Genomic DNA, 113,171 nt, shown 5'->3' with positions numbered 1-113,171 from the left:
GACGCCAAAACCGCGCGACGTCGCGGCCGGCGAGCCGAGCCGGATGCCCGACGTGATGGTCGGCTTCTCCGGATCGAACGGGATACCGTTCTTGTTGCAGGTGATGTTCGCCCGCCCGAGCGCCGCCTCGGCGAGCTTGCCGTTCAGGTTCTTCGGCCGGACATCGACCAGCATCAGGTGATTGTCGGTGCCACCGGTGACGATCGGATAGCCGGCCTTTGAGAGCGTGTCCGCCAGCGCGTGCGCATTGGCGACGACGTCGGCCGCATATTGACGGAACGATGGTTGCAGCGCTTCGCCGAACGACACGGCCTTGGCGGCGATGACATGCATCAGCGGCCCGCCCTGCAATCCCGGGAAGATCGCCGAATTGATCTTCTTGGCGATGTCCTCGTCATTGGTCAGGATCAGGCCGCCGCGCGGGCCGCGCAACGTCTTGTGGGTGGTCGAGGTCACGACATGCGCATGCGGGAACGGCGACGGATGGGCACCGCCGGCGACGAGACCGGCAAAATGCGCCATGTCGACGAACAGGTAGGCACCGACCGCATCCGCGATGCGGCGGAACGTTGCAAAATCCCAGAACCGCGAATAGGCCGAGCCGCCGGCGACGATCACCTTCGGCTTGTGCTCCACTGCCAGCTTCTCAAGCTGCTCCATGTCGATGGTGCAGTCGTCGCGACGAACGCCATAGCTGACGACGTTGAACCACTTGCCCGACATGTTCGGCTTGGCGCCATGCGTGAGGTGACCGCCTGCGGCGAGATCCAGACCCATGAAGGTGTCGCCAGGTTTCATCAGCGCCATGAAGACGGCCTGATTGGCCTGGCTGCCGGAATTCGGCTGCACATTGGCATAGCTGCAGCCGAACAGCGTCTTGGCGCGCTCGATCGCCACCTCCTCGACTTCGTCGGCGAAATGACAGCCGCCATAGTAGCGCCGGCCGGGATAGCCTTCGGCATATTTGTTGGTCAGCACCGAGCCCTGCGCCTGCAGCACTGCACGCGATACGATGTTCTCGGATGCGATCAGCTCGATCTCGTCACGCTGCCTGCCGAGCTCTCCGGCCAGCGACGACGAGATGGTTGGGTCTGCTTGGGCGAGATCGGTCGTGAAGAATGCCTCGCGTTCGGCTTGGGTCATGGTCTTCCCTCAACATTCTGCCAGATTGACAGCGAGACCTCCCAGTGAGGTCTCCTTGTATTTCGATTGCATGTCGCGCCCGGTCTCGCGCATCGTCGCAATCACCTTGTCGAGCGGCACCACATGGGTGCCGTCGCCCTGCAACGCGAGCGACGCCGCATTGATCGCTTTCACGGCACCAAAGGCGTTGCGCTCGATGCATGGCACCTGCACCAGCCCGCCGATCGGATCGCAGGTCATGCCGAGGTGGTGCTCCATGCCGATCTCGGCCGCGTTCTCGATCTGCTCATTGGTGCCGCCGAGCACCGCCGCAAGTCCCGCCGCCGCCATCGAACAGGCCGAGCCGACCTCGCCCTGGCAGCCGACTTCCGCGCCGGAGATCGACGCATTCATTTTGAACAGCGCGCCGATAGCGGCGGCAGTCAGCAGGAACACGCGCATGTTTTCAGGTGACGCCTCGCGGCAATGGTCGCGGAAATAGCGAAGCGTGGCCGGGATGATGCCCGCCGCGCCGTTGGTCGGTGCCGTCACCACCTTGCTGCCGGCCGCATTCTCCTCGTTGACCGCGATCGCATACAGGCTGACCCAATCCATCACCTCATGCTGGGCGCGGCTGTTCGAACTTGCAGCGGCGACAAGACGCCGATGCAGCGAAGGCGCGCGGCGCTTGACGTTCAGCCCGCCCGGCAGCTGCCCCTCTTTGGTCATGCCGCGATCGATGCAGTCCATCATCACCTGGATGATGCGATCGAGCCGCTGCTCGATCTCGTCCGCCGGGAGCGACGACATCTCGTTGGCCATGACGATCTGCGCAATCGACAGACCGGTTTTCGCACCGATCTCGAGCAACTGCTTGCCCGACCTGAAAGGATGCGGGACGGGAACGTCCTCGACAATGCCGACGACGCCGACCTGCGCTTCCGGAACGACAAAGCCGCCGCCGACGGAGCACCAGCGTTCACCGTGAAGGACATGACCGGCCGCATTAAAGGCGGAGAGCGCCAGCGTATTCGGATGGTTTGGCGGCTCGGTCACACCGTCGAAGATGATGTCATTGGCGAAGTCGAACGGGACATTGCGCCGCTCGGCCACCCGCAGCGTGCCCGCCGCGCGGGCGCCATCGACCAGCGTCTCCGCTTCTTCCGGATCGATCGTTTCGGGAAACTTGCCGGCAAGACCGAGAACGACCGCCTTGTCGGTGCCATGACCGCGACCGGTCCAGGCCAGCGAGCCGAACAGCTCGACCTTCACGCGCGCGAGATCCTTCAGCAGACCGCGCTCCGCAAGCTGGCTGGCAAACAGCGCCGCGGCCTTCATCGGTCCCATCGTATGCGATGACGACGGCCCGATGCCTATCTTGAAGAGATCGAACGTTCCAATCATCGCGCGGTCTCCAGGGCGCAGCCGGGCTGCTAGGACAGGCTTCGCGCTTCGTCGAGGAATTGCCAGACATAGGGCGCAAACGAACGCCATACATCCACGTGGAACACGTGCTCTTCAGAACGTGACAGCAGAAGTGATGCCTTGCCCAGCACCGTGCGCGTGCACATCCCGACCGGGAACGCCTTGAGGGACAGATCCAGCGGGCAGCCATGGTTGAGCACCAGCGCCGCCGTTGGACCTGCAACCGCGATGCCATCCGAACGATGGCTGACATCCACCAGCGAGCAGGCCTGCCCCTGCAGCGCTGCCGACATCCCGCCAAATACCTCGATCGGATTCTCGTTCACCGCCTGGAACAGCCATTCGTCCGGCCCCAACCAATAGACCGACCGGCCGCCGACAGCCGCGAAGCGGCAGGCCTCAAGGCTCGGTTTGACGCCAAAATGCGCCCCGGCAGCCTCGATCGCCTCGGTCTTGCCGCGAAACACCAGCTTCGCCGCATCGGGAAGAACCGAGAGCGACGTGGTGGACGCAGCAGTCGTGCCGGATGACTGCATTGGGGACAACGCGTTCGAACGCATGATCGCAGGACTAAGCATTCAAACGTTCCCCCTTCGGATCGAACAATATCGAGTCGACGACTTTCGCCTTGATCACGCCATCCGGCATCGGGATCGAGAGCTCCTCACCCATCCGCGAGCGGCCGCCGCGAACGAGTGCCAGCGCGATCGAACGGTTCAGCGTCGCGCTCCAGTAGGAGGAGGTGATATGACCGATCATCGGCACCGGGATCGGATGGGTCGGATCGAGCACGATCTGGGCGCCCTCTTCGAGAACCACCTTGGGATCCGTCGTCAGCAACCCGACCAGTTGCTTGCGGTCTTCCCTGACCAGCGCCGGCCGCGACAGCGAGCGCTTGCCGACGAAATCCCGCTTCGCCTTGCCGACAGCCCAGCCGAGGCCGGCGTCATCGGGCGTCACCGTGCCGTCGGTTTCCTGACCGACAATGATATAGCCCTTCTCCGCGCGCAGCACATGCATGGTCTCGGTGCCGTAGGGCGTGATCCCGTAGGGCTTGCCCGCCGCAAAAATCGCTTCCCAGACCGCCCGGCCATAGCCGGCGGGAACATTGACCTCGAAACCCAGTTCGCCGGTGAACGACACGCGGAACAGCCGCGTCGGCACACCGCAGATGCGTCCTTCGCGGACGCTCATATGCGGCATGGCATCGGCCGACAGATCGATGCCATCGACCAGCGGCTCCAGCACCTTGCGCGCATTCGGTCCCTGCAAGGCAATGACCGACCACTGCTCGGTGGTCGAGGTGAGCCACACTTCGAGGTCCGGCCATTCGGTCTGGAGGTAGTCCTCCATCATGGACAGCACGCGGGCCGCGCCGCCGGTCGTCGTGGTGACATGGAAACGATCCGTCGCCATGCGGCCGACGACGCCGTCATCCATGATGAAGCCGTCTTCGCGCAGCATCACGCCATAGCGCAGCCGACCGGGCTCCAGCTTGGTCCAGGCATTGGTGTACATGCGATTCATGAATTCGGCAGCGTCCTTGCCGACGATCTCGATCTTGCCGAGCGTTGAGGCATCGAAGATGCCGACCGACTCGCGCGTCGCCTTGCATTCGCGCGCGACGGCAGCATGCATGTCCTCGCCGACCTGCGGGAAATACCAGGCGCGCTTCCAGACGCCGACATCCTCGAACCGTGCGCCCTGGGCTTCGGCCCATGCATGGATGCTGGTCTTGCGCACGGGATCGAACAGATCACCACGCGATTGGCCGGCAAAGGATCCGAAGGTCGTCGGCGTATAAGGCGGCCGGAACGTGGTCAGGCCGACCTTCGGCACAGCGACGTCGATCTGCTTCGAGACGACGCCGAGGGCGTTCATGTTGGACAGCTTGCCCTGGTCGGTGGCCATGCCGGTGGTCGTATAGCGCTTGACGTGCTCGATCGATCGGAACCCTTCGCGGGTCGCGAGCCGGACATCCTTGGCCGTCACGTCGTTCTGGAAATCGACCCAGGCCCGCTTTTCCGCCTGATGATCGGTCATCACGGAGCCGATGAACGCATCGGCACCCACCGACTGCGCGGAGACCGCATAGCTGCGCTCGCCGTGCGGGGGGAAGCCGGCCTTGGCCGCAGCGTCCCGACCACCCTTGGCGCCGCTTTCGATGACGCTTTCGAGCGCGAACAGTCCCTTGCACGCCCCGACCGACCGCTCACGCTCGACAGACTCGCCAGGCACATAGGCCCGCAGCTCTTCGCTGTAGCTGAGCTTGCCGCGGCTCTGCGAGAACAGATGCACCGACGGCGTGAACCCGCCGGACATCAGGATAAGATCGCAAGCCACCGTCTCGGCATCGCCGCCTTGCGCGTTGGAGATCTGCGCCGACTTTACCCGCAGCCAGCCCGACGTGCCGCGAACGATGCTGTCGGAGCGAACCTTGATGCCTTCGGCGCGTGCCTTGTCGACCCAATAGCCCGACACGCTCTTGCGCAGATCCACGATCACCTGGATCCTGGCACCGGCTGCCTTGAGGTCCAGCGCCGCGCGATAGGCGCTGTCGCAGGCGGTGAATACGACCACCTGCTTGCCCGGCACCACGCCGTACCGATTCACATAGGTCCGGGCAGCACCGGCCAGCATGATGCCCGGCCGGTCATTGTCGGTGAAGACGAGCGGCCGCTCGATCGCGCCGGCGGCCAGCACGACTTCCTTAGCCCTGACCTGCCAGAGCCGCTCACGCGGCTGGTTCGTCGCGGGATTGCTGAGGTGGTCGGTGACGCGCTCGTTGAGACCGACAAAATTGTGCGGGTACCAGCCGAACGCCGTCGTACGCGACATCAGCTTCACGTTGGGGCGCTTGCGCAATTCATCGAGCGCCGCGCGCGCCCAGTCGGCGGCCTGCATGCCGTCGATCGATGCCGAACGATCAGACAGCAGCGAGCCGCCCATCTCTGCCTGCTCGTCGCACAGGATCACGGTGGCATCGCTGTTGCTGGCTTCGAGCGCTGCGGCAAGACCCGCAGGTCCGGCGCCGACGATCAGCACGTCGCAATGCGCAAACACCTGCGTATAGCGATCGGCATCCGGCTCGGCTGGCGCCTTGCCGAGACCCGCCATCCGCCGGATCACCGGCTCATAGAGCTTCTTCCAGGCCGTGCGCGGCCACATGAAGGTCTTGTAGTAGAAACCCGCCGGCAGGAAGGCTGAGAAATATTCGTTGAGGAAACCGGCATCGGTCTCCAGCGACGGCCAGCGATTCTGGCTTTCGGCCACCAGCCCGTCATAGATCTCGACCTGGGTCGCGAGCAGGTTCGGTGTATAGCGCGACTGGGTCGCGCCGACACCGACCAGCGCATTCGGCTCTTCCGAGCCGGCGGAGACGAAGCCGCGCGGCCGATGATACTTGAACGAACGCCCGACCAAATGCACGCCATTGGCGATCAACGCGGAGGCCAGCGTGTCGCCGGCCAGACCCTGATACGACTTTCCGTCGAACGTGAAATGAACTGCGTTGCGGCTTTCAGCGACGTCGCCGCGCCGCACGCGATACGTACCCGTCATGGCTTGGCACCCTGATGTTCGGCTTCGGGGCGCTCGCCCATGCGATAGGTGCGCTTGATGACGTCCGTGGTCGTGTCGCGGCTGGCATTGAAGAAACGGCCGCAGCCATTGGCGTGCCGCCAACGCTCGTGATGCAGCCCCTTGGTATTGTCGCGCATATAGAGATAGGCGGCCCACTCGTCGTCAGTGAGGCTCATCGGGTCGGCCGGGCGGGCGATATGCGCCTGCCCGCCATTGGCGAATTCGGCCTCCGGGCGCGGCCCGCAATAGGGGCAATTGATCAAGAGCATCTCGTTTTCCCCGCTATCAATGCGCCACGGCGGCCGCAGCCGCTTCGTCGATCACGGCGCCATCGCGGAATCGCTCGATGGTGAACGGCGCATTGATCTTGTTCGGCTCATCCTTGGCGATCGTGCTGGCGAACACCTCGCCCGATCCCGGCGTCGCCTTGAAGCCGCCGGTGCCCCAGCCGCAATTGACGTACAGCCCGGATACCGGCGTCTTCGCCACGATCGGCGAGCGATCCGGCGTGACGTCGACGATGCCGCCCCAGTTGCGCAGCATGCGCAGGCGCCGAAACGCCGGCACCAGTTCGCAGATCGCATCCAGCGTATGATTGACGATGTGCAGGCCGCCACGCTGCGTATAGGACGTGTAGACATCCGTTCCCGCCCCGATCACCATCTCGCCTTTGTCCGACTGCGAGATATAGGCGTGGATCGTGTTCGACATCACCACGCAGGGGAAGATCGGCTTGACCGGCTCGCTGACCAGCGCCTGCAGCGGGAAGCTTTCCAGCGGCAGACGCACGCCGGCCATGTTCATCACCGTGCTGGTATTGCCGGCGGCGACGACGCCGATGCGCTTTGCATTGATGCTGCCGCGCGTCGTATCGACGCCGACCACCTCGCCGGTCGGCGCGCGGCGGATGCCGGTGACTTCGCAATTCTCGATAATATCCACGCCGAGCGCGTCAGCAGCGCGGGCATAGCCCCAGGCCACAGCGTCGTGGCGCGCCGTGCCACCGCGGCGCTGCAGCGCGCCGCCGAGGATCGGATAGCGCATGGACCCACCGACATTCAGTGGCGGACAGAATTCTTTGCATTCCTCCGGCGACAGCCATTCATTGTCGATGCCGTTGAGACGGTTGGCATGCACGTGTCGCTTGAAGCTCTGCACATCGTGAATGTTGTGCGCCAACATCAAGACGCCGCGTGGTGAGTACATGACATTGTAGTTCAGTTCCTGCGACAGCCCTTCCCACAGTTTGAGGGCGTGCTCGTAGATCCCGGCGCTTTCATCGAACAGATAGTTCGAACGAATGATCGTGGTGTTGCGGCCGGTATTGCCGCCGCCGATCCAGCCCTTTTCGAGAACGGCAACGTTTTTGACGCCGTAGCGGCTAGCCAGGTAGTAAGCCGTTGCAAGCCCGTGGCCACCACCACCGACGATGATGACGTCATAGCCCGACTTCGGTTCAGGCGAACGCCACTGTCGCTGCCAGCCGGCATGACCGGTCAGCCCTGCCCGTAGTAATGAAAGCGCTGAAAATTTCTGCATGGCTGTCCACGTTGTGATTGGACGGAGCCTACAACTCGCTGCCGCTTCGCGGCCAGCATCAGCCCGCCAATCATGTTGGATCAGAGCGACATCGGAACGCCGCAGGTTTGCAAAGCCCCGACACGAAACACGTAGATTTGCGACAAGCCGCCCGGCTTCGCTCGCCAGGGTCTCGAATTCGCGACGTATCCATGCGACACGGATCGCTGCCATGTAGACAGGACGGCATGCCCCGGGCGCGCGCAGTCCCGCCACCGACGATCAAGGACACGCAGAATGAGCATCGAACGCAGCGACGAGATTCTTCAGTATCTCAAAGACAAGTCGATCGTGGTGGAGACGTTCGAACACCCGCCCGTGCATACGGTGGAAGAGTCGCGTGCGCTACGCGGCGACATTCCCGGCATTCACACCAAGAACCTGTTCCTCCGCGACGGCAAGAAACGGTTCTTCCTGTTCGTCACCGACGAAGCCGCGACCGTTCACCTGAAGTCGCTGGCAAAGACGATCGGCGCCAAGGGCGGGCTGTCATTTGGAAGCGCGGAAGCCCTGAAGGAATTGCTTGGGATCGAACCGGGATCGGTCTCGATTCTGGCGCTCTATAACGATGCCAATCAGGCGGTCACTCCCGTCATCGATGCGCGCTTGCGGTCGGCGGAGCGCATCAATTGCCACCCCGTCATCAACAGCCGCACGACATCGCTGTCGGTCGGTGCACTCGACGCATTTCTTGCTGCGATCGGCCGCGAAGCGCAGTTCGCGACGCCAGAAGAGCCGCCGTCCGCCGGCTGACCCTCCTGCGCCGCACCGGCCGACCTGATCTAGCGGCAACAATCTGGGGCTTCTCGGTTCCCAGCCGACGCCCCGAACGTCGCGCACCAGGCGAGACGCTTCGCCGCCCTTGCGCGCGCGGCAATGTATTTTTAGGATCAGTCCGTCGCAAATGCCTGCCCCGGCGCGCTGGAGGTATGTAATGATGCGACATGGGTCCGTTTTGGAGCATCGTCTCGCGGCGATCACCCGGATTGCCATTCGACCATATGGTGAATGCGAAGGCAGGGGTGATGCAACCAAAGGTCCGTCCGCTGCGCGTTGGCTTTATTCTGACCAAGAATTTCACGCTGACTGCGTTGGCCAGCTTCGTGGACGTGCTGCGTCTCGCCGCCGACGAAGGCGACAACAGTCGGCCGATCCGCTGCCAGTGGCACATCATGGCCGACACCGACGAGCCGATCCGTTCGAGTTGCGGTCTGCTGATGTATCCGAATTCCCGGTTCCTCGATCCGCGCGAGCTCGATTATGTCGTCGTCGTGGGTGGCCTGCTGCATCAGGGCCCGCAGATCGATGACAAGATCAAGCGCTATCTGCTGGAGGCTGCGAACACCAAGGTCGATCTGATCGGCGTCTGCACCGGCAGTTTCGTGCTGTGGCGTCTAGGCCTTCTCAACCAGAAAAAGTGCTGCATCAGCTGGTACCACTATCGCGATTTCCTGGAGGAATTCGGCGAGACACTCCCGGTGGCCGACCAGCTCTTCGTCATCGACGGCAACCGCATCACGTGTTCGGGCGGCATGGGCGTTGCCTACCTCGCCGCCCATATTGTGGAACAACGCATGGGCCTGTCGAGCGCGCAGAAGGCGCTCCACATCATGTTGATCGATCGCATGAAACCCGGATCTTCGGCTCAATCGGCGCCGCCGACCGAATTTGCCGAGACCGACGGACGGATCTCGCGCGCGCTGTTAATGATGGAGCAGAACCTATCAGCGCCGCTGTCTGTCGCGCGACTGGCCGGCAAGGTCAGTCTGAGCACGCGGCAACTGGAGCGCCTTTTCAAAGAGGAAACCGGCCAGTCTCCGCAGGCGACATATCTGCGGCTGCGCCTGAAACATGCACGGTGGATGTTGAAGACCGACCTATCGCTGGCCGCAATCGCCGCTGAAACCGGCTTCGTCGACGGTTCGCATCTCAGCAAGGCGTTCAAGGCCGCCTTCAATACCAACCCGTCCGAGGAACGCCGCAGAATAATCGGTCAATCCCACGGGCAAGATGCCGGCGAAGGTCGGCGTATATTCAGTCTGGCTTAGGCGGCACTTGTTATGGTCATACACTCCGACGACCTGATCATTCGCCCGGCTGAGCCGGCAGACCGGGCAGACATCTGGTCGGTCATCGAGCCGACCATCCGTGCAGGTACGACCTACGCCCTGGACCCCCTGATGACGAAGGACGATGCTTTGTCCTACTGGCACGGTCCGGATAAACGAACCTTCGTTGCCGTGCGCCAAGGTCAGATCGTGGGATCTTATTATGTGCGCGCCAACCAGGACGGCGGCGGCAGCCACGTGGCCAATTGCGGCTACATGACGCTGGCGAGCGCGCAAGGCGGCGGTGTGGCCCGCAATATGTGCCTACACTCGCTCGACTATGCCAGAAGCTCCGGATTTCGCGCCATGCAATTCAACTGCGTCGTGAGCAGCAATGTGCGTGCGGTGAGACTCTGGACTACGCTTGGTTTTGAGATCGTCGGACGGCTGCCTGAGGCTTTTCGGCTTCCGACTGACGAATATGTTGATGCGCTCGTGATGTTTCGTAAGCTTGACGCTCAATGACGGCAACGCGAGGCGCAGTGTGCGCCGCTCCATGATTTTTGCTGAGCTGGTTCGGTATCGTCATGGCTGAGCACTATGACTGCATCATCGGCGGCGGGCCCGCGGGCCTGATGGAGGCGAGCGGGCGCTGGCTTTGCCGGAGGTTCGACTACGCTCTTCAATCTCGAAAAGCTTCAAGGCGTGGAGTCACTTTGCCTCGACTGGATCTCGGGTACCGAGGCTAAGCCGCTCTTCGCGTTGACCGACAAACTCGCGGAGATCGTCCGGCGCGCCTCGCCGGAACCAACAATAGCCACGACCAAACGGGTGGCAGAAAGCCTATTACTTCCAATGACCCATTGATTTCATTGCGATTTTCATCTGGCTGGCGGAGAGGGGGGGATTCGAACCCCCGATGGGCTTGCACCCATGCCGCATTTCGAGTGCGGTACAATCAACCACTCTGCCACCTCTCCAAGGCGCCAAGACCCACGGTCGCCCGTGGGTGGTTGCGCGGAGTTCTAGGCGAGGATGGCGGGCCAGACAAGACGGGCAGAGCGGAAAATCCGCACCCAATTGCCCGCAGAGCCGCAAAAGCTGGCTCTAGCTGGCGCGTGGACTAGAAAGCCAGCCTTTTCGTTGCAGATTCGCAGCGGCAACGCACGCTATGGTTGGACGCGCGACATGACGAGCCATGGCGGCGCCAGGATGATTCGCCGACGGATGCATGCACTCGGCCATTGGCCGAGGCGGCACCGGGACGCTCAATGGTCCTGCTCAATCCTTGTCTTTCTTCGCCTTCTTGTCGTCCTTCTCTTTCTTGCGGTTGGTGAAGCGAGCATTGCCCAGCCCCGTTCCGATCGTCAGCACGCCCCAGCGTTCGAAGTCCTGCATGAAAGGGACTTCACTGAGGCCTTGGACAACGCCGTCATTGTGCATGAGCACCGCAGTATCGTGATCCCCGATTGTGGGAATGCCTTCGGCGAGCAAGGCCGGCAGGTTGAACTTGCTGCTTTCCCAATTACCCGGAAGATTCTGCGCTCCCTTCGCGATGGTGCCGTCTTCGTTGATCACCCCCGGGCATGAGATGCCGATGAACGGCGCCAGCTTGAGGCCTTCATTGTCGGCGGCGGAGATCAGATCCTTCAGCATCTTCACTAACCGCTTGACGGCGCCTTCACGCGTCGGCTCATCATCGGCATGTTTCCAGAGATCGGACTTCCATACCGCGGCCTTGGAGAGATCCTTCGATTTCTTCCATGCGGTTTCGACCACGCCACAACGGATGTTGGAGCCGCCGATGTCGACCGCCAGAATGCTGTCGTAACCTTCGAAAATCCATGACGGCGCCAGATGCAGGCAACCGATCAGGCCGGCTTCATCTGGATGAAACCGGATCGGCACCAACGCAACCTTGAGATCCTCGGCCTTGAGGATGATGTCCGTGCGCGCAATAACAAGTTCCCCGACACGACTCTGGCGGAAACCGCCGCCGACCACGATGCATTCCGTATCTGCCCAGGCCTTCGTCTTGAAGAAGCGCTGCGTGACATAAGCCAGCTCCCGCGCGAATTCTTCGATCGCACCATGGACGAGTGCAGCCGCGGCCACATCGTCGCCAAGCAGGATTTCGTCGAGGCTGGATTTACTGATCTCGTTGGCAGCCTTTTTGCCGAGCGGATCGTCGCCGTTTTTCTTCAATGGCTTTCTGAGATCATCCAGTATGCGCTGAAAAGCGCCCTTGCTGGCGCGGTCACCGAGAAAGCCGTTGTCGTCCTTCAGCTCGATGTTGAACGTGTCCACATCAACGGACGGCAGCCGCTTGGCACCGTGATTGCCGATGCCTACGGTCGTCATTGTGTCTTCAGCCATATTGCCCCTGCCAGACTAGAACCGCATGACAATGCCCCGGGAGCCGGTTTGTTTCATCGCCCCGCCGGGATGATCGTACCGCTCCCCTTTTGCGTCGGTCCCGCGAGCCGGTTTCAATGAAACCGGTAGAACATCCTTAACTAACCAACAGGGCAGCAACCCAAGCCACTACCTTTCTGCGATCGACCTAACAGTAAATTTATCAGCTCAGGTAATTATCTCCGCATTCATACGGGTGCGTATTCATGCTGAAGTCATTCCTCGGGCTATCGTTCCTTGGGCTAACCGATCGTTTTCGCCGCGACCGGCGCGGCAATGTCGCGATCATATTCGCGATCACATGCATCCCCCTTATTTCCATGGTGGGCGCCGCGGTCGACTATACGCGTGCACTACAGATCAGATCTCAACTGCAAGCCGCCCTTGATACTGCCAGCGTCGGCTCCATCGTGCAGAAGTCTGCTGCATTCATTACCGCAGGTTCGATGGCGGCGGACGGTGCCGTCCCCGGGGGCGACGTCGACGCAATCAATATTTTCAAGGGCAACACGTCAGGCAGGACCGGTTTCACACTGACCAGCACGACAGCGACCGTCAATCGCGCCAACGGCGTCGTGACGGCCACTATGCAATTCTCGGCGGATGTGCCGACCAGTCTTACATCCGTCATGGGCTTTTCCAAGATGACCGTCACCGGCAGTTCTGTCGCGACGGCAACGATGCCGAATTACATCGATTTCTACCTGCTGCTCGACAATTCGCCATCCATGGGCGTCGGCGCAACACCGACCGACGTGGATAAGATGGTCAATAACACGTCGGACAAATGCGCCTTTGCCTGCCACGACCTCAAGAACACCAACAACTACTACAATCTCGCCAAGAACCTTGGCGTGATCACGCGCATCGACGTGCTGCGTACGGCCACCCAGAAGTTGATGGATACCGCGGCCAGTACGCAGACCTATTCCAACCAGTTCCGCATGGCGATCTACGACTTCGGCGCGGCCGCCTCGACGTCCGGTTTGAGAGCCCTGTTCACATTGTCATCCAGCCTCTCGAGTGCGAAGACGGCGGCGGGAAACATCGACTTGATGACGGTGAACGGCCAGAACGACAACAACGATCAGGACACCGGCTACAGCGCCATATTCCCGGCGATCAACAGCGCGATCAGCACCCCCGGCGCCGGTACGGCCGGTGCACCGCTCAAATATCTCTTCTTCGTATCCGATGGCGTGGCTGACGAATACAATCCAAGCAACTGCCTGAAGCCAACGAATGGTGCACGATGCCAGTCGCCGATCAATCCGGCGCTTTGCACCACGTTGAAGAATCGCGGCATCAAGATTGCCGTGCTCTATACGACCTACCTCGCACTTCCGACCAATGACTGGTACAATAGCTGGATCGCGCCATTCAACGCTGGTCCTTACGGACCTTCGCCCAACAGCCAGATCGCCATCAACATGCAGAGCTGTGCTTCGCCGGGCTTCTACTTTGAAATCAGCCCGACCCTGGGCATCTCGGAGGCGATGACTGCGCTGTTTCAGCGTGCCGTCGCCGATGCCCGCGTGAGCCGCTAACCGGCGCAACCACCGGGCAAGCCGGCGAGCTTCGTGACACCGACTGCGTGATTCATCTTCAAGATCACGCAGGACACTGCAGCAGGCGAATGCTCATTCGCTCGCGCTTTGCTTCAGGCTTTCCAGCAGCAATTGCGCCGGCCGACTCAGGCCCTTGTCGCGCACGGCGACGACGAATTGCCGCTTCGCCCAGTCATTGCTGAGCGGGATGACTTTCAGCCCCAACGTTTGCTGGATGGTAGACGCTTCCTCCTGCGGAATGATCGCGACGGCCAGTTGCGCCGCGACAATGCGATAGGCGGCGTCTACCGTGGAGACCTGAATGCGGTAGCGCATCTGCTTGCCGGCCGCAGCTGCGACACTGCGCTGCATAGTCTGCATGATGCTGCGCGCGACGATGTCGACATGTTCGAAGTCGATCGTGTCCTCGAACGATACTGACGTGCGTTTCGCAAGCGGATGATCGGGATGCACCACCACGGCGAGCTGATCGCGATGATAGGGAAACGTCCTGAGACCGCGCAGGTCAACCGCATCCCAGCAGACGCCGATATCGGCGCGCCCTTCCTCGACTCCGCGGACGACCTCCCAGATCTCGCGCTCTTCCAGACTGACGCGCACGTCGCGATAGCGCTTGGCGAACAGGCTGATGTCTTCCGGCAGCACCTGGGCCACCGCTGACTTCGAGGCAAACACCCGTACGTGGCCCTGCACGCCATCGGCGAAGGCGCCGAGTTCGGCCTGCATCCGGTCGAGCAATTGCAACGACTCCCGTGCATAGCGACACAGCGCTTCACCGGCCGCCGTCACCGTGACGCCGCGGCGACCGCGTTCGAGCAACTGCACGCCGGCTTCCTGCTCCATCTGACTGATGCGCTTGCTCACCGCCGAAGGCACGATGGCCTCGCGCTTCGCGGCATTGGCGATATTGCGCTCCTCGCAGACAGCGATGAACAGGCGGAGTGAAATTGGATCGAAACTTTGCATGGGACGTCCGGGATGGTACCAGCCATCTTATCTTGGAACTTCTTAGATGAAAAATGACCATTTCAGAGATGGCTAAGAGAGGCGTATGCCTCTCCGCAAGCCCGTCTCACCCCAGCCGCAGGAGCGCCTCATGCGCATCGTCGACATCCGGGAGCGTACCGCCCCGATTGCCTCCCCTATCGCTAACGCCTTCATCGACTTCAGCAAAATGACGCTGAGCCTGGTCGCCGTGATCACCGACGTGATCCGCGACGGCAAGCCGGTGATTGGCTACGGCTTCAACTCCAACGGCCGCTACGGTCAGGGCGGCCTGATCCGCGAGCGCTTCGCGCCGCGCATTTTAGAAGCCAAGCCCGACAGCCTGATCGACGCCTCAGGCAACAATATCGACCCGCACAAGGTGTGGGCCACCATGTTTACCAACGAGAAGCCGGGCGGCCACGGCGAGCGCTCGGTCGCGATCGGCACCATCGACATGGCGGTATGGGATGCGGTCGCCAAGATCGCGGGCAAGCCGCTGTTCCGTTTGCTCGCCGAACGCTATGGCACCACCGCTGACCCGAAGGTCTTCGTCTATGCCGCGGGCGGTTACTATTATCCCGGCAAGGGTCTTGAAGGCCTCGCCTCGGAAATGAAGGGCTATCTCGATCGCGGCTACAATGTCGTGAAGATGAAAATCGGCGGCGCGCCGCTCGCCGATGACTGCAAGCGCATCGAGCATGTGCTGAAACTGCTTCCAGCAGGGGCCAAACTCGCTGTCGACGCCAATGGCCGCTTCGATCTCGATACGGCCGTCGCCTATGCCAAGGCACTGCGCGAATACGACCTGTTCTGGTACGAGGAAGCCGGCGATCCGCTCGACTACGAACTGCAGGCGAAGCTCGCCGAGCATTATCCCGGTCCGATGGCCACCGGCGAGAACCTGTTCTCGATGCAGGACGCGCGCAACCTGATCCGCTATGGCGGCATGCGCTCGGACCGCGACTGGCTGCAGTTCGACTGCGCGCTGTCTTACGGCCTCGTCGAATATCTCCGCACGCTCGAAATGCTGAAGAGCTACGGCTGGTCCTGGCGCCGCTGCATCCCCCATGGCGGTCACCAGATGTCGCTCAACATCGCGGCCGGCCTCGGCCTCGGCGGCAATGAGTCCTATCCGGACCTGTTCCAGCCCTATGGCGGGTTCCCGGATGGCGTGAAGGTGATTGATGGCCACATCACCATGCCGGAACTCCCGGGCATCGGCTTTGAGGGCAAGTCCGACCTGATCAAGGAAATGCGCAGCCTGGCGTCGTGAGGGCGACCGAGAGGCTAAGCCTCTGATTTGGAGAACAAAACTCCGTCATGGCCGGACCTGACCCGGCCATCAACCTTTCCGCCATTCCGTCCGAAGATGGATGCCCGGGTCATCCAGCGAAGCTCGCTTCGCGCTGCCCGGGCATGACGACTAAAGGCAGGCGCCCGAAAAACGGGGCGGCAGGTTAAATGGTACGCTCCATCGCAGACACCGACTCTCCGCCAAGACTCTGTTTTTGGCTCGCTTTTCGCCCGTCTTTCCTTGACTCTCCGCCTTCACCCTCTATAAAGCACGCTTCGGCGCAAGCTTTGCTTGGCGCCGATTGTTTTTGCGTGGGGTCGCAACGTCGACCAAAAACGCAAAGATGCGCGACTTCCTGGAAGTCGCGGTGAACCCTTATCGACTGAACAAGAAGCCGTCCCGGATCTGATCCGAGGATGGGATCGAACACGAAGGAATATAACGATGTTCGCAGTCATCAAAACCGGCGGCCGGCAATACCGCGTCGTTCCGGATGATGTGCTCGAGATTGGCAAGATCGCCGGCGATGTCGGAACGATCGTGCAGCTTGGTGAAGTTCTCGTGCTGGGCGGTGATACGCCTGTGCTCGGCCTGCCTTTGGTGGCTGGTGCGTCGGTTGCGGCCGAAGTGCTCGACCACAAGCGCGGCCCCAAGGTCATCTCTTTCAAGAAGCGCCGCCGCAAGAATTCGAAGCGCAAGCGTGGCTACCGTGACGAACTCACGATGATCCGCATCACCGAGATCCTGGCCGACGGCAAGGCGCCGACGATCGGACCTCGTCCGAAGCGTGAGAAGCCGGTCGTGACCGCTCCGGTCGATGGCGACGAAGCTCCTGCCAAGAAGGCGCCGGCGAAGAAGGCCGCTGCTCCGAAGGCAGCCGCCGCCAAGCCTGCTGCAGCCAAGAAGCCGGCTGCGAAGAAAAAGCCCGCCGCGGAATAAGCCGCTGCGAAAAGTTGAGAATCTGTGAGACAATTCCTTCAAGGAATTGATCTAGAACTTATCGAGATCGGAGACGGGCTATGGCTCATAAAAAAGCAGGCGGTTCATCACGCAACGGCCGCGATTCGGCTGGCAAGCGCCTCGGCGTGAAGGCGTTCGGCGGCGAACGCGTGATTCCCGGCAACATCATTGCGCGTCAGCGCGGCACCACCTGGCACCCCGGCCTTAATGTCGGCATGGGCACAGACCATACCCTGTTCGCCAAGGTCGAAGGCCACGTGGAGTTTCGCGCCAAATCGAACGGCCGCACTTTCGTATCGGTACTCCCGATTACTGAAGCCGCGGCCGAATAAACGGTGGACACATTGGAGTCCGCCGGGTCCTGTTGAACCGGCGGAGCGCCAAAATTGGGCTCCAGGGGAGGCGGGAAACCGGCCTCCCCTTTTCGTTTGGTGCGTCGCTTCGGGGCGCACACAGGAGCCCGAGATGTTGCAGGATATTCCGACCCCGACGTTGAGAGAAACCAGAGGCTGCGTCCTCGAGACCGAACGGCTGGCCTTGCGCAAGCCGACACTCGCGGACGTAAAAGCCATCGCGCTTCTCGCCAATGATCGCCGCATCGCCGAGATGACGCGTCGCCTGCCCTTCCCGTATCAGCAGGATCACGCAGTCGATTTCGTCAATTCGCTGAGCGGCACGGCAAGCGACAGCGTGTTCCTGATCGAACTCGATCGTCGTCCCATCGGCATGGTCGGAATCGACTGGCGCGAAGCCGAATCGCCGGAGCTCGGCTACTGGCTCGGCGTCGATCACTGGGGCCAGGGTTTTGCGACCGAGGCCGCACGTGCCGCGATCGATTACGCATTCGACGAATTCGATATCGATCACCTGATCTCGGGTGCGCGCGTCGCCAATCCGTCGTCGCGCAACATCCTGGAGAAGTGCGGCTTCCAGTGGAGTGGTGTTCAACTGCACCGCTTCGAAGCGATCGGCTCGTCAACACCGGTCGACTGCTTCAAGCTGACAAGGGGCGTGTGGAGTTCGCTGAAGAACTGGGGAACGTCGACGCGACGGTGAACGACTCTTACTTCCCCTCTCCCCCTGCGGGAGAGGGTGCCTGAACGAAGCGAAGGCGGGAGAGGGGACAGGCTCTCGTTCCATGGCTCTCCCTCTCCCGTCTCGAACCCGCTTCGCGTGTTCTATCCACCCTCTCCCACGGCGCGCAGCTTCGCTGCGCTGGGGGAGAGGGAAAAGAAGTTCACACCGCTGGCGGTACTTCGTCGGCGATCTTTCCGAGCTGCTGCTCGCGCAGGAAGATATAGAGCCCTGCTGCGATGATGACCGCCGCACCGATCAGCGTGGCCCACGACGGCAATTCGCCGAACACGAGATAGCCGAAGATCACCGCCCAGATGATCATCGAATACTGATACGGCACCACAGTGCTCGCCGGCGCCAGCTTCAGCGAGCGATTGACGCAGAGCAGCGCGCAGACCGAGACAACGCCCGCCAGAAAGAACAGGCCGAGATCGCGCAGATCGGGCGTCACCCAGCCGAACGCGGTGAATACGGCGCCGAAAGTAAACGTGCCGATAAACTGGGTCGTCGCGAGCACGACGTCGGGCGCGGAACGCAGCGAGCGGGTGATGAGCATCAGCGCGGCGAAGGACAGGCTGCCGCCGAGCGCGATCAGCGCCGGCCATGTCACCGTCTGCGCCGAGGGCTGCAGCGCGATCAGTACACCGCAGAAGCCGACGAAGATCGCGCTCCAACGCCGCCAGCCGACAGATTCGCGGAGAAAGATCGCGGAGCCCGCGGTGACGAAGATCGGACAGGCCAAATAATAGGTGATGACATCCGCCAGCGGCAGATAGGCCGCCGCCCAGAAGAACGCCGCGACTTCCAGTGTCGACAGCACCACGCGAATGAGCTGCAGACCCGGCCGATCGAGCTGCAGGAAGTCCGCACGATGCCGCCAGATCGACGGCGCCAGCAGCGCCAGCGCCGCGCAGGCCCGCAGCAGCATCAATTGCCCGACCGAATAGGTGCCGACGAGGAATTTGCCGATCGCATCGCCGCAGGAGAACATGCTGATGCCCAGGAGCATCAGGCCGATACCGGCCAGCCGGGCGGCACGATTGTCGGCTGCGGTCGAAATGGTCGCAAACATGCCTATATGAGCCTGTAGGAAGTCGCGGAATGCGCACGCTTGGTTAACGGCAAGATGAGTCGTTTAGGACGTCACCTGATGCGCAGCAAGGCCCCCAAATAAGGGCTTTTCACGATGCTCCGGCGACGAAGTGGTTGCCGCGACCACCCCCCTGCGATACGGATACGCTATGAAATTCCTCGATGAAGCCAAGGTTTACATTCGCTCCGGCGACGGCGGAAACGGCTGCGTGGCCTTTCGCCGCGAGAAGTATATCGAGTTCGGCGGTCCCTCCGGCGGCAATGGCGGCCGCGGCGGCGATGTCATCATCGAAGTGGTCGACGGCCTCAACACGCTGATCGACTATCGCTACCAGCAGCACTTCAAGGCGCCGCGCGGCACCAATGGTATGGGCAAGGACCGCCATGGCGCCAATGGCAAGCCGATCACGCTCAAAGTTCCGGTCGGCACGCAGATCATCGATGAGGATCGCGAGACGCTGATCCACGACTTCACCAAGCTCGGCGAGACCTATGTGCTGGCCGAGGGCGGCAATGGCGGCTTCGGCAATGCGCACTTCAAGTCATCGACCAACCGCGCACCGCGCAATGCCAATCCCGGCCAGCCCGGCGAAGAGCGCTGGATCTGGCTGCGGCTGAAACTGATTGCGGACGCAGGCCTCGTCGGACTGCCCAATGCCGGCAAGTCCACATTCCTCTCCAAGGTCAGCGCTGCGCGGCCGAAGATCGCGGACTATCCGTTCACGACGCTGCATCCGCAGCTCGGCGTCGTCGATGTCGACGCGCGCGAATTCGTGCTGGCCGACATTCCCGGCCTGATTGAGGGCGCGCATGAAGGCGCCGGCCTCGGCGATCGCTTCCTCGGCCATGTCGAGCGTTGCCGCGTGCTGCTGCATCTGATCGATGCGACCTGCGAACATGCGGGCAAGGCCTACAAGACCGTCCGCGCCGAACTCGATGCCTATGAGGGCGACCTTGCCAACAAGGTCGAGATCGTCGCGCTCAACAAGATCGATGCGGTCGAGCCGGACGAGTTGAAGAAGCAGAAGGACCGGTTGAAGCGCGCTGCGAAGCAGACGCCGCTGCTGATCTCGGGCGCAACGGGCGAAGGCGTGCCGGACGCATTGCGTGCGCTCGTTGCAGTGATCGGCGAGGCGCCGGTGTCGGACAAGGCCAAGAGCGCAGCGCAGTCTGCGCCATGGGCGCCGGCGACGAGCTGATCTGCCTCTCACGTCCGTCCAAGCATCACACGTCCTGCCAAAGCCCACATCATGTCGCGCCCCGAGCTGAAGAACTTTCGCCGTATCGTCGTCAAGGTTGGCTCGTCGCTGCTGATCGATTCCGCGGCCGGCGAAGTCAGGGCCAAATGGCTTGCGGCGTTGGCCGCCGATATCGCCAAGCTGCATGCGGACGGTCGCGACGTCCTCGTGGTCTCATCAGGCTCGATCGCGCTCGGCCGCAGCCGCCTCAAGCTTCCGCGCGGTCCGCTGAAACTCGAAGAGAGCCAGGCCGCCGCTGCCGTCGGGCAGATCGCGCTGGCGCGCATCTGGTCGGAAGTACTGGGCCATCACGGCATCGGTGCCGGACAGATTCTCGTGACGCTGCAGGACACCGAGGAACGTCGTCGTTACCTCAATGCGCGCTCGACCATCGGCAAACTGCTGGAATGGCGCGCGGTGCCGGTCATCAACGAGAACGACACGGTGGCGACCAACGAGATCCGCTATGGCGACAATGATCGCCTCGCGGCGCGCGTCGCGACCATGGCATCCGCCGATCTGCTGGTGCTATTGTCGGATATCGACGGGCTCTACACTGCACCACCCGGCGCCAATCCCGATGCGAAGCTGATTCCCATCGTCGACAGCGTCACTGCCGAGATCGAAGGCATGGCGGGCGCTGCCGAGAGCGAATTGTCGCGCGGCGGCATGTACACTAAGATCGAAGCTGCCAAGATCGCGACCACCGCGGGCACGCATATGATCATCGCGTCCGGCAAGGTCGAGCATCCACTGCAGAAGATCGCCGATGGCGGCCTGTGTACCTGGTTCCTGACTCCTGCAAATCCCGTCACTGCGCGCAAACGCTGGATTGCGGGATCGCTGGAACCGAAAGGCACGCTGACCATTGATGCAGGTGCGGTCGCCGCACTCCGTGCCGGCAAGAGTCTGCTGCCTGCCGGCGTCATCAAGGTGGAAGGTGACTTCGCACGCGGCGACGCCGTTATCGTGCGTGGACCGGACACGCACGAAATTGGCCGCGGCCTCGTGGCTTATGACGCAGACAATGCTGAGAAGATCAAAGGCCGCTCATCTCCGGACGTGATGATTATTCTTGGGATCAGCGGCCGCGCCGAAATGATCCATCGCGACGATCTCGTGATTTCGGGATCACGAAGTTAAGCGGCGACGCTTCGCCTGAATGACGTAACGCGCAATCCGTAAACTTGGCGCCGAACGCTCGCCATCATTGCGCCATTCCCGCGTACTTCGTTGCGCGCCATAGAATCAGATAGCCAATTTTTAGGGAGGCCCATTTCATGACCCGACTTTTGATCATCCCGTTCCTGCTGATCGCAACGTCCGCTTTCGCGCAGGGCGGTAACACATCAGCCAATCAGTCGGCCTGCTCACGCGACGTCTCGCGCTTCTGCCGCGCCAAGATGAACGATGGTGACATGGTCGTGCTCAGCTGCCTCAAGGAAAACCGTTCGAAGCTCAGCAAGGCCTGCGCGAAAGTTCTCGCCGAGAATAATCAATAGCGCGACTAGCGTTTTCGAGTGAAGTGAGCACCGGTTCGCGGCGGGAAAACGCGTCAAGATAAGAAGCTCTAACCGCTGCTGCCGGCCGGCGTCGCGACAGGAAGCACCTCGGTCGCTGCGCGATCGGGCGTATCGTCCTTCCAGCGCACCGAACCGAACGGCCGCTCCAGCATGCGGCGCACGCGAACCGGATCCGGCCCCAGATGATAGTCCGCCGCGCGCTGATACAAAGCGCGCTCGGACTGCGTCGAACGATTACGCTGGCGCAGGAAATCGAGCCAGGTCGGGCAGTGGTAGCGTTCGGTCCACAATTCGGGATCAGCGATATCGCGCGCGATAGACCACCCATAGGCGCCGTTGCGCTGGCGCGAGAGCTGCACGTCCTGCATCACGCCGTGGAATGCGCGCGCATTCTCTTGATCCACGCGATATTCGATCTCCACCACCAGCGGACCACTGCGCGCGGTCAATTGCAGCTGCACTTCCGGATCTTCAAGACGCTCCGCATCCTCGTCGCGCGCGCCGGTCGGCGGCATCCTTAGGAACAGGCCAAACAGCGGCGAGAGAAACATCGCTCCGCCCGACACCAGCAATGCCGCTTCGACGCCGACCATGTCTGTGAGATGCCCCCAGCCCCAACTGCCAATCGCGATGCCGCCGGCAATCGCAGCCTGAAAGGCGGCGAGCGAACGTCCGGCAACCCAGCGCGGCGCCGAGAGCTGTACGCCGATATTGAACAGCGCGACCGCCAGCATCCAGACCGAGCCGGCCACCACCAGCGCCGCCGCAGTGATGACCGGCTCGCTGCTGACCGCGACGACGGCAATCGCGACGCCCATGATCAGCGCACAGGCCCGGATCGAACTTTCGCCGCTCAGATGCTTGCGGACATGCCCAATATTCATTGCGCCGATCACCGCACCCATGCCGAAAGCTCCGAGCATGATTCCGTAGGTCTGCGCGCCGCCATGCAGCAGGTCGCGCGCAACCAGCGGCATCAGCGCCGAGACCGAACCACCGCAGATGCCGGTGATCAGCGTGCGCGTCAGCACGATCTTGATCGACGGCGAATTAGCAATGTAACGCACGCCGGACACGATGGCCCGGCTCAGCCGCTCACGCGGCAGCCGCGACACATCGACCTTGCGACGCCACAGAAACAGCACCACCAGCAACGGGATGTACAGCACCGCATTGGCCGCGAAGGCTGCGACGGCACCGGCGGTGGCGACCACGATGCCGCCGATCGCCGGGCCGAAACTGCGCGCGATATTGTAACTGATGCCGTTCAGCGCCACGGCGGATGGCAGTACCTCCGGCGGCACCTGCTCGCCCACGGAGGATTGCCAGGCCGGTCCGAACAGCGCCATGCCGCTGCCGATGATGAAGCAGAAGGCGAGCAGGATGTTCGGCGTGATGTGACCGGTCCAGTCCAGCATGGTTAGTACGCAGGCGCCGACCAGCGACAGTACCAGCGAAGCCAGCGACACGACACGGCGGTCATACATGTCGGCCACGGCGCCCGCCGGCATCGAGATCAGCATGATCGGCAGCATCAAGGCGGTCTGTACCAACGCCACCTTGTCGGCCGACGCGGTCATCTGCGTCATCGCCCAGGCGGCGCCCACGCTCTGGATCATCAGGCCGAGATTCGACAACAGGCTGGCTAGCCAGATCCGCCGGAACACCGCAAACCGCAGCGGGGCGGCAATGCCGTCGGAGGGAAGAACCACTGGTTTCGCTGCTTCGGCCATCATCGTCCCGTCGTCTGCTGCAGATAGCGACTGCAGAGCCATACGGGGCCTGATTCCCCGCATGGCGTATCAAGGTGATGCCTGCGAAACGCGTTGTCTGTCCAGTGCCTGCTCCGCTATCACAGTGGCAGGCGTCGGATGTGCGCAGAGAGAGGGAGACCAGCCATGGCGCTGTCGCGACGGACCATACTCACGGGCGCAGCGATGCTGCCGCTGGCTGCCCATGCGCTCCGTTTCGAGGCCGCAGCACAGACCGGCCCCGGCACGACTGCGGGTTCCGACATTCCCCCGATCCTGTTCGTCCACGGCAATGGCGACCACGCGGCGCTCTGGATGACGCAGATCTGGCGCATGGAAACCAATGGCGTCCCGCGCAACCGGCTGATGGCGCTCAATTTCACCGACCCGCTGGCGCGTTCCGACGATGCTGTGGCGCAGCAGGGCCGCTCCTCCACCGAAGACCAGCGCCGCGAACTCGGCGAAGCCATCGCGGAACTGAAAAAGCGCACTGGTGCTGCGAAAGTGGCGCTGGTCGCCAATTCGCGCGGCGGCAATGCGGTGCGCAATTACATCAAGAATGGCGGCAGCGCCGATGTCAGCCACGCCGTCCTGTGCGGCACCCCCAATCACGGCGTGTTCGACGGGACCGATAGTCCCGGCAGCGAATTCAATGGCCGCAGCCCGTTCCTCAAGAGCCTCAATCCCGGCGAAGGCCCTGAGGTGACCGAAGACACCGCTTTCCTCACCCTCCGCAGCGATGGCATCGACAAATATGCGCAGCCCGACGGTCGCCTGCTCGGCAAGCCGGGCGTGGCCACCGGCGTCACCGCCGATGGTCCGGCGCTGCGCGGCGCCACCAATCTCGTCCTCGGCGCCATCGATCATCGTGAAACCGGCTTTCACCCCCGCGCCTTCCGCGAGATCTACAAATTCATCGCCGGCCGCGAACCCGCGCGGATCGATATCGCGCCGGAAGCTGAGGTGAAAATCAGCGGTCTCGTCACCGGCACGCCCGGCGGCGTGCCCACCAACCGGCCGGTCGCGGATGCCCTGGTCGAGGTGTACCGCGTGGCGCCGGACACGGGCGAGCGGATCGGGACAGCGCTCCATTCGGCCCGCACATCCGCCGATGGCCGCTGGGGTCCCGTTCAGGTCGATCCGACCTGGCCTGTCGAGATCGTCCTGACATCGGCCGGAGCGCCGATCACGCATTCCTATCGCTCGCCATTCCCCCGCTCGTCCGACGTCGTGCATCTGCGCGCCGGCCGGCCGCTGGGACCCACCGATGCCAATGCCGGTGCAGTGTTGTCGATGTCGCGCGTCCGTGGCTATTTTGGATTACCGCGCGATGTCGTGCTGCTCGACGGCAAGGAGCCGACCGACGTGAAAGCCGGCGTGCCCACGGATTCGCTCTCGACTATCCGCCTTCCGGCCACGGACATCGGACGTCCGGTGGCAGCGCTGTTCAATCAGGAGCGGATCGTGGCGCGCGCCTGGCCGGCGTCGGAAAACCGGATCACGGTGGCGGAATTCACCGAGTAGATCACGCCAACTCGCGCGCCTCAGCGGTCTGGCTTTCTATATAACCGCTTTGCTGACTTCCCTGCGCGTCTCCGGTCAGATCGCATGAGGCATTGTTCGAAATCGCAAAAGAGCCCCGCCATGTGCGGGGCTCCTTCGTTATTCTGTTATCGCAGCAATAGTACCAGGATGATGAGGGGAAGCGGGATTCCGAGTAGCCACAGAAGAATGGGCATGGTTGTCTCCTTTGATTGGGGTTAACGACGCTGCTTCCAGGTCCCGTCACGAAGCCCGCCACCTTCCGTCGCGGCAAGGCTGGCGGAGAAGGCGCCGATCAGCAGCGACGCCGTGAGCCAGAATGCGAGCTGCATCGCGGCCTTGCGTGTGGCATCCACCGCGGTCTTCGCATCGTTGATGACTTCAGTGACGCGCTTGTCGGCATCTGCCTCGCTCAGACCGGTGCGGCTGGCGACAACCTTGTTGACGTAGCTGCGGTCGGCAGGCTTGAGCTCTCCACCACGGAAACTGGCAGCCATCACACGTGACAGTTCACCACGCGCTTCCGCGCTGGTGCCATCGGCCGACGGCGTCGTCGGACGCAGCAGCGAATCCAGGTAGCCATCGCTCGGACCTGACTGGGCTGCAGCAGCGGTTGCACCGGCAGCAACACCCGACGCGGCTCCGCTCAGCAAAGTGGTTGCTGGAGATGCCAGCAGGATCGCTCCCAAAACCGTCGCGAACGACCAGGCCAGGAATCCATGCGCGGTGTCACGAAAGTAGACTTCGTCCGAATGCACGCCGATCCAGCGCGACCGCAGACGGCCGGCAATATAACCACCGAGCGATGACGAGATCATCGCGATGACGATCAGGTAGATACCGGTCGTGATCTTGAACGTGGTCGCGGAGGCGCCGGAACTTGCCCACGGAGACACGACAGACAGACCGAGACCTGTGCCAAAGGCAATCAGGACGAGCGTCAGTGCGAGCGAAACCACGGCACCGGCTGCAACCGCGGCCCACGATACGCCGGAGGTTTGCGGTTCGTCGACGCTTACGGCGGGTTGGACGACAACGGTATCGATCATTTTAAATCCTCAGGCCGGTCCGATATGGAGCCACTGCCTCCCTAATGTGCATGCGTGAGTATCGTTCCGAGGGATGCGCCCGCTGGACCGCAATATTGGTCGATGCGTGCGTTGCGGCCACGCTTTCCATCGAGGCCTCCATGGCGCGCGGATGGACGCCTGCTATAATGACGAGACGCTCCGGTCCCTGGATCAATTGCGAGGCCCATCGTGAGCATTGCCGAGGTCTACGATTTCTCCGCTGCGCGAGCGCCCCTGGTGCCGCCGAGCCCGCCACGTGCGCCCGAGAACATGGGTGCGCTAGGGCGTATGTCGGCAATGCGCCGCAGCGCCATCGAGACCTGGGGTCAGCGCGCCTATGAAGATGACATCGTCAAGGGCCGCTTCTTCGGCCACGCGAGCTTCATCCTCAACGATCCCGACGCGATCCGCCATGTGCTGGTGGACAATTACGAGAACTATACCCGCACGCCCGCTGCATTCCGCGTGCTGCGGCCGATGCTCGGCGAGGGCCTGCTGCTCGCCGAAGGCCGCACCTGGAAACACCAGCGCCGCACCCTGGCGCCCGCTTTCACGCCGCGCGCGGTGACGACTTTGGTGCCGCACATGATCTCGGCGGTCGATGACACGCTGGCCGACCTGCATCGCGCCGTGGGCAAGCCGGTCGATCTGCGCGCGATCATGCAGCGGATGACGCTGGAGATCGCAGGCCGCACCATGTTCTCCTTCGGCATGGCCGAGCATGGCGCGAAGCTGCGCGACTTCGTGATGGAATACGGCATGAACCTGGCACGGCCGCATTTCCTCGATCTGCTGCTGCCGCTGGGCTGGCCGACGCCGCAGGATATCTCGCGCGCCTTCTTCCGCAGACGCTGGACGAGATTCGTCGGCGAGCTGATGACCGCACGTCGCGCCGCCGGCAAGAACGACGACGCGCCGCGCGATCTGTTCGACCTGATGGTGGCCGCGCGCGATCCGGAAACCGGCGCATCCTTCACCGATGGGCAGCTCGGCGATCAGGTGGCGACGATGATCCTCGCCGGCCATGAGACGACGGCAACGGCGCTATTCTGGGCGCTGTATATGCTGACGCTCGATCCGGCGACCCAGGAGCAGGTCGCGGCCGAAGCCCGTGCCGCCAGCGCGAGCGGCACATTCGACATGGAGCATCTGAAGTTCACCCGCGCGGTGATCGATGAGACCATGCGGCTCTATCCGCCGGCTTTCCTGATCGCACGCGCCGCCGCGGGCCCTGATCGTCTGGCTGGCCAGTCCGTCGCCAGCAAGGACGTGATCCTGATCGCACCCTGGCTACTGCATCGGCACGAGAAATTGTGGCACGAGCCCACCGCCTTCATGCCGTCCCGTTTCATGCCCGGCGCGACGCCGCCGGACCGCTTCGCCTATCTGCCTTTCGGCGTCGGTGCCCGGGTCTGCATCGGCGCGCATTTCGCGCTTGTCGAGGCCACATTGGCACTGGCGAAAATCATCGGCGCGTTCCGCGTCGAGCTACCGGATAAAGCACCCGTCATGCCAATCGGCGTGGTGACGACACAACCGGATCGCTCGCCAATGTTCCGCATTGAGCGGCGCTGACGTTATTTCAGCACGCCCTCTCCTCACGCCTTCCCCGTTACCCCGCGCGCTCATGGCACGCGGGCGGAACGACAAGTTGAAGTGTTGCGTCAAAGCCCTGTCTTGGATGCAGCGCCTATTTGGCCTAAACTGAAGCCATGAGTGATGTTCAGGCACTATTCGCGACATTGAACCAGGCGACCGATCCGGCCGTAGCCGATGCCATTGCACAACTGATCCGCGACGGCGCGGACCACGAACTCAATCGTGTCAACGTGCTGGATTTTGCGGCACGCCGTGGCCTGAACGAAGAGCGCGTCATTTCCGGCTTCCTGCATGCCTCCCGCCTCGGCCTGTTCGACCTGACCTGGAATGTGTTGTGCCCGGGCTGCAGCGGCGTCCTTGATGCCCACAGCACGCTGAAATCGCTACGCCATGACGACTACCATTGCGGGCTCTGCGCCTGCGGCTATGAAGCGTCGGTTGACGAGCAGGTCGAGGTGGCGTTCACGGTCGCACCGCGCGTCAGGCACATCGCTGCACACGACCCCAATACGCTGCCGCTCTGGGAATATTTCAAGCAGGTGTTCTGGAGCTCTGGCGTCGATCTCAACCAAGAATCGTTTGCGTCACTCACCGATGAAGTGACGCTGGACGCAATGGAATTGCCGGCGCATGAAAAAGCGGTGATGTCGCTGCACTTGCCGTCGGAATTCGTCATCGTGTTCGAGCCGGTAACCCATGCCGCGCAGTTCATTGACGTGCAGGGCGAGCCGACCAAGGAACGACAGCATCTGTCGCTGATCTACAACCGGCAGCATACACCGACCGGCACCATCACGCTGCAACCCGGACCGTTGCGATTGTCCCTCGAGAACCAGACCGAGGTGCGCGTGCTGCCATCGGTATTTGTCGCGGCCGAGGGCCTCCATCACCTGATCGGCAAGCGCAAACCGTTCCTCACGGCCAAGCGGATACTCACCAACCAGACCTTTCGCGATGTCTACAAGGCCGACAACCTTAACATCGATCAGCGACTAAAGATTACCTCGCTGACTTTCCTGTTCACCGACCTCAAGGGCTCGACGGCCTTGTACGAGCGCGTCGGCGATCTCGCAGCCTTCGATCTGGTGCGTGCGCATTTCCACGCACTGCTGGAGATCATTGCGTCGGAAGCGGGAGCCGTCGTGAAGACCATCGGGGATGCCGTCATGGCGACCTTTACGCGGCCCGAACAGGCGCTGGCCGCAGGTCTGCGCATGCGCGCCGCGATGGAGCGACTGAACGAGGAGCGCGGCACCAAGGACCTCGTGGTCAAGATCGGTATCCATGAGGGACCCTGCCTCGCCGTGATGCTGAACGAGCGGCAGGATTACTTTGGCCAGACCGTCAATATCGCTGCCAGGGTGCAGGGCCTGTCAACCTCGCAGGCGATCCATGTCACCAGCCCGGTGATATCGGCGCTGGCCGTGGAAGCCATCCTGAGGAAGGCCGAAATCACGCCGATCCAGAAGCACGCCGCCTTGCGCGGCATCGCCGACAAGATCGTGGTCTATGAGATTCCGTGACACGAGATCCCGTAAACTACCGCTCGTCTCAATTGTTACTTAACTGTCATCAGCGCTTCGGGAACCCGGCCGCATTGCATGCGTTCCATTTTCGCGCCACAAAGCACGAGCGCTTCGCGGCATGGCCGGCCTCGCGATCATCTGGTTCAAAGAATAATGCTGGAAAAACTGCGCCAATTCATTGCCGACGTGGTGTCTCCCGATGCGCACGGAAATCAGGCATTCGACGATACCGGCTTCCGTCTTGCCGCCACGGCGCTGATGCTTCACGTCATCTCGCTGGACGGTGAGCCCTCAGCTATCGAGAAAGCCAAGTTGCACAGCCTGATCGAGTCGCGTTTCGAGCTCGATCCCGGCATGGCTGACAGGCTCATCTCGGCTGCCACCCTCGTCGAAGGCGAGGCCGTCGATCTCTATCACTTTACAAGCGTCATCATGCGCGTGGTCGACGAGCCCGGTCGTGTCCGTCTCGTCGAGATGATGTGGCAGCTGGTCTATGCTGACGGCCGCGTCAGTGAGTTCGAGGAAAATGTGGTCTGGCGCGCAGCCGACTTGCTCGCAGTTTCATCACGTGACCGGATGGAGCTCAAACGACGCGTGGCGGGCGGTACGGCTACAACGGATACGACTGTCTGAGCAGGCGCAGCCCGACCGGCAAATGACGGCACCACGACGCATAACCAAAGTTTAATGCGCGGTCCCCGATAATTCATGCCACTGCTACACGCTCGGGAACTGGAGGTCCTACGGTACTCCGGTGGTCATTCCGACTTGCACATCACGGGTATCCCTATTACGCCTGTAGATGCATGCAAATCGTCCTCACGTATTTCAAGAGTACCTTATTGTGACTGAGCGCGTGACGTTAATAACCGGAGCCTCGGCCGGAATTGGCGCCGAGTTCGCGCGCATCTTCGCCGCGAACAAGCATCGCGTCGCTCTGGTTGCACGCCGTGCCGAGCGTCTGAATGCGCTGGCCGCTGAAATCACTGCTGCCGGCGGTGCTGCGCCCATCATCATTCCCTGCGATCTCGAACAGCGCGACGCCTGCGCCCAGATCGCGGCTGCCCTCGCTGCTGCCAATGTCGAAGTGGAGTACGTCGTGAACAATGCCGGCTTCGGCATGTTCGGTCGCGCCATCGACATGGACCGCGACCGGCAACTCGGCATGCTTGAGGTCAATGTGCGCGCACTGACGGATCTGTCGCTGCGCTTTTCCGAGAGCCTGATCCGCAACAAGGGCGGCATTCTCAATCTCAGCTCGATCGCGGGTTTTTTGCCGGGTCCCGGAATGGCCGTGTACTACGCCAGCAAGGCCTATGTGCTGTCCTTCACCGAAGCGCTGCGCCAGGAGCTCGGCTCCAAGGGTGTGCGCGTCACCGCATTGTGCCCCGGACCGGTGCCGTCGGAATTCCAGGCGCGCGCCGGATTCACGCCGGGCCTCGACTCGGCGATCCTCAATGTCTCGGCGGCTGACGTCGCCCTGCTGGGCTATCAGGGCCTGATGGCCAACAAGCGCACGGTGTTCCCCGGCCTCGGCATCAAGATCGTGCCGCTGCTGCTGCGGCTTTTTCCGCGCGGCTTCATCGCGGGGGCGGTGGCAAGGTTGCAGTTGAGACGGGTGTGAAGCCGGTCTGCCTACGCCCTGCGGGCTTCGGCGAGACATCCTTCGTTTGCTTCGCTTTTTATGGTCGGGAGGGTGGCTTGCCGAGCCGGAGCTTGCGAAGCAAGCGAAGGATGGTGGAGCCAGGCGGGATCGAACCGCCGACCTCGTCATTGCGAACGACGCGCTCTCCCAGCTGAGCTATGGCCCCGATACGAACCGGGTCGCCCATGCGATCCGGTCAGCAATCGGCGCCATTTACAATCCCCGTTAACGGCAAGTCAAGAACGTCGCAAAAGCGCGGTTTTCCGGCACTTTTCGCCCGGAACTTCCCTTGTTTGAGGGGGGCTGAACCGATATTTAGCGGACAGTCGAATCCGCGACCTAACCCGCGAGCCATCCCCGCCATGCGCGCAGTTCTCGATATCGTGCTGATCATTCTCGATCTCTATGTCTGGCTGCTGATCGCCTCGGCGATCCTGTCCTGGCTGATCGCCTTCAACGTCGTCAACACTCGCAACCAGTTCGTCTCCGCGATCGCCGAATTCCTGTTCCGGATTACCGAGCCCGTGCTGGCGCCTATCCGCAGGATGCTGCCGAGCCTCGGCGGTCTCGATATCTCGCCGATCATCCTGATCCTGATCATCATGTTCCTGCAGCGGGTGATCACCTACTACATCTATCCCAGCGTCTTCTGATCGGCCGCCGGGTTCGTGGCAGATCCCTGGCGCTACGCGGCTGACGGTGTCAGCATCGCCGTTCGCGTGACGCCGCGGGGTGGCCGAGACGATATCGACGGGATCGAGACCATGGCCAATGGCCGTTCGGTAGTGAAGGTGCGGGTGCGCGCCATCGCCGAGGGCGGCGAGGCCAACCGTGCCGTGACCGAACTGCTTGCCAAGCAACTCGGCGTGCCGAAGCGAGATGTGCGCGTGCTGTCCGGCACCACGTCGCGCGTGAAGCAGATCGCGATCGACGGCGACCCGACGAAACTGGGCGCGATGCTGCGCAAGATCACTGCAGCAACGCCCGACGACGCAGACGACAGGACCGACATATGACCGCCAGCATCATCGATGGAAAGATCATTGCCGCCGAATTGCGCGGCCGCGTCGCCGCCGAAGTCGCGCGCGTCAAAGCCGAACATGGCGTGACGCCTGGCCTCGCCGTAGTGCTGGTCGGCAGCGATCCCGCCAGCGAGGTCTATGTGCGTAGCAAGCACAAGCAGACCCAGGAAGCCGGCATGGCCTCCTTCGAACACAAGCTGCCCGCTGACGTCGCACAGGCCGATCTGATCGCGCTGGTGCAGAAGCTCAACGCCGATCCCGCCGTGCACGGCATTCTCGTGCAGCTGCCGCTGCCGAAGGGGCTCGACACCGACGCTGTGGTCAACGCCATCGATCCGGCCAAGGATGTCGATGGCCTGCACCCGATCAATGCCGGACGCCTCGCCAGCGGCATGCCCGCACTGTCCCCCTGCACGCCGCTCGGCTGCATCATCCTGACCAAGAGCGTGCACAAATCACTCGAAGGCATGAATGCCATCGTGATCGGGCGCTCCAATCTGGTCGGCCGTCCCTTGGTGCAGTTGCTGCTCAATGAAAACGCCACCGTGACCATCGCGCATTCGAAGTCGCGCGATCTCGCCAAGCTCTGCGCGCAGGCCGATCTAGTCTATGCGGCAGTGGGCCGCCCTGAAATGGTGCGCGGTGACTGGATCAAGCCCGGCGCGACCGTGATCGATGTGGGCATCAATCGGCTGCCCGGTGCCGAAGGCAAGACGCGTCTCGTCGGCGACGTGGCCTATCAGGAAGCGCTGAAGACCGCCGGCGCGATCACGCCGGTGCCCGGCGGTGTCGGCCAGATGACCGTCGCATGTCTGCTGGTGAATACGTTGCGCGCGGCATGTGCGATTCACAAGCTGCCGGCACCGGCGGTTTAGTTCGCCGTATTCTCGATCAACCGTCGATAGAACCGGATCATGTCTGCGTAATTCGCGACGCTCAGCCGTTCGTTGGTGCCGTGAAAACGCTTGAGGTCTTCCGACGTCGCGCGCACCGGCGAGAAGCGGAAGATGTTGTCCGTCACATTCGTATAGTGCCGCGAATCCGTTGCCGCGACCATCAGGCCCGGTGCCACCAGCGCATCCGGGAAAATCTCGCGAATGGTCTGATTGAGCGCGCGATAAGAAGGACTCGCGGTCCCGGTCACCGGGGGCGGATCGGTATTGCCGGGGAACGGCGCGATGGAAATCCTGTCGTTGCTGACCGCGCTGCGCACGTGTTCGGTGACGCTAGCTTGCGTATCGCCGGGCAACAGCCGGAAATTCACCGTGGCCTCCGCATTGCCCGGCAGCACATTGTCCTGCTCGCCGGCCTTGAAGATCGTCAGCGCCGTGGTCGTGCGCACCGTTGCCTCGGCCGGACCGCTCTTCTCGAATTCGCGCAGCAACAGCGGCTTGAACAGCCACAGATTGGACAGTACCACGCGGTTGAAGCCGCTCATTTCCGGCGCGATGGTGTCGAACATCTCGCCGACGGTGCCGCGGATCTGCATCGGCAGGCGCTTGTTTTCGAGCTGCGTCAGCGCCGCGCTCATCATGCCGATGGCAGTCTCGCGCGGCGGCATCGACGAGTGACCGGGCGTGCCATGCGCGGTCAGCACCAGCGTCGCATAGCCTTTCTCGGCGACGCCGATCAGCGCCATCGGCTTGTCGAGCCCCTTGAGAATGCCCTCGGTGATCAAAAGGCCTTCATCGAGCACGAAGTCGAGCTTGACGCCACGCGACGTCAGCAGCGCCGCGATCGCCCTTGCGCCGCGGGTGCCGGAGACTTCCTCGTCATGGCCGAAGGCGAAATAGATGGTGCGCTTGGGGCGGAAACCCTGCTTCGCCATCACCTCGGCGGCCTCGAGGATTGAATACAGATTACCCTTGTCGTCCCAGGAGCCACGGCCCCAGATGAAGCCATCGGCGACGACGCCCTTGAACGGCGGTTGCTGCCAGTCTTTCTCGGTGCCCGGTGCGACGGGCACGACATCCTGATGCGCCAGCAGCGCAATCGGCTTCAAGGCAGGATCGCTGCCTTCCCATGTGTAGAGCAGACTGTAGTTGCCGACGAGTTCGCGCTTCGCCGCCGCATGGAAGGCCGGGAAGCTCGCCACCAGATGCGCCTGCATCGCACGCAGTGGTTCGGCGGCCTGATCGGGATTGAGGAAATTGGAGATGGTCGGAAAGCGGATCGCCTCTGCAAGGCGCTCTGCGGCCGCCTGCTCATCAACCGGCGCCTTTGCCGCGGCGGTCACCTGAAGCTGCCGTGATCCCCCGCTGAACGTCTTGACGAGAACGATGCCCGCGAGCAGCAAAACGGCCGCGATGACGATCAGCGCGGCCGTTCGGAGCAGTTTGATCCATCGGCGCATCGGAAGTCCCCTTCTGCTACGCCGGTCTCTGTTACTTGGTCTTGGCGGCCGATTCTTTTGCAGATTTGGCGCGCTCGACCCCTTCGAGGATCAGGCGCTGCGCGTCGGCGGCATCGCCCCAGCGCACCACCTTGACCCACTTGCCGGGCTCGAGATCCTTGTAGTGCTCAAAGAAGTGCTGGATCTGCTGCAGCGTGATCTCAGGCAGATCGCTGTAGTTCTTCACCTTGTCGTAGCGCTGGGTCAGCTTCGAGGTCGGCACGGCGATGATCTTCTCATCGAGGCCGCCTTCGTCTTCCATCAACAGCACGCCGACGGGACGCACGCTCATCACCGCGCCCGGCACGATGGCTCGGGTGTTGGCAATCAGCACGTCACAGGGATCGCCGTCGCCGGACAAAGTGTGCGGGATGAAACCGTAATTCCCCGGGTAGCGCATCGGGGTGTAGAGGAAGCGATCGACGAACAGTGCGCCGGATTCCTTGTCCATCTCATATTTGATGGGCTCGCCGCCCACCTGGACCTCGATCACGACGTTCACTTCATGCGGCGCCTTGGCGCCGAGCGGGATTGCGTCAAGACGCATCAAACACTCCAGATTTCATAGGACAGGTTGCGACAGGCGTAGCCGAGCGGGAGCCCGGATTCAACGCCTGCGAGACCAGAAAATCATGAACCGGCTTAATGGCTTAATTCGTCCAGGCGAATGCCACTTTATCGAGCGATTTTGCGCCGAAACGCTCCGAGGAGCGGGCCACCATGCGGCCACCCAGAGCGCGGTAGAACTCCGTGGCGCCCTCATTGTCCGACAGCGCCCAGATCACCATGCTCTTCAGCCCGCTCTGCACGAGGTCGCGCTTGGCGGAGGCGAACAGCCGGCGGCCGAAGCCGAGGCCCTGGAATTCCGGTCGCAGGTAAAGTTCGTAGATCTCGCCTTCGAACTGCAGGCTGCGGGCGCGGTTGCGACCGTAATTGGCGTAGCCGGCGACCTTGTCACCGAAGCACAAAACGCTGACGCGGCTGCCCTTGCGGATCGCGGAATCCCACCAGCCGGGACCGCGGCGGTTGATCAGCTTTTCCAATTCGGGGCCCGGGATGAGACCTTGATAGGCCGCGCGCCAGGCTTCGTCATGGGTGGACGCCACCGCGGCTGCATCCGCAGCTTTGGCCGGCCGAACCTCGATCAGGGTTGTGCTCATGGAGGGGATCAAAGCAAGTCGGCGGGCGCTCTTCAAGGTCCATCGTTAATTATCGGTTAACGTGTGGATTTTCAGCATCAGTTTACCGAAAGAGTTGTATCGAAAAAGGACAGAGCTGCATCCAATGCGCGCCGAACGCCATGTTTTCCACTGCTGGCACGTATCGCGCGAGTCGTGACGCAGTTGCACACGCGTATCGATGTGCACAACTGCATCAATGTGATTCGCGGCGTGTAGAGTTCGACAGGCATTGCGTCCGCACGAAAGTCCCTGAGCGCTCATGAAACACGTCCAAGCGCTTTGCCTGCTGGCTGCATTGCTCGGAAGCGCCGCTACTCTCGCAGCCCAGACATCAGGCGCGCAGGCCCCGGAAGAAGCGCCGCATCGCCGGCAGGTCTGGTCGGTAGCGTCGCCCGATCCAAATACCAGTTCCCGCGCGGTGCTATTCCGCCCACCCGGCAATGGCCCGTTCCCGCTCGCTGTCATTGCGCATGCCACCACGCAGAATGCGCTGCGCCGCGCGCAGATGCCGCAACCGGAATATCGCGCACTGGCCTCCTGGTTTGTCAGGCGAGGCTACGCCGTGCTGGTGCCGGAGCGCCCCGGCCATGGCTTAACCGGCGGGCGTTATCTCGAAGACCAAGGCGGCTGCGACAATGCCGACTATCTCGGCGCCGGCCGCGCCACGGCGGATAGTATCGCCGCAGCGATGACTGACATTCGCAAACAACCCTTCATTCGCAGCGACGGCACGATCGTCGTCGGCCATTCCGCGGGCGGCTGGGGCGCGCTCGCCATGGCCGGCGCCAATCCGCAAGGCGTCAGAGCGATCATTGCCTTTGCCCCCGGACGCGGCGGCCATGCCAATGACCGGCCGAATGACGTCTGCGCGCCGCAGCGCCTGATCGCCGCTGCCGCAACCTTCGGACAGACGGCGCACGTGCCTGTGATCTGGCTCGTCGCGCGCAATGACAGCTATTTTTCGCCGGACTTGTCACGCCAGCTGGCGGATGCGTTTCGCAAGGGTGGCGCCAGGGTCGATGTCTACGAACTGCCTAATTTTCGAAGCGAGGGCCACTGGCTTGCGGAGAGCGACGGCGGTAACGACATCTATGGTGCCACGCTGGACAAGGCGTTGAAGGCAATTACGGCGAGGAAGCGATGACGCGCAAACCTGCGCAACCGGAATGGACAGTGCAGTGACCGAGCCCTGGCCCGATGACAATGTCATCCTTTATGACGGCGTCTGTATCTTCTGCTCGCGCTGGATCCAGTTCGTCGCCAAACGCGACACTGATCATCGCTTCCGCTTCACTCCGATCCAGTCCGACTATGGCAGCCGCCTCGCCCGCCATTTCGGCATCGATCCCGCCGACCCCGACACCAATGCGGTGATCCATGGCGGCGTGGCTTATGTCAGATCCGATGCGGCGCTGACGGTGCTGTCGACCCTGCCCGGCTGGCAATGGGTGCGCGTGCTGTTCGCCGTGCCGAAGGCGCTGCGCAATCCGGTCTACAGCCTGATCGCAACGAACCGCTATCGGATTTTCGGGAAGACGGAGGCGTGTATCGTGCCGGATGCGGGGATGAGGGCAAGGGTGATGGAGTAAGCGAGCGTCTACGCTTTGCTCTGGTTGCCTGTGGCCAGCACTTCCTTCGCCGCCCGCTCTCCACTCTCCCGCGCCCCATGCGCCGTCGAGAAGAAATTCGGCGATGTCGCTTCGCCGGCAAAAAACAGCCTGCCATCCACCGGCGCCGCGAGGACCGCGCGGGCATCCGCATGGCCGGGCTTCGCCGCCGAATAGGCACCTTGCGCGAAGCGGTCGTGACCCCAGCGGGATTCCGCGAGCGGCGTGAGCTTGCTGCGGATATCCGAGCCGAGCAGCGCCACGATCTCGTCGATGCTTTGCGCGGCGAGTGCACCCTCGCCCGCGTCTTCCAGGTCGCGTGCGAAACTGCCCCCGAAGAAACCGGCGATGCAGGGGCGGCCGGACGGGCGCAGGTGAAAACTGCCGACACCCGTGCGCAGGGCGGCGCCGCGCAACCCGATATCCGACGGCCACTTCTCCGCGTCGGCGAGCGCCAGCATCACCTTGTTGTCCGCGCCGAGCGGCAGGCCCGCGGCGGCCTCGACCTTGCTGGGCAACGGCGGCGTGAAGCGGATATTTTCATTGGCGATGAGATTGGTCGGCACGCAGACGATCACTTTCGCCGCGCTGAGCGTGCCGCGCGACGTCTCGATGCGGATACGCGCACCGGAATGATCGATGAGTGTCACTTCGGTATTCAGCGCTACCGAACATGGCGCGCCATAGGCCGCGATCAGCGCACCGTAGCCATCGGGCAGGCGCCAGTTGATGTCCGTGTCCTCATAGGCATCCATGTCGTGCAGCGAGACGTGTTTGAGCTCGAAACCGTTGATATAAGTCGAGACCGCATCGATCATCGAATTCCATGGATTGCCGGGCTCGAGGCATGTCGCCGCCGGCGCATCGATCTCGTTTTCCGCGGCTTCCTCGGCGCGCTCATAGAACGCGTCGATCGCGGCGAAGAACTCATCGCGCTTCGCCTTCGAGAAGGCGGCATCATAGGCCTGATCGCGCCACGGCGGGCGCGACTTGTCGACGGCGAAGCCGAGCTCTTTCGCGATGCTGACGAAGTCATTCTTGTCGGCGGAGTGCAGCCATTCACAGCCCAGATCGAACGGAATGCCGGGGGTCGCCATGATCGTATGGGCGCGGCCGCCGATCCGGTCGCGCGCTTCCAGCACGATCACGGAGAGCCCGGAACCTTCCAGCATACGCGCGGCGCCGAGGCCGGCAGCGCCGGCTCCGATGATGGCGACATCTACTTCGGAAGGCAGTCTGGTCATCGCGTCGGTATTCACAGCGGATGGGAAACGGGTGACAACGGGATAAAGGCTTGCTTGAATTATTCAAGCCACCGCTGCCCTCGGAGAAGATGCATGACAGCCCCACACGATTTCGAACTCTACGGCTTCTGGCGGACGTCCGCGACCTATCGCGTCCGCGTGGCGCTCAACCTGAAGGGATTGGAAGCGCACGAGCGCGTGATCGACCTCGACAAGGGCGAGCAGCGCGGCGACGCGTTCCTCAAGATCAATCCGCTCGGCGCGATTCCGGCCCTGATCGAGCCCGGCCACCTGCCGCTAACGCAGTCGCTGGCGATCCTGGAATTCCTCGACGAGATCCATCCGACCCCGCCGCTGCTGCCGAGCGATCCACACGGCCGCGCCCGGGTGCGTTCGATCGCCGCGATGCTGGCCGCCGACACCCACCCGCTCATTACGCCGCGTGTGCGGAAATATCTCGCCATCACCGCCGGCTTTGACGATGCCGCAGTTCGCGCCTGGCTGGTGCACTGGTTCACCACGGGCCTCGTCGCCGTGGAGAAGCGCCTCGCCAGCGAGCCCGCCACCGGCCGCTTCTGTCATGGCGACGAGGTGACCATCGCCGACATCTGTCTGCTCAGCATCACCGCAACCATGAAGGTGCTGAAGATCGAGATTGCAGGTATTCCAACCATCAATCGCATCGTCGCCACCTGCGAGGCGATGGAGGCGTTTGCGAAGGCGGATCCGTTGAAGCAGGTGGGAGCGCCGGCAAATTGACTCCGCCCTCATCCTGAGGAGCCGCGCAGCGGCGTCTCGAAGGATGGCCACAAGCGTCGGCGCGACACCAACTCATGGTTCGAGACGGCGCTGCGCGCCTCCTCACCACGAGGGGCGGAGTGAAGGCATCGCACCAAACAAAAATGCCCGGCTTTCGCCGGGCATTTCGTAACCAGTCAAAGAATGCTCTCGCTTACGCGATCACTTCCTTGGTCTTTTCGGCGCGCTTGCGGTCGTTGGCATCGAGATGCTTCTTGCGCAGGCGGATTGACTTCGGGGTGATCTCGACCAGCTCGTCGCTCTCGATATAGGCCAGCGCCTTTTCGAGGGTCATGCGGATCGGCGGCGTCAAACGCACCGCTTCATCCTTCGAGGTAGTGCGGATGTTGGAGAGCTGCTTGCCCTTGAGAACGTTGAGTTCGAGATCGTTCTCGCGGGTGTGCTCGCCGATGATCATGCCCTTGTAGACCTTCCAGCCCGGCTCGATCATCATCGGGCCGCGATCTTCCAGCTTGAACATGGCATAGGCCACCGCTTCACCCTGGTCGTTGGAGATCAGCACGCCATTACGGCGGCCGGCGATCTCGCCCTTATAGGGCAGGTAGTCGTGGAACAGGCGGTTCATGATCGCGGTACCCTTGGTATCGGTCATGAGTTCGCCCTGATAGCCGATCAGGCCGCGGGTCGGCGCGTAGAACACCAGACGCAGGCGGTTGCCGCCCGACGGACGCATCTCGATCATCTCGGCCTTGCGTTCGCTCATCTTCTGAACGACCACGCCGGAGAATTCCTCATCGACGTCGATGACGACTTCCTCGACCGGCTCCAGCGTGTTGCCGTTCTCGTCCTTGGTGAGAACCACGCGCGGACGCGACACCGACAGTTCGAAGCCTTCGCGGCGCATGTTCTCGATCAGGATCGCGAGCTGCAATTCGCCGCGGCCCGACACTTCCATCGCGTCGCGATCGGCGGATTCGACGACCTTGAGCGCGACATTGCCTTCGGCTTCCCGCAGCAGGCGGTCGCGGATCAGGCGGCTGGTGACCTTGTCGCCTTCGGTGCCGGCGAGCGGCGAGTTGTTGACGATGAAGGACATCGACACGGTCGGCGGATCGATCGGCTGCGCCTGGATTGGAATTTCAACCGACGGATCGCAGAAGGTATCGGCGACCGTGCCCTTGGGCAGGCCGGCGATGGCAACGATGTCGCCGGCTTCGGCGAGTTCCACCGGCTGGCGCTCGAGGCCGCGGAAGGCCAGGATCTTGGTGATACGGCCGGTTTCGACGACCTTACCGTCACGCGACAGCACCTTGACGGCCTGGTTCGGCTTCACCGAACCGGCCGAGATGCGACCGGTGATGATGCGACCGAGATAGGGGTTGGCTTCCAGGATGGTTCCAAGCATGCGGAACGCACCTTCTTCAACCACCGGCGGCGCGACATGCTTGATGACGAGATCGAACAGCGGCTTCATGCCGACATCATGCGACGCGTCCGGGCTGTCGGCCATCCAGCCGTTGCGGCCCGATCCGTACAGAATCGGGAAATCGAGCTGGTCGTCGGTGGCGTCGAGCGCTGCGAACAGGTCGAACACTTCGTTGACGACTTCGGTGATGCGGGCGTCCTGACGGTCGACCTTGTTGATCGCGACGATCGGCTTGAGGCCGAGCTTCAGCGCCTTGCCGACCACGAACTTGGTCTGCGGCATCGGGCCTTCAGCAGCGTCGACGAGCACAATCACGCCATCGACCATCGACAGGATGCGTTCGACTTCGCCGCCGAAGTCGGCATGGCCCGGGGTGTCGACGATGTTGATCTGGACTTCATCCCACAGCACCGAGGTGCACTTGGCGAGAATGGTGATGCCGCGCTCTTTTTCGATGTCGTTCGAATCCATCGCGCGTTCCTGGACGCGCTGATTGTCGCGATACGTGCCCGACTGCTGCAGCAGCTTGTCCACGAGGGTGGTTTTGCCGTGGTCAACGTGGGCGATGATAGCAATGTTGCGAAGGTTCATAGGTCTTCTTCTGGTTACGGTCTGGGTGCCCTTGAGCGGGTTCAACAAGACATGCTCGACAACAAAAGGCTATGCCTTGCGCTCGAGCGCGTTCGATAACTGCCTCGTCTGAAAACGCGCTGGGGCAATCCCTCCAAAAGCAAACCCGGCCAGAAGGGGCCGGGTACTCGGACGCGTTGCGGCGCAATATAGGGGGAAATCGCCGAAAAACAATGCGAATCTGCCAAATGGTTAGCCCAATTTCGGGTCCAGAACCGTGGCCCAAAGGGCCATATCGGCCCGATCCCGCAAGGTAACGGTCATTTGGCCGCTTTGGCCGTCGATTTTGACGTGACCGAAGAACTGCATGCCGGCCGACGGGGGCAAATTCTGCTTATCGGGCCCCGGCGCCTTCACGAAACGGACCTCGGGACCGAAGGTATTGTCGAGCGCCGCCGGCCCGAAAGTTCCGGCGTGAAACGGGCCCGAAACGAACTCCCAGAACGGCTCGAAATCCTGAAACTGCGCCTTTTCCGGATTGTAGTAATGCGCCGCCGTGTAGTGCACGTCGGCGGTCAGCCAGACCGTGTTGCGGATACCGGCCGATTTGATGAAGCGCAGGATATCGGCAATTTCCAGCTCGCGGCCCCGCACTGGCCCGTCGCCCTGCGCAATGGCCTCAGACCCGGTTTTGTCGGCAGCGTTGTCATAGACGACGAGGCCGATCGGCATGTCGGAGGCGATGACCTTCCAGGTCGCCTTCGACGCCATCAGGGCGCGCTTCAGCCAGGCCATCTGCTCCGGGCCGATGAAATACGCATCCGGACCATAGCTCTCCTGCAGATTCGGGCCGTTGGGCCCGCGATAGCTGCGCTCGTCCAGCATGAAGACATCGAGATGCGGGCCGTAATTGAGCGTGCGATAGACGCGGCCAGGCTCCTTCGGATTGACCGAGATCGGATACATCTCGTGAAAGGCACGCGCGCCGCGCGCAGCCAGTAGCGTGATGTCGCGCTCCTTGTAAGACGACGGCAACTGCTTCGAGAGCGACCAGTTGTTGGTGACCTCGTGATCGTCCCACTGGCCGAAGATCGGGACCTGCGCATTGAATGCGCGGACATTGTCGTCCAGTAGATTGTATTTGTGCGCGGCGCGGAATTCATCGAGCGTTTCGGCGACCTTCGCCTTCTCCGGCACCGTGATGGTGTTCTTCCAGATCGCGCCGTCAGGCAGTTTCGTTTCAGGCAGGATCGGACCATCGGCGTAGATCGTATCGCCGGAATGGATCAGGAAATCCGGGTTGTGCTTTCGCATGGTGGCGAAGGTGACCATGCCGCCATCGTCAGCATTGATACCCCAGCCCTGGCCGGCGACATCGCCGCCCCAGACAAAGGACACATCGCGGCGATCCGCCGGCGCGGTGCGGAAGCGACCAATGACGGGCTCGCCGACAATCTCGATATGCGAGAGATCGCGGAATTTGACGCGGTAGAAGATGTCCTGCCCCGCGGGCAGATTATCGAGCAGCAGCTTCGCCGTGAAATCGCTCTCGGGCAGCGCCGTGATAGCCGGCAACATGCGCGCATTGCTGAAGGATTCGGTAGTGGCGACCTCCACCATCATCTGCGCCGGTCTATCCGCACGCGACCAGATCATGCCGCTGCTCGTCCCGACATCGCCGGACTGCACGCCATGCGACACGACCGGACGATCCGCCGCACGGCTGAGGTAAGGCATCGCCAGGAAGCTTGCGCCTGCTGCGGCTGAGTGCGCGAGGAAGCGACGACGGGATAAACGTAGTGCCATGGCGAACTCCTGATCCTGGCTCTGGCACCAGTGGCTCTAGGCAGATCGCTTGACGCTGCGATGACAAGTGATGCGCAATATCAACACCCGCCAAAGCAAGCTGCGAATGATTGGCAGCTTGATTGACACATTTGGAAATTTCACCTTAACGTGAACGCGACGGTTCCCTTCGGGGATCAAAAGGGAATGCGGTGAGGGGGATCCCCCGATTCCGCGGCTGCCCCCGCAACTGTAAGCGGCGAGCCTGCGCCAAGAGCCACTGGGTGTTCACCTGGGAAGGCGGCGACAGGCAGTGACCCGCGAGCCAGGAGACCTGCCGCCAGTCGTGGTCACACGCGAGCACATTGGGCGGGGTGTCCTGGTGGAAGTCACACTGCCTGTTTGAAAGCGGCAGCGAGACTTGGTTTGCGGTGACGTGCCACGTAACCGCGAGTCCTGTTCATGACCTCCCTTTCTCCCGTCGCATTGAAGCGACATACTCCCTTTCTTTATTCTGTTGCTCTCTCCTGCTTGTTGTGTCCGAGCGAAAGCTGGTCGCAAACCTCACAGTCGAGCCAGACGCTCGATCCAGTCGTCGTTCAGCCGTCAGCGACGCCTCAGCGCGCACGCCGCGCCACGAACGGCAATGCATCGCGCGCTGCGCGCTCGCGGCAGCAGCGCAATGTCGCCGCCAATACCGGCGCGCCGGTCGCCACGCCGACAGGCCCCGTCTTCGCAGCGCCGACGCTCAACCTCACCGGCATGACATCGACCGGCAGCCGTCTCGGCCTCACGCGCCTGCAGACGCCGGCCAGCGTCGAGGTCATCTCGGCAGAAACCATGGCCGAGCGCGGCCAGCAGAACGTGCTCGACGCGGTGACGCAGAACGCCACCGGCATCACCGCCATCGGAGATCCCGGCAATGGCGGCGTCGCCTACAGCACCCGCGGCTTCTCCGGCACGGATTCGGTGAAGATACTGCTCGATGGCACGCGGCTCTATGTCGGCGCGGGCACCGTGAACTTTCCGTTCGACACCTGGTCCACCGAGCGTATCGAGGTGCTGCGCGGTCCGGCCTCCGTGATGTTCGGCGAAGGCGCGGTCGGCGGCGCGATCAACATCATCTCGAAGATGCCATCATGGATTCCGCGCAATCAGGCCGAGATATCGCTCGACAGCAACATGGAACGCCGCATCGCCGTGGACAGCGGCGGCCCGATCAACAAGGACGTCGCCTATCGCATCACCGCCACCGGCAACATGTCGGACGGCTGGGTCGACCGCGGCAACAGCTCGAACATAGCGCTGCATGCTGCCGTGCAGGTCAAGCAGACCGAAGACGTGGTCTGGACGATCTCGACCGACTACGGCGATCGCCAGCCGATGCGCTATTTCGGCACGCCGTTGATCAACGGCCAGTTCGATCCGGCGCTGCGCTTCAAGAACTACAATGTAGGCGACAGCACCATCCGCTGGCAGGATAGCTGGAATCAGGTGAAGACCGAGTGGCAAGTGGCCGACGGCATCTCGATCCGTAACACGTTGTACTATCTGTACAGCAAGCGGCACTGGAAAGAGCTCGAAAATTATGCGTTCAATCCGGCCACCGGCCTGATCGACCGCAGCACCTATCTGGAAATCTTCCACGACCAGCAACAGATCGGCGACCGCTTCGACGCAACGTTCAAGGGCCATGTACTCGGGATGGCCAACGAATTCGTCGCCGGCTTCGACGTCAACCGCATCGACTTCAAGCGCTCGACCAACTCGCCCTATGGTGGATCGTCGTCGGTCGACGCCATCAATTTCAATCCTGGCCTGTACTTCAGTCCCGATCCGCTTACGTCGGACTTCTCCAGCGTGACCAACCAGTACGCGGTGTTCGCCGAGAACCGGTTGTCGGTCACCGAGCAACTGTCCTTAATCGCCGGCGTTCGCCAGGATCAACCGACCGTCGAGCGGACCGACGTTCGCAATGCCGCCAACAGCTACAGCCGGGACTATTCTTCGACCAGTTGGCGCGCCGGTGTGGTCTACACACCGATCAAGGATCTGGCCTTTTACGGCCAGTATTCGGTCGCAGCCGATCCTGTGGGCGGCCTAATCACGGCGAGCAATGCCAACGCCAAATTCGATCTGGCCACCGGCAAACAGGTGGAGATCGGCGTCAAGCAGTCGTTCTGGGGCGGCCGTGGCGAGTGGACGCTGGCGGGCTATCAGATCGTCAAGAACAACCTGCTGACGCCGGACCGAACCGACCCAACACTGACACGGGTCGTGCAGGTGGGCCAGCAGTCTTCGCGTGGCATCGAAGCCTCGATCGGCGTCTCGCTCGATTATGGCTGGCGCGTCGACGCCAACACCGCGTTCGTGCGCGCGAAATATGACGATTTCATCCAGAACGTGGGTGGCATCGCTGTGAACTACGCCGGCAATGTGCCGTTCAACGTGCCGCAGAACGTCACCAACGTCTGGGCAACCTGGGCCTTTGCGGCGAACTGGTCGGCCAATGCCGGCTTCCAGATCGTCGGCAAAACGTATGCAGACAATGCAAACACGCTGGAGATGCCGAGCTACACACTGGTCAATGCGGGCCTGCAGTGGAAGCCGGACGTCAACACCACAGTGTCACTGCGCATCTACAACCTGTTCGACAAGATCTATGCGACGTCGAGCTACAGCGACAATCAGTGGATGCTCGGTATGCCGCGCACGGCTCAGCTCGCCGTCAATGTGAAGTTCTGAGCTTGTCGCGCAAGCTGACACGCACACTCAGGCGGTGGCTGTATATCGGCCACCGCTGGGTCGGCATCGTCACCTGTCTCTTCTTCGCGATGTGGTTCATCTCCGGCGTGGTGATGATGTATGTCGCGTTTCCGGGCCTCTCCGACAAGGAGCGGCTGGCGGCATTGCCCGATATCGTCTGGGAGAAAGTGGCGCTCTCTCCCGACGAGGCGATGAAGGCTGCCGGTGCCACGCGCTATCCGCGCGAATTGCGATTGAACATGGTTGCCGACGAGCCGGTGTATCGGTTGACCGGCTGGGACGGCAAACGACAGGCGATCTCCGCCGTCGATGGCCGTACCATCACTGAGGTCAACGAACAGCAGGCACTTGCCGTTGCCGGGCATCATCCCGCCAGCAAGTCGCCTCAGCTCGACGAGATCGTCGATCGCGATCAATGGAGTGTCACCGCACGCTACGATCCACTGCGACCATTGTATCTGATCACCCTCGGCGACGATGCCGGCACCAAGCTTTACGTCTCCTCGCGCTCCGGCGAGATCGCGCTCGATACCAACCGCACCGAACGCGTCTGGAACTGGCTCGGCTCGATCCCGCACTGGATCTATCCGACCTTGCTGCGCAAGGACGGTCCGCTGTGGCGGCTCGTGGTGCTGTGGATCTCCGGCATCTGTTTGGTCGTTGGCGTTACCGGAATCTGGATCGGTATTCTGCGCGTTCGCCTTAAGCGACGCTATGCGAGCGGCAACATCACGCCCTATCGCGGCTGGATGGCGTGGCATCACGTCACTGGACTGATCGCCGGCCTTTTCGTGCTGACCTGGATGTTCTCGGGCTGGCTGTCGCTCGATCCCGGCCGTGTTTTTGCCGACCGCAATACGCCACGTGAGGTATTGCAGCGCTATGCCGGCCACGATGCGCCGACCATCGCTGTAACCATTCGCGCACCGGCGGACAAGGCCGCGGTCGAAGCGCGCTTCGTATGGATCGACGGCATGCCGCTGATGATCGTCGCGAAGCGCGACGGCACGAAAATAGCGATCAATCCGACAAGCGGCGAAATCGCAAGACTGCCGCAAGACCGCCTCTGGAACGCCGCAACAAAACTGCTTCCGGATTCGCGCCTCGAACGCCAGATAACCCTCGGAAAATACGACGCTTATTGGTACGCACACCACAATGACCGCGAATTGCCGGTGTTACGCGCCAAATTCGATGACGACGCGCAAACCTGGTTTCACATCAGCCCGGTCACCGGCGACATCCTCGGCCGCGTCGACTCAAGCCGGCGCACCTATCGCTGGCTGTTCAACGCGCTGCACAGTTTCGACTTTCAGTTGCTGCTGATGTATCGCCCGGCCTGGGACATCGTGGTGTGGCTGCTGTCGATTCTCGGCACCATCGTCTCGGTGAGCGGCGTCGTGATCGGCTGGCGCTATCTCAAGCGCTAAAGCGTTTTCGAGCGAAGTGGTCCCGGTTCGCGTGAAGAAAACGCGTCAAAACGAAAGACTCTAGACCGCGAGCGGCCGCGGCGGCTGGCGCAATTGCTCCGGCGGATTCATCGGCTCCGGCGGGATCATGCCGATCAGCGCCTTGCGGTCGGCGACGGCGTTGTGGAATTGCTCAAGCGCAATGTTGAAGGCTGTCAGCGTGCCTTCCTCGATGGCGCCGTGCTCGTAGCAATTCAGCGTATGACGCAGAATATCGTCGGCCTCCGCCTGCATCGTATCGAGCTCTTCGAGGGACTCGCTCTTGCGCGCGGCGGCAATCATGTCGAGCAGACGGTCGCGCTCCGACACATTCACGTTGCGCTCATCCTTCTTCAGATAGCTCGCGAACCAGGCGCCGATCGAGCCCATCGCCGAGAGCCCCATCAGGCTCCACCAGATGTAATCGCTGTAGCGATCGAGGAAGGTTTTCTCTTCGCCATCGACATAGGCGGCCGCGCCGGGATGCACGGGGATCACCGCATCCTTGTCGGTATCCGGCGTCTCGATCTTCGCCGCCAGCGGGAAGTCGTTGATGATCTGCTGACGGATCGCAAACAGCTGCCGCGTGAAGGCAGCAATGGTTACATCGGACAGGCTCTGCCGAGCCACGATGTGATGCGAGAAGCTGATGGTCTTGACGTCATCGTCCGGCCGCGCCGGCGCGCCGCCGAATGCGCCTGCAGGAATTTCCGATGATTCATACATCGGGAAATTCTGCGCGATGGCTTCAGCCGAATCGATCGCGAGGAAAGTCGGCGTGCCATCGCGGCTCGAGGCCTGGATCGCATCATTGGTGATCTTGCTGTTCACGGGACCGGCCGCAATGAACGCATCGACCTTCTGGTCCTTCACCGCCTCGGCCACCTCGGTGGTCGAGAACTGCACGATGGTGACCTTGGCAGGATCGACGCCGTATTGCCGCAGGATGATGTTCAGCAGGTTGACGTTGGCCTGCGTCTTGCCGATCACACCGACGCGGCGGCCGGCGAGCTGCGAGAATTTGGTGATCTTCGGCCCGGACTTCTTGCCCTTGGCGGCCGGCGGCACCCAGATCACAGCGACGTTCTTGCGCAGCGTGGCGACCGCGCGCGCATTCTTCGGCACTTCCAGATCGCCGCGGATGATCGCGAGATCGGCCTTGCCATCAGCAAGCGCCTTGGCGCTGGCAGTGGCACCTTCGGTGAGGATCGGTCGCAGCCGGACTGTATAGTGATCGCGCGAGAACGATTGCACCAGCGCCTGCACCACCTTGACGTCGTCGCTGTTCGGCGGACCGACGGCGATCCGCAGCGGTACCGGCTTCATGGCGAAGTAGTAAGCGCCAGCCACGGCAGCAACGATCGCCAGAGTCCCGGCCAGCGTAATCAGCGTCATCTTGCGCCGGATCGACCGCGGTGACGGCGGCCCTATCGGCCCGATAACATCGGGACCGTCTGCCATGGATCTGGAAAACAATCGCTTCAAATTCATCTGCGCCAAATGGGTTCGAGCGACAATGTAGCAAAGTTTCGGGTCGACGCGCCGTTCCACCGGCAGCATGGTTACCGGCGCGATTGGTTACTTTCCTGCATGCGCGGCATTTGCTGCCTTATTGTGGCATGGATCCCAACTGTGTCACCGGGCGTTAGAGTAAAGTTCAAGTGAAGCAGGAGGTTGGCATGGTGGAACGACTCTCGGCCGAGGCCCGCAAGGCGGCGCTCAAGGAGATCTCGGGCTGGAGCGAGGTTTCCGGGCGCGATGCCATCGCCCGGACCTTTACGTTCAAGGATTTCAACGAGGCCTTCGGTTTCATGGCGCGGGTCGCTCTGGTCGCCGAGAAGAGCGACCACCATCCGGAATGGCGCAATGTTTACAAGACAGTGGAGGTAGTACTGTCCACCCACGACGCCGATGGCGTCACCAAGCGCGACGTCGATCTGGCCAGGGCCATGAATACCATCGCCGGGCAACTCGGCCACTCCTGAGCGTTGCTGAATGTTGCGACGCCGGAGCCGGATCACCATTTACCGGAAAGGCTGCAAACTGCAGCGGTGAGGACATTGCCGATGGCAACCGACCACAGCGTGGGCTTCGAGCCAGCCGATGAACTGGCCAAAGACCGCGAAAGCGTACGCAAGCAGTTCTGGCACAAGCTCAAGCGACTGGCGGTCAAGCTGCCTTTCGCCGAAGACTTGCTGGCGGCTTACTACTGCGCCTTCGACCGGCAGACACCGCGCCATGTCCAGGCGGCGCTGCTCGGCGCCATCGCGTATTTCGTGCTGCCATTCGATTTCGTGCCGGACATGCTGCCCGTTCTGGGATTCACTGATGATGCCGCGGTGCTGGCCACCGCCTTGCGCATGGTGGCGAGCCACATCAACGCGGACCATCGCGCGGCTGCCAGAGCGGCCATCGCACGTGGGTTGGCGAAGGGTGAAACGGACGCGTAATCCGCGTCCGCCTCATTCAGTTTATGGATGAAGGATCACTTTGCCCATGGCCTGACGGCCTGCCAGTACCTTCAACGCATCGGCTGTCTTGGCTAACGGGAAAGTCCTGTCGACATGGGATGAGATCTTCCCTTCGGCCGCCCACTGCACCAGCTTTTCCAGATTGGCGCGGTTCTTCTCCGGATTCTGCCGTACCCATGCACCCCAGAACACGCCGCGGATGTCGCAGCCTTTCAGCAGCGCGAGATTGAGCGGCATTTTCGGAATGTCGCCGGCAGCGAAGCCGATCACCAGGAAGCGGCCTTCCCAAGCGATAGCGCGCAGAGAGGCTTCGGCATATTTGCCGCCCACCGGATCGAAGATGATGTCGACGCCACGGCCATCGGTCAACTTCTTCAGGCCTTCCTTCAGATCTTCGGTCGCGTAGTTCAGGCCGATATCCGCGCCGTGCTTCTTGGCGAATTCCAGCTTCTCGTCCGACGACGCGCAGGCGATGACCTTGAGGCCGAGCAGCTTGCCGAGTTCGCAGGCCGCGAGCCCAGTGCCGCCCGCAGCGCCGAGCACGGCCAGCGTCTCGCCGGGCTTCGGGCTGGCGCGGTCTTCCAGCGCATGCAGCGCCGTGCCGTAAGTGATGATCACGCCGGCAGCGCGATCGAAATCGAGATTGTCGGGAATCTTCACGGCGGATGCCGCAGGCACCGCGATCTTTTCACGGGCGCCATTGTGGCCCACAGATGCGACCACACGGTCACCAACCTTGAGGCCGGTCACGCCGCTGCCGATGCTCTCGATCACACCAGCGACTTCCGCAGCCGGCGAGAACGGGAACGGCGGCTTGATCTGGTATTTGCCCTGGATCATCAGGATGTCGAAGAAATTCAGCGCCGCCGCCTTGATGGCGATAACGACCTGACCGTCACCGGCAACGGGATCATCGATATCGGCGAGAACGAGATCATCGGGTTCGCAAAATTGCGAGCAGAGAATGGCTTTCATCTGATCATCTGACCTTCGGCTTGAGACAGTTGAAGGGAGTCATGCCGGATTTGACGGCGCGCTACAATCTGATTCGAGAAAAGGTAATTCCGCCACGCGGCCAACCGAGGAACCGTCCCATGTTCGAAACAACGCTGCTCGCCAACAAGCGTATTCTGGTCACCGGCGGCGGTTCCGGCCTCGGTGCGTCCATGAGTCGCCGCTTTGCGGAGCTGGGTGCCGAGCTCATCATCTGCGGTCGCCGACTTGAACAGCTCGAACAAACTGCAGCACAACTGCGTACCGACTTCAGCGCCAAGGTCAGCACCTTCACCTGCGACATTCGTGACGCAGCGGCGGTCGAGGCGATGATGGAGACAATCTGGCGCGACGGGCCACTCGACATCCTCGTCAACAATGCCGCGGCGACCTTCATCGCGCAGAGCGAGCATCTCTCCGCCCGCGCCGCCGACGCGATCCTCGCGCCGACGCTGCACGGTGCCATGTATTGCACCCTTGAAGCCGGACGGCGCTGGATCGCAGGACATCACAAGGGCGTGGTGCTGAGCATCCTCTCGACGTCCACCATCACCGGCCGCGCCTTCACCGTGCCATCGGCGATGGCCAAATCTGGACTCCTTGCAATGACGAAGTCGCTCGCGGTGGAATGGGGGCCCAAGGGAATCCGCACCGTTGCGATCGCGCCCGGCCCGTTCCCCACCGCTGGCGCGACCGGGCAGCTGCGACCTGAGGCACGCGACAGCGGCCCTGCGGCGCAGAACCCGCTCGGCCGAGTCGGCGAACACAGCGAACTCGCCAATCTCGCAAGCTTCCTGATTTCCGATCAGGCCGGCTACATCAATGGCGAGATGGTGGTGCAGGATGGGGGCGCACACCTGCGCGCATCTGGCGCAGAGGATCTGCTGCAGTGGAGCGATGCGCAGTGGGCAGCGCAGCGTGCGGCGCGTGCAAAAAACTGAGCAGAAAACTGAGGATGACTCCTGCGCCGTCAGCGCGCAGCAAGGCAAGGACTGCTATCCTTGCGGAGGTCACGTCTGCCTTTTCAAGAAAGCGATTTGCGGATATGGCAGACATCGTGACGTCAGCGGCTCCATATCGTCTTGGTGAAGCCGTCTTGTTGCGAGCCATCTTCCAGTCACAATGATAGAGGATCGAGACTTGATGTCCGTGCGGCGATTCCTGACAGTTGTGTCGATGAGTGTAGCGATGGTCGGTATCTCCGATCTTGCGCAGGCGCAGAGCGCTGCATCGAAGGGCAAGGCCGCCGCACCGAAGGCAGCGCCCACACCGGCAAAGCCAGCAGCCGCGGCGCCTGCTGCAGCGGGTGGCGCCGAGCCCACGCTGGTCGGACAGTTCGGCTCGTGGGGCGCCTACACCGCGACACCGAACGGCAAGAAAGTCTGCTTTGCTCTGGCCAAGCCGGCGTCGTCAAAGACCAATCCGGCGAACCGCCCGCGCGATCCCGCTTACGCCTTCGTCTCGACCCGCCCGGCCGAGAAGGTGACCAACGAAGTCTCGATCATGATCGGCTATCAGTTGAAGCCGGGCTCCGAGTCCACGCTGGAAGTCGGCGGCGCGCGCTATGCGATGTATACGCAGGGCGACGGGCTCTGGATCAAGAATGCCGCCGAAGAAGAGCGCATGGTGGAAGCCCTGCGCAAGGCGGCCGACGTGACCGTGAAGGGCGTCTCCGCCAAGGGCACCGAGACCACCGACACGTTTTCGCTGAAGGGCCTGGCCCAGGCGCTGGACCGGCTGGCGCAGGATTGCCGGCGGTAATTGCCGCCAAACACCGGCTAAATCCTTGTCGCCGTTAATATTGCCGCATTTCGCGCCTTTTCATTCGGGCGCGAAAAGCTTATTTGAGGTCGGCCTGTTTAAGGCCTGATTTCCCGCGACATCATAGATCGAACGCCATGACCCCCGTTTCAGCCGAGGCCGGCTCCGCCATCGACGCTTCCCGCGCATTGCCCGCGGGCGAGATGCCGCTGGAGAAGATCGCCACCGAGACCTATGTGCCGCTGGCCAAGCCGTCCCTGATCGGCCTGTCGCGCACGGAAATCGCGGAAAAGCTCGGTTCCATCGGCGTGGCGCCGGCCCAGCGCAAGATGCGGACGCAACAGATCTGGCACTGGATGTATGTCCGGGGCGTCCAGACCTTCGCCGAAATGTCCAGTATTTCCAAAGGCATGCGCGAAGACCTCGAGAAGCATTTCACGGTGGCACGGCCCGAGGTCGTGGTCGAGCAGATCTCCAATGACGGCACCCGGAAATGGCTGCTGCGGCTGCCTTCAGGTACCGCCGGCGAGAAGGCCCACGAGGTCGAGTGCGTCTATATCCCCGAAACCGACCGCGGCACGCTCTGCGTCTCGTCGCAGGTCGGCTGCACCCTGAACTGCTCGTTCTGCCACACCGGTACCCAGCGGCTGGTGCGCAACCTGACGGCCGGCGAAATCGTCGGCCAGATCATGGTTGCCCGCGACCGCCTCAACGACTGGGCCGACAGGGGAACGCCAGACGGCAACCGCCGCGTCACCAATATCGTGATGATGGGCATGGGCGAGCCGCTCTACAATTTCGATGCGGTGCGCGACGCGCTGCTGATCGTGTCGGACAATGAAGGCATCGGCATTTCGCGACGGCGTATCACTTTGTCGACCTCCGGCGTGGTGCCGAACATCAAGCGCACCGGCGACGAGATCGGCGTCATGCTGGCGATCTCGCTGCATGCGGTGCGCGATGAACTCCGCAACGAGCTGGTGCCGCTGAACAAGAAATATCCGCTCGAAGAACTGATGCAGGCCTGCCGCGACTATCCGGGTGCGTCCAATGCACGGCGCATCACTTTCGAATATGTGATGCTGAAAGGCGTCAACGACTCGCTCGAGGACGCCAAGCTGCTTGTGAAGATGCTCAAGGGCATCCACGCCAAGATCAATCTGATCCCGTTCAATCCGTGGCCCGGCACGCGCTACGAATGTTCCGACTGGGACCAGATCGAGAAGTTCTCCGAATATATCTTCAATGCCGGCTATTCTTCACCGGTGCGCACGCCGCGCGGTCGCGACATCCTCGCGGCCTGCGGCCAGTTGAAGTCGGAGACCGAGAAACTGTCGGCGCGTGAGCGTCAGGCTTTGCGCGCGATGGCGATGACGGACTGACAATGGCGCTGATCGGCCGCCTGTTCGTCATCTTTCTCGGCTTCTGCGCCGCCTGTCTCGTCGGCGGCGCGATCGTGGTGTTCTCGATCCTGTTTCCGGAACTCAGCGCGCTCGATACCGGCGTCATCGATCCCAACACGATCAATATTCTGCTGGGCTTCGGCTTCGTCTTCATCAGCGGCTTTGCGCTGATCCCGGCGATACTTGTGGTCCTCATTACCGAGGCTTTCTACATTCGCAGCGTCATCGTCTATGCGCTCGGCGGCGCGGCGGTCGGGCTCGCCTGTTATCTCGGCCTGATCCCCTATGACCCTGCCACGATGAGTTTCGACGGCATTGTACGTCGGCATCTCGAAGTCATGACCGGCGCGGGTATCGTTGCCGGACTGATCTACTGGGTGATCGCGGGCCGCAATGCCGGCGCCTGGCGGCAGCCACGGCGCGCACCACCGCAGCCCGATGTCGCGGCCGGCCCCTAGTGCACTGCCTTTCCTTCAACTCCTGCCTCGGTTAAACCGCCCGCCATGAACCGGACCGGACTCCTCATCGCGCTTGGGCTGTTTGCCGCCATTGCCATTATCTTCGGAGTCTGGCCCGACCTCGACCTCAAGCTCGCGGCACTGTTCTACGATCCCGAGACCAGACGCTTCCCCACGACGTCGCTGCCCTATGCGCAATTCGCCCGCGATGCGGCGATGTGGATCGCATGGGCCTTTGTCGCGCCCTCGATCCTCGCGCTGATCGTGAAGCTGATCTGGCCCAACCGGCCGCTGCTGGTGAAGGGCCGCACCATGGCCTTCCTGATCCTCACCATGCTGATGTCGGCCGGGGTCCTGACCAATCTGACCTTCAAGACCTTCTGGGGCCGCCCGCGGCCGGTGATGGTCTCCGAATTCAATGGCCCCTGGCAATACAAGGCCTGGTGGGATCCGACCGGCCAATGCGGCCGCAACTGCTCGTTCTTCTCGGGTGAGGGCGCCACGGCGTTCTGGACCTATGCTCCGGCCGCGCTCGCGCCGCCCTCGGTGCGGCCCTACGCCTATGTGGCAGCGACGGTGTTCGGAATCGCCACCTCGGGCTGGCGGATGGCTTTCGGCGGCCATTTCTTTACCGACGTGACCATCGCCGGCCTCGTGTCGTTCCTGGTTATCTGGTTGATTCACGGATGGATTTACCGCTGGCCCTCGACCCGGAAGACGGATGAGGAGATTGACGCTGCGTTGACGCGCTTTGCCTGGCCGGGCTATCGCTGGCGGCAGAAATTGCGCGGTCGCGAGGTCGGTCCCGCACCCAATTCAACCGAAATTGCCCGATTGGACGTTCGATGACTACGATCCTGAAGAGCCTGCCCAAGGGCAAAAATGTTGGCATCGCCTTCTCCGGCGGCCTCGACACGTCAGCGGCACTGCTATGGATGAAGCAGAAGGGCGCCAAGGTCTTCGCCTATACCGCCAATCTCGGCCAGCCTGACGAAGCCGACTACGACGAGATTCCGCGCAAGGCGATGGAGTTCGGCGCCGAGAAGGCGCGCCTCGTCGATTGCCGCGCCCAGCTGGTCCATGAAGGCATCGCCGCGATTCAAGCCGGTGCCTTCCATGTCTCGACCGGCGGCATCGCCTATTTCAACACCACGCCGCTCGGGCGCGCCGTCACCGGCACGATGCTGGTCTCGGCCATGAAGGAAGACGGCGTCAATATCTGGGGCGACGGCTCGACCTATAAGGGCAACGATATCGAGCGGTTCTACCGCTACGGACTGCTGACTAATCCGGACCTGAAGATCTACAAGCCCTGGCTCGACGATCAATTCATCGACGAACTGGGCGGCCGCGCCGAAATGTCCGCCTTCATGACCGCCCACGGCTTCGCCTACAAGATGTCAGCCGAAAAGGCCTATTCGACAGACAGCAACCTGCTCGGCGCAACCCACGAAGCCAAGGATCTCGAACAGCTCGACAGCGGCATCAAGATCGTCAACCCGATCATGGGCGTGCCGTTCTGGCGCGACGACTGCGCCGTCAAGGCCGAGAAGGTCGTGGTGCGGTTTGTGGATGGCCAGCCCGTTGCGCTGAACGGCCAGAGCTTCACCGATCCTGTCGCGCTGTTCCTCGAGGCCAATGTCATCGGCGGCCGCCATGGCCTCGGCATGAGTGACCAGATCGAGAACCGGATCATCGAGGCCAAGAGCCGCGGCATCTATGAGGCGCCAGGCATGGCGCTGCTGCACATCGCCTATGAGCGCCTCGTCACCGGCATCCACAACGAAGACACCATCGAGCAATATCGCATGAGCGGCATGAAGCTCGGCCGGCTGCTCTATCAGGGCCGCTGGTTCGACTCGCAGGCCTTGATGCTGCGCGAGACGGCGCAGCGCTGGGTCGCGCGTGCGATCACCGGCGAAGTGACGCTCGAACTGCGCCGCGGCAATGACTACTCGATCCTGAACACCGAGAGCCCCAACCTGACCTACGCGCCGGAGCGGCTGAGCATGGAGAAGGTCGAGGATGCCCCGTTCACGCCGGCAGACCGCATCGGCCAGCTCACCATGCGCAACCTCGACATCACCGATACCCGCGCCAAGCTGGATCTGTATTCGAAGACGGGTCTGTTGAGCACCGGCGAAGGCTCGAACATTCCGAAGCTCGACAACGACAAGAGCTGAGGGCGCGGCGGAGACGCTCGAACTATAAGATCAAACGGCCGGATGTCGTCGTCACGTCATCCGGCCGTTATATTGGAAGGACATCGCCTGACACAGGCTCTCGCTTGGGACGTCCACCATGAGAAACACGTCGTTGCTGGCCGCATTTGCGGCCTTTTTCATGAACACCCCAGTCTGCGCACAGGCGATCTATCCGCTCGACCGCGCTGATATCCTCGCGGGCGCGAAATTCGACTTCAAGGTCGAGTTTCCCGAACTGGTTCAGGCCGCCGATATCAAGGTGACGATCAACGGCGCCGACCAGACTGCGGCGTTCGGCAAGACCGCGGACTACATCGCGAGGGAAGACGGCAAGGATCAGTCCGCGCTGCTGCTGCGCGACGTGACGCTCGATAAAGCCGGGACTTACAAGATCGAAGTCAGCGACGGCGTACGCGGCCGCGCGGTGACGTGGAACGTCTACGATACCGGCCCGCGCAAGGCGAAGAACGTGATCCTGTTCATCGGCGACGGCATGTCGCTGGCGCATCGCGTCGGCGCACGCTTGCTGTCGAAGGGCATCACCGAAGGCAAGAGCCGCGGCAAGCTCGCCATGGACGACATGCCGCATATGGCGATGGTAGCAACGGCGGGCTCCGATTCCATCATCACCGATTCCGCGAATTCGGCCAGCGCCTATGCCACCGGCCACAAGACCGCAACCAATGCGATGGGCGTCTATGCGGATCGCACGGCGAATGTATTCGATGACCCGCAGGTCGAGACCATCACCAGCCTCGCGAAGCGCAAGCTCGATCTGGCGATCGGCATCGTCACCAATACCGAGGTCGAGGACGCGACGCCCGCCGCGATGATCGCGCATACCCGCCGCCGCGCGGCCTATGACGAGATCGTCGCGCAGTTCCTTGCGGCCAAGCCGGACGTGTTGATGGGGGGCGGCGCCGCAAATTACCTGCCGCAGGCAGCCGCCACCTCGAAGCGCAAGGATGACGTCGACTATGTCGCGCGCTTCCGCGATGCCGGTTATTCGGTTGCAACCACCGCGCCCGAACTGAACGGCCTCGCCAAGAAGCCGGAGACGCGCAAGCTGCTTGGACTTTTTACGCCTGGCAATATGGACGGCGTACTGGACCGCAAGTTCCTCGGCGGCGGCGGCGTGAAGAAATTTCCGCAGCAGCCTGATTTGACCGAGCAGGTGCATGGCGCGCTCAAGATCCTGTCGCGTAACGACAACGGCTTCTTCCTGATGGTCGAGTCCGGCTTGATCGACAAATACGCCCATCTGCTCGACATGGACCGCGCCGTCTATGACGTCATCATGCTCGACAACGCCGTGAAGCTCGCCCGAGACTGGGCAGCCAAGCGCGGCGACGACACGCTCATCCTCGTCGTCTCCGACCACAGCCATCCCAACAGCCTGGTCGGCACCGTCAATGACGATATGAGCAAGGAGTCAAACCTGCCGCTGCGCGAACGGCTTGGCGTCTATGAGAAGGCCGGCTTCCCGAACTATCCCGCGCCGGATGCCGAAGGCTATCCATCGCGCATCGATGTCAGCCGGCGGCTTGCGATCATGTCGGCCAGCCTGCCAGACCACTATGAGACGCTGCGGCCGAAGCTCGACAATCCGAACGATCCGACCGAGAAGGGCGAAGAGCCCGGCACTTTCAAGGCCAATGAGAAATACAAGAATGCGCCCGGCAGCATGCTGCGGCTCGGCAACCTGCCGGCCATGATGGGCGCCAGCGTGCATTCCGGCGAGGACGTAATCCTCACCGCCACCGGCCCCGGCAGCGACCGTGTGAAGGGTTCGATGGACAATACGGAAGTGTTTCGCGTGATGGCGGATGCGTTGGGATTGGCGGCGAAGTAGTAGCGTCTTTCCCTCCTTCAAGCGGCTCAGCCGCGCAATAGGGAGGGTGGCGCGATGCGAGCGTCCAGCGAGTATCGTGACGGGTGGGGTGGCGCAGCACACGGCGCTCTCAATTGCGGAGACACCCCATCCCGGCCTATCGGCCGCCCCTCCCCACTGCGCGGCTACGCCGCTTGAGGGAGGGAAGCCATTGGCAGCAGCGTACTATCAAAACAAAAATGGCCGGAATCGCTCCCGGCCATTTTCTTTCATATCAAACCGCTCAGCGACGCGGCGGCGCGGTACCTGGAGGCGGCGGGGGTAGCGACGCCTGACCGCCGTTCAACAGCGGCGTGATGTTGCGGATCGTGACGCGGCGGTTCTGGCGCTCCGGACCGTCGGTCTGGATCTTCAGATACTGCTCGCCATAACCCTGCGACGTCAGGTTTTCCGCCGGCACCTGGAATTGCTGGGTGAGCAATTCTGCCGCCGACTGGGCGCGGCGATCCGACAGCGACAGATTGTCGACGTCGGAGCCGACCGCATCGGTGTGACCCTCGATCAGGAACACCGCTCGTGGATTGCGCGAGATCGCCCGGTTGAGACCATCTGCGATCACCTGCAGCTTCGAGGCCTGATCCGGCGGGATATCCCACGAGCCTAGCTCGAAGTTGATCGAGTCCAGATCGATCGACGGCATGCGCTGGCGCACCATCGGGCTGTAGCGGATTTCATCGAGCGTATAGCGGCGCTCGATGCGATCCACCGGTGGCGCGATCAGCGTATCGTAGACGAGATCGGGCGAGGCCTGATCGTAGTCGACGATGTAACGGTTCTGCGGAATCCGGATCATCGGCGGCGGCAGATCGACATAGAAGCCGAGACCACCCGGACCGCCGGGGCCACGCGGACCACGGAACGAGTTATCGATGATGATGATCTCGCGTCCCTCGCGGTCCCTGCGGATACGTCGCAGCAGCTGACCGTCGCGGCCAACCACCGTGATGATCTGCGAGCCGTCGGGACGGATCACGATGGTCCGATCCTCACCGCCGACCCGATCCGTACGGATGTCACGCGCGCCGTAGCGGAAGCGATCGACCTCGTTGTGGCGGATGAACGACTGACCGCTCGGATCCTGCACGATGATGCGTCCAGGCTCGGTGATGATCGTGCGACCACCTTCCTGGCGCTCGCTGCGCTGGCCGCGGAAATCGCCCATGTTGCGCGGCCCCTGGGGGGCAGCGCCCGGTGCGATCGGCGTCAGCGCTACTGCTGGCGGCGGCGCCTGAGGGATCGGTGCCGTCACGGTCGGGGCGGGCGGCTGCACGACCTTGATGTTGCCGCCACCGGGCGCGACCACGAGAGGTGCAGCAGTGCTCGTGGGCGGCGCAGCGGCGGGTGCCGTAGCGTTCGGCGCGACGCCGGGCGCAGCAGCGTTGGGCGGCGTGCCGGGTGCACCGGGCGCGCCTGCGCCCGGACCACCAGGAGGACCACGGCGGCCATCCGAACCTCGTCCGTCCGGACCACGGCCATCAGGGCCACCGGGGCGACCAGACGGAGGCGCACCCGCAGCAGGCGGTGTGCCCGGCGCAGCCGGAGCTGCCGACGGCGCCGGTGCTGCTGCAGGAGGCGTTGCCGCAGGGGGAGTCGCAGCCGCTGGCGGCGTCGCCGGTGTTGGAGCCGGTGTCGGCGCAGCAGCAGGTGCCGGACGCGCGGCAGGCGGAGTTGCTGCAGGCGGTGTCGCGGGCGCCGCGGCTGGTGGCGTTGCAGGCGCGGGACGTGCGCCGGCCGGCGGCGTTGCACCGGGTTCACGGCGCTCAGGACGTCCTTCGCCGGGCTCGCGACGTTCGGGGCGCGCAGCGGGCGGCGTTGGCGCTGACGGAGCTACAGGCGCAGCGGTGGGCGCTGGAGGTGCGGCGCGCGGGGCCGGAGGCGCGACGGGAGCCGGCGGCGGAGCTGGGCGCGGCGGCGGAGCGGCCGCAGGTGGTGGGGGTGGCGGCGGTGCCGGGCGCGGAGGTGCAGCCGCAGGCGGCGGCGCAGCAGGAGGTGCTGGAGGCGCGGGACGCGCAGCAGGGGGAGCCGGTGGCGGCGGCGGCGCCGCAGGGCGTGCGGCCGGCGGCGCAGCGGCGGGAGGCGCAGCAGCTGGCGGAGCCTTGGGTGGTGCCTTCGGGGGAGCCTTGGGCTCACCTTCAGGCGCAGCAGGTGCGGCCTGCGCGAGCACGATCGGCGCATCGACACTCGACGCATAAGCAGCGGTCGCTGCGATATGCGCAACGCCGAGCGTCGTCGTGGCCAGTAATACGAGACGAAGTTTTGTCATGATAGACCTTGGGCCCCCGGATAAGGATCTTCAACAAACTGATTTTTGTCGGCCGAACAAATCGGCATATTGATCAACTGATATGCATTGGGCCGGAATGTGGCGACAGGCAAATGCAAATTCGTTTTTATTTTCGACACGACAATGGCCCAAACGCGCTTTGTTCATTGCGCGTTCAGGCCATCGATCTGTAGTTCGCTACATCACTGCAGGCGGCTGCTGACCCGGATTGATATCAGGATTTGGCACCGGCATCTCATCAGGCACATCTCCAGGTAACTCTTCGGGTCGCGACGGCTCACCGGGATCGCGCACCGGCGGCGGTACCTCGGGCCGCGGATTGCCCGGCGGGCTCTCCTGCGGCGGTTCGGAGGGTTGACCGGGCTTGATCGGCGGATCCTCGACGGGATCGATGCCGGGTGAATCGTCTTTAGGCATCTAGATTGCGACCTTACGGTTGGTGCCGATGTCCGGACGCGTACCAGTCACAGCCGCAGCGGCCATCTTCACATAGCTGATCACAGTGCCCGGCGAGTCCCAGAACTCGGCATCGTCAGGCGTGAACTTCAGCACACGAATATTCGGATCTTCCGCGCTGCCCCACCACGCCTTTGCGGAGGTGGTGAACAGCTCCTTGATCTTGGCGCGATCGTTCGAGACGGCAGCAGTGCCGCTCACCGAGACATATTTCTGATCGCTCGCATCTGCGAAAGAGAGATTCACGTTCGGATTACGCTTGATCTCATCATCCTTGTGTCTACGCGCATCGCTGAGGAAGTAGACCGCATCGGCTTCGCGATCCACATAGGCAGCCATCGGGCGCGCTCGCAGCTTGTCGCCATCATGCGTCACCAGCATGGCGAAGCCGATCTTCTTCATCAATTCCCAGGCACGTTCGATATCACGGGTATTGTCATTGGCCATCATCTGTCTCCCTTGGGGCTGAACTAACAACGGCGCGATCGATGCGATGTTCCGCGACAACGGGCCGGATGAAGGCGGGTTTGACAGCGGAACAGGAACCGCCCATCAAGACGCAGTTTGGCCATACTATTTGACCTGGGGGATTTCGATGCCGTTCGCCTATTGGAGCATTCTGATTGCTGCACTGCTGCCGCTGATCATTATTGGTTATGCCAAAGCGGGATCGCGCGATAACAGCGCGCCGCGCGACAGCGCCGAGAACCTCTCAGGTGCCAAACGCCGCGCCTATGCCGCGCATCAGAATGCCTTCGAGAGCTTCCCGTTCTACGCCGTCTCGGTCATCGCAGCGCTGAATTTTGGCGCATCGGCGACGACCGTAAGCGTGCTGGCCGCTCTCTATCTTGCGTGTCGGATTGCGCACGCGCTGCTGTACATCGCGGATAAATCGTCGCTGCGCTCAGCCGCCTATGCCGGCGGGCTCTTCGCCAATATCGCGATCTTCCTATCGCCGGCGCTGAAGATCAACTTCTTCTAAGTCGAAACACGCAGCAAGCACCTCATAGCGCCTGGTGTCATGCCGCGCTCCTGGCCGGCTTGCGCTGGCGCAGGAAGCGGCCGAGCAGACGGCGCTTACCCTTGCGCGGGATGAGATCGATGTCGCTGACCAGCTTGGCGCCGCCCTTGCGGCGCTCCAGCACGATCTTGCGGCTGTGGAAGGCTTCAAGCTCGACGCGATGCGCGACAGATACCACCGTGGCGTTGGGCAGCTCCTTGGTGAGCAGCTCCATCATCTTGTCCTGGCTCTTCGCGTCCAGCGCCGAGGTCGCTTCGTCCAGCACAATGATATCAGGGCGGTGCAAAAACAGCCGTGCGAAAGCGAGACGCTGCTTTTCGCCGCCGGACAGCGTCTGGTCCCACGGCGCATCCTCCTCGATCTTCTCCTTGAGATGACCGAGCCCGACCTTGTCGAGAGCCTCGCCGATCTGCTCGACGGTCCAGTCCTCCGACGCCGCGGGATAGGCGGCTGCGCGGCGCAAGGTGCCTGACGGCACATAGGGCTTCTGCGGCAGCATGAAGAGCCGCCGGTCCGGATGGAAATTGACGCTACCGCCGCCCCATGGCCACAGGCCCGCAATGGCGCGCACCAGCGTGCTTTTGCCAGTACCGGACTCGCCCGCGACGAGCAGACGTTCACCAGACTCGATCTTCACTTCGGCATCGCCGACGACGGCAGTGCCGTCATCGAGCGTCACGGAGAGATCATGCAGGCTCAGCATCGTCTCATCCGTCGTTTCGCCGCGCTTGATACGACCGATACCGTCGCCGAGCTCGGCGCGTTCGAGGCCGTCCAGCGACATCATCAGCGAGGCGATGCGACGCGCACAGGCATTCCAGTCGGCAAGGCGCGGATAGTTGTCGACCAGCCAGCCGAATGCGCTTTGCACGATGGTGAACGCAGACGCCGCCTGCATCACCTGACCGAGCGACATGCTGCCGTCGAGAAACTTCGGCGCGCACAGCAACAGCGGTACGACGGGCGCGATCAGGCTCGAGCCCTGCGAGACCAGCGTGGTGCGCATATGCTGTCCGGCAAGACGCGCCCATTGCCTGAGGACGTTGCCGAAGGTCTTGTCGATCCCGTCGCGCTCTTCTTCCTCGCCGCCGAGCAGCGCGATGCTCTCGCCGTTTTCGCGCACGCGGGTAAGCGCATAACGATACTCCGCCTCGGCCTGGTTCTTGTCCTCGGAAATCTGCACGAAACGCCGGCCGATCACCATGATCGAGCCGGACGCAATGGCCGCATAGATGATCGCGGCAATGACGAGGAAACCGGGAATGGTGATGAGACTGCCGCCCACAGTCAGCGTCAGCGCGCCGCCGATGGTCCACAGCACGACGATGAAGGTGGTGGCGGAGAGAAATGCCGCGATGACGCCGGAGACGAAGTCGACGGGCGAGTCGGTCGCGATGCGCAGATCCTCGGCGATCCGATATTCGGGATTCTGGTGATCGCCGCCGACAAGATTGAGCTGATAATAGCGGCCGCTGGTGAGCCAGCGCGACACCACAGAATTGGTCAGCCATGCGCGCCAGCGACGCTGGATACCCATGCGGCCATAGACCTGCGCGACACCCAGCAACACGCTGCCGATGGCGAGCGGAAAGAACACGCCAGTGAGATGAAACACGCTGGCCGCATCGCGTTTCTCGATGGCGTCGAAGATCGCGCGGTTCCAGACATTGATGCCGTATTGAAACGCCACATTGGCGACGATGAGCAGCAGCAGCCCGACCGAGAACACCCAGGCTAATCTGTCGCCCGACTTGCCCCAGAAGCCACGCGCGCTGATCCAGAATCGCGTCAGCAGATAGTCCTTGCGTGCCTGCTCGGCCTCTTCCGGCGTCAGGTCCGGATCGGGCTCCACGACTTCAGGCGGCGGCGGCTCGATATGCTTGCCGTCCTCGCCAACGACCCCGACAATCGGCCCCTTCAGATCGGACGCGTCGGATGCAGGCTTGGCTTCGTTAACTGAATGTTTGCTCATGGCGCGATAACGCCAAGGAAATCAAAAGGTTCCCTGGAGTTCCCAGCGGCTCAGACAGCCTCGCGCTGAGCCTTGCGCCAGGTGCCGGCCTTGGTGAGCACCCGCGACAATTGCTCGATCGAATAGGGCTTATGCAGCAGCTCGAACCCGAAGGTACCGTTCTGCGCCAGCACATGACTGTAGCCGGAGGTCAGCACCACCGGCAGATCCGGATAGAGTTTTCGAATCTCCTGCGCCAGTTCGATGCCGGTCATTCCAGGCATCACGACATCGGAGAACACGACGTCATAGTGCGTGGCATGACGGGCGAGTTCGACGAGCGCTTCCTGAGCGTTCGGCCGCAACACCGTGGTGTAGCCAAGCTCGCTCAGCGCATCGGTCGCAAAAGTCCCGACGTCGCGATTGTCTTCCACCACCAGCACCGACATGCCGTGGCCATCGACGACGGGCGCTTCGCTCGCCGACAGCGCCGGCGCGATGCTGTCGCCGGAGACGCGCGGCAGATAAAGCGTGAAAGTGCTGCCCTTGCCGACTTCGCTGGCGACCACGACCTCACCGCCGGATTGTTTGGCAAAGCCGAACACCTGCGAAAGTCCGAGGCCTGTGCCCTGCCCGACTTCCTTGGTCGTATAGAATGGCTCGAAGATGTGCTCGAACTGATCGGCAGGAATACCGCTGCCGGTGTCGGATACTGAGATCGCCACATAGCCGTCAGACCTCAGGGCAAGCGCAACGGGGACTTGCTCTGCCGCGCTGACGGCGATCGTCAGCCGCCCCTCGCCCGCCATGGCATCGCGCGCGTTAACCGCGATGTTGATCAACGCGGTTTCGAACTGGCCGATATCGGCATCCACAAACAACGCCTCATCGGGCACATGGGTCATAATTTCGATAGGCGCCCCCGTCAGCGTGCCGATAATCTCGCTCACCGAATGCACGCATTGGCCGACGTCGAATACTTCAGGCTTCAGCGTCTGGCGCCGCGCAAAGGCCAGCAATTGCGCTGTCAGCTTGGCGGCGCGATTCACTGTTTCGGAGATCGCTGCAATGTAGCGGGCACGACGATCCGGCGAGAGATCGGGCCGTTGCAGCAAGTCGACTGACGAGCGGATCACGGTCAGCAAATTGTTGAAGTCATGCGCGACGCCGCCAGTCAACTGGCCGAGTGCTTCGAGGCGCTGGCCATGTTTCAGCGCTTCTTCGGCCTCACGCCGTTTCAGCGCTTCGAAATTGAGCCGGCGGGTGCGACGGATCGCGAATGCCAGCAACAGGAACAGCAATGCCGTCGCAGGAACGCCGAAGATCAGATGATAGCTGATGGTGCGCAGCCAGCGCGCACGGATCGCTGACGTCTCAAGACCTGCCGCGACATAGACCGGATAGCCGGCGAGCTGCTGATAGCCGATACGGCGCTCGACATTGTCGCCGGGCGAGACAAGCGTGACCAATCCTCCAGCAGGATGGGCCGACAGGGTGCGGCCCACGGGCCCCTTGGGATCGAGACGCACCTCACGGTCGAGCTGCGGATAACGTGCCAGGATCGAACCATCGGTGAGACCAAGCGCAAAGAAGCTCCCGGCATCGTGGCCGATGCGCGCATAGAAACGATCGAAATATTCCGGAAAGACAGAGGCCTGCACCACGCCGGCGAAGCTGCCGTCGGCCGAGACCCGCCTGCGGCTCACACCAAAGAACGGCGCCCCCTGATAGGGCGGGCGCGGCAACAATGATTGACCGATGAACGTGCCGGCATCACCTGCGATATGGACCCTGTAATAATCGCGATCAGAGAAATCGAGATCCGGCAGCGTCAGATCCAGACTGTTGACCAGCGCGCGACCTTTATTGTCGAACACCCAGACCGACTTCAACTGCGGCAGCGCATCGGTGAGCTGCTTCAGCCGGCCCGCCATCCGGTCCGATTGCGCACGCAGCTCGTCGTCGGATTTACCGCGTACGATCTCGTTCATTTCCGACAGGCTGCGGTCGATCGTCTCGAACACCTTTAAAGCGTGTTCATGCGCCACATCGAGCGCACGCTCGATCTCACGGTCGGCGATTTCGCGGGTCGACACCCACGATGTCGCCGCCGCGAACAGAAACAGTGCAAGCGGAAGGGCCAGCGAAGCGGCCATCATCCATTGCAGCGTTCTCAACGAATTTTGGTGTTCGGTCTTCACAGCACCTGCCCGACTCCCTGCAGTCTAGCGCAAGGGCGGTGTCTCACCAACCGCTCCGCGGGCGGGAACCCGCCGTAGCCGGGAGGAGGTCCTGTGGCGTTAGCCGGCCGCGCTCATTTGCGACCGGAAGGCCCATTTGGTGAAATGCTGCTCGATCCCCGCGAAGACCGCGTACATGAGCACGCCTTCAAAGGCGAGCAGCAGCAGGGCGGCGTAGACATTCGCCATACGGAAGCTGGCACCCTCCAGCGCGATCAGATAGCCGAGCCCGGCATTGGCGCCGAGCGTCTCCGACACGACGGTACCGACGAAAGCCAGCGTGATAGCGATCTTCAGCGAGCCGAAGAAATATGGCAGCGCACGCGGAATGCCGACCTTGAGCATGATGTCGAGCTTGCCGGCGCCGAGCGCCCGCAACACGTCCTCGAGTTCCGGTTCGGTTGTCGCCAGACCCGTGGCGATATTGACCACGATAGGGAAGAACGAGATCAGGAAGGCGGTGACGATTGCCGGCACTTCGCCGATGCCGAACCACAGGATCAGCAGCGGGACAATGGCGACCTTCGGGATCGTGTTGAAGCCGATCATCACGGGATAGAGCCCGCGATAGATCGCCCGCGACCAGCCCACGACGAGACCGAGAATGATGCCGAAGCCCACGGCCAGGGCAAATCCGACCATGGTCACCCAGAGCGTGACCCAGGAATGATAGAGAAACACACGCCAGAGTTTGAACATCGCCGCAAAGGCGGCCGATGGCGGCTGCAGCACCGACGTGTTGACCTTGAAGACGATGCAGGCCAGCTCCCAGACCAGGAAGATGGCAATGGTGAAGAGCCAGGGCGAAAGCTTTTCGAGAGTCCGCGGGTTCATGACTGGCGCACCTGTGCGATCTTCATGCGCAGCTCCATCACGATGTCGCCGAAATCCTTTTCATAGGTCACCTGCAGATCGCGCGGGCGCGGGAAATCCACTGGCTTGATCTGGACGATGTGACCGGGGCGCGCGCTCATGACGTAGATATTGTCGGCGAGGAACGCCGCCTCGCGCAGATCGTGCGTCACCAGAATCACCGTGAAGCCCAGTCGCTGCCAGAGATCGCGCAGCACGCACCACAGCTCCTCGCGCGTGAACGCGTCGAGGGCGGCGAAGGGCTCGTCGAGCATCAGCAGCGCCGGCTCGTGGATCAGCGAGCGGCACAGCGACACGCGCTGCTGCATGCCGCCGGACAATTCCCAGGGATAACGGTCGCTGAAGCCGGCGAGACCGACGGTAGCCAGAAGCTGCTCGGCCTTGGCGCGGAACTCCACTTTCTTGGAACGAAACTGCGAGCGATGTGGTTCTACGATTTCCAGCGGCAGCAGGACGTTGTCGATCACCTTGCGCCACGGCAGCATGTTGGCGTTCTGGAACGCCATGCCGGCCATTTTGACCGGGCCTGTCACCTGTTTGCCGTCGATGGCGATAGTGCCGGCCGTCGGCTTGTGCAGGCCCGTGACAAGCCGCATCAAGGTGGACTTGCCGCAGCCGGAGGGGCCGACCACCGCGGCGAATTCGCCGCGCTGGACTTTGAGCGTCGCATCCTGGAGCGCGACAATGTCACCCGAGGCGCCACGGTATTTGAGCGTGACGCCGTCGATATCTACGAACGCTTCCATGCGCGACGACCTGGCCTTCTGTCGTGACGCTTAGAATTTTCGTGCGTCGGCTGGGGGCAGATATTCCGAGGTGAACAGATCCCCTGCCTTCGGCTTCGGATTCTTGAACTCGTAGGTCACGGCGATCTGATCGATGGCATCAGTCATGCGCTTCTCGTCGATGCCGCCGACGCCATTGGCCTTCACCCACGGGGTCACGAAGTTGTCCTTCAGCGACATCTTGAGACGGGCGAGTTCGATCTTCTCGTCGGCGGTCTCGTTGCGCTTCATCACCGACTTGATGGCCGTGTCGGGGTCCTTGATGGTGTCGATGATGCCTTTGACAGTTGCGCGCACGAAGCCAGCGACGAGTTTCGGATTGGCCTTTGCGAATTCGGGGTTCACCATGATGGCGTTGCCATAAAGCACGATGCCGTAGTCCGACATCAGCATCACCTTGATGTCCTTCTCGGCGATGCCCTTGGACATCAGGTTGAAGTAGGACGAGAACGAGAAGCCGGTGATCGCATCGACTTTGCCGTCGGCGAGCATCGGCTCGCGTACCGGGAAGCCGACATTCTCGATCTTCACCTTGCTGTCGTCGATCTTGTTTTCTTTGACGAAGGCCTTCCACTGCGCGAAGGCGCCGTCCGGCGCCGGTGCGCCGAGGATCTTGCCTTCGAGGTCCTTCGGCCCATTGATGCCGGACTTCGCGATGCTGACAATCGAGAAGGGCGGCTTGTCATAAACCATGAGGACGCCCTTGACGTCCTTGTCCGGATTCTGGTCGCGGAAGCGCGCCAGCGAATTGATGTCGAAGAAGCCGATCGGATAGGTGCCCGCCGCGACCCGCGCGATGCCGGCGACCGAGCCTGGACCGGAGTCGATGGTCACGTTGAGGCCTTCGGCCTTGTAGTAGCCCTTGTCGAGCGCAACGAAATACGGCGCGGACGGACCTTCGAATTTCCAGTCGAGCGCGAATTTGACATCGGTGTCGGCGCTCGCAGATAGCGCAGACGCCAGCAGCGCTGCACCCGCCATGACGCTCAAACCCAGCTGACGAAACATGAAAAACTCCCCCTGATCAATTATCAGGCACAGGCTAGCACAGCCCGTGCCAACCTTGGCGAGTCCCCTTTTCAACGAGAAATAGCGCCGCGGCTCCGAGGGATCGGGTTCGAGGAGGCAATATGCTTAAATCGTGAGCAAAAAAGAACACCGGCCTGCTTGCGCAGACCGGTGTCCTGATCGGCAAATCCAGATCCGTAAAACGTCAGACCTGACGTTCGACCATCTTCATCTTCAGCTCGGCGATGGCCTCGGAGGGGTTGAGACCCTTCGGGCATGCCTTGGCGCAGTTCATGATGGTGTGGCAGCGATAGAGCCGGAACGGATCCTCGAGATTGTCGAGACGCTCGCCGGTGGCCTCATCGCGGGAATCCTTGACCCAGCGGGTGGCCTGCAACAGCGCTGCGGGGCCGAGGAAGCGGTCACTGTTCCACCAGTAGCTCGGGCACGAAGTCGAGCAGCAGGCGCACAGGATGCACTCGTAGAGACCGTCGAGCTTCTCGCGGTCGGAGTGGCTCTGCTTCCATTCCTTCTGCGGGGTCGGCGTGGTGGTCTTCAGCCACGGCTCGATCGACGCATACTGGGCGTAGAAGTTGGTGAGATCCGGCACTAGGTCCTTCACGACGGGCTGATGCGGTAGCGGATTGACCTTGATGGCGCCGTCGTCGACTTCGTCCATCGCACGGGTGCAGGCCAGCGTGTTCTGGCCATCGATGTTCATGGCGCATGAGCCGCAGACGCCTTCGCGGCAAGAGCGCCGGAAGGTCAGCGTCGGATCGATGTTATTCTTGATCCAGATCAGACCATCGAGAACCATCGGACCGCAGTCGTTGGTATCGATGTGATAGGTGTCGACCGACGGGTTCTTGCCGTCATCCGGATTCCAGCGATAGACGCGGAATTCGCGCGTCTGCGTGGCACCGGCCGGCTTCGGCCATTCCTTGCCGCCGGTGATCTTGGAATTCTTCGGAAGTGCGAACTCAGCCATTCTCTCAAGCCTTCGCTGTCATCATTAGTACACGCGCGCTTTGGGCACGATGTACTGAACGTCGTTGGTCATCGTGTAGTCGTGCACCGGGCGATAATCGATGGTGGTCTTGCCGCCCCCATCGATCCACGCCAGCGTGTGCTTCATCCAGTTCTTGTCGTCGCGATCCGAGAAGTCCTCGCGCGCATGCGCGCCGCGGCTCTCGGTGCGGTTCGCAGCCGAGTCCATGGTGACGATGGCCTGAGTGATCAGGTTGTCGAATTCGAGGGTCTCGATGAGATCCGAATTCCACACCAGCGACCGGTCAGACACGGCGATATCGCCGATACCGCCATACACCTTGTGGATCAACTCCTTGCCTTCGTTAAGCACTTCACCAGTGCGGAACACGGCGCAGTTGGTCTGCATCACATGCTGCATGTTCTCGCGGATCTTCGCGGTCGAAGTGCCACCCTTCGCATAGCGGTAGTGATCGAGACGACCAAGCGCGCGGTCGGCCGAGTCCTTCGGCAGGTCGGGCTGCTTGGCATTCGGCGTCAGCTTCTCGGCGCAGCGCAGCGCGGCCGCACGGCCGAACACCACGAGATCGATCAGCGAGTTGGAGCCGAGACGGTTGGCGCCGTGCACCGACACGCAGGCAGCTTCGCCCACGGCCATCAGGCCCTGCACCACCGCATTGTCGTCGCCGTCTTTCTTGGTGACGACTTCGCCGTGATAGTTGGTCGGGATGCCGCCCATATTGTAGTGCACCGTCGGGACGATCGGGATCGGCTCCTTGGTGACATCGACGCCGGCGAAAATGCGTGCCGAGTCGGAGATGCCCGGCAGACGCTCCGCCAGCACCTTCGGATCGAGATGGTCGAGATGAAGGAAGATGTGATCCTTCTTCTTGCCGACGCCGCGACCTTCGCGAATTTCGATGGTCATCGCGCGCGAAACGACGTCGCGCGAAGCGAGATCCTTGGCGGACGGTGCGTAACGCTCCATGAAGCGCTCGCCTTCGGCATTGACGAGATAACCGCCTTCGCCGCGCGCGCCTTCGGTGACGAGACAGCCCGAACCGTAGATGCCGGTCGGATGGAACTGAACGAATTCCATATCTTGCAGTGGTAAACCAGCGCGCAGCGCCATGCCGCCGCCGTCACCGGTGCAGGTATGCGCCGAGGTGCAGGAGGCGTAAGCGCGGCCATAGCCGCCGGTGGCGAGAATGACGGTCTGCGCCTTGAAGCGATGCAGCGTGCCGTCGTCGAGCTTGAGCGCAATGACGCCGCGGCAGACATTCTGATCGTCCATGATCAGATCGATGGCGAAGTATTCGATGAAGAACTCGGCCGAGTGACGCAGGGCCTGGCCGTACATCGTGTGCAGCATGGCGTGACCGGTACGGTCGGCGGCCGCGCAGGTGCGCTGGGCTTGGCCCTTGCCGTAATCCATGGTCATGCCGCCGAACGGGCGCTGATAGATCTTGCCGTCTTCGGTGCGCGAGAACGGCACGCCCCAGTGTTCGAGCTCATAAACGGCGTCGGGCGCGTTGCGCACCATATATTCGATCGAGTCCTGATCGCCGAGCCAGTCCGACCCTTTCACGGTGTCGTACATGTGCCAGCGCCAGTTATCCTCGTGCATGTTGCCGAGTGAGGCGGAGATGCCGCCCTGGGCGGCAACCGTATGCGAGCGGGTCGGGAATACCTTGGTGATGCAGGCGGTGCGCAGGCCAGCTTCGCCGCAGCCGACGGTCGCGCGCAGGCCGGCGCCGCCGGCGCCAACGACAACGACGTCATAGGTGTGATCTTCGATGGGATAGGCGTGGCCGTTGGTGGCGGGGCCGCCAACGCCGTTCGCGCCAGTGCCGTTGACGGCCATGCGCTACACTCCGGATGAAAGTTTAAGGATGGCGTAGATCGATGCCAGCGCCACGGCGGCAGAGAAGAAATTGTTGCCGATGATCGAGATCAGCTTGATCTTCTCGTCATGGACATAGTCTTCGATCACGACCTGCATGCCGATCTTCATGTGCCAGATGCTGGCAACGATGAAGAGCAACATGACGATGGCGACAATAGGCGAACCAAGGACCTGCGCCACGCCGGCCTGATTGCTTCTGAAAACCGACATCACGATGAAGATCACAGGGATCATCAGCAGCAGCATAGCCACGGCGGTCAGGCGCTGACGCCAGAAGTCTGATGTGCCCGAATGCGAGGAGCCGAGACCACGGACGCGGCCGAGCGGCGTGCGCACCGACTTCGGAGAGTTGGAACCGCTCATCGTCCGCCTCCGATCGCGTAGGCAATGATCCAGAGCAGGATGGTGATGCCGATGCCGCCGATCAATGCCGCCCAGGTGAGCCATTCACGCTCGGAAGGCTTGAATCCGTAGCCGAGATCCCAGACCAGATGGCGGATGCCGCTCATGGCATGATGGATCAGCGCCCACGTGTAGCCGAATGCGATCAGGCGACCGATGATGCTGCCGGTGAAGGCCTGCACATGGGCATAGGCGGCTGGGCCGGACGCAGCGGCGATCAGCCACCAGACAAGAAGCAAAGTGCCGAAATACAAGGCGACGCCGGTAGCGCGATGCACGATGGACAGCGCCATCGTCAGGGTCCAGCGGTACACTTGCAGATGCGGCGAAAGGGGTCGTTCGATCCGAGCGGTCATTTAACAACTTTGACAGGTTAATGGGCAGACGGTGCCCGATTGGGGATCGCGTAGAGCAATTCTATTTACGAACTCAAAACAACCAGTGCAATCGCGAAATGACATACTCCGAACAATCGTTCAGAGCTTCAAATGAGCCTTGCATTTGCGGGTATTGACAGTTGCCGGGCTTGTTGCTGACAGCCTTGGTGAAGCGCGATTCATGAGAACTTCATGATGCGATAGCAAATGGCAATCGGGGCGGGAATGGCTGGGCTCAATGTAACCGAGATTGTCGAACTGGCGGCGCTTCTTATTGCCGTCGGCGCACTGGCCGGTTTCCTGGCAGGTGTCTTCGGGATAGGCGGGGGCGCCATCCTGGTCCCCGTATTTTACGAGTGTTTCCGCATCGCCGGAGTGCCTCTGGAAGTACGGATGCCGCTCTGTATCGGCACCTCGCTGGCCATTATCATCCCGACCTCGATCCGGTCCTTCCGTGCCCATATGGCCCGCGGCGCCGTAGATATGGAGATCCTGCGGAAGTGGTGGTGGCCGATCCTGATCGGCGTCGTCATCGGCAGCGTCACCGCCCGCTATGCGCCGGAGCGGCTGTTCAAGATCGTTTTCGTTGCCGTTGCCTGGTCCGCGGCGGCACGGCTGCTGCTCGCGCGCGACGGCTGGAAGCTCGGCGACGACTTGCCCGACGGCCCACTGATGAAGATTTACGGCTTCTTCGTCGGTCTTCTCTCCACGCTGATGGGCATTGGCGGCGGATTGTTCTCGAACCTGCTGATGACCTTTTATGGCCGGCCTATCCATCAGGCGGTGGCGACATCCTCAGCACTCGCCGTGCTGATCTCGATCCCCGGCGCCATCGGCTACATCTATGCCGGCTGGCCGGCCGCCGCGCGCTTTCCCGATGTCGCAGCGCTGCAGCTGCCGTTCGCCATCGGTTATGTCTCGCTGATCGGCGCGCTGCTGGTGATGCCGACCAGCCTGCTGGTGGCGCCGCTCGGCGTGAAGGCGGCGCATGCGATGTCGAAGCGCGCGCTGGAAATGGCGTTTGGAATTTATCTATTCATCGTCGGCAGCCGGTTTGTCATCGCTCTAATATGACCCCGTAAATCGGGGCGGCCGACGCGCAGCAGCAACCGTAATAGTATCCGGATCATAACTTGCTATGGATGCCGTCAGACCACGCGACGGAACACCGATGGCGCACTCACATCACGATCATGACGACCACAGCCACAAGCAAGGCGATCACGGCCACGCGCACGGCCCCGGCGGGCATGTGCATGCGCCCGCGAGTTTCGGCATGGCCTTCGCCATCGGCATCAGCCTCAATACCGTCTTCGTCGTCATCGAGGCGATTTACGGCTATGCCAGCGGCTCGATGGCGCTCGTGGCCGATGCCGGGCACAATCTCTCGGATGTGCTCGGGCTGATCGCGGCATGGACCGCGGCTGTGCTGTCAAAGCGCGCGCCAACGCCGCGCTTCACCTATGGTTTGCGCGGGTCCTCAATTCTCGCAGCGCTCTTCAACGCCGTGTTCCTGCTGGTTGCTGTCGGTGCCATCGCCTGGGAGGCCGTGCTAAGACTGTTCAATCCCGAACCGGTAGCCGAGATCACCGTGATGATCGTCGCGACCATCGGCATCGTCATCAACGGCGTGACCGCCTGGCTGTTTGCCTCGGGCCGCAACAGCGACCTCAACATCCGCGGCGCCTATCTGCATATGGTCGCCGACGCTGCCGTCTCGGTTGGCGTGGTCATTGCCGCGATCGTCATCATGTTCACCGGCTGGCTGTGGATCGACGCCCTGACCAGCCTCGTCATCTGTGTGCTGATCGTCTGGGGCACCTGGAGCCTCTTGCGCGACTCCACTGCGATGTCGCTCGCCGCCGTTCCGCGCGGCATCGATCCTGCTGCAGTGCGCGGCTACCTCGAACAATGCCCCGGCGTCGCGCAGGTGCACGACCTGCATATCTGGCCGATGAGCACAACCGAAGTGGCGCTGACCTGTCACATGGTGATCCCGTCAGGCGCACCCGGCGACGCCTATCTGATGGAAGTCGCCGCGCGCCTGAAGCGTGACTTCGGCATTGAGCACGCGACGATCCAGATCGAGATGGATCCGAATTCGGCCTGCGCACTCGCGCCGGAGCATGTGATCTAGGGTATGGCCACACAGCATCTCATGGTTCGAGACGGCGCTGCGCGCCTCCTCACCATGAGGGACTGTGCGGGGGCTTACTTCGCGTAGATATCCTTGTAGCTATCGCGCAGTACGTTCTTCTGCACCTTGCCCATGGTGTTGCGCGGCAGATCGTCGACGAAGATCACGCGCTTCGGCATCTTGAACTTGGCGATCTGGCCATCCAGCGCCTTGAGCACGGAGGCCTCGTCGATCGCGGTCTTCTTGTCGCTCACGACCACGGCGGTGACGCCCTCACCGAAATCTGCATGCGGCACGCCGATCACGGCGCTTTCTATCACGCCGGGCATGGCGTCGATCTCGCTTTCGATTTCCTTCGGATAGACATTGAAGCCGCCCGAGATCACCAGATCCTTGCCGCGGCCGAGAATGTGGACATAGCCCTTGGCGTCGATCTTGCCTAGGTCGCCGGTGATGAAGAACCCGTCGTCGCGGAACTCCGCCTTGGTCTTCTCCGGCATCCGCCAATAGCCCTGGAACACATTCGGCCCTTTCACCTCGATCATACCGATGGTGTCGCGCGCGAGTTCTTTGGCCGTTTCGGGATCGGTGACGCGCACGGAGACGCCGGGAAGCGGGAAGCCCACCGCGCCGGGTACCCGCTCGCCGTCATAAGGGTTCGACGTGTTCATGTTGGTTTCGGTCATACCGTAACGCTCGAGCACGGCATGACCGGTGCGCGCAAACCATTCGCGATGGGTATCGGCCAGCAGCGGTGCGGAGCCCGAAATGAACAGCCGCATGTGGCTGCAAGTCTCTTTCGTCAGGTTCGGCGACTGCAGGATACGCGTGTAGAAAGTCGGCACGCCCATCAGCACGGTGGCGCGGCCCATCAGTTTGATGATGAGTTCCGGATCGAGCTTGGGCAGGAAGATCATCGACGCGCGCGCAAACAGCGTCACATTGCTCGCCACGAACAGACCATGCGTGTGATAGATCGGCAGGGCGTGGATCAGCACATCGTCCTTGGTGAAACGCCAGTATTCAACAAGGCTCAGCGAGTTCGACGCCAGATTGTCGTGGCTCAGCATCGCGCCCTTGGAGCGGCCGGTGGTGCCCGACGTATAGAGGATCGCGGCGAGATCTTCGTTCTTGCGCTCGACGGTCTGAAAATCCGGCTTCTCTTTCGCTGCGGCATCGGTCAGCGAACCCTTGCCGTCGGCGCCCAGCGTTTCGACCTTGGCGCCGACCTTGGCCGCAATAGCGGCAAAGCCCTCGGCCTTCGAGGGATCGCACACCACCAGCGACGGCTCGGCGTCGGTAATGAAGTAATCGAGTTCGTTGAGCGTATAGGCGGTGTTGAGCGGCAGATAGACCGCGCCGGCCCGCACCGTCGCCAGATACAGCACTAGGCCCGGCACCGACTTTTCGGTCTGCGCCGCGACGCGGTCACCCGGCTTGACGCCGCGAGCCACCAGCACATTGGCCATCTGGCCCGCCAGCGCGATCAGGTCGCCATAGCTGATGTGCTTGTCCTCGGGCGTCTCGATCGCGAGACGTGAGGCATCGTCGAGTTTGTCGAATAGGCGAGAAAACAGGTTGGCGCTCATGGCAAGGTCACGCGGTGCAGGAGTGCGGGAGCGACCGGTGCGGATAGCCCGACGATCGCGTCAATTTGTCCCGTTCCTTAGCAAGAATGGCCATGTCTAGGCAACGCATCCGGCATGGGGATGGACCGCCAGATCTGGTGGATCAGCCGCCTGGAGCAGCGTCAACCCGTCGCGGTTTCCGCGCGTGATTGTATCAAACCCGATGTATCGCACTCGTCATTGATTGCCTCGCGCGAACGAAATGCACCCGCAAAAGTTTCAGCGGCGCCAAAAAATATAGCCTGAAACTGGTCCCGAGACCTCGCGTAACTCGGGCATCGACGGCGCAATCTGGCCTCCAAGGGATTGCCGCGGTTGATGCCATTCATCGCACCAGCGAGATCGCTGGTCACTCACATCACTCGGGAGACGATCCATGTCCAAGCGCATTGCACTTCTGTCGGCCGTCGCATTCAGCACCCTCGCCATCACTGGCGCCGTGCTTGCCCCCGCACAGGCCGAAGACAAGAAGATGATGAAGAGCGAAATGTCGGGCGAGAAGACGGTGATGGTCGGTGGCGCACCGATGTATCCGTCGAAGAACATCGTCGAGAACGCCGTCAACTCGAAGGATCACACCACGCTGGTCGCCGCCGTGAAGGCCGCCGGCCTGGTCGATACCCTCTCCAGCAAGGGCCCGTTCACGGTGTTCGCACCGACCAACGCCGCCTTCGGCAAGCTGCCGGCCGGTACCGTCGACACGCTGGTGAAGCCTGAGAGCAAGGCGACCCTGACCAAGATCCTGACCTATCATGTGGTCCCCGGCAAGTTGAACGCCGCCGACCTCAAGGACGGCCAGAAGCTGAAGACCGTGGAAGGCGAAGAACTGACCGTGAAGGCTTCGGGCGGCAAGGTGATGATCGTCGATGCCAAGGGCGGTTCCTCGACTGTAACCATCGCCGACGTTAACCAGTCGAACGGCGTGATTCACGTCATCGATACTGTCCTGATGCCGAAAGCCTGATCTCTGGCTTCTGCGCAACAAATTCGCGCATCCTGACTTGTCCCCACTGGATGCGCGCGCGTCCCCGGAGGATACCGAGGGGCGCAAAAGGAGCGAGCCGGGGCAACCCGGCTCGCTTTTTTGTGATCGATATGAGCCGGCCCGACCGGGGTTGTTACAGGAGCCGCCGTAACGAACGACCGGTTATGCCGTATAGCTGGTAATAACTCGCGTCACCGAGCACCAATCGAACCGCTGCTCAGCCCAGGATATGCCTATGTCGAGCATCACAGCCGCCGGCGACCGCGCCGCAACCAAGGTTACGAATACCAAAGTCATCCAGCCCGCCTGGGTGCGCGTCGTGCACTGGATCAACGCCGTCGCGATCGTGCTGATGATCATGTCGGGCTGGCAGATCTACAACGCCTCGCCGCTGTTCAATTTCACATTCTCATCATCCATTACGCTGGGTGGTTGGCTCGGCGGCGGCATCATGTGGCACCTCGCCGCCATGTGGCTGCTGGTGATCAACGGCCTCGTCTATCTCACTCTTGGCATGGTCACCGGACGCTTCCGCAAGAAGCTGCTGCCGATCTCGGCGAAGGGTGTGCTCGACGACACCAAGGCTGCGCTGACCGGCAAGCTCTCGCACGCTGACCTCTCAACCTACAATCAGGTGCAGAGGCTGCTCTATACCGGGATCATTGTGGTCGGCATTCTGATCGTGCTGTCGGGTCTCGCGATCTGGAAGCCCGTCCAGCTGCAATATCTTACTGCGCTGTTCGGCGGCTACGACACCGCCCGCTATGTGCATTTCTTCATGATGGCCGCCATTGTCGGCTTCCTCGTCATCCACGTCGCTCTGGCCCTGATCGTGCCGAAGAGTTTGCGTGCGATGATTATCGGACGCTGAGGGACACGACCATGATCAGGAAACTCCGCTCCCTCATCATTCCCGGCGTCGACAAGAATCTCCTCGTCAAGGACGCCACGAAGTTGATGCCAGACCTGTCGCGCCGCCGCTTCATCGCGTCGGGTGCAAGCTTTGGCGCACTGACGCTGCTCACCGGCTGCGATGTGAGCGACAGTCTCTCGGCCGAGAACCTCCTGACGCATATGTCGAAGTTCAACGACATGGTACAGGCCCGAATCTTCAATCCGAATACGCTGGCGCCGACCTATTCCGAGAAGGACATCAAGCGTCCATTTCCGTTCAATGCCTTCTATGCCGAGGACGACGCGCCGAATGTCGACGGCAAGGAATGGAAGCTCGAAGTCTCCGGCCTCGTCCAGGACAAGAGGTCCTGGACGCTGGATGAACTGCACAAGCTGCCGGAAGTGTCACAGATCACCCGCCATATCTGCGTGGAAGGCTGGAGCGCCATCGGCTCCTGGCAGGGCACGCCGCTGCGTGACTTCTTGAAACTGGTCGGCGCGGACACCAATGCGAGGTGGGTCCATTTCCGCTGCGCCGAGGACTATACGAGCTCACTCGATATGCCCACGGCCATGCATGCGCAAACGCAGATGACCTTCAAGTTCGACAACCAGCTTCTGCCTCGGGCCTATGGTTTCCCGATGAAGATTCGTGTGCCGACCAAACTTGGCTTCAAGAATCCGAAATACGTCGTCGCGATGGAAGTCACCAACGACTACAAAGGCGGCTATTGGGAAGATCAGGGCTATAACGATTTCAGCGGGAGCTGATCGGTTTCTGGAACATCGCCAGCACCGCACCGAACACCAGCGTCGCTGCTGAGACCACAAGAGCGGATGTGAGACTGCCGGTCGCGTCCGAAATGGCACCCACCGCGATCGGACCCAGAGTCTGGCCGATGCCGAACACGATCGTCACCGCTGCAATGGCCTTCGACCATGCCGCGCGAGGATAGTTGAAGCGCACGAAGGCCGTGGTCGCCGCAACCACCGCGAAGAATGCAACGCCGAAAATGGCGGCGGAGATGCCGAGCACCACAGGCGAATGCCCCAGCAGCGGCATCGCTGCGCCTACCGCATTGGTGCCGAGAATGATTGCCATGGCGCGGCCGCTCTGGCCACGCGCCAGCACGTTACGCCACAGCCAGGGCGACGCGAACGAACTGACGCCAATCAGGCACCAGAACGCACTCTGCGCCACGGCGCTTCCGCCACCATCACGCACATAGGCGATCATGAAGGTCATGTAGGCGATGTAGCCCGCGCCAAATAGGAAATAGGCAATGAGGTAGATCCACATCGGGCGGATCGCGAGCGGCACCTTATCGTCCGTTGACGTGTCATCGGACGCATCGACGCGCGGGCGCAACAGCGGCAGACCGATCACGACCGAGACGAGACCGAGGACCAACCACACGATCCACCAGGAGCCCGGACCAAACCCCTGCAGCACGAACGGCGCGATCAGACCGGACAGGAGGATACCCATACCTGGCCCGGCATAAAACAGACTGAGCAGATAGGACGACCGTTCGGGATAAGCGAGGCCGATGGTGGCGGCGAGCGCGCCGCCGGCGACAAAGGAAATCGCCGCGCCAAAGCCCGTGACCAGTCGCGCGATACTCAGCAATGTGAAATCAGCCGTGACGCCGCAAACGATGAGCGACACGATGCAAGCAAGCGTACCGCCCTGAATCACCGCGATCAGACCGAAGCGCCTGCCGAGCCCGGCCGCAACCAGTGCGCCGGCGAGATAGCCCGCGGCGTTGACGGTATTCATGAAGCCGGCCGCCGAATAGGACCACTGCAGGCTGTCGCGCATATCGGGCAACACCAGCGAATAGGCAAAGCGGCCGATGCCGAGCCCGATGGCCGGCGCGAGCGACAGGACGAGTATTAGCCACGCCGGGTTAGGGCGCGCCGGGGAAGGCACAGATGACGTCACGGGGATCTCCGCTGCGTCAGCAATGTCGCAGGTTTCACGGCACCCGCAATCATCCCTTCGGCAACACTGTCTTGCCATTCCCGCAATGACGTCTTAGCACTCGCGGCAATCAGTAACGGATTGCAAGGGCACTTGAATATGGCAACGCACAAATTGCTGCTTCTCCCCGGCGACGGCATCGGCCCTGAAGTGATGGCCGAGGTGAAGCGCCTGATCGACTGGATCGATGCCCAGGGCATCGCCAAATTCACGATCGAGAACGGCCTGGTTGGCGGCGCCGCCTATGATGCCGACAAGCTCCCTATCACCGATGCCACAATGGCCAAGGCGGATGCAGCCGACGCCATCATCTTCGGCGCCGTCGGCGGTCCGAAGTGGGACAACGTGCCTTATGAGCATCGACCCGAGGCCGGCTTGCTGCGCCTGCGCAAGGATCTCGGCCTGTTCGCCAATCTGCGCCCGGCCGTGTGCTATCCCGCGCTGGCTGAATCATCGAGCCTGAAGCGCGAGGTGGTCGAGGGCCTCGACATCATGATCGTGCGCGAGCTCACTGGTGGCGTCTATTTCGGCGAACCGAAGACCATCACCGATCTCGGCAACGGCCAGAAGCGTGCCGTCGATACGCAGGTCTACGACACCTATGAAATCGAGCGCATCGCACGTGTCGCTTTCGATCTGGCCCGCAAGCGCCAGAACAAGGTGACGTCGATGGAGAAGCGTAACGTCATGAAGTCGGGCGTGCTCTGGAACGAGGTTGTCACCCAGGTGCACGGCCGCGAATACAAGGACGTCACGCTCGAGCATCAGCTCGCCGATTCCGGCGGCATGAATCTCGTGAAGTGGCCAAAGCAGTTCGACGTCATCGTCACCGACAACCTATTCGGCGACATGCTCTCCGACATCGCAGCGATGCTGACCGGCTCATTGGGCATGCTGCCCTCGGCCTCGCTCGGCGAAGTGGACGCCAAGACCAAAAAGCGCAGGGCGATGTATGAGCCGGTGCATGGCTCGGCACCGGATATCGCCGGCAAGGGCATGGCCAACCCGCTGGCCATGATCGCTTCGTTCGGCATGGCGCTGCGCTATTCGCTGGAGATGGGTGAGTTGGCCGACAAGGTCGACCAGGCCATCGCCGCGGTTCTGGCAAAGGGACTACGCACGGCCGATATTAAGTCGGAAGGCGCGACGGTGGTCAGCACATCCGGCATGGGCGAAGCCCTGCTGAAGGAATTGCAGGCGCTGCAGGCTTAAGCGCGCGAAGGCTCAAGCCTCTCGATCTGTCGTCCCCGCGAAGGCGGGGAGGTGGATTCACACTCGAAGTGCAACAGCTGTCGAGCAAAGAGCTCGGCAGGGGTATGCCAGTCAAGGCACTTTCGGGGTGTGCTGTTGTAAGCCAGCACGGCATCGGCAAGATCCTGGGAGGTGAGCGTAGCTAGATCTGTCTTGCGCGGAATCCGGCGGCGCATGCGACCGATGGCATTCTCGACGCCACCTTTCTGCCAACGGGCGTAGGGATCGCAGAAAAACGTCTGGATACCGAGTGCATGCAGGTCTGTGTGGCAGGCGAACTCGGTGCCGTTGTCGAAGGTAATGCTCTGTCGCAGTTCGGGCGGCAGCGGCGCCAGCAGTCGGGTAATCGTTTGCACGACCGGACGGGCGGCCTTGCCGGGTAGACGCACGGCGATCATCAGACGGGATAATCGCTCATGCAAGGTGAGGATGGCCTGCCCGTAGCGCGCGAACATCATCAGATCACCCTCCCAATGGCCGGCGGTGGCGCGGTCCAGGACCTCCTTTGGTCGGTCGGCGATCGGCACCCGGCCCTCTATATGCAGCGCTGACGACCCGCCCTTGCGACCACGGAAGCCTCGCTTGCTCTTGCCGCGCGGCAGATATCGTCGCCAGCTGTAATCCTTGGTGCGCGCGATCTGAGCGTGGATGAAGCGGTAGATACTCTCCGGCGAGATCACCTTGCGGCCATGCTGTAAGGCGAGCACCCCGCAGACCTGTTCTGGGGACCAGCCACGCTGAAGTCCGTCCAGAACCTGAGTGCGGAGCCCAACATCGCGGTCCAACCGAGCGCCCTTCCAGCGCCGCGCCGTTGTCTGGCCCTGCGCGTAAGCGGGTTTGTAGCCGACCTGCACGCCGGCATTGCGCTTCAGCTCCCGGGAGACAGTCGATGGCGCGCGATCCAGAGCTGCCGCGATTTGCCGGATCGAGCGCCCTTCGGCGTAAAGCTGGGCAATCCTGTAGCGGTCATCCAGCGATAGCTGGGCGTAGGTTCCGTCCATCGCAACACCCTAATCTGGTGTTGCACTTCGTTTGAGAACTCAGGGGACCCATAACCACGATGAGCGTGGGTTAAGCGACAGAGTTGCGGCTACAGTGCTTCGATTAGATCTTCGGCGTGTATGGGTCCCCGCCTTCGCGGGGACGACATCGGAGAGACCTTCCCCACGAACAAAAAATGCCCGGCTGAGCCGGGCATTTTCGTATCGATATGTCGCTGCGCTCAGTAGAGCGGGAAGCGCTCGGGATAACCGCCGAGATCCCACTGCGAGTTGAGCGGCTGGCGGTCCAGCGGACGGTTGTTGTTGTCGCGGGCGAAGGAGTAACCGGGCGGATAGGCATAATCAGTGAACTTGCGGTCACCCGGGAGCACTTCGACGCCGGCATCGAGCCAAGAACGACGCGTCACGTAAACGCGGGTGCGGCCCTGCTGATAGGACACGTTCGGGCCGCGCGCGCCATAAACAGCGTCACGGTCAGAAACACGAACCTTCTTCTTGGTGGCGGCATCGGCCGGCGAGACGGCAACGGCGGTCGCGATGACGGCAACCGTCGCGAACAACATGGCGAGAGTTTTCGCGGCGGGGATTTTCAAGGTCATCAGGTCCTCATTGCAGTCAGAAGATCGGCGTTCAAAAGCCGAGTCGGCAAATCCGATTTGCGGTCAATTTAACTGGCCGGGGTATCCGGCCACAAGGTCTATCCGGCCACAGTCGTCGATATAATGCGCGGTGTGGCCGAATGTTGCATGTAATCCAAGGTCTTGGTCCAACCCATCACGAAGAGGTCACAAGCTGCCGCGCAGCAGCGGGTTCTGGGCGCCCGTGACCCAATCGGCTGAAGTGGCCGACAGCGCCGCGCCGCTGATGCAGCCGGCCCGCTTCAAATCTGCCTGGGCAAAGGCCTCCTGCAGCCGGGGTTCATTGCCGGCGGTGAGCAGCACCAGCCGGTTCAGGGTGCAGGCGATCGCCGCCCGCCGCGCCGGCAGGCCGTCTCCCTGGCACGACCAGCCGGAAATCCTGAGATTGGCCACCTCCAGCGTCTTCATGAAGCCGAGGCAGCGCTTGTTGTCTTTCAGCCGGTCGGCAAAGCCCATCAGGGCGACCGGCCCGAACTTGCTGTCGATAATGCCCTCGCCCACCACCTCGCGAACGCCGCCGGGGTCCATGCGGCCCGCAATGTCCGCTGCCGGCGGACCTGCCCGCTCGGCCTCGGCACCAGGGCGATACAATTCCAGCTCGGCCGCCGGGGGCTCCCCGGGCGACGCCCAGCGCAAAACATCCTTGCGGCCGCCTTCGGGGTGCCTCAAAATCTCGTAAGAGGCTGTTTTACCTGATGAATCAAACTGGCTGACGGCAAAAGCGGGATGGGAGCGGCTGGCGACGCTCCAGCCGGCTTTGACCGCCGGTTCGCTGCTGAGGTCAAATTCCAGTCCGTCGAAAACCGTAGCCGCGGCCATGACAACCAGTGCCAGCACCCCCATATAGGCGAGCAGACGCACGGCGATGGCACCGCACTCGTCGGCAAAGCTCTGCAGGGCAGGATGGACACCTGCCGACTTTGGGTGGTGCGAAACCAAAATTGAACGCATCAACACACGCAAACACGCTTAGGACGTTGTCTTTGCGACGTTTCTCGCATAGAAGCGCGGCTCTTCCCTTTCCACGGTATGTGGGGGTGAAGCATATTTCTTCGGAGAGTGAACGATGGGTTACAAAGTCGCGCTGGTCGGAGCGACCGGCAATGTCGGGCGTGAAATGCTCAGCATTCTGGATGAACGTAAATTCCCCGCTGACGAGGTCGTGGCGCTCGCGTCGCGCCGCAGCATGGGCGTTGAGGTTTCCTTCGGCGATAGAACCCTGAAATGCAAAGACCTCGCGACCTATGACTTCAGCGATGTCGACATCTGCCTGATGTCGGCAGGTGGAGCCGTGTCCAAGGAATGGTCGCCGAAGATCGGCGCAGCCGGCGCCGTCGTGATCGACAACTCGTCGACCTGGCGCATGGACCCGGACGTGCCGTTGATCGTACCGGAAGTGAATGCCTCGGCCGTTGATGGCTTCACCAAAAAGAACATCATCGCAAACCCGAACTGTTCGACTGCGCAGCTCGTGGTGGCGCTGAAGCCGCTGCATGACAAGGCGACCATCAAGCGCGTCGTCGTCTCGACCTATCAGTCGGTGTCGGGCGCCGGCAAGGATGCGATGGACGAGTTGTTCTCGCAGACCAAGGCCGTCTACACCAACAGCGAGCTGGTCAATAACAAATTCCCGAAGCGTATCGCCTTCAACGTCATCCCGCAGATCGACGTGTTCATGGAGGACGGCTACACCAAGGAAGAGTGGAAGATGATGATGGAGACCAAGAAGATTCTTGACCCCAAAATCAAAATGTCCGCGACCTGCGTGCGCGTGCCGGTGTTCGTCGGCCACTCGGAAGCGGTCAACATCGAATTCGAGAACCCGATCTCGGAAGATGAAGCCCGCGACATCCTGCGCAATGCGCCAGGCTGCCTCGTGATCGACAAGCGCGAGCCCGGTGGCTACGTCACGCCCTATGAGGCCGCCGGCGAAGACGCCACCTATATCAGCCGCATCCGCACGGATTCGACGGTCGATAACGGTCTGGTTCTTTGGTGCGTGTCGGACAATTTGCGCAAGGGCGCCGCGCTCAACGCCGTGCAGATTGCGGAATGCCTGATCAACCGCAAGCTGATCACGGCGAAAAAGAAGGCCGCGTAAGCGGACCTTCGATCTCCAACCATCAAAAGCCGGATGCTCAGCATCCGGCTTTTTTTGTTTTACGCCACCGGCCGAAACTCTTTCGCGGCCTGATCGAGCACGGACAGCGAGCCGACAGCGACACCGAAGTAAGCGCCGTGCAATTCCAGCTCGCCGCTCTCGACCTTGCTGCTCACGAACGGGAACGTCATCAGGTTTTCCAGACTGCGGAACACCGCGGCCTTCTCGATACGGGTGACGAAATCCTGGAACGCCTCGTGCTCGCGGATCTCGACCTTCTCGTCGGGCTTGATGAACATCGACATCCAGCGGCCGATGAAGTCACCCGGCGACAGCGGCGCCGCATTGTCGACGAAAGCGCGGATGCCGCCGCATTGCGCGTGACCGAGGATGACGATGTGCTTCACCTTCAACACCTGCACCGCATATTCCAGCGCCGCCGAAACGCCATGGGCGCCGCCATCGGGCTGATAGACCGGCACCAGGTTGGCGATGTTGCGCACCACGAACAGTTCGCCGGGCGAAGCATCGAAGATGACCTCCGGCGACACGCGCGAGTCGCAGCAGCCGATCACCATGACTTCCGGCGACTGGCCCTTTTCCGATAATTCGCGGAAGCGCGACTGCTCGGTCGGCAATCGCTCCGACGTAAAGGTCTGGTAGCCGGCAATGAGCTGCTTCGGAAATGATGTCATGGTCTGCCTCGTTCGGAGCATGATCCCGAAAAGTGGATACCGGTTTTCACCGACAAACGGGGTCGTTTGTCGAGAGATCACGCTCAAACATACGGTCCCCACGGATAACCATAGGACGCCAGCGCGAACAAGCCTTCCGGGCGGCGGGCTGAAATGTTATCGCGGATGCCTGAATAACGAACAGGCCATAATCACAGGGAAATGACGCCATGATCCGTCCGCGCCGCAGCCATTTGTTCATGCCCGGCTCGAACCCGCGCGCGCTGGAAAAGGCCCGTACCGTGGCCGCTGACGGCATCATCCTGGACCTTGAAGACGCTGTGGCGCCGGACGCCAAGGGAACCGCGCGTGACGCCATCGCGCAGACGCTCAATGCCGGCGGCTTCGGCAAGCGCGAGGTCATCATCCGCATTAACGCGCTGGATTCGCCATGGTGGATCGACGACGTGACCATGGCCGGCAAGGCCAAGCCCGACGGCATCCTGGTGCCGAAGATTTCCAGCGTCGAGGATCTCGCGGCAGTGGCCGATCGCCTCAGCGACATCGGGGCCGACATGTCGATCAAGGTCTGGGCCATGATCGAGACCTCGCGCGCGATCCTCCATGCAGAGGAACTCGCGGCCGCCTCGCGCGATTCCGAAAATCGCCTGGCCGGATTCGTGTTCGGCCCCAACGATATCGCCCGCGAGACCCGCATCCGCATGATGCCCGGCCGCGCGGCGATGCTGCCGATGATTACCCATTGCGTGCTGGCGACGCGGTTGCATGGTCTCGAAATTCTCGATGGTCCCTACAGCAATTTCAGCGATACCGAGGGTTTCATCGCCGAAGCCGAACAGGGCCGCGACATCGGCTTCGACGGCAAGACGCTGATCCATCCGAGCCAAATCGAGGCCTGCAACAAGGTCTTCACGCCGCCGGACGACGAAGTTGCCCAGGCTCGCCGCATCATCGCCGCTTTCGAACAGCCGGAAAACGCCAAGCGCGGCGCGATCCAACTCGACGGCAAGATGGTCGAGCGGCTGCATGCGGACGTGGCCAAGCGCACAATCGCGATTTCGGACGCGATTGCGGCGATGGGGAGCTAGTACCAGTCAGCAACGACGCGCTTTCTTCACCCTCCCCCTTGCGGGGGGGGTGGCGCGTTGCGAGCGCAGCGAGCAGCGCGACGGGTGGGGGTGCCACAGGCGATGCTCTCACGTGTGGCACCCCCTCCCCGCAAGGGGGGAGGGATACCGCGGGCCGTTGCGCGAAATTTGTAGATTCAAAGGCTGATACTAACGTGCGCCGACCCGCTCCGTCGCCCACGCGTAAAAGCTTCCCGGCACCGGCGCTTCTTTGCCGCGCCCCTTCGGCGAAATATGAAAGCCCAATATTTCGGGATCGCCAACCAGCCGCGCAAAGTCGGACGGCTCGAAGAACAGCGTCGGCTCAGCGTGAATCGCATAATACGACTTCCGCGGCAGCGCGTGATGCTGCGCGCCATGGCGCTTCGCGAGCGCCGTCAGCGATGCCGGGCCGAAGATCGCGACGCGCACATCACTGGCACTCTTCGACCTGTCGCGCCATTTGCGCCATGCGAAAGCGAGGCGATGGCGCAATGACATCCAGTCTGGCGTCAACTCGTCCTGCCTGATCAGCGCCTCGAACGCCGCGACGATCGGATCGTCAGGCGGCAGATACAGCACCGAATTGCCGAGCTGACGTCGCTTCTCCCAGGCGAAATAGGGTTTTGCGGAATCGATCTCGATGGGCTTCAACAGCAGCACATCCGCATCGAGCCAGAGGCCGAGACCTTCGGCCATCAGTCGGATGCGAAAGAAGTCGCTGAACTGCAGCGGGGTCCAGCCAACCCACGCGCCATCGGGAGCTGATGGGCGCAGCCGCTCGGCAAAGGCGCGCGGCAACACGGCTTCCGCATCGGCATTGCTCACACCATCTGGCAGATCGGTGATCGGTGCAAAACTGTAGAGCGTGACGCGGTGGCCGGCCTCGACCTGCGATCTCAGGCACAGCCGGCGCAGCGCATCGAGCGGGCCCTCCCAAAAGGTGACGACGTCAGGAATCACGCGTCACCTTCCGAAGTGAGATCAGGCCCAGGCGCGTGCGGTCTTGAGCTTCTCTTCGTAGCTGTCGATGGAGGCCTTCTTCTCCATCGTCAGGCCGATATCGTCGAGACCGTTGAGCAGGCAATGCTTGCGGAACGGATCGATCTCGAACTTCACCGTGCCGCCATCAGGGCCGCGGATTTCCTGGTTCGGCAGGTCGATGGTGATCGTCGCATTGGCGCCGCGCTCGGCATCGTCGAACAACGCGTCGAGATCCTTCTGCGAGACGCGGATCGGCAGCACGCCGTTCTTGAAGCAATTGTTGTAGAAAATGTCGCCGAACGAGGTCGAAATCACGCAGCGGATGCCGAAATCCAGCAGCGCCCAGGGCGCGTGTTCGCGCGACGAACCGCAGCCGAAATTATCGCCGGCCACCATGATCTTGGCATTGCGATAAGCCGGCTTGTTGAGCACGAAATCCGGGTTCTCGCTGCCTTCATCGAGGTAGCGCGCTTCCGAGAACAGGCCCTTGCCGAGACCGGTACGCTTGATGGTCTTCAGATACTGCTTCGGGATGATCATGTCGGTATCGACATTGATGATCTTCAGCGGTGCCGCGACGCCTTCCAGCGTGGTGAACTTGTCCATGAACGTATCCTCGGATTGAGCGGGCGTTTTAGCCCGATCAGGCGGCCCGTCCAAGGGTGATTTATGCAGGGCTAATCGGCGACGCCAGCCTCGATGGCCTCCATATCGGCGTCCGAGAGCCCGAAATGGTGGCCGATCTCGTGGATCAGCACATGGCGGACGATATGGCCGAGGGTTTCGTCGTGTTCGGCCCAGTAATCCAGGATCGGCCGGCGATACAGCCAGATCATGTTGGGCAACTGCCCCGTATTGTCCTGGCTCTGGAATGGCAGGCCGACACCCTGGAACAGGCCGAGCAGGTCGAATTCGGTCTCGGCCTGCATCTCCTCCAGCACCTCATCCGTCGGGAAATCATCGACCCGGATGATCACGCCCGCGCAGAGCTTGCGGAAATCCTCCGGCAGAAGGGCGAGCATGGCATGGGCCATGTCCTCCATTTCCGCGAGATCGGGAGCTTTTGCCTGGTGCCACATGTTTCCCTGTCTAGCCAATTCCCATGACATGGCAATGCGCCGGTGCAGTGCGTTCACGAGCGGTTGACGGGCGGGCGTCAATCGGAGACTTTGCGGCGGCGTTTGAGGCATGATCCTGTCCGAAAACCGGCATTTACTTTTCGGGATCATACGTATGGCGGTTTGGGGCGTTAAGATGCGGATCATGATGGCGGCACTGGGATTGGCGGTTGCGCTCGGCGCGTTGCCGACGGCGAACACCGCACAGGCGCAGACGGCCACGCAGGTCGCCCAATCCGGCGACAACGTTCAGCCCCGCCGTGCCCGGCCGCGCGTCCGCATCTATGGCACGCCCGATGAGCGCGGCGTTTATCCGAGCTACAATCCCGGCCCGAATGCCGTGCGCGATTGCACCGCCAATCTGGTGCAGGAATATCGCCCGAGCGGCACGGTGATCGTGCCGCGCATGAACTGCTACTGGCGCCGCGGCTGAGCCGACACTTCATACTTTAATTTTGAATGACGTCAGGCCGAAACTTTGCAACTGCGGAGATGGCGGTCGCATGCGCTGACTTTCGTTCCAGCGATGCGTCACAAAACCCTGCGACATATCGCACCGAGCATATTCACATCGCATTCACCTCCTGCGTCCTAGCGTCATGCACATGGGCGATGATCCATTCGTGAAGCTGCATCTCGACATCAACGCAGCAGACTCAGGAGAGAACACGTGAACGTGAAGAAATTTTTCGGCCTCGCCGCCATCGCAGGATTGCTGTTCGTCGCAGCGCCGACGCAGCAGGCAAATGCAGTCTCGCTGAACAGCCCAGGCATCGCATCGTCCGTGCAAGGCGGTGAGCAGCTGACGACTGAGGTGCAGTATCGTCATCACCACAATCGCGGCTATCGCGGGCATCACGGCATGCGGCGTCACCACGGCTGGCATCGTCCGCATCACATCCGCCGCCATCATGGCTGGCACCGGCCGCACCATGTGCGTCGTCACGGCTGGCGCTACTGAGACTCTTTCTAAAGTCCAAACAGGCGTGCGCAAGCGCGCCTGTTTTCTTTGACGAGATGTTGACCGCGTCGGTCTGTCGCGGGAAATCATTGCAGCTATATGCGTTATGGGGTGAAGGCGACGAAAGACGATCGATGGAAAGCGATCGAGGCAAGGAAAAATCATGAAGAACTGGGTAGGCGCAGCCATGCTGGCTGCAACACTTTCACTTGGTGGCGCATTGACCAGCGCCCCCGCAATGGCTGACGCACAGACGCCTCAAAAGGCTGCGGCAGACAACAAGGTAAAGGCCACGGACTTCAGCGCGCAGCGGCGCCATCGTCACTTTCACCACCGCCATCATCACTTCGGCCACCGGCACTACGGGTATCGCAGCTATTACGGCCCGCGTTATGGCTACGGATACGGCTATCGCCCGTACCGCTCATATTACGGCCCCGCCTATTACGGACGTCCCTATGCCTATCGCCCTGCTTACTACGGCGGATACGGCTACCGGCCCTACGGCTATTATGGCGGCTATCGTCCCTATGGCGCCTATGGTTATGGCCCGGGCGTCGGCTTCGGCGGCGGCCCGCTCAGCGTCGGCTTCAGCTTCGGCCGCTGGTAAATTCCAGTAGTACGAGACGACATCGACAGGCGCCCTTTGCGGCGCCTGTTTTTTTGTGCGCGCCGCGCGGCTTCCGCCTGCGTCATTCATGACGCGTTCAGATCGACATCCTTAATTTTCGGTCAAGGCGCGACAACTCACATGACATGACCATGCGCAAACGCACCGTTCGCGCAAGCGAGGACCTGCACTGTCAGGTTTGCGCGATCGATGTCCCATGCGCCGATCGAGGGAGGATGTTTCCGATGAGAGATGTTCAGAATCGACAACCTGTCTTGAATGCCGATCGAGGTTTTGCGATCAGACAATTCATGACGCGCTCACTCGGCGTGGCTGCCGCCGCAGCGATGATGATATCGCTGACGCCATCGGCACGGGCAGTCTCGCTGATCAATCCCGGCGCGGCACCCGCAGCCAAGCAGGCGAGCGACGCGCTGCTCCAGGTCCAGCATCGCGGTGGACGCGGCGGCGGTGGCGGAGGAGGTTTCCGCGGCGGTGGCGGCGGCGGTCACGCCTTTCATGGCGGAGGCGGCGGCGGATTTCGTAGCGGCGGCATGCCGGCGTTTCGTGGTGGAGGTGGCGGCGGAGGCTTCCGAGCCGCAGCGCCGGCATTCCGTGGCGGAGGCGGTTTCCGCCCGGGCCCGGCCTTTGTCGGCGGCGGCTTCCGGCGTGGCCCCGCATTTCATGGCGGCGGCTATCGCTACGCCGCGCCATTGATCGCCCGGCGCCCCTATTATGCGCCGGCACGTTACTACGGCGCGCGCCATTACGGCTATCGCCGCCATTTCCGCCCGCACTTCTACGGCTATGCGCCGAGCTATTATTACGGCCCACGCTACTACCAACCGCGCCGTTTCTGCCGGATCGTCTGGACTTATTACGGCCCACGCAAGATCTGCCGCTATCGCCCCTGGCATCACCGCCACTGGCACCACCGGCGGCATTACCATCGCTTCAACATTTATTGGTGAGATGGGTCGGGTTGACTGAAGCGACTCTCCACACACTCCATCATGGCCGGGCATAGCGCGAAGCGCGGCTTCGCTGGATGTCCCGGCCATCCACGTCTTTGCTTGTTGCCAAGACGTGGATCCGCGGGTCAAGCCCGCGGGTGACGACGGAGCGTAGTGCACGCGCCGGAGCTCACTCCCCGAGCTGAAACGCCTCGAACCGCCCGAGCTCTTCCTCGATGCGGCGCTTCCATTCCTTGCGCGGTGTTTTCGGCTTGGTGCCCTCACCGACCCAGCTCCATTGCTGCATCAGCAATTTGCGCTTCTGCCGATCGGTCTTGAGATCGACCGCTGCAACGATCTGATCATCCACCAGCACCGGCAGTGCGAAGTAGCCGAGCTGGCGTTTTTCTTTCGGCACATAGGCCTCGAAGCGATGGTCATGCCCGAAGAACAAATTGGTCCGCTTGCGCTGGATCACCAGGGGATCGAATGGCGACAGCACATGCACGAGCCCCGCTTCGCCCGGGCTGGTGTCCTCGATCGCCGCGGGCGTCGTCCAGTGCTCCTGCTTGCCGGCGCCATCAAGCGTAACGGCCACTAATTCGCCTTTACGCATACGTGCCTCGATCAGCTTGCGTATGCCGACCTTGCTCGGTGCATCCAGGTGGCAGATCGAGTCCAGACTGACGATGCCCTGCGACCGCAGCGCGCGGTTCAGCAGATAGGCGAATTTCTCCGTAGCGCTCGCCGCTTTCGGCAGCGTCTCCCAGCCGAAATGCCGCAGCAGAAGATCATAGGTCTTCAGCATGCCCTGCCGTTCGGAGATCGTGAGATGCCCCTCATAAAACGCGAGCTGCAGCGCCCGCTTTGACGGCTTGCGGCTGGCCCATTCGTGATCCTTCTCGCGCAGCACATCGTCATCGATATCGCGAATCGACAACGGGCCGGCCTTGGCCAACCGCATGACCTTGCGCTTGTCCGCCGGTGTCACCGAAGCGAACCAGCTATGGCCCTCACGGCGATAATATTTCATGTCCGGCACGAAGAAGCCGATGTCGTCGGTCGGCACATAGGCCAGCGCATGGGTCCAGTATTCGAACACGCTCTTGTCGTGCGTCTGCGCCTGCCTGAGATCCGCGCGTTTGTAGTTCGGGATCCGTGAAAACAGGATGTGATGGTGACTGCGCTCGATCACATTGATGGTGTCGATCTGCACATAGCCGAGATGTTGGACAGCGGCCTTCACGGCCTCCGCGCCATCACCGAACGGCGCCCGCGTATCGAGCCGCTGCGCGCGCAGCCAGATGCGTCGGGCGGCAGAGGCAGTGAAATCTATGGGTTTAGCGCGGAATGTGGGCAAGAGAGACCAGCAATGCACCGTTGAAATTTGTGAAAGAACTAAGTCGCCTTTACTGACCGGATAAGACTAAGTATCGTTCTTATGCCAAGCGACTCTATCCTAGTTGCAACGAGTGTATTGCTAGAGAATTTTTCACTCTCGCAAAGCAGCGATAGCTGCTCTCGACAATAATCAATCATTGGCCCGGCCTTCGGACTCAAGGTAGCGGATTTTCCTTCCATGGCCCGAAGGAACCACTCCAGTCGATTGCGGACAACGGGGAAAACGCCATCGGAGTTGTTTTTATTCAACCCTTCAGCGATATTTTTGTAGATTCCAAATATAGAGCCAAACCCCGATACCGAGGGCTCATCCGCGTTCGCAACCATGTAGAGCGCTAAAGAATAGAGCAGCACATCAGCCTCGACATAAACTTGCCGGTCACCTTCGCTTCTGAGATTTTCCGTCATTATCCGTGTTTGCTCGCGGTTCTCATCAGCCGCCCGCTTCATCTCGTCTTTCTGGAGTTCGAAGACCTCGCGTGTATTCCTCAACTCCTCGCGCGTAAGCATCAACTCTTCCCGCTGCAGCCTAAGCTCGCGGCTTTGAAGGATCACAGCGATCACCACGCCTGCGAAGGCGAGGGGCGCAAAAATGCCAGAAACTACTTGGCCGATATTTCCAAGATTCTGTAGCCAAGCACTCGTCTCGGACGGCGCAAAAAGAAAGGACGCCAACGCGGCGCCCAATCCAATCACGAGTACTGCTATCCCAACGCGAGTGAACCAGCCCCTTTTTGGTCCCTCGGCATCGTCGATCGTCATGATCAGTGCCACTCCCTGATATCGACGAAGTGCCCCGCGATCGCAGCCGCAGCCGCCATCGCCGGCGACACCAGATGGGTACGGCCCTTGTGGCCCTGACGACCCTCGAAGTTGCGGTTCGAGGTGGCGGCGCAGCGTTCTTCCGGCGCCAGCTTGTCGGGGTTCATCGCCAAGCACATGGAGCAGCCCGGCTCGCGCCATTCGAAGCCGGCCTTCAGGAATATCTTGTCGAGACCTTCGGCTTCCGCCTGTTCCTTCACCAGACCCGAGCCCGGCACGATCATCGCCGAGACATGACCATTGACGGTCTTGCCGTCGACGACCTTGGCCGCGGCGCGCAAGTCCTCGATGCGGCCATTGGTGCAGGAGCCGATGAACACACGATCCAGCTTGATGTCGGTGATCTTGGTGCCTGCCGTCAGGCCCATATAGGCCAGCGCGCGCTCCTTGGAGAGACGCTTTGCTTCATCAGCGATGTCAGCGGGATTCGGCACCTTGCCGGTGATCGAGATGACGTCCTCGGGCGAGGTACCCCAGGTGACGATGGGCGGCAGCTTCGCCGCATCGAGACGGATCTCGTGATCGAAATGCGCGCCTTCGTCGGAGCGCAGTGTTTCCCAGTAGCGCACGGCCTGTTCCCACATCTCGCCTTTCGGCGACATCGGGCGACCTTTCAGGAATTCATAGGCCTTCTCGTCAGGTGCGATCAGGCCGGCACGGGCGCCGCCTTCGATCGACATGTTGCAGACCGTCATGCGGCCTTCCATCGACAGCGCACGAATCGCCTCGCCGGCATATTCCAGCACATAGCCGGTGCCGCCGGCGGTGCCGATCTCGCCGATGATGGCCAGGATGATGTCCTTGCCGGTGACGCCGTCAGGCAATTTGCCGTCGACGGTAGCGCGCATGTTCTTCGCCTTCTTCTGGATCAGCGTCTGCGTCGCCAGCACGTGCTCGACTTCCGACGTGCCAATGCCATGCGCCAGCGCGCCGAATGCGCCGTGCGTCGAGGTGTGGCTGTCACCGCAAACGATCGTCGTGCCCGGCAGCGTAAAACCCTGCTCGGGACCGATGACGTGGACGATGCCCTGGCGCTTGTCGAACTCGTTGTAATATTCGATGCCGAACTCGCGCACGTTCTCGGCCAAAGTCGCGATCTGCTCGGTCGATTCCGGATCGGGATTGGGCTTGGTGCGATCGGTGGTCGGCACGTTGTGATCGACGACCGCGAGCGTCTTCTCCGGCGCATGCACACGGCGGCCGGCGGCGCGCAGGCCTTCGAATGCCTGCGGGCTCGTCACTTCGTGCACCAGATGGCGATCGATATAGAGCAGGCAGGTGCCGTCGGCGGCTTCCTCGACCAGATGGTCGTTCCAGATCTTGTCGTACAGGGTGGTCGGCTTTGCAGAATCAGTCATGAGATCAGGCCTCGAAAGAAAACGTGGGCCAGTTGCGTGCTGCTAAACGATTGCCGCATCGGCGGCGCAAAGCGCGCAACTGAGAAACGGGAAAAGAAACGCGTGAGATTGCTCACGCGCTTCTAAGCGCGCCCACGATCGACGTGGTGAAGCGACCGAAGAAGCGACCGGGCAGCCGACTATGATCGTCGATGACGATACGCAAAGCGTGCTGGTGCAGGTCTAGAAACATTCCAGTCATATAGCACTCAGCGATCACGACGCCAATGCGACGGAGGTATGCAGTCTTCACGTAACAAAAAAGCGCGGCTTGCGCCGCGCTTTTCGCCTCGCACATTCGATGGTGCGGAAAATTACTTGGCAGCAGCCGTAGCAGCGACCTTGGCCGGACGCTCGGTCTTCTTCTCGACGATGCGGGCCGACTTGCCGCGCAGATCGCGCAGGTAATACAGCTTGGCGCGACGCACCTTGCCGCGACGCACAACCTTGATCGAGTCGATCATCGGGGAGAGCAGCGGGAACACGCGCTCGACACCCTCGCCGTAGGAAATCTTGCGAACGGTGAAGCTCTCATTGATGCCACCGCCATTGCGGCCGATGCAGACGCCTTCATAGGCCTGCACGCGGGAGCGCTCGCCTTCGACAACTTTCACGTTGACGATGAGGGTGTCGCCGGGACCGAATTCCGGGATCGACTTGGTGGCGGAAAGGCGGTCGAACTGCTCTTTTTCAAGCGTCTGAATCAGGTTCATCGAAAATCTCCATCAGCGGCGCGCCCAGACGTTGCGCGGGCTGCGCTCGAAACTCTTACCCTGCCATTGCACGGATTTGGCGCTGCTATACGGGAAAGCGAAGCCGTTGTCACCCGTCTCTGTCACTCACCCGTCGTGATTTTTGGCGGTTTTCGCTTTCTGCCCGATTCCGGGGCTTTCGGGCGAGCCGCCCATAAATCGGGCCGGCGCTCCTGGGTAAGCGCCTCCGCCTCGGCCAGTCGCCATTTGGCAACCTTCGCGTGGTCGCCCGAAATCAAGACATCCGGGATGGGGCTGCCCTCGAAAACCTGCGGGCGGGTATATTGCGGGTATTCCAGTAGCCCATCGGAGAAACTCTCGTCGGTCCCCGAAGCCAGTTTGCCCATGACCCCCGGCAAAAGCCGCACACAGGCATCAATCAGCGTCATGGCGGCGATTTCGCCGCCGGACAGCACGTAATCGCCGATCGAGACTTCCTCGAGCGCCCGGGCGTCGATGACCCGCTGGTCGATGCCCTCGAAGCGGCCGCAGACGATCAATGGCCCCGGCCCGGCCGCCAGCTCCACCACCCGCGCCTGGGTCAATGGCCGACCGCGCGGGCTCATCACCAGCCTGGGACGGTCCTGCGTATCCACCGCATCGATCGCCGCCGCCAGCACATCGGCGCGCAGCACCATGCCCGGTCCGCCGCCGGCAGGCGTGTCATCGACGCTGCGATGCTTGTCGGTGGCCGAGGCGCGGATGTCCCGCGCCTCCAGCGCCCACAGGCCGGAAGCCAGCGCCTTGCCGGCAAGGCTGATGCCCAGCGGGCCCGGAAACATCTCCGGAAACAGCGTCAGCACCGTCGCGCGCCATGGCGCGGATGAAGGATCGGAAGTCATGGCCTTCCATCGCGCGTCCGGCGCGAGGCGTCAAACCCCGGCGATCGCCGCGTCAGGCCGCCGACATCTGCTCGCTGGTGTCACCGGCATCGAAGGCGGCGCGAGCGGCCTTGATCTCCGCGAAGCCCAGTCGATCAGGCCGGCCAGCGGCCCGAGGGCCGATTGTCCCAGCGGCGACAGCCGATATTCGACCGAAAGCAGAGCGACAAAACAGTCCCATACGTTCGTCTGCCGGAAGCCGAATTCAAGGCCATCATGCTCAATGCGGGCCTTCCGGAAGAACTCGCGGAGCTGATCGCGACGTCAAACACGGCGGCAGCCGACGGCGCGCTGTTCGATGACAGCCATACGCTGAGTAAGCTGATCGGGCGGAAGACGACGCCGTTCGCAACAACGATTGCAGAAGCGTTGAAAGCGTAAGCCTTACGCCGCGGTGGGGTCGTCGCCGATAATCTCACCGGGCAATTCGATCACGACATGGCCCGCCGCGAGGTCAACGGTCGGCACCACCGCATTGGTGAACGGCAACAGCAGGGTCGCGCCCTCTAGCGGCGCGATCTCGATGATATCGCCGGCGCCGAAATTATGGATACCGACGACACGGCCGATCGCATCGCCCGCGGCATTGACCGCAGCGAGGCCGATCAGGTCGGCGTGGTAATATTCATCGTCTTCGGTGTCGGGCAGCGCGTCGCGCGCCACATAGAGCTCGACGCCATTGAGGCGCTCGGCGTCTTCGCGGGACGCGACGCCTTTCAGCGTCGCGACCAGATGACCCTTGGCCTCGCGCACATCATCGACCTCGAAACTCCGCTTACCGTCCTTGGTGGCAAGCGGACCGTAGTCGCACACGGCGAATGGATCTTCGGTGAAGGTCCACAGCCGGACCTGACCGCGCACACCATGCGGCGCGCCGATGCGCGCGACGCAGATTTGCGCGGAGGTCATTCCGCCTTACTTCTTGGCGGCGGCTTCAGCGTTGGCCTTGCGCTCCTTGCGCGGCACGGCCTTCTCGGGATTGTTGCGGGCTTCGCGCTTCTGAACGCCAGCGGCGTCGAGGAAGCGAGCCACGCGATCCGACGGCTGTGCGCCCTTGGCGATCCAGGCCTTGGTCTTGTCGAGGTCGAGCTTCAGGCGCAGCTCATTGTCCTTGGCGAGCAGCGGATTGAAGTAGCCAAGACGCTCGATGAAGCGGCCATCGCGGGGAAAACGCGAGTCGGCGACGACGACGTGATAGACGGGGCGCTTCTTGGTGCCTGCACGGGCGAGGCGGATAACGACGGACATGGGATTCTCCTAAGTGTGTTCGATTTGAATGTGAGTTGAATGGGTCGCGTTATTTCTTTTTCCCGAGACCGGGAAAGCCGCCGAGTCCCGGCAGCGTCGGTTTGCCCAGGCCCGACAGGCCCGGGAAATCTTTTGGCAATGACGGCATACCCTGCGGCATCCCGCCCGGCATCTTCTCGGCCATCGCCTTCATCTGTTCGGGCGACGGCATGCCACCGCCGCCGAAGCCCATGGCCTGCGCGATGCCGGCCATCGGGCCGCGCTTGCCGGAGCCCATGGCCTTCATCATGTCGGCCATGTTCCGGTGCATCTTCAGCACCTTGTTGACTTCCTCGACCTTGAGGCCGGCACCGGCAGCGATACGCTTCTTGCGGCTGGCCTTGAGGATGTCGGGATTCTTGCGCTCCTGACGCGTCATCGAATCGATGACTGCGATCTGGCGCTTCACCACGCGGTCATCGAGACCGGCGGAGGCGATCTGGTTCTTCATCTTGGCGATGCCGGGCATCATGCCCATCAGGCCGGAGAGACCGCCCATATTGGTCATCTGAATCAGCTGCTCACGCATATCGGTGAGATCGAACTGACCCTTGCGCATGCGCTCGGCAGTGCGCGCAGCTTTCTCGGCGTCGATATTCGCAGCAGCGCGCTCGACCAGCGACACCACGTCGCCCATGCCGAGAATGCGGCCGGCGATACGGCTCGGATGGAAGTCTTCCAGTGCATCGGTCTTTTCACCGGTGCCGATCAGTTTGATCGGCTTGCCGGTGACCGCACGCATCGAGAGTGCAGCACCACCGCGGCCATCGCCGTCGACGCGCGTGAGCGCGATGCCGGTAAGGCCGACGCGTTCGTTGAAGGAGCGCGCGAGATTGACGGCGTCCTGACCGGTCAACGCATCCGCGACCAGCAGCACTTCATGCGGATTGGCGATCGCTTTGATCTCGATCGCTTCCGACATCATCTCTTCGTCGAGCGTCGTGCGACCGGCGGTGTCGAGCAGCACGACGTCGTAACCGCCAAGCTTGGCGGCCGACAGCGCACGCTTGGCGATGTCAGCGGGCTTTTGCCCTTCGACGATTGGCAGCGTCTGGATGTCGAGATCGCGGCCGAGCACCGCGAGCTGTTCCATGGCGGCCGGACGATAGACGTCGAGCGAGGCCATCAGCACCTTGCGCTTGTCGCGCTGGGTGAGACGGCGGGCGAGCTTTGCAGTGGTGGTGGTTTTACCGGAACCCTGCAGACCGACCATCATGATGGCGACGGGTGGCACGGCTTGCAGATCGATGCCGCCTTCACCGTCGGCGCCGAGCGTGGCGACCAGCTCGTCATGGACGATCTTGACGACCATCTGGCCGGGGGTGACCGACTTGACGACGGTGGCGCCGATGGCCTGTTCACGGACACGATCAATGAAGCTGCGGACCACGTCGAGCGAGACGTCGGCCTCGAGCAGCGCCCGGCGGACTTCGCGCATGGCGGCATCGACATCAGCCTCCGACAGCGCACCGCGCCCGGTGAGCCGATCGAGAATTCCGCCAAGCCGTTCCGACAGACTGTCGAACATCGATTGTCGCTTCCGCTCGTGCCATCCCCATGATGGCAAATAACCAAACACTTTTGCGCCCGAGGGCGCATCGCGCTGTCGGGCGTTGACCTCCGGTCTCCAGGACCGGTCGGCGGGTCGAAAAGAGAACTTTTCGAGAAGTGGCGGGATTTACAGTGCTGGAGCCCGATAAGTCAAGGTTTGCAGGGCGATCGCCTGGTCAGGCGGCCGCGCTCCGGGTTCCGCCGGCATCATAGTGCTGCTGTGCCTCAAGCACCTGGCCCATATGGTTTTCAGCCCAGACCCGCAGCGCATCGACGGTATCCGACAGGGTTCGTCCGAGCGGAGTGATCGCATATTCGACCGTGACCGGCACGGTGGGGATCGCCTTGCGGCTCACCAGGCCATCGCGCTCCAGACTTTTCAGGGTCTGCGACAGCATTTTCTGCGAGATTCCCTCGATCTGCCGCCGCAGTTGGTTGAAGCGAACAGGGCCGTCCGTGAGCAGGCCAAGCACCAGAACCGCCCATTTATCGGCGATCCGGTCCAGAACCAGCCGGGTTGGGCAGCTGCTCGCATAGACGTTGCCGGCTTTCCAGCGCTGGGCGGCGCTTTCGATATCGGTCTGCATGGCGGCGGTCTCCTCGGGGTAACCAGCTAACGCAAAAGTGCCTTCTTCACAGCTACTGCCGAAATGAATAGCAAGTTTCTATTGGTTACTACATGGAGATATCAAATGAAAATCGCCCTGATCGGCGCCACCGGCCGCGCCGGCTCGCAGATTGTCGCTGAACTGTCCCGCCGCGGTCATACCGTCACCGCCATCGCCCGCAACCCGGAGAAAGCCCCTGTTCTGGCCGGGGTGACGCCACTGAAGGCCGACGCCAACGATGTTGCCGGTCTCACTGCCGCCCTGAAGGGCCACGACGTCGCCGTCAGCGCGATCCATTTCCTCGTCAGCGACCCGCACAAGCTGATCGCGGCCGTGAAGGCGGCGGGCGTTCCGCGCTATTTGGTGGTCGGCGGCGCCGGCAGCCTCGAAGTCGCTCCCGGCCTGAAGCTGATCGAGACCCCGGGATTTCCGGCGGAATACCGGGCCGAGGCCGCGGTGGGCGGCCTGTTCCTCGACATCCTGCGCCACGACAAGGAGCTCAACTGGACCTTCCTGTCGCCCTCGGCCCTGTTCATCCCGGGCGAGCGCACCGGGACATTCCGGCTTGGCGGCGATCAACTGCTCGCCAACGACAAGGGCAGCAGCATTTCCTTTGAGGATTATGCCATCGCAATGGCCGACGAGATCGAGACGCCTGCGCATACGCGCAAGCGGTTCACCGTCGGCTACTGAGCGAACAAAGGATCGGCGCGGGTTGCGGAATCCACTGACAAATTCCATCTGATGCGGGCTGCGCCTCGTTGGGCGCAGCCCGTCGTCCCACCGGATTTGATCCAGCTCCATGATTCTCACCCGCCGCCGCCTTCTGACGTCGCTGGGCGGTCTCGCCGCAGCCGCTGGGCTGTCGGCCTTCTGGGCTTCCCGCATGACCAATTATGACGGCCCCGTCTCCGATCACTTCGACGGCAAGATCTTCTTCGATCCCGACGGCGTGCCGCCCAAGTCGCTCGGCGAAGTGCTGCGGTGGCAATTCGGCGGCGGCCGTACGCGCGAGGTCTGGCCCGACTGGGTCGAGAACGAATTTGCCGATACGCCGCCGGCCAAGATCGAGGGCACGGGCGTTCGCTTTAGTTACGTGGGTCACGCGAGCTGGCTGATCCAGACTGCCGGCATCAACATCCTATTCGATCCGGTGTGGTCTGACCGCGTCTCGCCGTTCTCGTTTGCCGGGCCGAAGCGCCACACCGCACCGGGCATCGCGTTCGACAAGCTGCCGAAAATAGACATCGTGCTGGTGTCGCACGGTCATTACGACCATCTCGATCTTCCGACGCTCTCAAAGCTCGCCGCAAAATTTGCGCCGCGCGTGATCACGCCGCTTGGCAATGACATCACCATGAAGAGCGCCGACAGCGCGATCAAAGCCGAGGCCTATGACTGGACAGATCGCGTCGAGCTTGGCAACGGCCTTGCCGTCACGCTGGTGCCGACGCGGCACTGGACGGCGCGCGGCCTGTTCGACCGCAACAAGTCGCTCTGGGCGAGCTTCGTGCTGGAGACGCCGGCGGGCAAGATCTACATCATCGGCGACAGCGGCTATGGCGACGGCCTGCACTTCCGCCGCGTGCGCGAAGCCCATGGTGCTATCAGGCTCGCGATCCTGCCGATCGGCGCCTATGAGCCGCGCTGGTTCATGAAGGACCAGCACATGAATCCGGAAGACGCCGTGAAGGCCCTGAGCGATTGCGGCGCGCAGCAGGCGCTGGCCAGCCATCACAGCACATTCCAGCTCACCGATGAGGCGATCGACGGACCGGTGAAGGGATTGGCCGCCGCATGCAGCGCGGCAGAATTGCCCAGCGAGAAGTTTATGGCGCTGAAGCCGGGACAGGTGGTGGAGATTTAGGAACGGCACAGACCTCTCGGTCGTCATGCCCGGCCAGCGCGAAGCGAGCTTCGCTAGATGTGCCGGGCATCCAGGTCTTTAGCGAAGACTGAAGACTAAGGCATGGATGGCCGGGACATCTGGCGAAGCCGCGCTTCGCGCTTTGCCCGGCCATGACCGAGTTTGTAGTTACTGCGCCGGCTTGATTTCCCAGCTCACGCTGACATTCACGCGCAGCACTTCCTCGCCTTGCGCCACCGGAGCCGATGCCACATCGGCGCCCATCTTGCGCAACATCATTGGCGCTGGCGCGCTGCCGGAGTCCTCGGAAATGCTGATCGGCGCGCCGAGCTTGACGCCGGCAGCCTTGGCGTAAATCTCCGCCTTGCGCCGCGCATCCGCGATCGCGTCGCTGCGCGCATCGTCGAGCAGTTGCGACGCCTTGGTCACCATGAAATTGATGCCGCCGACCTCATTGGCACCCGACGACACCAGCGCGTCGATGGTGCCGGCCACCTTGGTCACGTCGCGCACCCGGATGGTGACGCGGTTGCTGGCGCGATAGCCCGAGATGACATTGGGGCCAGGATTGGGACGGGTCTGCTGCGCATACTGCGGAAACAGCGACAGCCGCGATGTCTGCATGTCCTTCTCGGCAATGCCGGCGCTCTTCAGGGCCGCAAGCACCTTGGCCATCGCGGCATTGTTGGCCTCTGCCGCCTCGCGTGCGGTCTTGGCATCAGTCGTGACACCGCCATCGACGACAGCAAGATCGGGCGGCACCGAGACGGTGCCTTCGCCGGAGACGGAAATCACCGGCGGTGGATTGACCTGCGCGAGCGCAGGAGTGGCGATAAGCGCAACGGCCAGCGAAGCGAGAGCGAAATGATTTGTCATGCCCATTCTCTCGCGACCGTCCAAGGCTTCTTTATGACCAGAGGCTATGACAGAGCTACGGCTCGACTACTTGAGCGGCACATAGACATTGATGACCAGCTTGTCTTCCGCCGTCTTCAAGGGGTCGGTCATGTATTCCTCGATGAACGTATCTTTCGCCTCTAACTTCTTGTCGTCGAGGTGATTGGTGATCGCCTCATAGGTGTTGTCCATATTGTCGTAGGAGCCGCGATGGACGAACTTCAGCGCCTTACCATCCGGCGACAGGCCCATCTTCATCGCTTTCGGCAGGTTCTTCACCTCCTGATCGACCGGGATTTCCGCGAGGAAGGTGAAGCCAGTGTCGTCGGTAGTCGTATAGACGATCATTGGGTTGCCGGATGATTTGACACCCTGTTTGTCGAGCACGGTGGTGATCTGCTTGAACGCATCCATCAGCGTATCGAAGGCCGAATCCCAATTCGCCTTGCCGACGAACGTCACCATCTGCTTCGGCGACAGCGTGATTTCCTCGCCGAACGGATCGGCAACCTGGACCTGAGGCGCAGGTTGCGTTGCAGGCGCCTGCGCCGCGGCGGGCGGCGTTGCCGGCGCGGCGGGGGCCGGCGTCTCCGGCGTGGCGGGAGCGGGTGTGGCGGGAGCCGTTGCCGCCGGAGCTGGTGTCGCCGGCGCGGGCGGGGTGGCCGGGGAGCTTGCCGCTGGCGGCGTGGCAGGCGGAGATTGTGCCCAGGCCGCGGCGTTCAGCGTCAGCGCGGCTGCCGGGATCAGCGCCGCAGTGGCGAGGCGGGACAGGCGAGAACGGGTCATTCGAAGGGTCTCCTGTGACATCCTGCAGCGCAGCGTCCGGCAACATGCGCGATACGGCACCATGGTAACACGCAGCCGCAGCTTTCGTCCCCTCCCCAAATTGCGCAGGGCCATTCAAAACAGCCGACACAGAATCGCCGCACTGGCCAATCTGCCCGGGCTCGCCATATAAGGCTGAGATCAACGGGACCGAGCATGAGCGCACTGGCCAACCATTCCTTCGCCAAGATGAACGGCATCGGCAACGAGATCGTCGTGATCGACCTGCGCGATACGGCATCCGGTATCACGCCTGCCGACGCCCGCGCTGTGGCCACCCCCGAAGGCGTGCCCTATGACCAGTTGATGGTGCTGCAGAAGCCCCGGCTGGCCGGCACCGACGCCTTCGTCTCGATCTACAACAATGACGGCTCCGAGGCCGGCGCCTGCGGCAACGGCATGCGCTGCGTGGCGCGGCAGACGTTTGCCGGCGGCGACAAGACGGCGCTGACTTTCGAGACCAAGGCCGGCCTGATCAATTGCTGGCAGGGCCCGACGCCGGATCTCTACACGGTGGACATGGGCACGCCGAAGTTCGGCTGGCAGGACATTCCGCTGGCCGAGGAATTCCGTGACACCCGCGGCATCGAGCTGCAGATCGGCCCGATCGACGCGCCCATCCTGCACACCCCGTCAGTGGTCTCGATGGGCAACCCGCATGCGATCTTCTGGGTCGACGACATCCAGGCCTATGATCTCGAAAAGTTCGGGCCGCTCTTAGAAAACCACCCGATCTTCCCGGACCGCGCCAATATCACGCTGGCCCATATCGTAGATCGCGATCACATCGCGATGCGCACCTGGGAGCGCGGCGCCGGCCTCACCAAGGCTTGTGGCTCCGCGGCTTGCGCAACCGCTGTTGCCGCCGCTCGCCTGCGCCGGACCAATCGCACCGTGCATATGACACTGCCCGGCGGTGAACTCACCATCGAATGGCGCGAGAGCGACGACCACGTGCTGATGACGGGGCCGGCCGCGTTTGAATATGAAGGTACGTTCGATCCGAAGCTGTTCGCTTCGGTCGCCTAAGCCCTACTCCCCGTTCCAGCCACACGCCTTGAGCCGCTCATGCAGATGCGGCGGGGCCGGTGCGACGACACGGATCGGGTCTTTATTGCGCGAAATCGGAATCACGATCTCCCGCGCATGCAGATGCAGCGTCGGCTCGCCAAATCTTGGCCCGTTGCCGTAGATGTTGTCGCCAACGATCGGAAAACCTGACGATGCCGAGTGCACGCGGAGCTGATGCGTGCGACCCGTCACCGGCTCCAGCGCCAGCCAGCTCATGCCGCCGCCGCGGCCGAGCACGGTGAAATTCGAGACGGCCTTGAGCCCCTCGGGATCCGGCTTCATCCACCAGCCCCGGTCGGCATTGAGCCGCCCGAGCGGCATGTCGATCACGCCCGAATCTTCGACAGGGCCGCCCTCGACCACCGCCCAATAGGTCTTCCGGATACGGCTGTGCTTGAACAGCAGGCCCAGCGACGCAGTCGCCTTGCGGTGCCGGCCGAGCACCAGGCAGCCCGAGGTGTCGCGATCCAGCCGATGTGCCAGAACCGGTGCACGCGGCAGGCCATAGCGCAGGAATTCGAACGATGTTTCCAGATTGGCGCCGCCCTTGGGGCCGCGATGCACCGGCAGGCCAGCCGGCTTGTCGATCACCAGCATCAGGCCGTCACGGTGCAGCACCCGCGCCAGAATCTCGGCCTCGGTCAGCTCCACCGCATCGGTGCGGGGTTCCAGCCGGGGCTCGGCCTCCAAGCTTACGTCTTCGTCACTTTCACTGGTCATACTTTGAATCATGGCGCGAAACGGCTAACACACCCCCGACATGAGCGACACTCCCGAAACGCCAAAACTGAGCTGGTGGCGACGGCTCTCCGGCGGGCTGAAGCGCACCTCGAGCGCCCTCGGCACCGCGGTCGCCGACCTCGTGACCAAGCGCAAGCTCGACCGCGCCATGCTCGAGGATATCGAGGATGTGCTGCTGCGCGCCGATCTGGGTACCGAAGTGGCGGCGCGGATTTCCGCCGCCGTCGGCCATGGCCGCTATGACAAGGCGATCTCCGCCGACGAGGTCAAAACCGTTGTGGCCACCGAAGTCGAGAAAGTGCTCTCGGCGGTCGCCAAGCCGTTGGTGATCGATACTTCGCACAAGCCGTTCGTGATCCTCGTGGTCGGCGTCAACGGTTCCGGCAAGACCACCACCATCGGCAAACTGGCGTCCACCTTCTCCGCCGAAGGCCGCAAGGTGATGCTCGCCGCCGGCGATACGTTTCGCGCGGCAGCCATCGAGCAGCTCAAGGTCTGGGGCGAGCGCAACAAGGTGCCGGTCATCGCCGGTGCGCAGGGTTCGGATTCCGCGAGCCTCGCTTTCACCGCCGTCACCGCGGCTCGCGACGACAAACGCGACGTGCTGCTGATCGACACCGCCGGCCGCCTGCAGAACAAGACCGAACTCATGGTCGAGCTCGAGAAGGTCGTGCGCGTCATCAAGAAGGTCGATGCCTCGGCGCCCCATGCGGTGCTGCTGGTCCTCGATGCCACAGTGGGACAAAACGCGCTGTCGCAAGTCGAGGCGTTTCATCGTACGGCTGGCGTCACCGGCCTTGTGATGACCAAGCTCGACGGCACCGCGCGCGGCGGCATCCTCGTGGCACTGTCGGAAAAGTACAAACTGCCGGTGCATTTCATCGGCGTCGGCGAAGGCATCGACGATCTCGCGCCATTCACCGCCAGGGATTTCGCGCAGGCGATTGCAGGAATTGAAAGCTGATATGACTGACGTGATCGACAAGAAGCAGCCGCACCCGCTATTCAAGCTCGCCACCGAGCTCGGCCCGCTGATCGTGTTTTTCGTCGCCAATGCGAAGTTCAACCTGTTCGTCGCGACAGGCGCTTTCATGGTGGCGATCGTCGCGGCGATGATCGCGTCCTATGTCGTGGTCAGGCATGTGCCGATTATGGCGCTTGTCACCGCCGTCATCGTGCTGGTGTTCGGCACGCTGACGCTAGTGCTGCATGACGAGACCTTCATCAAGGTCAAGCCGACCATCATCTATGGCCTGTTCGCAGCGATCCTCGGCGGCGGCCTGTTGTTCGGCCGATCCTTCATCGCCATCATGTTCGACCAGATGTTCAATCTCACACACGAAGGCTGGCGTGCGCTGACGAAGCGCTGGGCGCTGTTCTTCTTCGCCATGGCGCTTCTGAACGAAGCGATCTGGCGCACCCAGAGCACGGATTTCTGGGTAGCCTTCAAGGCGTTCGGCGTCATCCCGCTGACCATGGTCTTCGCGGTGGCGCAGATGCCGCTGATCAAGCGCTACGGCATCGAGCCGGCTACGCTCGCGGAGAGCACGGCGGACGAAGGCGATCTGAGGAAGTAGAAACGGCTCTTACTTAACCTCGCCCCGCTTGCGGGGAGAGGTCGGGTTGCGAGCGCAGCGAGTAATCCGGGTGAGGGGGAGCCAGTGTTTCACTCGCTAGCTCCCCCTCACCCGTCGCGGACTTCGTCCGCGCCACCCTCTCCCCGCAAGCGGGGAGAAGGAAAACATCACACCGCCAGCGTGCCGGCCTTTGCCGCCGCATAGCGCTCGCCGACCTTGGTCCAGTTGACCGTATTCCACCACGCCTTGAGATAATCAGCGCGACGGTTCTGGTAGGTCAGATAATAAGCGTGCTCCCAGACGTCGTTGCCCATCAGCGCGCGCTTGCCGTCCATGATCGGATTGTCCTGATTCGGACGCGTCTCGATCGACAGCTTGCCGTCCTTGTCGACGATCACGAACACCCAGCCAGAACCGAACTGACGGCCGCCGGCGGCGTTGAAATCGGTCTGGAATTTCTCGAGGCCGCCGAGGTCGCGATCGATCGCCGCGAGCACATCGCCTTCCGGCTTGCCGCCATTCGGGCCCATGATCTGCCAGAACATGGTGTGGTTGGCATGGCCGCCGAGATTGTTGCGCACGCCGGTGCGGATCGCGTCAGGCACGCTGTTGAGATTGCCGAGCACCTCGACCAGCGGCTTCTCGCCGATCACCGGGGTATCCTTGGCAAAATTGTTCATGTTGGCAACGTAGGCGGCGTGATGCCTGTCGTGATGGATCTCCATCGTCTTGGCATCGATGTGCGGTTCAAACGCCGTGACCGGATAGGTCAGCGGCGGCAGGATGAATGGCGCATTGCCGGCAGTAGGGGTGGCCGGCGCAGCCGCCTGGGCGAAAGCAAGACGGGGCGCGACGACCGCGGCAGCGATGCCGGTCGCAACGAGCATGAGATGGCGTCGGGACATCGATGACATGGGGCTTCTCCCTTGAATATGAACTGCTACGTCTGGCAAATACGCACCGCATCTCTGGCAGTTTCGTGTGCGGGCATTGTGACGCAGCGCGACATAGCACATCACAGGTCTGAAATACCGTCTCACATGGGGCGAATCATGATCCACCGGGCCGGACGCTGCGTTGGCCGTCGCGGTGCTTCAGGAGATAATGCAGGCCGACCAGGGCCGCAGCCATTCCCGAGATCGCGCCGATGGCTAGCGCCCAGCGCGGACCGAATCGATCAGCGGCCCAGCCGACAATCGGCGCACCGATCGGCGTACCACCAAGTGCAATGGCTAGCAGGATCGCCATCACGCGACCACGCATGGCCGGCTCGGTCGAGAGCTGCACCAGGCTGCTTGTCGAGGTGGTCACGGTTTGAGCTGCAATACCGATGACAATCAGCGTGAGACCGAACAACCAGTAACTCGGCATCGCGGCGGCGAGGACGAAGCCTGCACCAAACACAGCGGTACCGACGATCAGAAGACCGATGCGCGGCCTGTCGCGCCGCGCTGCCAGCAGCGAACCGATCACCGACCCGATCGCCATGACCGATGTCAGGACGCCATATTGACCGGCGCCGGCATGAAATGCCGTGACCGACATGGTCGAGATGAAAATCGGAAAGTTCAAACCGAAGGTGCCGATCAGGAACAGCATCAGCAAGATGGCTTTCAGGTCCGGCCGTTTCCAGACATAGCGAAAGCCTTCGACCAGACTGCCGCGGCCACCTGCAGAACGCTGCGCCGGATACATCTCATCGGCGCGCAGAAGCATGAGGGAGCCAAGCACCGCCATGAACGAGACCGCATTGAGAATGAACACCCATCCGGAGCCGACATGGGCAATCAAGAGGCCAGCAACCGCCGGACCGATCATCCGCGCCGCGTTGAACGAGGTCGAGTTGAGCGCGACGGCATTCGACAGATCGGCCTCGATGACCAGTTCGGAGACGAAGGTCTGCCGTGCCGGAAAATCGAAGGCCGCAACACAGCCGAGCAGGAACGCGAACACATAGACATGCCAGAGCTGCACGTGACCGCTGAGGAGAAGGAGTCCCAGCCCAAGCGCCAGCAGCCCCATCGCCACCTGCGTCGCGATCAGCAGCTTGCGGCGATCCAGATGATCGGCGGCATAGCCCGTGAATGGCAACAGCAGAAGCATCGGCCCGAACTGCAGCGCCATCACGATGCCGACCGCGGTGGCGTTGTTGTCGGTGAGTTGCGTGAGCACCACCCAGTCCTGCGTGGTGCGCTGCATCCACGAGCCGATATTCGACACCAGCGCACCACCTGCCCAGATGCGATAGTTGAAACCGCGCAGCGAGCGGAACGTACCGGTGGCCGATATACTCATGAACCGAGCGGTGTGTTGCCGCCGTGAAGGCGCCCGAACAGCCGCGCCGTAAAGATCGCCATCAGCAGAGCGCCAAGACCGAAAGCGGTGACATCGATCGTGGAATGCAGATCGAAATCGCCGACGCGGACGACGAGGAGATAGCCGATCACCAGGTTGACGAAGCCCCAGATCACGTTGACCGTCGAGGACGACAGTCCCTTGCCCGGCGGCTTCGCGAACGGACTTTGAAACGGCCGGCCGGATACGCCGCTCACGAGGTGCGGGATCACATTGATGAGGAAAGCGCCACCGAAGAACCAGGCGAGATAATGAAGCCAAAGCATCTCACGCACTCCGTTTGTCGAGCAGGTTGATGACGTCCTGCGTGGTGCCGGTCTCACCGAGACGGGGGAAGACGTTGGCGATGCTGCAATCATGCGCTTCGGCGCGCATATCCGTCATCGCATCGACGGCGAGCGTGACGTTGAAGCCCGCTTCATAGGCTTGGCGCGCAGTGGCTTCGACACCGGTTCCCGTCGCAACACCGGCGATGACGACTTGCGTGACACCGCGCGACTTCAGTTGCTGTTGGAGATCGGTCGTGGCGAACGCGCCCCAGCTGTGCTTGGTCACGGTGATATCGCGGGGTTGCTGATCTAGTTCAGGGATGAGATCGGTCCAGTCCTCGGCAAGCGGCACCGATCGGCGCAGCTGTTCGGTGCGGCCCGGCGCACCGCCGGCCACGTTGACGAGCACGACCGGCAATTCGCGGACGCGAAACGCGTCGAGCAGCACACGTGTCTGCTTCACGACGTCCCCGATCGGATGCACCGTCGGCAGCGCGACGATGCCTTGCTGCAGATCGACGACAATAAGTGCGGTGTTCGGATCGAGCATGGTGAGGGCCATGGAGCTCTCCTTTGAATGCGACGGCGCGATCAGGCGTCGACGATGCGCTTGAGCAACCCGATGCTGCCGGCGAGCTGATCCTGCTCCACGGCGGTCAGGGTTTTCTGGATGGCGTGGAACAGCCAGTCCTCACGGGCGGCGCGACCGACACGGATCCATTCCTTACAGGCGGGGGTGAGCGCCCAAATGGTCTGGCGACCGTCATTCGGATCCGGGGTGCCGCTGACCAGCCCGGTGGTCTCCAGCGCCGCCACCGTGGCGCCCATGGATTGCGGCCGCACGCCCTCGGCGCGAGCAAGGTGGGTCACCGTCGCCGGGCCGTCGCGATCCAGCCGGCTCAGCACCGCCACCTGGGACATCGTCAGGTCGCCGATGCCGGCCTTTTCACGCAATCTGCGCTTCACCTGACCGATCAGGTCGCGAATCTCGGTCGCCAATGCCAGCGCCCGGGCATCTTCGGGGTTGTCATGATGGTCCGTCATGACCTCGGACTACAGGATACGAAGGAAAACTACAAAGGAAAGCTTCATATCTGCCGATCACATCGCCGTGTCGTTTCAAACCTCGCAGTGATGGGGGCAGGTGTCTTGCCGCTAAACAAAAAGGGCGGCCTCTCGGCCGCCCTTTCGTACTTCGCAATGTCGCGAAAATTACTCCGCTGCAGTCGCGCCTTCGGCAGCCTTCTGCTTGGCTTCGAGGTCTTCGCCGGTCTCCTGATCGACCGCCTTCATCGACAAACGCGTCTTGCCGCGATCATCGAAGCCGAGCAGCTTGACCTTAACCTTGTCGCCTTCCTTGACGACGTCGGAGGTCTTTTGCACGCGGCCGCCGGCGAGCTGGCTGATGTGAACCAGACCGTCCTTGGCGCCGAAGAAGTTCACGAATGCACCGAACTCCATGACCTTGACCACGGTGCCTTCATAGATCGCGTTGAGCTCCGGATCCGAAGCGATCGACTTGATCCACTTGATCGCAGCCTTGATCGACTCACCATCGGATGAGGCCACCTTCACGGTGCCGTCGTCTTCGATGTTGACCTTGGCGCCGGTCTTTTCGACGATCTCGCGGATCACCTTGCCGCCGGTGCCGATCACTTCACGGATCTTGTCGGTGGCGATCTTGAAGGTCTCGATGCGCGGCGCGTATTCGCCGAGCTCGGCACGGGCGTTGTTGAGCGCCTTCGACATCTCACCGAGAATGTGAATGCGGCCTTCCTTGGCCTGGCCCAGAGCGACCTTCATGATCTCTTCGGTGATACCGGCGATCTTGATGTCCATCTGCAGCGAGGTGATGCCGGTATCGGTACCAGCCACCTTGAAGTCCATGTCGCCGAGGTGATCTTCATCACCCAGGATATCCGACAGAACCGCGTAGCGTGCGCCTTCGAGGATCAGGCCCATGGCGATACCCGCCGTCGGACGCTTCATCGGAACGCCCGCATCCATCAGCGCCAGCGAAGCACCGCAAACCGATGCCATCGACGACGAACCGTTGGACTCGGTGATTTCCGACACCACGCGCACGGTGTACGGGAATTCGTGGTGACCCGGCAGAACCGGATGGATTGCGCGCCAGGCGAGCTTGCCGTGGCCGATTTCGCGACGCTTGGTGCCGCCCATACGACCGGTCTCGCCGACCGAGTAGGGAGGGAAGTTGTAGTGCAGCAGGAACGTCTCTTTGTACGTTCCCGACAGCGAGTCGATGTACTGCTCGTCTTCACCGGTGCCGAGCGTGGTCACGACCAGCGCCTGGGTTTCACCGCGGGTGAACAGCGCCGAACCGTGGGCGCGCGGCAGCACGCCAACTTCGGCGACGATCGGACGAACCGTGGTCAGGTCGCGGCCGTCGATGCGCTTCTTGGTGTCGAGGATGTTCCAGCGAACGATCTTCGATTCCAGTTCCTTGAACACGCCGGCGATACGGAGCTTGTCGTATTTCGGCTCCTGACCTTCCGGGAAGTAGTGCGCCATCGCCTTCGCCTTGACGGCACCGACGGCGGCGTAGCGGTCCTGCTTCACAGGGATCGCGTAAGCAGCGCGCAGCTCGGTTTCGACGAGACCGAGCATTTCCTTCTCGATTTCGCTGTCATCGATGGTCTTGACCTCGCGCGGCTCCTTTGCGGCCTTCTCGGCGAGCTCGATGATCGCCTTGATGACCGGCTGGAAGTGGCGGTGACCGAACATCACGGCGCCGAGCATCACGTCTTCGTTGAGCTCCTTGGCTTCCGATTCCACCATCAGCACGGCATCGCCGGTGCCAGCGACGACGAGGTCGAGATTGGTGTCGGCCATTTCGTCGAGGGTCGGGTTGAGCACGTATTCATCATTGATGAAGCCGACGCGGGCTGCACCGATCGGGCCCTGGAACGGGGCGCCGGAAATCGTCAGGGCAGCCGAAGTGGCGACCAGCGCGAGAATGTCCGGATCGTTTTCCATGTCGTGCGACAGCACGGTGACGACGATCTGGGTTTCATTGCGCCAGCCATCGACGAACAGCGGGCGGATCGGACGATCGATCAGGCGGGAGACCAGCGTCTCCTTCTCGGTCGG

The 113,171-nt window shown here is 62.3% G+C and carries 110 protein-coding genes, 2 tRNA genes, 1 pseudogene and 1 riboswitch (2 of these 114 running past the window's edge); of the genes and pseudogenes, 52 read left to right on the top strand and 61 right to left on the bottom strand.

Annotated features, from left to right (window positions below):
* The 6 genes in view from glyA to HP556_RS29265 are tightly spaced (at most 29 nt apart) and all read right to left on the bottom strand, a layout consistent with a single transcriptional unit that may run on beyond the window.
* A protein-coding gene (gene glyA / locus HP556_RS29290; RefSeq protein ID WP_175369498.1) for a serine hydroxymethyltransferase crosses the window boundary here: on the bottom strand, positions 1–1,143 show its 5' portion. Its footprint begins 147 nt before the window's first position; the window shows 1,143 of its 1,290 coding nt (coding positions 1–1,143); it begins with the start codon at positions 1,141–1,143; its stop codon lies off the left edge, out of view.
* 9 nt (positions 1,144–1,152) lie between these two features.
* A complete protein-coding gene (locus HP556_RS29285; protein ID WP_175369497.1) occupies positions 1,153–2,526 on the bottom strand; it encodes an L-serine ammonia-lyase in 1,374 nt (457 codons plus the stop codon).
* A 29-nt stretch (positions 2,527–2,555) separates the two neighbouring features.
* Positions 2,556–3,125 (bottom strand): sarcosine oxidase subunit gamma, encoded by a 570-nt coding sequence (locus tag HP556_RS29280; protein WP_175369496.1) that lies wholly within the window; start codon positions 3,123–3,125, stop codon positions 2,556–2,558.
* Entirely contained in the window at positions 3,118–6,108 is a 2,991-nt protein-coding gene (locus HP556_RS29275; RefSeq protein ID WP_175369495.1) for a sarcosine oxidase subunit alpha, read from the bottom strand. Before HP556_RS29275 ends, HP556_RS29280 begins: the two co-directional genes overlap by 8 nt.
* A complete protein-coding gene (locus HP556_RS29270; RefSeq protein ID WP_068737808.1) occupies positions 6,105–6,398 on the bottom strand; it encodes a sarcosine oxidase subunit delta in 294 nt (97 codons plus the stop codon). The genes HP556_RS29275 and HP556_RS29270 overlap by 4 nt, the downstream gene beginning before the upstream one ends.
* 16 nt (positions 6,399–6,414) lie before the next feature.
* Positions 6,415–7,668, bottom strand: coding sequence for a sarcosine oxidase subunit beta family protein (locus tag HP556_RS29265; RefSeq protein ID WP_120287818.1), 1,254 nt, complete (start codon positions 7,666–7,668; stop codon positions 6,415–6,417).
* Between the two features lie 276 nt (positions 7,669–7,944).
* Here HP556_RS29265 and HP556_RS29260 point away from each other — a divergent pair, with 276 nt between their 5' ends.
* The 3 genes from HP556_RS29260 to HP556_RS29250 all read left to right on the top strand — a co-directional run bounded on the left by HP556_RS29260 (position 7,945) and on the right by HP556_RS29250 (position 10,280).
* On the top strand, positions 7,945–8,460 hold the full coding sequence (locus tag HP556_RS29260; protein WP_175369494.1) for a prolyl-tRNA synthetase associated domain-containing protein: 516 nt from the start codon (positions 7,945–7,947) through the stop codon (positions 8,458–8,460).
* A gap of 191 nt (positions 8,461–8,651) precedes the next feature.
* The gene (locus HP556_RS29255; RefSeq protein ID WP_115030417.1) at positions 8,652–9,755 is read left to right on the top strand and encodes a GlxA family transcriptional regulator; all 1,104 of its coding nucleotides are present in this window, start codon (positions 8,652–8,654) and stop codon (positions 9,753–9,755) included.
* A gap of 33 nt (positions 9,756–9,788) precedes the next feature.
* On the top strand, positions 9,789–10,280 hold the full coding sequence (locus HP556_RS29250) for a GNAT family N-acetyltransferase (protein WP_175369627.1): 492 nt from the start codon (positions 9,789–9,791) through the stop codon (positions 10,278–10,280).
* A 186-nt stretch (positions 10,281–10,466) separates the two neighbouring features.
* Here the strand turns inward: HP556_RS29250 and HP556_RS30620 are convergent.
* The 3 genes and pseudogenes from HP556_RS30620 to HP556_RS29240 all read right to left on the bottom strand — a co-directional run.
* Positions 10,467–10,553 (bottom strand): annotated as a pseudogene (locus HP556_RS30620) (DUF6538 domain-containing protein); the annotation flags it as partial.
* A 92-nt stretch (positions 10,554–10,645) separates the two neighbouring features.
* Positions 10,646–10,735 (bottom strand) — tRNA-Ser (locus HP556_RS29245).
* Between the two features lie 301 nt (positions 10,736–11,036).
* Entirely contained in the window at positions 11,037–12,131 is a 1,095-nt protein-coding gene (locus HP556_RS29240) for an ROK family protein (RefSeq protein ID WP_175369493.1), read from the bottom strand.
* A 245-nt stretch (positions 12,132–12,376) separates the two neighbouring features.
* Between HP556_RS29240 and HP556_RS29235 the strand changes: the two genes are divergently transcribed.
* Positions 12,377–13,717, top strand: a complete 1,341-nt coding sequence (locus tag HP556_RS29235; protein WP_175369492.1) for a TadE/TadG family type IV pilus assembly protein — start codon at positions 12,377–12,379, stop codon at positions 13,715–13,717.
* Positions 13,718–13,810: 93 nt separating this feature from the next.
* Here HP556_RS29235 and HP556_RS29230 read toward each other — a convergent pair whose 3' ends face one another.
* Positions 13,811–14,704, bottom strand: a complete 894-nt coding sequence (locus HP556_RS29230; protein ID WP_175369491.1) for a LysR family transcriptional regulator — start codon at positions 14,702–14,704, stop codon at positions 13,811–13,813.
* Between the two features lie 130 nt (positions 14,705–14,834).
* Here HP556_RS29230 and HP556_RS29225 point away from each other — a divergent pair, with 130 nt between their 5' ends.
* From HP556_RS29225 to HP556_RS29210, 4 genes are all read left to right on the top strand, one after another.
* Positions 14,835–15,998: a mandelate racemase/muconate lactonizing enzyme family protein gene (locus HP556_RS29225; RefSeq protein WP_175369490.1), complete on the top strand. Its 1,164-nt coding sequence runs from the start codon at positions 14,835–14,837 to the stop codon at positions 15,996–15,998.
* A 465-nt stretch (positions 15,999–16,463) separates the two neighbouring features.
* On the top strand, positions 16,464–16,958 hold the full coding sequence (gene rplU / locus HP556_RS29220) for a 50S ribosomal protein L21 (protein ID WP_089266555.1): 495 nt from the start codon (positions 16,464–16,466) through the stop codon (positions 16,956–16,958).
* An 80-nt stretch (positions 16,959–17,038) separates the two neighbouring features.
* Entirely contained in the window at positions 17,039–17,311 is a 273-nt protein-coding gene (gene rpmA / locus HP556_RS29215) for a 50S ribosomal protein L27 (RefSeq protein WP_068737821.1), read from the top strand.
* Positions 17,312–17,444: 133 nt separating this feature from the next.
* A complete protein-coding gene (locus HP556_RS29210; protein WP_089266554.1) occupies positions 17,445–18,035 on the top strand; it encodes a GNAT family N-acetyltransferase in 591 nt (196 codons plus the stop codon).
* A 181-nt stretch (positions 18,036–18,216) separates the two neighbouring features.
* Here the strand turns inward: HP556_RS29210 and HP556_RS29205 are convergent, their stop codons facing one another.
* Complete coding sequence (locus tag HP556_RS29205; RefSeq protein WP_093758225.1) at positions 18,217–19,134, bottom strand: DMT family transporter; 918 nt, start codon at positions 19,132–19,134, stop codon at positions 18,217–18,219.
* A 163-nt stretch (positions 19,135–19,297) separates the two neighbouring features.
* Here HP556_RS29205 and obgE point away from each other — a divergent pair, with 163 nt between their 5' ends.
* From obgE to HP556_RS29190, 3 genes are all read left to right on the top strand, one after another.
* Positions 19,298–20,347, top strand: coding sequence for a GTPase ObgE (obgE, locus tag HP556_RS29200; RefSeq protein WP_120287811.1), 1,050 nt, complete (start codon positions 19,298–19,300; stop codon positions 20,345–20,347).
* Between the two features lie 51 nt (positions 20,348–20,398).
* Positions 20,399–21,529, top strand: a complete 1,131-nt coding sequence (gene proB / locus HP556_RS29195) for a glutamate 5-kinase (RefSeq protein WP_092140564.1) — start codon at positions 20,399–20,401, stop codon at positions 21,527–21,529.
* 137 nt (positions 21,530–21,666) lie between these two features.
* Entirely contained in the window at positions 21,667–21,888 is a 222-nt protein-coding gene (locus tag HP556_RS29190; RefSeq protein WP_068737829.1) for a cysteine rich repeat-containing protein, read from the top strand.
* A gap of 68 nt (positions 21,889–21,956) precedes the next feature.
* Here the strand turns inward: HP556_RS29190 and HP556_RS29185 are convergent, their stop codons facing one another.
* The gene (locus HP556_RS29185) at positions 21,957–23,642 is read right to left on the bottom strand and encodes an MFS transporter (protein ID WP_089266903.1); all 1,686 of its coding nucleotides are present in this window, start codon (positions 23,640–23,642) and stop codon (positions 21,957–21,959) included.
* Between the two features lie 165 nt (positions 23,643–23,807).
* Between HP556_RS29185 and HP556_RS29180 the strand changes: the two genes are divergently transcribed.
* On the top strand, positions 23,808–25,184 hold the full coding sequence (locus HP556_RS29180) for a hydrolase (RefSeq protein WP_175369489.1): 1,377 nt from the start codon (positions 23,808–23,810) through the stop codon (positions 25,182–25,184).
* A gap of 236 nt (positions 25,185–25,420) precedes the next feature.
* On the opposite strand, the gene HP556_RS29175 is transcribed toward HP556_RS29180, so the two are convergent.
* Positions 25,421–26,251, bottom strand: a complete 831-nt coding sequence (locus tag HP556_RS29175) for a hypothetical protein (protein WP_175369488.1) — start codon at positions 26,249–26,251, stop codon at positions 25,421–25,423.
* 210 nt (positions 26,252–26,461) lie between these two features.
* On the opposite strand from HP556_RS29175, the gene HP556_RS29170 reads away from it, so the two are divergent.
* The 4 genes from HP556_RS29170 (at position 26,462) to HP556_RS29155 (ending at position 31,021) form a co-directional block, all read left to right on the top strand.
* The gene (locus HP556_RS29170; protein ID WP_175369487.1) at positions 26,462–27,847 is read left to right on the top strand and encodes a cytochrome P450; all 1,386 of its coding nucleotides are present in this window, start codon (positions 26,462–26,464) and stop codon (positions 27,845–27,847) included.
* Between the two features lie 137 nt (positions 27,848–27,984).
* Positions 27,985–29,394, top strand: a complete 1,410-nt coding sequence (locus HP556_RS29165; RefSeq protein WP_175369486.1) for an adenylate/guanylate cyclase domain-containing protein — start codon at positions 27,985–27,987, stop codon at positions 29,392–29,394.
* A 156-nt stretch (positions 29,395–29,550) separates the two neighbouring features.
* Positions 29,551–30,030: a tellurite resistance TerB family protein gene (locus HP556_RS29160; RefSeq protein WP_175369485.1), complete on the top strand. Its 480-nt coding sequence runs from the start codon at positions 29,551–29,553 to the stop codon at positions 30,028–30,030.
* A 211-nt stretch (positions 30,031–30,241) separates the two neighbouring features.
* Complete coding sequence (locus HP556_RS29155) at positions 30,242–31,021, top strand: SDR family NAD(P)-dependent oxidoreductase (RefSeq protein WP_175369484.1); 780 nt, start codon at positions 30,242–30,244, stop codon at positions 31,019–31,021.
* Positions 31,022–31,132: 111 nt separating this feature from the next.
* Here the strand turns inward: HP556_RS29155 and HP556_RS29150 are convergent.
* Positions 31,133–31,208 (bottom strand) — tRNA-Ala (locus tag HP556_RS29150).
* Between the two features lie 196 nt (positions 31,209–31,404).
* Here HP556_RS29150 and HP556_RS29145 point away from each other — a divergent pair.
* From HP556_RS29145 to folD, 3 genes are read left to right on the top strand one after another with little or no spacing between them, the layout of a single operon-like run.
* Complete coding sequence (locus HP556_RS29145; protein WP_068737841.1) at positions 31,405–31,695, top strand: YggT family protein; 291 nt, start codon at positions 31,405–31,407, stop codon at positions 31,693–31,695.
* A 15-nt stretch (positions 31,696–31,710) separates the two neighbouring features.
* Positions 31,711–32,058, top strand: a complete 348-nt coding sequence (locus HP556_RS29140) for a DUF167 family protein (RefSeq protein WP_175369483.1) — start codon at positions 31,711–31,713, stop codon at positions 32,056–32,058.
* Positions 32,055–32,939 (top strand): bifunctional methylenetetrahydrofolate dehydrogenase/methenyltetrahydrofolate cyclohydrolase FolD, encoded by an 885-nt coding sequence (gene folD, locus HP556_RS29135; protein WP_175369482.1) that lies wholly within the window; start codon positions 32,055–32,057, stop codon positions 32,937–32,939. The genes HP556_RS29140 and folD overlap by 4 nt, the downstream gene beginning before the upstream one ends.
* Here folD and HP556_RS29130 read toward each other — a convergent pair.
* The 3 genes from HP556_RS29130 to HP556_RS29120 all read right to left on the bottom strand — a co-directional run bounded on the left by HP556_RS29130 (position 32,936) and on the right by HP556_RS29120 (position 35,616).
* The gene (locus tag HP556_RS29130; RefSeq protein WP_175369481.1) at positions 32,936–34,417 is read right to left on the bottom strand and encodes a M20 family peptidase; all 1,482 of its coding nucleotides are present in this window, start codon (positions 34,415–34,417) and stop codon (positions 32,936–32,938) included. The two genes, folD and HP556_RS29130, sit on opposite strands and share 4 nt — an antisense overlap.
* A gap of 31 nt (positions 34,418–34,448) precedes the next feature.
* Positions 34,449–35,003, bottom strand: a complete 555-nt coding sequence (ppa, locus tag HP556_RS29125; RefSeq protein WP_175369480.1) for an inorganic diphosphatase — start codon at positions 35,001–35,003, stop codon at positions 34,449–34,451.
* Between the two features lie 103 nt (positions 35,004–35,106).
* A complete protein-coding gene (locus HP556_RS29120; RefSeq protein ID WP_068737851.1) occupies positions 35,107–35,616 on the bottom strand; it encodes a GNAT family N-acetyltransferase in 510 nt (169 codons plus the stop codon).
* Positions 35,617–35,896: 280 nt separating this feature from the next.
* Between HP556_RS29120 and HP556_RS29115 the strand changes: the two genes are divergently transcribed.
* The gene (locus HP556_RS29115) at positions 35,897–36,781 is read left to right on the top strand and encodes an alpha/beta hydrolase family protein (protein ID WP_175369479.1); all 885 of its coding nucleotides are present in this window, start codon (positions 35,897–35,899) and stop codon (positions 36,779–36,781) included.
* A 34-nt stretch (positions 36,782–36,815) separates the two neighbouring features.
* Positions 36,816–37,226: a thiol-disulfide oxidoreductase DCC family protein gene (locus HP556_RS29110; protein ID WP_338117631.1), complete on the top strand. Its 411-nt coding sequence runs from the start codon at positions 36,816–36,818 to the stop codon at positions 37,224–37,226.
* Between the two features lie 8 nt (positions 37,227–37,234).
* Here HP556_RS29110 and HP556_RS29105 read toward each other — a convergent pair whose 3' ends face one another.
* On the bottom strand, positions 37,235–38,488 hold the full coding sequence (locus tag HP556_RS29105) for a flavin monoamine oxidase family protein (protein WP_175369477.1): 1,254 nt from the start codon (positions 38,486–38,488) through the stop codon (positions 37,235–37,237).
* A 93-nt stretch (positions 38,489–38,581) separates the two neighbouring features.
* On the opposite strand from HP556_RS29105, the gene maiA reads away from it, so the two are divergent.
* On the top strand, positions 38,582–39,247 hold the full coding sequence (maiA, locus tag HP556_RS29100; RefSeq protein WP_175369476.1) for a maleylacetoacetate isomerase: 666 nt from the start codon (positions 38,582–38,584) through the stop codon (positions 39,245–39,247).
* 193 nt (positions 39,248–39,440) lie between these two features.
* Here maiA and typA read toward each other — a convergent pair whose 3' ends face one another.
* Together typA and HP556_RS29090 are read right to left on the bottom strand one after the other, a co-directional pair.
* The gene (gene typA, locus HP556_RS29095) at positions 39,441–41,264 is read right to left on the bottom strand and encodes a translational GTPase TypA (protein ID WP_089266528.1); all 1,824 of its coding nucleotides are present in this window, start codon (positions 41,262–41,264) and stop codon (positions 39,441–39,443) included.
* Between the two features lie 231 nt (positions 41,265–41,495).
* Positions 41,496–43,049: an alkaline phosphatase D family protein gene (locus tag HP556_RS29090; RefSeq protein ID WP_175369475.1), complete on the bottom strand. Its 1,554-nt coding sequence runs from the start codon at positions 43,047–43,049 to the stop codon at positions 41,496–41,498.
* Between the two features lie 145 nt (positions 43,050–43,194).
* Positions 43,195–43,384, top strand: a riboswitch (cobalamin riboswitch).
* A 175-nt stretch (positions 43,385–43,559) separates the two neighbouring features.
* Between HP556_RS29090 and HP556_RS29085 the strand changes: the two genes are divergently transcribed.
* Positions 43,560–45,773, top strand: a complete 2,214-nt coding sequence (locus tag HP556_RS29085; protein WP_338117630.1) for a TonB-dependent receptor — start codon at positions 43,560–43,562, stop codon at positions 45,771–45,773.
* 2 nt (positions 45,774–45,775) lie between these two features.
* Complete coding sequence (locus tag HP556_RS29080; protein ID WP_175369473.1) at positions 45,776–47,224, top strand: PepSY domain-containing protein; 1,449 nt, start codon at positions 45,776–45,778, stop codon at positions 47,222–47,224.
* Between the two features lie 60 nt (positions 47,225–47,284).
* Here the strand turns inward: HP556_RS29080 and HP556_RS29075 are convergent, their stop codons facing one another.
* On the bottom strand, positions 47,285–48,703 hold the full coding sequence (locus tag HP556_RS29075) for a TAXI family TRAP transporter solute-binding subunit (protein WP_089266522.1): 1,419 nt from the start codon (positions 48,701–48,703) through the stop codon (positions 47,285–47,287).
* 200 nt (positions 48,704–48,903) lie between these two features.
* Between HP556_RS29075 and HP556_RS29070 the strand changes: the two genes are divergently transcribed.
* Both HP556_RS29070 and HP556_RS29065 read left to right on the top strand, forming a co-directional pair.
* The gene (locus tag HP556_RS29070; RefSeq protein ID WP_338117629.1) at positions 48,904–49,227 is read left to right on the top strand and encodes a 4a-hydroxytetrahydrobiopterin dehydratase; all 324 of its coding nucleotides are present in this window, start codon (positions 48,904–48,906) and stop codon (positions 49,225–49,227) included.
* Between the two features lie 81 nt (positions 49,228–49,308).
* A complete protein-coding gene (locus tag HP556_RS29065) occupies positions 49,309–49,692 on the top strand; it encodes a YkvA family protein (RefSeq protein WP_175369471.1) in 384 nt (127 codons plus the stop codon).
* Positions 49,693–49,713: 21 nt separating this feature from the next.
* On the opposite strand, the gene HP556_RS29060 is transcribed toward HP556_RS29065, so the two are convergent.
* Entirely contained in the window at positions 49,714–50,688 is a 975-nt protein-coding gene (locus tag HP556_RS29060) for an NADPH:quinone oxidoreductase family protein (RefSeq protein WP_175369470.1), read from the bottom strand.
* Between the two features lie 119 nt (positions 50,689–50,807).
* Between HP556_RS29060 and HP556_RS29055 the strand changes: the two genes are divergently transcribed.
* The 7 genes from HP556_RS29055 to HP556_RS29025 all read left to right on the top strand — a co-directional run bounded on the left by HP556_RS29055 (position 50,808) and on the right by HP556_RS29025 (position 58,384).
* Entirely contained in the window at positions 50,808–51,647 is an 840-nt protein-coding gene (locus tag HP556_RS29055) for an SDR family oxidoreductase (RefSeq protein WP_175369469.1), read from the top strand.
* Between the two features lie 202 nt (positions 51,648–51,849).
* A complete protein-coding gene (locus HP556_RS29050; RefSeq protein WP_170849636.1) occupies positions 51,850–52,467 on the top strand; it encodes an invasion associated locus B family protein in 618 nt (205 codons plus the stop codon).
* Positions 52,468–52,670: 203 nt separating this feature from the next.
* Positions 52,671–53,849, top strand: coding sequence for a dual-specificity RNA methyltransferase RlmN (gene rlmN, locus HP556_RS29045; RefSeq protein WP_246297952.1), 1,179 nt, complete (start codon positions 52,671–52,673; stop codon positions 53,847–53,849).
* 2 nt (positions 53,850–53,851) lie between these two features.
* Positions 53,852–54,328, top strand: coding sequence for a hypothetical protein (locus HP556_RS29040; RefSeq protein WP_175369467.1), 477 nt, complete (start codon positions 53,852–53,854; stop codon positions 54,326–54,328).
* Between the two features lie 45 nt (positions 54,329–54,373).
* On the top strand, positions 54,374–55,177 hold the full coding sequence (locus HP556_RS29035; RefSeq protein WP_175369466.1) for a phosphatase PAP2 family protein: 804 nt from the start codon (positions 54,374–54,376) through the stop codon (positions 55,175–55,177).
* The gene (argG, locus tag HP556_RS29030) at positions 55,174–56,511 is read left to right on the top strand and encodes an argininosuccinate synthase (RefSeq protein ID WP_175369465.1); all 1,338 of its coding nucleotides are present in this window, start codon (positions 55,174–55,176) and stop codon (positions 56,509–56,511) included. The genes HP556_RS29035 and argG overlap by 4 nt, the downstream gene beginning before the upstream one ends.
* 118 nt (positions 56,512–56,629) lie before the next feature.
* Positions 56,630–58,384 carry an alkaline phosphatase gene (locus HP556_RS29025; protein ID WP_175369464.1) on the top strand — a complete coding sequence of 585 codons (1,755 nt, stop codon included), beginning with the start codon at positions 56,630–56,632 and terminating at the stop codon, positions 58,382–58,384.
* Positions 58,385–58,646: 262 nt separating this feature from the next.
* Here the strand turns inward: HP556_RS29025 and HP556_RS29020 are convergent, their stop codons facing one another.
* From HP556_RS29020 to HP556_RS29010, 3 genes are all read right to left on the bottom strand, one after another.
* The gene (locus HP556_RS29020; protein WP_175369463.1) at positions 58,647–60,686 is read right to left on the bottom strand and encodes an OmpA family protein; all 2,040 of its coding nucleotides are present in this window, start codon (positions 60,684–60,686) and stop codon (positions 58,647–58,649) included.
* 198 nt (positions 60,687–60,884) lie between these two features.
* Positions 60,885–61,124 carry a hypothetical protein gene (locus tag HP556_RS29015; RefSeq protein ID WP_089266509.1) on the bottom strand — a complete coding sequence of 80 codons (240 nt, stop codon included), beginning with the start codon at positions 61,122–61,124 and terminating at the stop codon, positions 60,885–60,887.
* Entirely contained in the window at positions 61,125–61,610 is a 486-nt protein-coding gene (locus tag HP556_RS29010; protein WP_175369462.1) for a pyridoxamine 5'-phosphate oxidase family protein, read from the bottom strand.
* Between the two features lie 148 nt (positions 61,611–61,758).
* Between HP556_RS29010 and HP556_RS29005 the strand changes: the two genes are divergently transcribed.
* Entirely contained in the window at positions 61,759–62,145 is a 387-nt protein-coding gene (locus HP556_RS29005) for an MAPEG family protein (RefSeq protein ID WP_175369461.1), read from the top strand.
* Between the two features lie 37 nt (positions 62,146–62,182).
* On the opposite strand, the gene HP556_RS29000 is transcribed toward HP556_RS29005, so the two are convergent.
* From HP556_RS29000 to sdhC, 9 genes are all read right to left on the bottom strand, one after another.
* Positions 62,183–64,156: an ABC transporter ATP-binding protein/permease gene (locus tag HP556_RS29000; protein ID WP_175369460.1), complete on the bottom strand. Its 1,974-nt coding sequence runs from the start codon at positions 64,154–64,156 to the stop codon at positions 62,183–62,185.
* A 50-nt stretch (positions 64,157–64,206) separates the two neighbouring features.
* Positions 64,207–66,336 carry an ATP-binding protein gene (locus HP556_RS28995; protein ID WP_175369459.1) on the bottom strand — a complete coding sequence of 710 codons (2,130 nt, stop codon included), beginning with the start codon at positions 66,334–66,336 and terminating at the stop codon, positions 64,207–64,209.
* A gap of 99 nt (positions 66,337–66,435) precedes the next feature.
* Complete coding sequence (locus HP556_RS28990; RefSeq protein ID WP_093757930.1) at positions 66,436–67,209, bottom strand: ABC transporter permease; 774 nt, start codon at positions 67,207–67,209, stop codon at positions 66,436–66,438.
* Positions 67,206–67,994: an ABC transporter ATP-binding protein gene (locus HP556_RS28985; RefSeq protein ID WP_175369458.1), complete on the bottom strand. Its 789-nt coding sequence runs from the start codon at positions 67,992–67,994 to the stop codon at positions 67,206–67,208. Before HP556_RS28985 ends, HP556_RS28990 begins: the two co-directional genes overlap by 4 nt.
* Before the next feature lie 30 nt (positions 67,995–68,024).
* Positions 68,025–69,041, bottom strand: coding sequence for an ABC transporter substrate-binding protein (locus HP556_RS28980; protein ID WP_246297930.1), 1,017 nt, complete (start codon positions 69,039–69,041; stop codon positions 68,025–68,027).
* A gap of 205 nt (positions 69,042–69,246) precedes the next feature.
* Positions 69,247–70,029: a succinate dehydrogenase iron-sulfur subunit gene (locus tag HP556_RS28975; RefSeq protein WP_068737894.1), complete on the bottom strand. Its 783-nt coding sequence runs from the start codon at positions 70,027–70,029 to the stop codon at positions 69,247–69,249.
* A gap of 24 nt (positions 70,030–70,053) precedes the next feature.
* Positions 70,054–71,892: a succinate dehydrogenase flavoprotein subunit gene (sdhA, locus tag HP556_RS28970; RefSeq protein ID WP_089266499.1), complete on the bottom strand. Its 1,839-nt coding sequence runs from the start codon at positions 71,890–71,892 to the stop codon at positions 70,054–70,056.
* A gap of 3 nt (positions 71,893–71,895) precedes the next feature.
* A complete protein-coding gene (gene sdhD / locus HP556_RS28965; protein ID WP_068737898.1) occupies positions 71,896–72,297 on the bottom strand; it encodes a succinate dehydrogenase, hydrophobic membrane anchor protein in 402 nt (133 codons plus the stop codon).
* Positions 72,294–72,692, bottom strand: coding sequence for a succinate dehydrogenase, cytochrome b556 subunit (sdhC, locus tag HP556_RS28960; RefSeq protein ID WP_068737900.1), 399 nt, complete (start codon positions 72,690–72,692; stop codon positions 72,294–72,296). The genes sdhD and sdhC overlap by 4 nt, the downstream gene beginning before the upstream one ends.
* Positions 72,693–72,938: 246 nt before the next feature.
* On the opposite strand from sdhC, the gene HP556_RS28955 reads away from it, so the two are divergent.
* Complete coding sequence (locus HP556_RS28955; protein ID WP_175369457.1) at positions 72,939–73,787, top strand: sulfite exporter TauE/SafE family protein; 849 nt, start codon at positions 72,939–72,941, stop codon at positions 73,785–73,787.
* Between the two features lie 97 nt (positions 73,788–73,884).
* Entirely contained in the window at positions 73,885–74,850 is a 966-nt protein-coding gene (locus tag HP556_RS28950; RefSeq protein WP_175369456.1) for a cation diffusion facilitator family transporter, read from the top strand.
* A gap of 74 nt (positions 74,851–74,924) precedes the next feature.
* Here the strand turns inward: HP556_RS28950 and HP556_RS28945 are convergent, their stop codons facing one another.
* Positions 74,925–76,439, bottom strand: a complete 1,515-nt coding sequence (locus HP556_RS28945) for a malonate--CoA ligase (protein WP_175369455.1) — start codon at positions 76,437–76,439, stop codon at positions 74,925–74,927.
* A 415-nt stretch (positions 76,440–76,854) separates the two neighbouring features.
* On the opposite strand from HP556_RS28945, the gene HP556_RS28940 reads away from it, so the two are divergent.
* The 3 genes from HP556_RS28940 to HP556_RS28930 all read left to right on the top strand — a co-directional run bounded on the left by HP556_RS28940 (position 76,855) and on the right by HP556_RS28930 (position 79,128).
* Positions 76,855–77,442 carry a fasciclin domain-containing protein gene (locus HP556_RS28940; protein ID WP_068737906.1) on the top strand — a complete coding sequence of 196 codons (588 nt, stop codon included), beginning with the start codon at positions 76,855–76,857 and terminating at the stop codon, positions 77,440–77,442.
* 256 nt (positions 77,443–77,698) lie between these two features.
* The gene (locus HP556_RS28935; RefSeq protein WP_093757926.1) at positions 77,699–78,334 is read left to right on the top strand and encodes a cytochrome b/b6 domain-containing protein; all 636 of its coding nucleotides are present in this window, start codon (positions 77,699–77,701) and stop codon (positions 78,332–78,334) included.
* A gap of 11 nt (positions 78,335–78,345) precedes the next feature.
* On the top strand, positions 78,346–79,128 hold the full coding sequence (locus HP556_RS28930) for a molybdopterin-dependent oxidoreductase (RefSeq protein ID WP_175369454.1): 783 nt from the start codon (positions 78,346–78,348) through the stop codon (positions 79,126–79,128).
* Here the strand turns inward: HP556_RS28930 and HP556_RS28925 are convergent.
* Complete coding sequence (locus HP556_RS28925) at positions 79,115–80,308, bottom strand: YbfB/YjiJ family MFS transporter (RefSeq protein ID WP_338117638.1); 1,194 nt, start codon at positions 80,306–80,308, stop codon at positions 79,115–79,117. The two genes, HP556_RS28930 and HP556_RS28925, sit on opposite strands and share 14 nt — an antisense overlap.
* A gap of 132 nt (positions 80,309–80,440) precedes the next feature.
* On the opposite strand from HP556_RS28925, the gene leuB reads away from it, so the two are divergent.
* Positions 80,441–81,553, top strand: coding sequence for a 3-isopropylmalate dehydrogenase (gene leuB, locus HP556_RS28920; protein ID WP_175369452.1), 1,113 nt, complete (start codon positions 80,441–80,443; stop codon positions 81,551–81,553).
* On the opposite strand, the gene HP556_RS28915 is transcribed toward leuB, so the two are convergent.
* The 3 genes from HP556_RS28915 to HP556_RS28905 form a co-directional block, all read right to left on the bottom strand.
* Positions 81,550–82,593 (bottom strand): IS30 family transposase, encoded by a 1,044-nt coding sequence (locus HP556_RS28915; RefSeq protein WP_175369451.1) that lies wholly within the window; start codon positions 82,591–82,593, stop codon positions 81,550–81,552. The two genes, leuB and HP556_RS28915, sit on opposite strands and share 4 nt — an antisense overlap.
* A 221-nt stretch (positions 82,594–82,814) precedes the next feature.
* The gene (locus tag HP556_RS28910; protein WP_175369450.1) at positions 82,815–83,192 is read right to left on the bottom strand and encodes a hypothetical protein; all 378 of its coding nucleotides are present in this window, start codon (positions 83,190–83,192) and stop codon (positions 82,815–82,817) included.
* A gap of 186 nt (positions 83,193–83,378) precedes the next feature.
* Positions 83,379–84,182: a hypothetical protein gene (locus HP556_RS28905; RefSeq protein WP_093757922.1), complete on the bottom strand. Its 804-nt coding sequence runs from the start codon at positions 84,180–84,182 to the stop codon at positions 83,379–83,381.
* A 115-nt stretch (positions 84,183–84,297) separates the two neighbouring features.
* On the opposite strand from HP556_RS28905, the gene HP556_RS28900 reads away from it, so the two are divergent.
* Positions 84,298–85,332: an aspartate-semialdehyde dehydrogenase gene (locus HP556_RS28900; RefSeq protein WP_068737914.1), complete on the top strand. Its 1,035-nt coding sequence runs from the start codon at positions 84,298–84,300 to the stop codon at positions 85,330–85,332.
* 59 nt (positions 85,333–85,391) lie between these two features.
* On the opposite strand, the gene HP556_RS28895 is transcribed toward HP556_RS28900, so the two are convergent.
* The gene (locus tag HP556_RS28895; RefSeq protein ID WP_068737916.1) at positions 85,392–86,027 is read right to left on the bottom strand and encodes a carbonic anhydrase; all 636 of its coding nucleotides are present in this window, start codon (positions 86,025–86,027) and stop codon (positions 85,392–85,394) included.
* A gap of 209 nt (positions 86,028–86,236) precedes the next feature.
* On the opposite strand from HP556_RS28895, the gene HP556_RS28890 reads away from it, so the two are divergent.
* The gene (locus HP556_RS28890) at positions 86,237–87,115 is read left to right on the top strand and encodes an HpcH/HpaI aldolase/citrate lyase family protein (protein WP_175369449.1); all 879 of its coding nucleotides are present in this window, start codon (positions 86,237–86,239) and stop codon (positions 87,113–87,115) included.
* Positions 87,116–87,304: 189 nt separating this feature from the next.
* On the opposite strand, the gene HP556_RS28885 is transcribed toward HP556_RS28890, so the two are convergent.
* The 3 genes from HP556_RS28885 to HP556_RS28875 all read right to left on the bottom strand — a co-directional run bounded on the left by HP556_RS28885 (position 87,305) and on the right by HP556_RS28875 (position 89,196).
* Positions 87,305–88,096 carry a glycosyltransferase family 32 protein gene (locus tag HP556_RS28885; RefSeq protein ID WP_175369448.1) on the bottom strand — a complete coding sequence of 264 codons (792 nt, stop codon included), beginning with the start codon at positions 88,094–88,096 and terminating at the stop codon, positions 87,305–87,307.
* Positions 88,097–88,117: 21 nt separating this feature from the next.
* Positions 88,118–88,723: a 3-isopropylmalate dehydratase small subunit gene (gene leuD / locus HP556_RS28880; RefSeq protein ID WP_175369447.1), complete on the bottom strand. Its 606-nt coding sequence runs from the start codon at positions 88,721–88,723 to the stop codon at positions 88,118–88,120.
* A 71-nt stretch (positions 88,724–88,794) separates the two neighbouring features.
* Positions 88,795–89,196, bottom strand: a complete 402-nt coding sequence (locus tag HP556_RS28875; protein ID WP_089266478.1) for a metallopeptidase family protein — start codon at positions 89,194–89,196, stop codon at positions 88,795–88,797.
* 154 nt (positions 89,197–89,350) lie between these two features.
* Here HP556_RS28875 and HP556_RS28870 point away from each other — a divergent pair, with 154 nt between their 5' ends.
* The 4 genes from HP556_RS28870 (at position 89,351) to HP556_RS28855 (ending at position 91,777) form a co-directional block, all read left to right on the top strand.
* Positions 89,351–89,668 (top strand): hypothetical protein, encoded by a 318-nt coding sequence (locus tag HP556_RS28870; RefSeq protein ID WP_246297929.1) that lies wholly within the window; start codon positions 89,351–89,353, stop codon positions 89,666–89,668.
* A 237-nt stretch (positions 89,669–89,905) separates the two neighbouring features.
* Positions 89,906–90,196 carry a hypothetical protein gene (locus HP556_RS28865; protein WP_175369446.1) on the top strand — a complete coding sequence of 97 codons (291 nt, stop codon included), beginning with the start codon at positions 89,906–89,908 and terminating at the stop codon, positions 90,194–90,196.
* A 163-nt stretch (positions 90,197–90,359) separates the two neighbouring features.
* Positions 90,360–90,806, top strand: a complete 447-nt coding sequence (locus HP556_RS28860; protein WP_175369445.1) for a hypothetical protein — start codon at positions 90,360–90,362, stop codon at positions 90,804–90,806.
* Between the two features lie 311 nt (positions 90,807–91,117).
* Positions 91,118–91,777: a hypothetical protein gene (locus HP556_RS28855; RefSeq protein WP_175369148.1), complete on the top strand. Its 660-nt coding sequence runs from the start codon at positions 91,118–91,120 to the stop codon at positions 91,775–91,777.
* A 172-nt stretch (positions 91,778–91,949) separates the two neighbouring features.
* Here HP556_RS28855 and HP556_RS28850 read toward each other — a convergent pair whose 3' ends face one another.
* The 5 genes from HP556_RS28850 to trmD all read right to left on the bottom strand — a co-directional run bounded on the left by HP556_RS28850 (position 91,950) and on the right by trmD (position 96,973).
* Positions 91,950–93,119: a winged helix-turn-helix domain-containing protein gene (locus tag HP556_RS28850; protein WP_175369444.1), complete on the bottom strand. Its 1,170-nt coding sequence runs from the start codon at positions 93,117–93,119 to the stop codon at positions 91,950–91,952.
* Between the two features lie 38 nt (positions 93,120–93,157).
* A complete protein-coding gene (locus HP556_RS28845) occupies positions 93,158–93,922 on the bottom strand; it encodes a hypothetical protein (protein ID WP_175369443.1) in 765 nt (254 codons plus the stop codon).
* A 2-nt stretch (positions 93,923–93,924) separates the two neighbouring features.
* The gene (leuC, locus tag HP556_RS28840; protein ID WP_175369442.1) at positions 93,925–95,340 is read right to left on the bottom strand and encodes a 3-isopropylmalate dehydratase large subunit; all 1,416 of its coding nucleotides are present in this window, start codon (positions 95,338–95,340) and stop codon (positions 93,925–93,927) included.
* A gap of 353 nt (positions 95,341–95,693) precedes the next feature.
* Positions 95,694–96,092, bottom strand: coding sequence for a 50S ribosomal protein L19 (rplS, locus tag HP556_RS28835; protein ID WP_175369441.1), 399 nt, complete (start codon positions 96,090–96,092; stop codon positions 95,694–95,696).
* 122 nt (positions 96,093–96,214) lie between these two features.
* Complete coding sequence (gene trmD / locus HP556_RS28830; protein ID WP_175369440.1) at positions 96,215–96,973, bottom strand: tRNA (guanosine(37)-N1)-methyltransferase TrmD; 759 nt, start codon at positions 96,971–96,973, stop codon at positions 96,215–96,217.
* 255 nt (positions 96,974–97,228) lie between these two features.
* On the opposite strand from trmD, the gene HP556_RS28825 reads away from it, so the two are divergent.
* Positions 97,229–97,393 carry a hypothetical protein gene (locus HP556_RS28825; RefSeq protein WP_175369439.1) on the top strand — a complete coding sequence of 55 codons (165 nt, stop codon included), beginning with the start codon at positions 97,229–97,231 and terminating at the stop codon, positions 97,391–97,393.
* Between the two features lie 3 nt (positions 97,394–97,396).
* Here the strand turns inward: HP556_RS28825 and rimM are convergent, their stop codons facing one another.
* From rimM to HP556_RS28805, 4 genes are all read right to left on the bottom strand, one after another.
* A complete protein-coding gene (gene rimM / locus HP556_RS28820; protein WP_175369438.1) occupies positions 97,397–97,921 on the bottom strand; it encodes a ribosome maturation factor RimM in 525 nt (174 codons plus the stop codon).
* A 6-nt stretch (positions 97,922–97,927) separates the two neighbouring features.
* Positions 97,928–98,260 carry a 30S ribosomal protein S16 gene (gene rpsP / locus HP556_RS28815; protein WP_089266465.1) on the bottom strand — a complete coding sequence of 111 codons (333 nt, stop codon included), beginning with the start codon at positions 98,258–98,260 and terminating at the stop codon, positions 97,928–97,930.
* Between the two features lie 49 nt (positions 98,261–98,309).
* Positions 98,310–99,827, bottom strand: a complete 1,518-nt coding sequence (ffh, locus tag HP556_RS28810; protein WP_175369437.1) for a signal recognition particle protein — start codon at positions 99,825–99,827, stop codon at positions 98,310–98,312.
* 199 nt (positions 99,828–100,026) lie between these two features.
* Complete coding sequence (locus tag HP556_RS28805; protein WP_089266461.1) at positions 100,027–100,437, bottom strand: winged helix-turn-helix transcriptional regulator; 411 nt, start codon at positions 100,435–100,437, stop codon at positions 100,027–100,029.
* Positions 100,438–100,542: 105 nt separating this feature from the next.
* Between HP556_RS28805 and HP556_RS28800 the strand changes: the two genes are divergently transcribed.
* Together HP556_RS28800 and HP556_RS28795 are read left to right on the top strand one after the other, a co-directional pair.
* Positions 100,543–101,151, top strand: coding sequence for an NAD(P)-dependent oxidoreductase (locus HP556_RS28800; RefSeq protein ID WP_093757908.1), 609 nt, complete (start codon positions 100,543–100,545; stop codon positions 101,149–101,151).
* Between the two features lie 109 nt (positions 101,152–101,260).
* Positions 101,261–102,325 (top strand): MBL fold metallo-hydrolase, encoded by a 1,065-nt coding sequence (locus HP556_RS28795; RefSeq protein WP_175369436.1) that lies wholly within the window; start codon positions 101,261–101,263, stop codon positions 102,323–102,325.
* 168 nt (positions 102,326–102,493) lie between these two features.
* On the opposite strand, the gene HP556_RS28790 is transcribed toward HP556_RS28795, so the two are convergent.
* Both HP556_RS28790 and HP556_RS28785 read right to left on the bottom strand, forming a co-directional pair.
* The gene (locus HP556_RS28790) at positions 102,494–103,201 is read right to left on the bottom strand and encodes an SIMPL domain-containing protein (RefSeq protein ID WP_175369435.1); all 708 of its coding nucleotides are present in this window, start codon (positions 103,199–103,201) and stop codon (positions 102,494–102,496) included.
* Between the two features lie 66 nt (positions 103,202–103,267).
* On the bottom strand, positions 103,268–104,008 hold the full coding sequence (locus HP556_RS28785) for a GyrI-like domain-containing protein (RefSeq protein ID WP_175369434.1): 741 nt from the start codon (positions 104,006–104,008) through the stop codon (positions 103,268–103,270).
* 195 nt (positions 104,009–104,203) lie between these two features.
* Here HP556_RS28785 and dapF point away from each other — a divergent pair, with 195 nt between their 5' ends.
* A complete protein-coding gene (dapF, locus tag HP556_RS28780) occupies positions 104,204–105,076 on the top strand; it encodes a diaminopimelate epimerase (protein ID WP_175369433.1) in 873 nt (290 codons plus the stop codon).
* 3 nt (positions 105,077–105,079) lie between these two features.
* On the opposite strand, the gene HP556_RS28775 is transcribed toward dapF, so the two are convergent.
* Positions 105,080–105,715 carry an RluA family pseudouridine synthase gene (locus tag HP556_RS28775; RefSeq protein ID WP_246297950.1) on the bottom strand — a complete coding sequence of 212 codons (636 nt, stop codon included), beginning with the start codon at positions 105,713–105,715 and terminating at the stop codon, positions 105,080–105,082.
* A gap of 163 nt (positions 105,716–105,878) precedes the next feature.
* On the opposite strand from HP556_RS28775, the gene ftsY reads away from it, so the two are divergent.
* Positions 105,879–106,823, top strand: a complete 945-nt coding sequence (gene ftsY / locus HP556_RS28770) for a signal recognition particle-docking protein FtsY (RefSeq protein ID WP_175369431.1) — start codon at positions 105,879–105,881, stop codon at positions 106,821–106,823.
* A 13-nt stretch (positions 106,824–106,836) separates the two neighbouring features.
* Entirely contained in the window at positions 106,837–107,436 is a 600-nt protein-coding gene (locus tag HP556_RS28765) for a septation protein A (protein WP_093758216.1), read from the top strand.
* A 167-nt stretch (positions 107,437–107,603) separates the two neighbouring features.
* On the opposite strand, the gene HP556_RS28760 is transcribed toward HP556_RS28765, so the two are convergent.
* From HP556_RS28760 to pnp, 6 genes are all read right to left on the bottom strand, one after another.
* Positions 107,604–108,350 (bottom strand): superoxide dismutase, encoded by a 747-nt coding sequence (locus tag HP556_RS28760; protein ID WP_175369430.1) that lies wholly within the window; start codon positions 108,348–108,350, stop codon positions 107,604–107,606.
* A 136-nt stretch (positions 108,351–108,486) separates the two neighbouring features.
* Positions 108,487–109,731: an MFS transporter gene (locus HP556_RS28755; RefSeq protein WP_175369429.1), complete on the bottom strand. Its 1,245-nt coding sequence runs from the start codon at positions 109,729–109,731 to the stop codon at positions 108,487–108,489.
* The gene (locus HP556_RS28750) at positions 109,728–110,057 is read right to left on the bottom strand and encodes a hypothetical protein (protein WP_089266447.1); all 330 of its coding nucleotides are present in this window, start codon (positions 110,055–110,057) and stop codon (positions 109,728–109,730) included. Before HP556_RS28750 ends, HP556_RS28755 begins: the two co-directional genes overlap by 4 nt.
* 1 nt (position 110,058) lies before the next feature.
* Positions 110,059–110,622, bottom strand: a complete 564-nt coding sequence (locus HP556_RS28745) for an isochorismatase family protein (RefSeq protein WP_089266445.1) — start codon at positions 110,620–110,622, stop codon at positions 110,059–110,061.
* Positions 110,623–110,651: 29 nt separating this feature from the next.
* Positions 110,652–111,104: a MarR family winged helix-turn-helix transcriptional regulator gene (locus HP556_RS28740; protein WP_093757902.1), complete on the bottom strand. Its 453-nt coding sequence runs from the start codon at positions 111,102–111,104 to the stop codon at positions 110,652–110,654.
* 168 nt (positions 111,105–111,272) lie between these two features.
* Positions 111,273–113,171, bottom strand: the 3' portion of a protein-coding gene (gene pnp / locus HP556_RS28735; RefSeq protein WP_089266441.1) for a polyribonucleotide nucleotidyltransferase. 249 nt of this gene lie beyond the right edge of the window; the window shows 1,899 of its 2,148 coding nt (coding positions 250–2,148); its start codon lies off the right edge, out of view — the gene reads right to left on this strand; its stop codon occupies positions 111,273–111,275.

The organism is Tardiphaga robiniae (assembly GCF_013359755.1).
Taxonomy (GTDB): domain Bacteria; phylum Pseudomonadota; class Alphaproteobacteria; order Rhizobiales; family Xanthobacteraceae; genus Tardiphaga; species Tardiphaga robiniae.
The sequence above is the reverse complement of the archived record's forward strand: the minus strand, read 5'-3'. Positions and strand labels throughout refer to the sequence as shown.

What these genes read in the sequence shown, in the direction of transcription:
- HP556_RS29285 (WP_175369497.1), bottom strand. Translation starts at nt 2,526, where the DNA reads ATGATTGGAACGTTCGATCTCTTCAAGATAGGCATCGGGCCGTCGTCA.
- HP556_RS29280 (WP_175369496.1), bottom strand. Translation starts at nt 3,125, where the DNA reads ATGCTTAGTCCTGCGATCATGCGTTCGAACGCGTTGTCCCCAATGCAG.
- HP556_RS29275 (WP_175369495.1), bottom strand. Translation starts at nt 6,108, where the DNA reads ATGACGGGTACGTATCGCGTGCGGCGCGGCGACGTCGCTGAAAGCCGC.
- HP556_RS29270 (WP_068737808.1), bottom strand. Translation starts at nt 6,398, where the DNA reads ATGCTCTTGATCAATTGCCCCTATTGCGGGCCGCGCCCGGAGGCCGAA.
- HP556_RS29265 (WP_120287818.1), bottom strand. Translation starts at nt 7,668, where the DNA reads ATGCAGAAATTTTCAGCGCTTTCATTACTACGGGCAGGGCTGACCGGT.
- HP556_RS29260 (WP_175369494.1), top strand. Translation starts at nt 7,945, where the DNA reads ATGAGCATCGAACGCAGCGACGAGATTCTTCAGTATCTCAAAGACAAG.
- HP556_RS29255 (WP_115030417.1), top strand. Translation starts at nt 8,652, where the DNA reads ATGGGTCCGTTTTGGAGCATCGTCTCGCGGCGATCACCCGGATTGCCA.
- HP556_RS29240 (WP_175369493.1), bottom strand. Translation starts at nt 12,131, where the DNA reads ATGGCTGAAGACACAATGACGACCGTAGGCATCGGCAATCACGGTGCC.
- HP556_RS29235 (WP_175369492.1), top strand. Translation starts at nt 12,377, where the DNA reads ATGCTGAAGTCATTCCTCGGGCTATCGTTCCTTGGGCTAACCGATCGT.
- HP556_RS29230 (WP_175369491.1), bottom strand. Translation starts at nt 14,704, where the DNA reads ATGCAAAGTTTCGATCCAATTTCACTCCGCCTGTTCATCGCTGTCTGC.
- HP556_RS29225 (WP_175369490.1), top strand. Translation starts at nt 14,835, where the DNA reads ATGCGCATCGTCGACATCCGGGAGCGTACCGCCCCGATTGCCTCCCCT.
- rplU (WP_089266555.1), top strand. Translation starts at nt 16,464, where the DNA reads ATGTTCGCAGTCATCAAAACCGGCGGCCGGCAATACCGCGTCGTTCCG.
- rpmA (WP_068737821.1), top strand. Translation starts at nt 17,039, where the DNA reads ATGGCTCATAAAAAAGCAGGCGGTTCATCACGCAACGGCCGCGATTCG.
- HP556_RS29210 (WP_089266554.1), top strand. Translation starts at nt 17,445, where the DNA reads ATGTTGCAGGATATTCCGACCCCGACGTTGAGAGAAACCAGAGGCTGC.
- obgE (WP_120287811.1), top strand. Translation starts at nt 19,298, where the DNA reads ATGAAATTCCTCGATGAAGCCAAGGTTTACATTCGCTCCGGCGACGGC.
- proB (WP_092140564.1), top strand. Translation starts at nt 20,399, where the DNA reads ATGTCGCGCCCCGAGCTGAAGAACTTTCGCCGTATCGTCGTCAAGGTT.
- HP556_RS29190 (WP_068737829.1), top strand. Translation starts at nt 21,667, where the DNA reads ATGACCCGACTTTTGATCATCCCGTTCCTGCTGATCGCAACGTCCGCT.
- HP556_RS29185 (WP_089266903.1), bottom strand. Translation starts at nt 23,642, where the DNA reads ATGGCCGAAGCAGCGAAACCAGTGGTTCTTCCCTCCGACGGCATTGCC.
- HP556_RS29180 (WP_175369489.1), top strand. Translation starts at nt 23,808, where the DNA reads ATGGCGCTGTCGCGACGGACCATACTCACGGGCGCAGCGATGCTGCCG.
- HP556_RS29175 (WP_175369488.1), bottom strand. Translation starts at nt 26,251, where the DNA reads ATGATCGATACCGTTGTCGTCCAACCCGCCGTAAGCGTCGACGAACCG.
- HP556_RS29165 (WP_175369486.1), top strand. Translation starts at nt 27,985, where the DNA reads ATGAGTGATGTTCAGGCACTATTCGCGACATTGAACCAGGCGACCGAT.
- HP556_RS29160 (WP_175369485.1), top strand. Translation starts at nt 29,551, where the DNA reads ATGCTGGAAAAACTGCGCCAATTCATTGCCGACGTGGTGTCTCCCGAT.
- HP556_RS29145 (WP_068737841.1), top strand. Translation starts at nt 31,405, where the DNA reads ATGCGCGCAGTTCTCGATATCGTGCTGATCATTCTCGATCTCTATGTC.
- folD (WP_175369482.1), top strand. Translation starts at nt 32,055, where the DNA reads ATGACCGCCAGCATCATCGATGGAAAGATCATTGCCGCCGAATTGCGC.
- HP556_RS29130 (WP_175369481.1), bottom strand. Translation starts at nt 34,417, where the DNA reads ATGCGCCGATGGATCAAACTGCTCCGAACGGCCGCGCTGATCGTCATC.
- ppa (WP_175369480.1), bottom strand. Translation starts at nt 35,003, where the DNA reads ATGCGTCTTGACGCAATCCCGCTCGGCGCCAAGGCGCCGCATGAAGTG.
- HP556_RS29120 (WP_068737851.1), bottom strand. Translation starts at nt 35,616, where the DNA reads ATGAGCACAACCCTGATCGAGGTTCGGCCGGCCAAAGCTGCGGATGCA.
- HP556_RS29115 (WP_175369479.1), top strand. Translation starts at nt 35,897, where the DNA reads ATGAAACACGTCCAAGCGCTTTGCCTGCTGGCTGCATTGCTCGGAAGC.
- HP556_RS29105 (WP_175369477.1), bottom strand. Translation starts at nt 38,488, where the DNA reads ATGACCAGACTGCCTTCCGAAGTAGATGTCGCCATCATCGGAGCCGGC.
- maiA (WP_175369476.1), top strand. Translation starts at nt 38,582, where the DNA reads ATGACAGCCCCACACGATTTCGAACTCTACGGCTTCTGGCGGACGTCC.
- typA (WP_089266528.1), bottom strand. Translation starts at nt 41,264, where the DNA reads ATGAACCTTCGCAACATTGCTATCATCGCCCACGTTGACCACGGCAAA.
- HP556_RS29090 (WP_175369475.1), bottom strand. Translation starts at nt 43,049, where the DNA reads ATGGCACTACGTTTATCCCGTCGTCGCTTCCTCGCGCACTCAGCCGCA.
- HP556_RS29075 (WP_089266522.1), bottom strand. Translation starts at nt 48,703, where the DNA reads ATGGCAGACGGTCCCGATGTTATCGGGCCGATAGGGCCGCCGTCACCG.
- HP556_RS29065 (WP_175369471.1), top strand. Translation starts at nt 49,309, where the DNA reads ATGGCAACCGACCACAGCGTGGGCTTCGAGCCAGCCGATGAACTGGCC.
- HP556_RS29060 (WP_175369470.1), bottom strand. Translation starts at nt 50,688, where the DNA reads ATGAAAGCCATTCTCTGCTCGCAATTTTGCGAACCCGATGATCTCGTT.
- HP556_RS29055 (WP_175369469.1), top strand. Translation starts at nt 50,808, where the DNA reads ATGTTCGAAACAACGCTGCTCGCCAACAAGCGTATTCTGGTCACCGGC.
- HP556_RS29050 (WP_170849636.1), top strand. Translation starts at nt 51,850, where the DNA reads ATGTCCGTGCGGCGATTCCTGACAGTTGTGTCGATGAGTGTAGCGATG.
- rlmN (WP_246297952.1), top strand. Translation starts at nt 52,671, where the DNA reads ATGCCGCTGGAGAAGATCGCCACCGAGACCTATGTGCCGCTGGCCAAG.
- HP556_RS29040 (WP_175369467.1), top strand. Translation starts at nt 53,852, where the DNA reads ATGGCGCTGATCGGCCGCCTGTTCGTCATCTTTCTCGGCTTCTGCGCC.
- HP556_RS29035 (WP_175369466.1), top strand. Translation starts at nt 54,374, where the DNA reads ATGAACCGGACCGGACTCCTCATCGCGCTTGGGCTGTTTGCCGCCATT.
- argG (WP_175369465.1), top strand. Translation starts at nt 55,174, where the DNA reads ATGACTACGATCCTGAAGAGCCTGCCCAAGGGCAAAAATGTTGGCATC.
- HP556_RS29025 (WP_175369464.1), top strand. Translation starts at nt 56,630, where the DNA reads ATGAGAAACACGTCGTTGCTGGCCGCATTTGCGGCCTTTTTCATGAAC.
- HP556_RS29020 (WP_175369463.1), bottom strand. Translation starts at nt 60,686, where the DNA reads ATGACAAAACTTCGTCTCGTATTACTGGCCACGACGACGCTCGGCGTT.
- HP556_RS29015 (WP_089266509.1), bottom strand. Translation starts at nt 61,124, where the DNA reads ATGCCTAAAGACGATTCACCCGGCATCGATCCCGTCGAGGATCCGCCG.
- HP556_RS29010 (WP_175369462.1), bottom strand. Translation starts at nt 61,610, where the DNA reads ATGGCCAATGACAATACCCGTGATATCGAACGTGCCTGGGAATTGATG.
- HP556_RS29005 (WP_175369461.1), top strand. Translation starts at nt 61,759, where the DNA reads ATGCCGTTCGCCTATTGGAGCATTCTGATTGCTGCACTGCTGCCGCTG.
- HP556_RS29000 (WP_175369460.1), bottom strand. Translation starts at nt 64,156, where the DNA reads ATGAGCAAACATTCAGTTAACGAAGCCAAGCCTGCATCCGACGCGTCC.
- HP556_RS28990 (WP_093757930.1), bottom strand. Translation starts at nt 67,209, where the DNA reads ATGAACCCGCGGACTCTCGAAAAGCTTTCGCCCTGGCTCTTCACCATT.
- HP556_RS28985 (WP_175369458.1), bottom strand. Translation starts at nt 67,994, where the DNA reads ATGGAAGCGTTCGTAGATATCGACGGCGTCACGCTCAAATACCGTGGC.
- HP556_RS28980 (WP_246297930.1), bottom strand. Translation starts at nt 69,041, where the DNA reads ATGTTTCGTCAGCTGGGTTTGAGCGTCATGGCGGGTGCAGCGCTGCTG.
- HP556_RS28975 (WP_068737894.1), bottom strand. Translation starts at nt 70,029, where the DNA reads ATGGCTGAGTTCGCACTTCCGAAGAATTCCAAGATCACCGGCGGCAAG.
- sdhA (WP_089266499.1), bottom strand. Translation starts at nt 71,892, where the DNA reads ATGGCCGTCAACGGCACTGGCGCGAACGGCGTTGGCGGCCCCGCCACC.
- sdhD (WP_068737898.1), bottom strand. Translation starts at nt 72,297, where the DNA reads ATGAGCGGTTCCAACTCTCCGAAGTCGGTGCGCACGCCGCTCGGCCGC.
- sdhC (WP_068737900.1), bottom strand. Translation starts at nt 72,692, where the DNA reads ATGACCGCTCGGATCGAACGACCCCTTTCGCCGCATCTGCAAGTGTAC.
- HP556_RS28955 (WP_175369457.1), top strand. Translation starts at nt 72,939, where the DNA reads ATGGCTGGGCTCAATGTAACCGAGATTGTCGAACTGGCGGCGCTTCTT.
- HP556_RS28950 (WP_175369456.1), top strand. Translation starts at nt 73,885, where the DNA reads ATGGCGCACTCACATCACGATCATGACGACCACAGCCACAAGCAAGGC.
- HP556_RS28945 (WP_175369455.1), bottom strand. Translation starts at nt 76,439, where the DNA reads ATGAGCGCCAACCTGTTTTCTCGCCTATTCGACAAACTCGACGATGCC.
- HP556_RS28940 (WP_068737906.1), top strand. Translation starts at nt 76,855, where the DNA reads ATGTCCAAGCGCATTGCACTTCTGTCGGCCGTCGCATTCAGCACCCTC.
- HP556_RS28935 (WP_093757926.1), top strand. Translation starts at nt 77,699, where the DNA reads ATGTCGAGCATCACAGCCGCCGGCGACCGCGCCGCAACCAAGGTTACG.
- HP556_RS28930 (WP_175369454.1), top strand. Translation starts at nt 78,346, where the DNA reads ATGATCAGGAAACTCCGCTCCCTCATCATTCCCGGCGTCGACAAGAAT.
- leuB (WP_175369452.1), top strand. Translation starts at nt 80,441, where the DNA reads ATGGCAACGCACAAATTGCTGCTTCTCCCCGGCGACGGCATCGGCCCT.
- HP556_RS28915 (WP_175369451.1), bottom strand. Translation starts at nt 82,593, where the DNA reads ATGGACGGAACCTACGCCCAGCTATCGCTGGATGACCGCTACAGGATT.
- HP556_RS28910 (WP_175369450.1), bottom strand. Translation starts at nt 83,192, where the DNA reads ATGACCTTGAAAATCCCCGCCGCGAAAACTCTCGCCATGTTGTTCGCG.
- HP556_RS28905 (WP_093757922.1), bottom strand. Translation starts at nt 84,182, where the DNA reads ATGCGTTCAATTTTGGTTTCGCACCACCCAAAGTCGGCAGGTGTCCAT.
- HP556_RS28900 (WP_068737914.1), top strand. Translation starts at nt 84,298, where the DNA reads ATGGGTTACAAAGTCGCGCTGGTCGGAGCGACCGGCAATGTCGGGCGT.
- HP556_RS28895 (WP_068737916.1), bottom strand. Translation starts at nt 86,027, where the DNA reads ATGACATCATTTCCGAAGCAGCTCATTGCCGGCTACCAGACCTTTACG.
- HP556_RS28890 (WP_175369449.1), top strand. Translation starts at nt 86,237, where the DNA reads ATGATCCGTCCGCGCCGCAGCCATTTGTTCATGCCCGGCTCGAACCCG.
- leuD (WP_175369447.1), bottom strand. Translation starts at nt 88,723, where the DNA reads ATGGACAAGTTCACCACGCTGGAAGGCGTCGCGGCACCGCTGAAGATC.
- HP556_RS28875 (WP_089266478.1), bottom strand. Translation starts at nt 89,196, where the DNA reads ATGTGGCACCAGGCAAAAGCTCCCGATCTCGCGGAAATGGAGGACATG.
- HP556_RS28870 (WP_246297929.1), top strand. Translation starts at nt 89,351, where the DNA reads ATGGCGGTTTGGGGCGTTAAGATGCGGATCATGATGGCGGCACTGGGA.
- HP556_RS28860 (WP_175369445.1), top strand. Translation starts at nt 90,360, where the DNA reads ATGAAGAACTGGGTAGGCGCAGCCATGCTGGCTGCAACACTTTCACTT.
- HP556_RS28855 (WP_175369148.1), top strand. Translation starts at nt 91,118, where the DNA reads ATGACGCGCTCACTCGGCGTGGCTGCCGCCGCAGCGATGATGATATCG.
- HP556_RS28845 (WP_175369443.1), bottom strand. Translation starts at nt 93,922, where the DNA reads ATGACGATCGACGATGCCGAGGGACCAAAAAGGGGCTGGTTCACTCGC.
- leuC (WP_175369442.1), bottom strand. Translation starts at nt 95,340, where the DNA reads ATGACTGATTCTGCAAAGCCGACCACCCTGTACGACAAGATCTGGAAC.
- rplS (WP_175369441.1), bottom strand. Translation starts at nt 96,092, where the DNA reads ATGAACCTGATTCAGACGCTTGAAAAAGAGCAGTTCGACCGCCTTTCC.
- trmD (WP_175369440.1), bottom strand. Translation starts at nt 96,973, where the DNA reads ATGACTTCCGATCCTTCATCCGCGCCATGGCGCGCGACGGTGCTGACG.
- HP556_RS28825 (WP_175369439.1), top strand. Translation starts at nt 97,229, where the DNA reads ATGCTCAATGCGGGCCTTCCGGAAGAACTCGCGGAGCTGATCGCGACG.
- rimM (WP_175369438.1), bottom strand. Translation starts at nt 97,921, where the DNA reads ATGACCTCCGCGCAAATCTGCGTCGCGCGCATCGGCGCGCCGCATGGT.
- rpsP (WP_089266465.1), bottom strand. Translation starts at nt 98,260, where the DNA reads ATGTCCGTCGTTATCCGCCTCGCCCGTGCAGGCACCAAGAAGCGCCCC.
- ffh (WP_175369437.1), bottom strand. Translation starts at nt 99,827, where the DNA reads ATGTTCGACAGTCTGTCGGAACGGCTTGGCGGAATTCTCGATCGGCTC.
- HP556_RS28805 (WP_089266461.1), bottom strand. Translation starts at nt 100,437, where the DNA reads ATGCAGACCGATATCGAAAGCGCCGCCCAGCGCTGGAAAGCCGGCAAC.
- HP556_RS28800 (WP_093757908.1), top strand. Translation starts at nt 100,543, where the DNA reads ATGAAAATCGCCCTGATCGGCGCCACCGGCCGCGCCGGCTCGCAGATT.
- HP556_RS28795 (WP_175369436.1), top strand. Translation starts at nt 101,261, where the DNA reads ATGATTCTCACCCGCCGCCGCCTTCTGACGTCGCTGGGCGGTCTCGCC.
- HP556_RS28790 (WP_175369435.1), bottom strand. Translation starts at nt 103,201, where the DNA reads ATGACAAATCATTTCGCTCTCGCTTCGCTGGCCGTTGCGCTTATCGCC.
- HP556_RS28785 (WP_175369434.1), bottom strand. Translation starts at nt 104,008, where the DNA reads ATGACCCGTTCTCGCCTGTCCCGCCTCGCCACTGCGGCGCTGATCCCG.
- dapF (WP_175369433.1), top strand. Translation starts at nt 104,204, where the DNA reads ATGAGCGCACTGGCCAACCATTCCTTCGCCAAGATGAACGGCATCGGC.
- HP556_RS28775 (WP_246297950.1), bottom strand. Translation starts at nt 105,715, where the DNA reads ATGCTGGTGATCGACAAGCCGGCTGGCCTGCCGGTGCATCGCGGCCCC.
- ftsY (WP_175369431.1), top strand. Translation starts at nt 105,879, where the DNA reads ATGAGCGACACTCCCGAAACGCCAAAACTGAGCTGGTGGCGACGGCTC.
- HP556_RS28760 (WP_175369430.1), bottom strand. Translation starts at nt 108,350, where the DNA reads ATGTCATCGATGTCCCGACGCCATCTCATGCTCGTTGCGACCGGCATC.
- HP556_RS28755 (WP_175369429.1), bottom strand. Translation starts at nt 109,731, where the DNA reads ATGAGTATATCGGCCACCGGTACGTTCCGCTCGCTGCGCGGTTTCAAC.
- HP556_RS28750 (WP_089266447.1), bottom strand. Translation starts at nt 110,057, where the DNA reads ATGCTTTGGCTTCATTATCTCGCCTGGTTCTTCGGTGGCGCTTTCCTC.
- HP556_RS28745 (WP_089266445.1), bottom strand. Translation starts at nt 110,622, where the DNA reads ATGGCCCTCACCATGCTCGATCCGAACACCGCACTTATTGTCGTCGAT.
- HP556_RS28740 (WP_093757902.1), bottom strand. Translation starts at nt 111,104, where the DNA reads ATGACGGACCATCATGACAACCCCGAAGATGCCCGGGCGCTGGCATTG.